118 protein-coding genes and 1 pseudogene (2 of these 119 cut by a window edge) are annotated in these 112,857 nt (G+C 63.7%); 63 read left to right on the plus strand and 56 right to left on the minus strand.

The annotated features are described in order from the left end of the window. Positions 1-801 carry the 3' portion of a type IV toxin-antitoxin system AbiEi family antitoxin domain-containing protein gene (locus ASG84_RS20940; protein ID WP_057478917.1) on the plus strand. The gene continues 120 nt to the left of window position 1, outside the view, so 801 of the gene's 921 nt are visible here — the last part of the coding sequence; the start codon falls outside the window, past its left edge; its stop codon occupies positions 799-801. 162 nt (positions 802-963) lie between these two features. After that, positions 964-1,233, plus strand: coding sequence for a hypothetical protein (locus tag ASG84_RS20945; RefSeq protein WP_156399642.1), 270 nt, complete (start codon positions 964-966; stop codon positions 1,231-1,233). On the opposite strand, the gene ASG84_RS20950 is transcribed toward ASG84_RS20945, so the two are convergent. Then, on the minus strand, positions 1,226-3,139 hold the full coding sequence (locus ASG84_RS20950) for a dipeptidyl-peptidase 5 (RefSeq protein WP_057479068.1): 1,914 nt from the start codon (positions 3,137-3,139) through the stop codon (positions 1,226-1,228). The genes ASG84_RS20945 and ASG84_RS20950 overlap by 8 nt on opposite strands. 101 nt (positions 3,140-3,240) lie before the next feature. On the opposite strand from ASG84_RS20950, the gene ASG84_RS20955 reads away from it, so the two are divergent. Beyond that, the gene (locus ASG84_RS20955) at positions 3,241-3,468 is read left to right on the plus strand and encodes a DUF3263 domain-containing protein (RefSeq protein ID WP_057478919.1); all 228 of its coding nucleotides are present in this window, start codon (positions 3,241-3,243) and stop codon (positions 3,466-3,468) included. Positions 3,469-3,471: 3 nt separating this feature from the next. Here the strand turns inward: ASG84_RS20955 and ASG84_RS20960 are convergent, their stop codons facing one another. After that, positions 3,472-4,176 (minus strand): SOS response-associated peptidase, encoded by a 705-nt coding sequence (locus ASG84_RS20960; protein ID WP_057478920.1) that lies wholly within the window; start codon positions 4,174-4,176, stop codon positions 3,472-3,474. A gap of 100 nt (positions 4,177-4,276) precedes the next feature. On the opposite strand from ASG84_RS20960, the gene ASG84_RS20965 reads away from it, so the two are divergent. Next, positions 4,277-5,527, plus strand: coding sequence for a pyridoxal phosphate-dependent aminotransferase (locus ASG84_RS20965; RefSeq protein WP_057478921.1), 1,251 nt, complete (start codon positions 4,277-4,279; stop codon positions 5,525-5,527). A 229-nt stretch (positions 5,528-5,756) separates the two neighbouring features. Further along, the gene (locus ASG84_RS20970; RefSeq protein ID WP_057478922.1) at positions 5,757-7,124 is read left to right on the plus strand and encodes a YibE/F family protein; all 1,368 of its coding nucleotides are present in this window, start codon (positions 5,757-5,759) and stop codon (positions 7,122-7,124) included. Positions 7,125-7,206: 82 nt separating this feature from the next. On the opposite strand, the gene ald is transcribed toward ASG84_RS20970, so the two are convergent. Beyond that, entirely contained in the window at positions 7,207-8,289 is a 1,083-nt protein-coding gene (gene ald, locus ASG84_RS20975; protein WP_032376195.1) for an alanine dehydrogenase, read from the minus strand. Positions 8,290-8,405: 116 nt separating this feature from the next. Between ald and ASG84_RS20980 the strand changes: the two genes are divergently transcribed. Next, positions 8,406-8,930: an Lrp/AsnC family transcriptional regulator gene (locus tag ASG84_RS20980; RefSeq protein ID WP_057478923.1), complete on the plus strand. Its 525-nt coding sequence runs from the start codon at positions 8,406-8,408 to the stop codon at positions 8,928-8,930. Between the two features lie 6 nt (positions 8,931-8,936). Here the strand turns inward: ASG84_RS20980 and ASG84_RS28350 are convergent, their stop codons facing one another. Next, positions 8,937-11,060, minus strand: coding sequence for an Hsp70 family protein (locus tag ASG84_RS28350; RefSeq protein WP_235581766.1), 2,124 nt, complete (start codon positions 11,058-11,060; stop codon positions 8,937-8,939). A gap of 173 nt (positions 11,061-11,233) precedes the next feature. Beyond that, positions 11,234-12,679, minus strand: coding sequence for a hypothetical protein (locus ASG84_RS20990; RefSeq protein WP_156399643.1), 1,446 nt, complete (start codon positions 12,677-12,679; stop codon positions 11,234-11,236). Positions 12,680-12,929: 250 nt separating this feature from the next. On the opposite strand from ASG84_RS20990, the gene ASG84_RS20995 reads away from it, so the two are divergent. The 12 genes from ASG84_RS20995 to ASG84_RS21050 all read left to right on the plus strand — a co-directional run bounded on the left by ASG84_RS20995 (position 12,930) and on the right by ASG84_RS21050 (position 27,330). Next, positions 12,930-13,187 carry an acyl carrier protein gene (locus ASG84_RS20995; protein ID WP_057478926.1) on the plus strand — a complete coding sequence of 86 codons (258 nt, stop codon included), beginning with the start codon at positions 12,930-12,932 and terminating at the stop codon, positions 13,185-13,187. Between the two features lie 4 nt (positions 13,188-13,191). After that, positions 13,192-14,346: an acyl-CoA dehydrogenase family protein gene (locus ASG84_RS21000; protein ID WP_057478927.1), complete on the plus strand. Its 1,155-nt coding sequence runs from the start codon at positions 13,192-13,194 to the stop codon at positions 14,344-14,346. Then, positions 14,346-15,293 (plus strand): amino acid--[acyl-carrier-protein] ligase, encoded by a 948-nt coding sequence (locus tag ASG84_RS21005; protein WP_057478928.1) that lies wholly within the window; start codon positions 14,346-14,348, stop codon positions 15,291-15,293. The genes ASG84_RS21000 and ASG84_RS21005 overlap by 1 nt, the downstream gene beginning before the upstream one ends. A gap of 41 nt (positions 15,294-15,334) precedes the next feature. Next, positions 15,335-17,104 carry a hypothetical protein gene (locus ASG84_RS21010; protein WP_235581767.1) on the plus strand — a complete coding sequence of 590 codons (1,770 nt, stop codon included), beginning with the start codon at positions 15,335-15,337 and terminating at the stop codon, positions 17,102-17,104. Between the two features lie 110 nt (positions 17,105-17,214). Then, a complete protein-coding gene (locus ASG84_RS21015; RefSeq protein ID WP_200936645.1) occupies positions 17,215-18,780 on the plus strand; it encodes a lipopolysaccharide biosynthesis protein in 1,566 nt (521 codons plus the stop codon). Further along, positions 18,777-20,057, plus strand: a complete 1,281-nt coding sequence (locus tag ASG84_RS21020; RefSeq protein ID WP_156399644.1) for a hypothetical protein — start codon at positions 18,777-18,779, stop codon at positions 20,055-20,057. The genes ASG84_RS21015 and ASG84_RS21020 overlap by 4 nt, the downstream gene beginning before the upstream one ends. Then, on the plus strand, positions 20,054-20,755 hold the full coding sequence (locus ASG84_RS21025) for a DUF998 domain-containing protein (RefSeq protein ID WP_057478930.1): 702 nt from the start codon (positions 20,054-20,056) through the stop codon (positions 20,753-20,755). The genes ASG84_RS21020 and ASG84_RS21025 overlap by 4 nt, the downstream gene beginning before the upstream one ends. Then, positions 20,752-21,732, plus strand: coding sequence for a glycoside hydrolase family 16 protein (locus ASG84_RS21030; RefSeq protein ID WP_235581768.1), 981 nt, complete (start codon positions 20,752-20,754; stop codon positions 21,730-21,732). Before ASG84_RS21025 ends, ASG84_RS21030 begins: the two co-directional genes overlap by 4 nt. Before the next feature lie 48 nt (positions 21,733-21,780). Beyond that, positions 21,781-23,067, plus strand: a complete 1,287-nt coding sequence (locus tag ASG84_RS21035) for a glycosyltransferase family 2 protein (RefSeq protein ID WP_235581769.1) — start codon at positions 21,781-21,783, stop codon at positions 23,065-23,067. Next, positions 23,048-25,300, plus strand: coding sequence for a hypothetical protein (locus ASG84_RS21040; RefSeq protein ID WP_057478932.1), 2,253 nt, complete (start codon positions 23,048-23,050; stop codon positions 25,298-25,300). Before ASG84_RS21035 ends, ASG84_RS21040 begins: the two co-directional genes overlap by 20 nt. Before the next feature lie 213 nt (positions 25,301-25,513). Further along, positions 25,514-26,371 carry a glycosyltransferase family 2 protein gene (locus ASG84_RS21045; RefSeq protein ID WP_082521117.1) on the plus strand — a complete coding sequence of 286 codons (858 nt, stop codon included), beginning with the start codon at positions 25,514-25,516 and terminating at the stop codon, positions 26,369-26,371. Further along, positions 26,368-27,330, plus strand: a complete 963-nt coding sequence (locus ASG84_RS21050) for a glycosyltransferase family 2 protein (protein ID WP_057478934.1) — start codon at positions 26,368-26,370, stop codon at positions 27,328-27,330. Before ASG84_RS21045 ends, ASG84_RS21050 begins: the two co-directional genes overlap by 4 nt. A 28-nt stretch (positions 27,331-27,358) precedes the next feature. Here the strand turns inward: ASG84_RS21050 and ASG84_RS21055 are convergent, their stop codons facing one another. After that, complete coding sequence (locus ASG84_RS21055; protein WP_057478935.1) at positions 27,359-29,776, minus strand: glycoside hydrolase family 2 protein; 2,418 nt, start codon at positions 29,774-29,776, stop codon at positions 27,359-27,361. After that, positions 29,773-30,777 carry a DUF1839 family protein gene (locus tag ASG84_RS21060; protein WP_057478936.1) on the minus strand — a complete coding sequence of 335 codons (1,005 nt, stop codon included), beginning with the start codon at positions 30,775-30,777 and terminating at the stop codon, positions 29,773-29,775. The genes ASG84_RS21055 and ASG84_RS21060 overlap by 4 nt, the downstream gene beginning before the upstream one ends. Before the next feature lie 357 nt (positions 30,778-31,134). On the opposite strand from ASG84_RS21060, the gene ASG84_RS21065 reads away from it, so the two are divergent. Next, on the plus strand, positions 31,135-32,073 hold the full coding sequence (locus ASG84_RS21065; protein WP_057479071.1) for an endonuclease/exonuclease/phosphatase family protein: 939 nt from the start codon (positions 31,135-31,137) through the stop codon (positions 32,071-32,073). 16 nt (positions 32,074-32,089) lie between these two features. Here the strand turns inward: ASG84_RS21065 and ASG84_RS21070 are convergent, their stop codons facing one another. Then, a complete protein-coding gene (locus tag ASG84_RS21070; protein ID WP_057478937.1) occupies positions 32,090-33,445 on the minus strand; it encodes an Hsp70 family protein in 1,356 nt (451 codons plus the stop codon). Between the two features lie 153 nt (positions 33,446-33,598). Between ASG84_RS21070 and ASG84_RS21075 the strand changes: the two genes are divergently transcribed. Next, the gene (locus ASG84_RS21075) at positions 33,599-34,105 is read left to right on the plus strand and encodes an arsenate reductase/protein-tyrosine-phosphatase family protein (protein ID WP_057478938.1); all 507 of its coding nucleotides are present in this window, start codon (positions 33,599-33,601) and stop codon (positions 34,103-34,105) included. A gap of 93 nt (positions 34,106-34,198) precedes the next feature. Next, positions 34,199-34,570, plus strand: a complete 372-nt coding sequence (locus tag ASG84_RS21080; protein WP_057478939.1) for a hypothetical protein — start codon at positions 34,199-34,201, stop codon at positions 34,568-34,570. 4 nt (positions 34,571-34,574) lie between these two features. Here ASG84_RS21080 and ASG84_RS21085 read toward each other — a convergent pair whose 3' ends face one another. The 3 genes from ASG84_RS21085 to ASG84_RS21095 are packed head-to-tail and all read right to left on the minus strand — an operon-like array spanning position 34,575 to position 37,250. Next, complete coding sequence (locus ASG84_RS21085) at positions 34,575-36,362, minus strand: ABC transporter ATP-binding protein (RefSeq protein WP_057478940.1); 1,788 nt, start codon at positions 36,360-36,362, stop codon at positions 34,575-34,577. A gap of 21 nt (positions 36,363-36,383) precedes the next feature. Beyond that, positions 36,384-36,848: an ATP-binding protein gene (locus ASG84_RS21090; RefSeq protein ID WP_057478941.1), complete on the minus strand. Its 465-nt coding sequence runs from the start codon at positions 36,846-36,848 to the stop codon at positions 36,384-36,386. Between the two features lie 21 nt (positions 36,849-36,869). After that, positions 36,870-37,250: an STAS domain-containing protein gene (locus tag ASG84_RS21095; RefSeq protein ID WP_442971008.1), complete on the minus strand. Its 381-nt coding sequence runs from the start codon at positions 37,248-37,250 to the stop codon at positions 36,870-36,872. Positions 37,251-37,330: 80 nt separating this feature from the next. On the opposite strand from ASG84_RS21095, the gene ASG84_RS21100 reads away from it, so the two are divergent. Both ASG84_RS21100 and ASG84_RS21105 read left to right on the plus strand, forming a co-directional pair. Beyond that, positions 37,331-37,726 (plus strand): fluoride efflux transporter FluC, encoded by a 396-nt coding sequence (locus tag ASG84_RS21100; protein ID WP_057478942.1) that lies wholly within the window; start codon positions 37,331-37,333, stop codon positions 37,724-37,726. Further along, a complete protein-coding gene (locus tag ASG84_RS21105; RefSeq protein ID WP_057478943.1) occupies positions 37,723-38,088 on the plus strand; it encodes a CrcB family protein in 366 nt (121 codons plus the stop codon). The genes ASG84_RS21100 and ASG84_RS21105 overlap by 4 nt, the downstream gene beginning before the upstream one ends. A gap of 12 nt (positions 38,089-38,100) precedes the next feature. On the opposite strand, the gene ASG84_RS21110 is transcribed toward ASG84_RS21105, so the two are convergent. The 7 genes from ASG84_RS21110 to ASG84_RS21140 form a co-directional block, all read right to left on the minus strand. After that, entirely contained in the window at positions 38,101-38,655 is a 555-nt protein-coding gene (locus ASG84_RS21110) for a YdcF family protein (RefSeq protein WP_057478944.1), read from the minus strand. 71 nt (positions 38,656-38,726) lie between these two features. Further along, complete coding sequence (locus tag ASG84_RS21115; protein WP_032376182.1) at positions 38,727-38,933, minus strand: hypothetical protein; 207 nt, start codon at positions 38,931-38,933, stop codon at positions 38,727-38,729. A 77-nt stretch (positions 38,934-39,010) separates the two neighbouring features. Then, positions 39,011-39,745, minus strand: a complete 735-nt coding sequence (locus ASG84_RS21120; RefSeq protein ID WP_057478945.1) for a MerR family transcriptional regulator — start codon at positions 39,743-39,745, stop codon at positions 39,011-39,013. A gap of 112 nt (positions 39,746-39,857) precedes the next feature. Beyond that, positions 39,858-41,381, minus strand: coding sequence for a flavin-containing monooxygenase (locus tag ASG84_RS21125; RefSeq protein ID WP_057478946.1), 1,524 nt, complete (start codon positions 41,379-41,381; stop codon positions 39,858-39,860). Then, complete coding sequence (locus ASG84_RS21130) at positions 41,378-42,298, minus strand: hypothetical protein (protein ID WP_057478947.1); 921 nt, start codon at positions 42,296-42,298, stop codon at positions 41,378-41,380. Before ASG84_RS21130 ends, ASG84_RS21125 begins: the two co-directional genes overlap by 4 nt. A gap of 1 nt (position 42,299) precedes the next feature. Continuing rightward, positions 42,300-43,178 (minus strand): SDR family NAD(P)-dependent oxidoreductase, encoded by an 879-nt coding sequence (locus ASG84_RS21135; RefSeq protein ID WP_057478948.1) that lies wholly within the window; start codon positions 43,176-43,178, stop codon positions 42,300-42,302. Next, complete coding sequence (locus ASG84_RS21140; protein WP_235581770.1) at positions 43,175-44,182, minus strand: alpha/beta hydrolase; 1,008 nt, start codon at positions 44,180-44,182, stop codon at positions 43,175-43,177. Before ASG84_RS21140 ends, ASG84_RS21135 begins: the two co-directional genes overlap by 4 nt. Before the next feature lie 112 nt (positions 44,183-44,294). Between ASG84_RS21140 and ASG84_RS21145 the strand changes: the two genes are divergently transcribed. Then, positions 44,295-45,383 carry a ferredoxin--NADP reductase gene (locus ASG84_RS21145; protein ID WP_082521142.1) on the plus strand — a complete coding sequence of 363 codons (1,089 nt, stop codon included), beginning with the start codon at positions 44,295-44,297 and terminating at the stop codon, positions 45,381-45,383. Positions 45,384-45,399: 16 nt separating this feature from the next. On the opposite strand, the gene ASG84_RS21150 is transcribed toward ASG84_RS21145, so the two are convergent. The 3 genes from ASG84_RS21150 to ASG84_RS21160 are packed head-to-tail and all read right to left on the minus strand — an operon-like array spanning position 45,400 to position 48,452. Continuing rightward, the gene (locus ASG84_RS21150) at positions 45,400-46,077 is read right to left on the minus strand and encodes a TetR/AcrR family transcriptional regulator (RefSeq protein WP_057478949.1); all 678 of its coding nucleotides are present in this window, start codon (positions 46,075-46,077) and stop codon (positions 45,400-45,402) included. Further along, the gene (locus tag ASG84_RS21155) at positions 46,074-46,895 is read right to left on the minus strand and encodes an alpha/beta fold hydrolase (protein ID WP_057478950.1); all 822 of its coding nucleotides are present in this window, start codon (positions 46,893-46,895) and stop codon (positions 46,074-46,076) included. Before ASG84_RS21155 ends, ASG84_RS21150 begins: the two co-directional genes overlap by 4 nt. Positions 46,896-46,916: 21 nt before the next feature. Continuing rightward, complete coding sequence (locus ASG84_RS21160) at positions 46,917-48,452, minus strand: flavin-containing monooxygenase (RefSeq protein WP_057478951.1); 1,536 nt, start codon at positions 48,450-48,452, stop codon at positions 46,917-46,919. 510 nt (positions 48,453-48,962) lie between these two features. Here ASG84_RS21160 and ASG84_RS27165 point away from each other — a divergent pair. After that, positions 48,963-49,553, plus strand: coding sequence for a CsbD family protein (locus tag ASG84_RS27165; RefSeq protein WP_082521119.1), 591 nt, complete (start codon positions 48,963-48,965; stop codon positions 49,551-49,553). Positions 49,554-49,607: 54 nt separating this feature from the next. On the opposite strand, the gene ASG84_RS21170 is transcribed toward ASG84_RS27165, so the two are convergent. From ASG84_RS21170 to ASG84_RS21190, 5 genes and pseudogenes are all read right to left on the minus strand, one after another. Next, positions 49,608-49,904 carry a hypothetical protein gene (locus tag ASG84_RS21170; RefSeq protein WP_057478952.1) on the minus strand — a complete coding sequence of 99 codons (297 nt, stop codon included), beginning with the start codon at positions 49,902-49,904 and terminating at the stop codon, positions 49,608-49,610. 105 nt (positions 49,905-50,009) lie between these two features. Further along, on the minus strand, positions 50,010-50,975 hold the full coding sequence (locus ASG84_RS21175) for an alpha/beta hydrolase (protein WP_442971012.1): 966 nt from the start codon (positions 50,973-50,975) through the stop codon (positions 50,010-50,012). A gap of 318 nt (positions 50,976-51,293) precedes the next feature. Further along, positions 51,294-52,601, minus strand: a pseudogene (locus tag ASG84_RS21180) (NAD(P)/FAD-dependent oxidoreductase). Positions 52,602-52,729: 128 nt separating this feature from the next. Next, entirely contained in the window at positions 52,730-53,353 is a 624-nt protein-coding gene (locus tag ASG84_RS21185; RefSeq protein ID WP_057478954.1) for a DUF305 domain-containing protein, read from the minus strand. An 82-nt stretch (positions 53,354-53,435) separates the two neighbouring features. Then, positions 53,436-53,831 carry a DUF6153 family protein gene (locus ASG84_RS21190; protein WP_057478955.1) on the minus strand — a complete coding sequence of 132 codons (396 nt, stop codon included), beginning with the start codon at positions 53,829-53,831 and terminating at the stop codon, positions 53,436-53,438. Between the two features lie 151 nt (positions 53,832-53,982). Between ASG84_RS21190 and ASG84_RS21195 the strand changes: the two genes are divergently transcribed. Then, positions 53,983-54,861 (plus strand): universal stress protein, encoded by an 879-nt coding sequence (locus ASG84_RS21195; RefSeq protein WP_057479075.1) that lies wholly within the window; start codon positions 53,983-53,985, stop codon positions 54,859-54,861. Continuing rightward, entirely contained in the window at positions 54,858-57,242 is a 2,385-nt protein-coding gene (locus ASG84_RS21200; protein ID WP_057478956.1) for a phosphoketolase family protein, read from the plus strand. Before ASG84_RS21195 ends, ASG84_RS21200 begins: the two co-directional genes overlap by 4 nt. Before the next feature lie 11 nt (positions 57,243-57,253). On the opposite strand, the gene ASG84_RS21205 is transcribed toward ASG84_RS21200, so the two are convergent. The 4 genes from ASG84_RS21205 to ASG84_RS21220 all read right to left on the minus strand — a co-directional run bounded on the left by ASG84_RS21205 (position 57,254) and on the right by ASG84_RS21220 (position 61,455). Then, the gene (locus tag ASG84_RS21205) at positions 57,254-58,138 is read right to left on the minus strand and encodes a universal stress protein (RefSeq protein ID WP_057478957.1); all 885 of its coding nucleotides are present in this window, start codon (positions 58,136-58,138) and stop codon (positions 57,254-57,256) included. Then, positions 58,135-58,977 (minus strand): universal stress protein, encoded by an 843-nt coding sequence (locus ASG84_RS21210; protein WP_057478958.1) that lies wholly within the window; start codon positions 58,975-58,977, stop codon positions 58,135-58,137. The genes ASG84_RS21205 and ASG84_RS21210 overlap by 4 nt, the downstream gene beginning before the upstream one ends. A gap of 107 nt (positions 58,978-59,084) precedes the next feature. Beyond that, a complete protein-coding gene (locus ASG84_RS21215) occupies positions 59,085-60,791 on the minus strand; it encodes a sensor histidine kinase (RefSeq protein ID WP_057478959.1) in 1,707 nt (568 codons plus the stop codon). Then, positions 60,784-61,455: a response regulator gene (locus ASG84_RS21220; RefSeq protein ID WP_057478960.1), complete on the minus strand. Its 672-nt coding sequence runs from the start codon at positions 61,453-61,455 to the stop codon at positions 60,784-60,786. The genes ASG84_RS21215 and ASG84_RS21220 overlap by 8 nt, the downstream gene beginning before the upstream one ends. Positions 61,456-61,650: 195 nt before the next feature. Here ASG84_RS21220 and ASG84_RS21225 point away from each other — a divergent pair, with 195 nt between their 5' ends. Further along, positions 61,651-62,565, plus strand: coding sequence for a universal stress protein (locus tag ASG84_RS21225; RefSeq protein ID WP_162248366.1), 915 nt, complete (start codon positions 61,651-61,653; stop codon positions 62,563-62,565). A 260-nt stretch (positions 62,566-62,825) separates the two neighbouring features. Next, a complete protein-coding gene (locus tag ASG84_RS21230) occupies positions 62,826-63,338 on the plus strand; it encodes a flavodoxin domain-containing protein (protein WP_057478962.1) in 513 nt (170 codons plus the stop codon). 54 nt (positions 63,339-63,392) lie between these two features. On the opposite strand, the gene adhP is transcribed toward ASG84_RS21230, so the two are convergent. After that, entirely contained in the window at positions 63,393-64,403 is a 1,011-nt protein-coding gene (gene adhP, locus ASG84_RS21235; RefSeq protein ID WP_057478963.1) for an alcohol dehydrogenase AdhP, read from the minus strand. Between the two features lie 256 nt (positions 64,404-64,659). Between adhP and ASG84_RS21240 the strand changes: the two genes are divergently transcribed. Then, positions 64,660-65,112, plus strand: a complete 453-nt coding sequence (locus ASG84_RS21240; protein ID WP_057478964.1) for a DUF1003 domain-containing protein — start codon at positions 64,660-64,662, stop codon at positions 65,110-65,112. Here the strand turns inward: ASG84_RS21240 and ASG84_RS21245 are convergent. From ASG84_RS21245 to ASG84_RS21255, 3 genes are all read right to left on the minus strand, one after another. Further along, on the minus strand, positions 65,087-65,587 hold the full coding sequence (locus ASG84_RS21245) for a flavodoxin domain-containing protein (protein WP_057478965.1): 501 nt from the start codon (positions 65,585-65,587) through the stop codon (positions 65,087-65,089). The genes ASG84_RS21240 and ASG84_RS21245 overlap by 26 nt on opposite strands. After that, positions 65,584-66,015, minus strand: a complete 432-nt coding sequence (locus ASG84_RS21250) for a hypothetical protein (RefSeq protein WP_156399645.1) — start codon at positions 66,013-66,015, stop codon at positions 65,584-65,586. Before ASG84_RS21250 ends, ASG84_RS21245 begins: the two co-directional genes overlap by 4 nt. 271 nt (positions 66,016-66,286) lie before the next feature. Next, positions 66,287-67,666 (minus strand): rhodanese-like domain-containing protein, encoded by a 1,380-nt coding sequence (locus ASG84_RS21255; RefSeq protein ID WP_057479076.1) that lies wholly within the window; start codon positions 67,664-67,666, stop codon positions 66,287-66,289. Between the two features lie 124 nt (positions 67,667-67,790). On the opposite strand from ASG84_RS21255, the gene ASG84_RS21260 reads away from it, so the two are divergent. The 5 genes from ASG84_RS21260 (at position 67,791) to ASG84_RS27170 (ending at position 70,643) form a co-directional block, all read left to right on the plus strand. Continuing rightward, positions 67,791-68,564, plus strand: a complete 774-nt coding sequence (locus ASG84_RS21260; protein WP_057478967.1) for a sulfite exporter TauE/SafE family protein — start codon at positions 67,791-67,793, stop codon at positions 68,562-68,564. A gap of 144 nt (positions 68,565-68,708) precedes the next feature. Continuing rightward, positions 68,709-69,305, plus strand: a complete 597-nt coding sequence (locus ASG84_RS21265; RefSeq protein ID WP_057478968.1) for an Rv1733c family protein — start codon at positions 68,709-68,711, stop codon at positions 69,303-69,305. Positions 69,306-69,383: 78 nt separating this feature from the next. Then, positions 69,384-69,872, plus strand: a complete 489-nt coding sequence (locus ASG84_RS21270; RefSeq protein WP_156399646.1) for a hypothetical protein — start codon at positions 69,384-69,386, stop codon at positions 69,870-69,872. Between the two features lie 104 nt (positions 69,873-69,976). Continuing rightward, complete coding sequence (locus ASG84_RS21275) at positions 69,977-70,285, plus strand: WhiB family transcriptional regulator (RefSeq protein ID WP_037193923.1); 309 nt, start codon at positions 69,977-69,979, stop codon at positions 70,283-70,285. 136 nt (positions 70,286-70,421) lie between these two features. Then, a complete protein-coding gene (locus ASG84_RS27170; protein ID WP_082521122.1) occupies positions 70,422-70,643 on the plus strand; it encodes an ANTAR domain-containing protein in 222 nt (73 codons plus the stop codon). 144 nt (positions 70,644-70,787) lie between these two features. Here ASG84_RS27170 and ASG84_RS21280 read toward each other — a convergent pair whose 3' ends face one another. Next, entirely contained in the window at positions 70,788-72,017 is a 1,230-nt protein-coding gene (locus ASG84_RS21280) for an EAL domain-containing protein (RefSeq protein WP_235581771.1), read from the minus strand. A 434-nt stretch (positions 72,018-72,451) separates the two neighbouring features. Between ASG84_RS21280 and praA the strand changes: the two genes are divergently transcribed. Together praA and ASG84_RS21290 are read left to right on the plus strand one after the other, a co-directional pair. After that, positions 72,452-72,961 (plus strand): alkane oxidation protein activator PraA, encoded by a 510-nt coding sequence (praA, locus tag ASG84_RS21285; RefSeq protein WP_082521123.1) that lies wholly within the window; start codon positions 72,452-72,454, stop codon positions 72,959-72,961. A 47-nt stretch (positions 72,962-73,008) separates the two neighbouring features. After that, a complete protein-coding gene (locus tag ASG84_RS21290; RefSeq protein WP_057478972.1) occupies positions 73,009-73,728 on the plus strand; it encodes a hypothetical protein in 720 nt (239 codons plus the stop codon). Between the two features lie 59 nt (positions 73,729-73,787). Here ASG84_RS21290 and ASG84_RS21295 read toward each other — a convergent pair whose 3' ends face one another. From ASG84_RS21295 to ASG84_RS21305, 3 genes are all read right to left on the minus strand, one after another. Beyond that, entirely contained in the window at positions 73,788-74,897 is a 1,110-nt protein-coding gene (locus ASG84_RS21295; protein WP_057478973.1) for a GGDEF domain-containing protein, read from the minus strand. 99 nt (positions 74,898-74,996) lie between these two features. After that, positions 74,997-75,215 carry a hypothetical protein gene (locus ASG84_RS21300; protein ID WP_156399647.1) on the minus strand — a complete coding sequence of 73 codons (219 nt, stop codon included), beginning with the start codon at positions 75,213-75,215 and terminating at the stop codon, positions 74,997-74,999. Between the two features lie 412 nt (positions 75,216-75,627). Then, entirely contained in the window at positions 75,628-76,296 is a 669-nt protein-coding gene (locus ASG84_RS21305) for an SGNH/GDSL hydrolase family protein (protein WP_082521124.1), read from the minus strand. 501 nt (positions 76,297-76,797) lie between these two features. On the opposite strand from ASG84_RS21305, the gene ASG84_RS21310 reads away from it, so the two are divergent. From ASG84_RS21310 to yczR, 6 genes are all read left to right on the plus strand, one after another. After that, complete coding sequence (locus ASG84_RS21310) at positions 76,798-78,021, plus strand: alkane 1-monooxygenase (RefSeq protein ID WP_057479078.1); 1,224 nt, start codon at positions 76,798-76,800, stop codon at positions 78,019-78,021. Next, the gene (locus ASG84_RS21315; RefSeq protein ID WP_057478976.1) at positions 78,021-78,185 is read left to right on the plus strand and encodes a rubredoxin; all 165 of its coding nucleotides are present in this window, start codon (positions 78,021-78,023) and stop codon (positions 78,183-78,185) included. Before ASG84_RS21310 ends, ASG84_RS21315 begins: the two co-directional genes overlap by 1 nt. Then, positions 78,182-78,355, plus strand: a complete 174-nt coding sequence (locus ASG84_RS21320; RefSeq protein WP_027495558.1) for a rubredoxin — start codon at positions 78,182-78,184, stop codon at positions 78,353-78,355. Before ASG84_RS21315 ends, ASG84_RS21320 begins: the two co-directional genes overlap by 4 nt. Beyond that, positions 78,352-79,566, plus strand: coding sequence for an NAD(P)/FAD-dependent oxidoreductase (locus ASG84_RS21325; RefSeq protein WP_235581772.1), 1,215 nt, complete (start codon positions 78,352-78,354; stop codon positions 79,564-79,566). The genes ASG84_RS21320 and ASG84_RS21325 overlap by 4 nt, the downstream gene beginning before the upstream one ends. A gap of 10 nt (positions 79,567-79,576) precedes the next feature. After that, on the plus strand, positions 79,577-80,197 hold the full coding sequence (locus ASG84_RS21330; RefSeq protein ID WP_057479080.1) for a TetR/AcrR family transcriptional regulator: 621 nt from the start codon (positions 79,577-79,579) through the stop codon (positions 80,195-80,197). A 433-nt stretch (positions 80,198-80,630) separates the two neighbouring features. Then, positions 80,631-82,097 (plus strand): aminotransferase-like domain-containing protein, encoded by a 1,467-nt coding sequence (yczR, locus tag ASG84_RS21335; RefSeq protein ID WP_057478977.1) that lies wholly within the window; start codon positions 80,631-80,633, stop codon positions 82,095-82,097. A 188-nt stretch (positions 82,098-82,285) separates the two neighbouring features. Here the strand turns inward: yczR and ASG84_RS21340 are convergent, their stop codons facing one another. The 7 genes from ASG84_RS21340 to ASG84_RS21370 all read right to left on the minus strand — a co-directional run bounded on the left by ASG84_RS21340 (position 82,286) and on the right by ASG84_RS21370 (position 87,812). Then, positions 82,286-83,389: a Fic family protein gene (locus ASG84_RS21340; protein WP_200936647.1), complete on the minus strand. Its 1,104-nt coding sequence runs from the start codon at positions 83,387-83,389 to the stop codon at positions 82,286-82,288. Between the two features lie 136 nt (positions 83,390-83,525). Then, positions 83,526-84,326 (minus strand): ABC transporter permease, encoded by an 801-nt coding sequence (locus ASG84_RS21345; protein WP_057478978.1) that lies wholly within the window; start codon positions 84,324-84,326, stop codon positions 83,526-83,528. Beyond that, complete coding sequence (locus tag ASG84_RS21350; protein WP_057478979.1) at positions 84,323-85,261, minus strand: ATP-binding cassette domain-containing protein; 939 nt, start codon at positions 85,259-85,261, stop codon at positions 84,323-84,325. The genes ASG84_RS21345 and ASG84_RS21350 overlap by 4 nt, the downstream gene beginning before the upstream one ends. Before the next feature lie 16 nt (positions 85,262-85,277). Continuing rightward, complete coding sequence (locus ASG84_RS21355; RefSeq protein WP_057478980.1) at positions 85,278-86,120, minus strand: DUF4097 family beta strand repeat-containing protein; 843 nt, start codon at positions 86,118-86,120, stop codon at positions 85,278-85,280. Between the two features lie 78 nt (positions 86,121-86,198). Then, positions 86,199-86,687 carry a hypothetical protein gene (locus tag ASG84_RS21360; protein ID WP_057478981.1) on the minus strand — a complete coding sequence of 163 codons (489 nt, stop codon included), beginning with the start codon at positions 86,685-86,687 and terminating at the stop codon, positions 86,199-86,201. Between the two features lie 95 nt (positions 86,688-86,782). Beyond that, positions 86,783-87,232, minus strand: coding sequence for a YdeI/OmpD-associated family protein (locus tag ASG84_RS21365; protein WP_057478982.1), 450 nt, complete (start codon positions 87,230-87,232; stop codon positions 86,783-86,785). 112 nt (positions 87,233-87,344) lie between these two features. After that, a complete protein-coding gene (locus ASG84_RS21370) occupies positions 87,345-87,812 on the minus strand; it encodes an SRPBCC family protein (RefSeq protein WP_057478983.1) in 468 nt (155 codons plus the stop codon). Positions 87,813-87,911: 99 nt separating this feature from the next. Here ASG84_RS21370 and ASG84_RS21375 point away from each other — a divergent pair, with 99 nt between their 5' ends. Next, positions 87,912-88,520, plus strand: a complete 609-nt coding sequence (locus tag ASG84_RS21375; protein WP_057478984.1) for a ClpP family protease — start codon at positions 87,912-87,914, stop codon at positions 88,518-88,520. After that, on the plus strand, positions 88,517-89,143 hold the full coding sequence (locus tag ASG84_RS21380; protein WP_057478985.1) for a ClpP family protease: 627 nt from the start codon (positions 88,517-88,519) through the stop codon (positions 89,141-89,143). The genes ASG84_RS21375 and ASG84_RS21380 overlap by 4 nt, the downstream gene beginning before the upstream one ends. Here ASG84_RS21380 and ASG84_RS21385 read toward each other — a convergent pair. From ASG84_RS21385 to ASG84_RS21400, 4 genes are all read right to left on the minus strand, one after another. Then, positions 89,101-89,403: a helix-turn-helix domain-containing protein gene (locus tag ASG84_RS21385; protein WP_032376144.1), complete on the minus strand. Its 303-nt coding sequence runs from the start codon at positions 89,401-89,403 to the stop codon at positions 89,101-89,103. The genes ASG84_RS21380 and ASG84_RS21385 overlap by 43 nt on opposite strands. A gap of 45 nt (positions 89,404-89,448) precedes the next feature. After that, entirely contained in the window at positions 89,449-89,886 is a 438-nt protein-coding gene (locus tag ASG84_RS21390) for a protein-tyrosine phosphatase family protein (protein ID WP_057478986.1), read from the minus strand. 506 nt (positions 89,887-90,392) lie between these two features. Further along, the gene (locus ASG84_RS21395) at positions 90,393-91,010 is read right to left on the minus strand and encodes a class I SAM-dependent methyltransferase (protein WP_235581773.1); all 618 of its coding nucleotides are present in this window, start codon (positions 91,008-91,010) and stop codon (positions 90,393-90,395) included. A gap of 83 nt (positions 91,011-91,093) precedes the next feature. After that, complete coding sequence (locus ASG84_RS21400) at positions 91,094-91,942, minus strand: alpha/beta fold hydrolase (RefSeq protein WP_057478987.1); 849 nt, start codon at positions 91,940-91,942, stop codon at positions 91,094-91,096. A 55-nt stretch (positions 91,943-91,997) separates the two neighbouring features. On the opposite strand from ASG84_RS21400, the gene ASG84_RS21405 reads away from it, so the two are divergent. Then, on the plus strand, positions 91,998-92,408 hold the full coding sequence (locus ASG84_RS21405; protein ID WP_057478988.1) for a MerR family transcriptional regulator: 411 nt from the start codon (positions 91,998-92,000) through the stop codon (positions 92,406-92,408). A 17-nt stretch (positions 92,409-92,425) separates the two neighbouring features. On the opposite strand, the gene ASG84_RS21410 is transcribed toward ASG84_RS21405, so the two are convergent. Then, a complete protein-coding gene (locus ASG84_RS21410; protein WP_057478989.1) occupies positions 92,426-93,274 on the minus strand; it encodes a helix-turn-helix transcriptional regulator in 849 nt (282 codons plus the stop codon). A gap of 93 nt (positions 93,275-93,367) precedes the next feature. Here ASG84_RS21410 and ASG84_RS21415 point away from each other — a divergent pair, with 93 nt between their 5' ends. Beyond that, positions 93,368-93,760, plus strand: coding sequence for a DUF1761 domain-containing protein (locus tag ASG84_RS21415; protein WP_057478990.1), 393 nt, complete (start codon positions 93,368-93,370; stop codon positions 93,758-93,760). 61 nt (positions 93,761-93,821) lie between these two features. Here ASG84_RS21415 and ASG84_RS21420 read toward each other — a convergent pair whose 3' ends face one another. After that, on the minus strand, positions 93,822-94,232 hold the full coding sequence (locus ASG84_RS21420) for an SRPBCC family protein (RefSeq protein ID WP_200936648.1): 411 nt from the start codon (positions 94,230-94,232) through the stop codon (positions 93,822-93,824). 157 nt (positions 94,233-94,389) lie between these two features. On the opposite strand from ASG84_RS21420, the gene ASG84_RS21425 reads away from it, so the two are divergent. The 3 genes from ASG84_RS21425 to ASG84_RS21435 all read left to right on the plus strand — a co-directional run bounded on the left by ASG84_RS21425 (position 94,390) and on the right by ASG84_RS21435 (position 96,713). Then, the gene (locus tag ASG84_RS21425; RefSeq protein ID WP_057478992.1) at positions 94,390-95,061 is read left to right on the plus strand and encodes a TetR/AcrR family transcriptional regulator; all 672 of its coding nucleotides are present in this window, start codon (positions 94,390-94,392) and stop codon (positions 95,059-95,061) included. Beyond that, complete coding sequence (locus ASG84_RS21430; protein WP_057478993.1) at positions 95,058-95,990, plus strand: TIGR01777 family oxidoreductase; 933 nt, start codon at positions 95,058-95,060, stop codon at positions 95,988-95,990. Before ASG84_RS21425 ends, ASG84_RS21430 begins: the two co-directional genes overlap by 4 nt. A gap of 84 nt (positions 95,991-96,074) precedes the next feature. After that, positions 96,075-96,713, plus strand: coding sequence for a TetR/AcrR family transcriptional regulator (locus ASG84_RS21435; protein WP_057478994.1), 639 nt, complete (start codon positions 96,075-96,077; stop codon positions 96,711-96,713). Here the strand turns inward: ASG84_RS21435 and ASG84_RS21440 are convergent. Continuing rightward, a complete protein-coding gene (locus tag ASG84_RS21440; RefSeq protein WP_235581774.1) occupies positions 96,707-97,915 on the minus strand; it encodes a citrate/2-methylcitrate synthase in 1,209 nt (402 codons plus the stop codon). The two genes, ASG84_RS21435 and ASG84_RS21440, sit on opposite strands and share 7 nt — an antisense overlap. 89 nt (positions 97,916-98,004) lie before the next feature. Here ASG84_RS21440 and ASG84_RS21445 point away from each other — a divergent pair, with 89 nt between their 5' ends. From ASG84_RS21445 to ASG84_RS21465, 5 genes are all read left to right on the plus strand, one after another. After that, positions 98,005-99,150, plus strand: a complete 1,146-nt coding sequence (locus ASG84_RS21445) for a citrate/2-methylcitrate synthase (RefSeq protein WP_057478996.1) — start codon at positions 98,005-98,007, stop codon at positions 99,148-99,150. Between the two features lie 157 nt (positions 99,151-99,307). After that, a complete protein-coding gene (locus tag ASG84_RS21450) occupies positions 99,308-99,811 on the plus strand; it encodes a fluoride efflux transporter FluC (RefSeq protein WP_057478997.1) in 504 nt (167 codons plus the stop codon). Further along, entirely contained in the window at positions 99,808-100,176 is a 369-nt protein-coding gene (gene crcB, locus ASG84_RS21455; RefSeq protein ID WP_057478998.1) for a fluoride efflux transporter CrcB, read from the plus strand. The genes ASG84_RS21450 and crcB overlap by 4 nt, the downstream gene beginning before the upstream one ends. A gap of 54 nt (positions 100,177-100,230) precedes the next feature. After that, positions 100,231-100,725, plus strand: coding sequence for a DUF5956 family protein (locus ASG84_RS21460; RefSeq protein ID WP_057478999.1), 495 nt, complete (start codon positions 100,231-100,233; stop codon positions 100,723-100,725). After that, positions 100,718-101,185 carry a hypothetical protein gene (locus ASG84_RS21465; RefSeq protein WP_057479000.1) on the plus strand — a complete coding sequence of 156 codons (468 nt, stop codon included), beginning with the start codon at positions 100,718-100,720 and terminating at the stop codon, positions 101,183-101,185. Before ASG84_RS21460 ends, ASG84_RS21465 begins: the two co-directional genes overlap by 8 nt. Positions 101,186-101,199: 14 nt before the next feature. Here the strand turns inward: ASG84_RS21465 and ASG84_RS21470 are convergent, their stop codons facing one another. The 3 genes from ASG84_RS21470 to ASG84_RS21480 all read right to left on the minus strand — a co-directional run bounded on the left by ASG84_RS21470 (position 101,200) and on the right by ASG84_RS21480 (position 103,147). After that, positions 101,200-101,769 carry a cysteine hydrolase family protein gene (locus ASG84_RS21470; protein WP_057479001.1) on the minus strand — a complete coding sequence of 190 codons (570 nt, stop codon included), beginning with the start codon at positions 101,767-101,769 and terminating at the stop codon, positions 101,200-101,202. A 257-nt stretch (positions 101,770-102,026) separates the two neighbouring features. After that, complete coding sequence (locus tag ASG84_RS21475) at positions 102,027-102,500, minus strand: DIP1984 family protein (RefSeq protein WP_057479002.1); 474 nt, start codon at positions 102,498-102,500, stop codon at positions 102,027-102,029. A gap of 149 nt (positions 102,501-102,649) precedes the next feature. Beyond that, a complete protein-coding gene (locus ASG84_RS21480) occupies positions 102,650-103,147 on the minus strand; it encodes a MarR family winged helix-turn-helix transcriptional regulator (RefSeq protein WP_057479003.1) in 498 nt (165 codons plus the stop codon). 363 nt (positions 103,148-103,510) lie between these two features. Here ASG84_RS21480 and ASG84_RS21485 point away from each other — a divergent pair, with 363 nt between their 5' ends. The 7 genes from ASG84_RS21485 (at position 103,511) to ASG84_RS21520 (ending at position 110,905) form a co-directional block, all read left to right on the plus strand. After that, positions 103,511-104,311, plus strand: coding sequence for an EamA family transporter (locus ASG84_RS21485; protein ID WP_200936649.1), 801 nt, complete (start codon positions 103,511-103,513; stop codon positions 104,309-104,311). Between the two features lie 132 nt (positions 104,312-104,443). After that, positions 104,444-105,760 (plus strand): glycosyltransferase 87 family protein, encoded by a 1,317-nt coding sequence (locus tag ASG84_RS21490; RefSeq protein WP_235581775.1) that lies wholly within the window; start codon positions 104,444-104,446, stop codon positions 105,758-105,760. Positions 105,761-106,235: 475 nt separating this feature from the next. Then, complete coding sequence (locus ASG84_RS21500) at positions 106,236-106,463, plus strand: hypothetical protein (RefSeq protein WP_057479005.1); 228 nt, start codon at positions 106,236-106,238, stop codon at positions 106,461-106,463. Positions 106,464-106,711: 248 nt separating this feature from the next. After that, entirely contained in the window at positions 106,712-107,317 is a 606-nt protein-coding gene (locus tag ASG84_RS21505) for a GntR family transcriptional regulator (RefSeq protein WP_057479006.1), read from the plus strand. A 176-nt stretch (positions 107,318-107,493) separates the two neighbouring features. Beyond that, positions 107,494-108,963 (plus strand): MFS transporter, encoded by a 1,470-nt coding sequence (locus tag ASG84_RS21510; RefSeq protein ID WP_200936650.1) that lies wholly within the window; start codon positions 107,494-107,496, stop codon positions 108,961-108,963. Positions 108,964-108,999: 36 nt separating this feature from the next. Further along, complete coding sequence (locus tag ASG84_RS21515) at positions 109,000-109,920, plus strand: ABC transporter substrate-binding protein (RefSeq protein ID WP_057479007.1); 921 nt, start codon at positions 109,000-109,002, stop codon at positions 109,918-109,920. A 1-nt stretch (position 109,921) separates the two neighbouring features. Next, positions 109,922-110,905 (plus strand): ornithine cyclodeaminase family protein, encoded by a 984-nt coding sequence (locus tag ASG84_RS21520; RefSeq protein ID WP_057479008.1) that lies wholly within the window; start codon positions 109,922-109,924, stop codon positions 110,903-110,905. An 85-nt stretch (positions 110,906-110,990) separates the two neighbouring features. Here the strand turns inward: ASG84_RS21520 and ASG84_RS21525 are convergent, their stop codons facing one another. After that, complete coding sequence (locus ASG84_RS21525; protein WP_057479009.1) at positions 110,991-112,205, minus strand: GGDEF domain-containing protein; 1,215 nt, start codon at positions 112,203-112,205, stop codon at positions 110,991-110,993. Positions 112,206-112,338: 133 nt separating this feature from the next. On the opposite strand from ASG84_RS21525, the gene ASG84_RS21530 reads away from it, so the two are divergent. Next, positions 112,339-112,857 carry the 5' end (the start) of an MFS transporter gene (locus ASG84_RS21530; RefSeq protein WP_057479085.1) on the plus strand. Its footprint extends 687 nt past the window's final position, so 519 of the gene's 1,206 nt are visible here — the first part of the coding sequence; the start codon lies at positions 112,339-112,341; its stop codon lies beyond the right edge, outside the window.

Below are 112,857 nucleotides of genomic sequence, written 5' to 3' on the forward strand. Positions count from 1 at the left end.
TCGCAATTCGACTCGCTCACAGCGGAAGAGAAGCACCGCGTCATCGCCGAGGCTGTGTTCGACGCGGCCACGGCACCCGACGCAGTCGTCAGTCATGTGAGCGCAGCCGTCTTTCATGGTCTCGATGTGTGGAATGCCGATCTGAGCCGAGTGCACATCACCCGCAACCGTGCCCGTGGCGGTGGGCGCAGCAGTGGTCTCCGGAGACTGCACACGTCTCCTTACTCCGACGCGGACGTCGTCGACATCGATGGTGTGCGGGTCACGGCTTTGGCGCGAACCATCGCCGATTGCGCTCGGACACTCCCCTTCGAGACGGCAGTCTGTATTGCAGACGTCGCCGCGCGAACCCGGGGCCTGACCGTCGAACAGGTTGTCAAAGCACTGGATTCGTGTCCGAACCACCCGGGGAACCGAAAGGCACACACCGTCGCGAAGTTCATGGACGGCAGGTCCGAGAGTGTCGGAGAATCGCGCGCCCGGGTGTTGCTGCACAACCTGGGGTACACCCCACAGCTGCAAGTGACGATCACAGATGCCCGCGGATTCGTCGGGCGCGTGGATTTCGATCTGCCGGACATCGAGACCGTCCTCGAATTCGACGGCAAGGTGAAGTACGGACGCTACGTGCCGGAAGGACAGTCTGCGGCAGACGTGGTGTGGGAGGAGAAGCGTCGCGAGGATCGCATTCGTGGGAACGGACGCCAGGTTGTACGAATCGCCTGGGCGGACCTCGACAGTCCCGAATTGGTCGAACGGATGATCCGCGAGGCTGCCGAGCGCGCCCGACACCGTAAGTGAGCGCCCCTTTTACCGACTGCGCGCCCCCGCTCGCGTCAGAGCAGGGGCGCGCAGTCTGCAAAAAGGGTGTGAGCTTCCTTGCCACACCCCCGCGACGTGGACGAATCGGGCATCGTGAGTATGGTCGGAATCGCACGGCGTACCCGACGAGTAGGAGCAGGCATGACCGACGACGCGGACAAGCTCTGGCGACGCTACGACGAGTGGTGGTCGGCGCTGACCCCCGACGACCGAGCGCATGTCGAGAAGTGTTGCGAGTCCGGCCGGACCGACGAGCGCCTGTGTACCCTCATCCGCGAACACGACGGCCCGTCGAAGGCCGCGTTCGAGGCAGGCAGCAAGTTGTCCGAAGGCAACAGCAAGTACTGCGCCATCCCCAGCGCGCTGCTCGAGTTTCTCGAGGCGAAGCGCGCACACCCACCACTCAGCTAGCGGGACGCCACAGCTCCAGCTCGGGGATTCCGGGCGGCGTGAATCCCATGACCTGGCCGTAGAAGGACAGTTCGGACTCTCGTGCGTTCACCTGAGTTTCGAGTTTGCGGAACCCATGCGATTCACCTGCGTAGGCGAGGTAAGCGTGAGGTATCCCCTTCTCCACCATGGCATCTCGGAATCTCTCGGCCTGTGATAGCGGCACGATCGGGTCGTCCAATCCCTGCAGCAACAGCACCGGGCAGGACAGTCCGTCGACGTTGTTGACCGGTGCGCGGGTGCGGTACAGGTCGATGGCCTCGGGTAACGGTCCGATGAGCCCGTCGATGTAACGGGATTCGAAGTCGTGGGTCTCCGCGACGAACAGCTCGAGCTCAGCGACACCGAAGTAGGAAGCCCCACAGGCGAATACATCCGACGACGTCAGCGCCGCCAGCACTGTCCAACCGCCTGCGGAGCCGCCTTCGATGGCCAACCGGCGGGGGTCGGCAAGACCGCTGTCGGCGAGCCCTTGCACCGCGGCAATGGTGTCTTCCACGTCGACGACGCCCCACTGCCCGCGCAGACGATTGCGGTACTCGCGGCCGTATCCGCTCGACCCGCCGTAGTTCACGTCGACGACGCCGATGCCCCGACTGGTGAAGTACGCGAACAGCGGGTTCAGCGCGGGTGCCACGTGCGCCGTCGGACCGCCATGAACGAACGCGACGTACGGCGGGAGTTCGCCGTCGAGCCCCTCGTAGGCCGGGTTGCGCGGCGCATAGGCGATGGCGTGCACCTCACGATCAGGTCCGTGGAACGTCACCTGACGCCCCTCCGGCAGATACGCAGCATCGGGGACGGACTCGAAACCCGAACGGACAGGGGTGAGTTCACGAGTTCCGAGATCGAGTGCGAACAGTCCGCCCGCCACTTGTGCCCCACCGCCTTTGATCAACACTGTCGATCCGCGGCGCCCACCGAGACCTACCGACGTCACACCGTCGAGCGCGATGTCGTCCAGCGCGCCGGATAAAGGGTCGAGCACTGCGAGGGTGTCGGTACCGACGGTCCGCACGGTCAGCAGCTTTCCGTCGTCGAGCACCTCGTACCAACTGGATCCGAGTCGCCACAGTGGAGCACCGAAATCGGCATCGAGGGTCAGCAGAGGTGAAAGCGCTCCATCGAGCGTCGCCGAATACAGGTTCCACCAACCACTTCGGTCGCTGATGACGTACAGCGACCGGTCGTCGATCCACTCCGGCTGCATCACCGATTCCTCGGTCGAACCCAGCAGGACCGTCCAGGACGTGGGATCGGACAGCGATGCCACACGCAATTCCGTTCCATCCCAAGGCATTTGCGGGTGATTCCATGCGATCCAGGCGATGTGGGTGCCGTCGGGCGACAGGCGCGGGAACGCGAGAAAGTCCGATCCCGCCACCAACGAGCGCACCCCGCCACCGCTCAGGTCGATCGCCACGATGTCTCTCGATACCGCTCCGGCGTCGTGCATCTCGCGGACTGCGATGACGTCGTTACCGACTACCGAAAGTTCGGCGTACCGGATGCTCGACGCCACAGCCGGTTTCGGGGTCAGCGGCACAGGTGCGCCGCCCGGGGTGAGTCGATAGACGCGTTGATCGGAGAACCCGGCGAACACCAGGTCGCCGTCCGCTGTCGCGGTCCAAGCCCCTCCGCCGTATTCGTGGACTCGGGTGCGGGCGTTGAACGGTGCGGGCAGAATCGGCTGCACTTCTCCGTCGACGTAGCGGCAGACAGCCGTCCGGCCCTGTTCGGCCGGTCTCAATTCCGACCACCAGATTTCGCCTCCCACGTAGCGACCGCCCTCGACGGGATGGCCCGCGGACGAGAGGTCCGCTGCGGTGATGGGCGAGGGCCAGGATCCGAAGGCGAGTGCAGTCACGATCTCCACCCTAGTGAACTGACGTGGCTGTAACGCGGTGTTCACCGGCCCTTCAACAGTGACCCGGATGATGGAACACAAGTACCAGTAGGGGGAACACCATGCGCCGGACCACTACCCAATCGGTGGACCACGAAATTCTGACATTCGGCCGAACCTGGCAGGGCTACGGCGGCGGCAGCGACGAGGACATCTACGTCGCATTCGGCGTCGACGCACGTACCTACTTCGAGCGCTTGCGTCGTATTCTCGACTCGCCGGTGGCCGAGGAGCTGTCCCCCGACGAGCGGTCCGCAATTCTCGAGATCTGCCGGGCGAGACTCACCTGATCGTTACACCGGCGTCAACAGCTCCGGGCTGTTGTTCTTGACGCTGTTCACCGCCGTACTCACCTCGTAGGGCTCCAGACGTGGTTCGGGAATTGCCGCCAACATCTCCTGCACCGCCCCCAGGTCGGTCACGGTCGGATCGAGCCAGCTCGCGCGGAGATCCGGTGGCAGCACGACTGGCGAGCGATCGTGAATGTGACCGAGCGCGTCGGCTGCAGGCGAGGTCAGCACCGTGACCGACCAGACCCACCTGTTCTCGTCGTCCTCGGCCTTGGTGGGATCTCGCCAGAGTTCGTACAAACCTGCCATCGCGAGCACGCCTTCCGTGTGAAGGAAGTAGGGCACCTTTGCGCCGTCGCGCTTCTCCCACTCGTAGTACCCGTCGGCGGGCACGATGCAGCGTCGACGGCTCGCGGCCTTCTTGAACGACGGCTTCTCGGTGATGGTCTCCGACCTGGCGTTGATCAGCCGGGAACCGATTTTCGCGTCCTTTGCCCAGGAGGGGATCAGACCCCAGCGCACCGACCGCAGTTGCCGCACCGCGTCGGACTCCGGTTCGTCCTTGGGGGCGCGTTGAAGCACCGTCCGCACCGTCTGTGTCGGGGCGACGTTGTACGACGGCGGCACCTCCTCGCCCACCGTTTCGGCGATGTCGAACACCGCCTGCAGGTCGCTGTCACTCCGGGTACTGGCATACCGTCCGCACATAGCCCGATTGTTGCACTCGCCACCGACAACCCGGCCGAAACAACTTCTCGCGAAACAACCTCGTGGAAATCGAGACCGCCCGCCTGGCACGATGTGACGGGTGACCACTCCGCAGATCAACTCCCAGCCGCGTTATCGCACGTTGCAGCAGTCCACCAAGCTGCAGAACGTGCTGTACGAGATCCGCGGACCGGTACACGCCCACGCCGCTCGACTCGAAGCCGAGGGGCACCGAATCCTCAAGCTCAACATCGGTAATCCGGCTCCGTTCGGCTTCGAGGCTCCGGATGTGATCGTGCGAGACATGATCGCCGCACTGCCCGTCGCCCAGGGCTACTCGGAGTCGAAGGGAATCCTGTCGGCGCGACGTGCCATCGTCACGCGCTACGAGCTCGAACCAGGCTTCCCCGAGCTCGACGTCGACGACATCTATCTCGGTAACGGGGTGTCCGAGCTCATCACGATGACGATGCAGGCGTTGCTCGACGACGGTGACGAGGTGCTGATCCCAGCCCCGGACTACCCACTCTGGACGGCGATGACGACGCTGTCGGGTGGCAAGGCCGTGCACTACATCTGCGACGAGGAGAACGGCTGGAATCCCGATCTGGCCGACATCGAGTCGAAGATCACTCCGAAGACCGTCGCGCTGCTGGTGATCAACCCCAACAACCCGACCGGTGCGGTGTACTCGAAGGAAGTTCTGCAGGGCATCGTCGATCTGGCCCGCAAGTATCAGTTGCTGCTACTGGCCGACGAGATCTACGACCGGATCCTCTACGACGACGCCCAGCACATCTCCCTGGCGAGCCTGGCTCCCGATCTGTTGTGCCTGACGTACAACGGACTGTCCAAGGCGTATCGAGTGGCCGGCTACCGCGCGGGGTGGCTGGCGATCACCGGGCCGAAGAAGCACGCAGCGGGATTCATCGAAGGCATCGACCTTCTCGCGTCGACGCGATTGTGCCCCAATGTTCCTGCGCAGCATGCCATTCAGGTCGCACTCGGCGGCTATCAGAGCATCGAGGATCTGATCCTGCCCGGCGGACGACTGCTCGAGCAGCGCGACGTCGCGTGGGAGAAACTCAACGCGATCCACGGCGTCTCGTGCGTCAAACCTCGGGGCGCGTTGTACGCGTTTCCGCGACTGGACCCCGAAGTACACGAGATCTACGACGACGAAAAGCTGGTGCAGGATCTTCTGCTGCAGGAGAAAATCCTCGTCGTTCAGGGCACCGGCTTCAACTGGCCCGGCCACGATCACATCCGCATCGTGACTCTGCCCTGGGCGCGTGACCTGGCCGTGGCGATCGAAAGGTTCGGCAACTTTCTCGCGTCCTACAAGCAGTGACGACAAAAGTTACGCGCGAGTAGTTGAAAGTGACGCAAAAAACTCGGGTGGGAGCGCGCCCTGCGGCCGAATGGTCTGTAGATTGGCGGACGGCACTTCGGTGCCCGCGAGCCCTGGTCGGCCCCTCCCCCCCGGGTCGGTCAGGTGGTGGCGGGGGACGCCCCCCCTGCTCCCCGCCACCGAGCTCCTCGCATCGGCCACCGAGATGGCCCCGTACTAGCCTTGCACCGTGGAACCACAAGGCAATCATCCCGACGGCACCAGGCCGGGCCTCGACTCCCATGTGGGCCACGGACACGGGCACGGACACAGCGACAGTCCAGCGCCGCTCGGCCCGGTAGCCGCCAAGGTCGTCATCGGACTGCTCGTCGCCATCGGCATAGCCGTCATCGCCGGGGCCTTCGCGCTCTGGCCGAGCAAACAGAGCGTCGACATCCCGCTGCCGTTCCAGACCTCCGGCGGAGGTGCTGTGTCCACCGAGGCGGGCACCATCACCTCGCAGAGCATCGGTCCCTGCGGAAGCCCCGACGCCGGCCGAGCGTTCACCGGCAACCCGACCCCAGCGGTCAACGACTCGTACGAATGTCAGCGCAGCATCGTCGACATCACGACGGGCGAAGACGCGGGCAAGCGGACGGTACTCGAGATCGCACCGGGTCCCGGCCAACCGACGCTGAGCGCAGGCGAGGACATCCGGATGGTGTTGCAGACCGACCCGTCCGGTGGGGTTCGATACTCGTTCAACGACTACTCCCGCGGGCTTCCGCTGGGGTTGATCGTCGGCGTGTTCGCCGTGGTCATCTGCGTCGTCGCTCGCTGGCGGGGATTCCGCGCACTGGTCGGCCTGCTCATCGCGTTCGCCGTGCTGGTGGTGTTCATGCTGCCGGCTCTGCTCGACGGCGCGCCCGCCATTCCGGTCGCCCTCGTCGCCGGTGCGGTGATCCTCTATGCCGTGCTGTATCTGGCGCACGGGGTCAATCTGCGCACCAGCTCGGCGCTACTGGGCACATTGACCTCGATGGGCCTGGCCGCAGTCCTGTCGTACATCGCAATTCGGATGACGCACCTGACCGGGTTGTCGGAGGAACAGAACACCGCCGTGCAGACGTACATCGGCAACGTCAGTGTCACCGGCCTGCTGTTGGCCGGTTTCATCATCGGCTCGCTCGGTGTACTCAACGACGTGACGATCACTCAAGCGTCGGCAGCCTTCGAGTTGGCATCGGTGGACGAGACGGCGTCGCGGCGCGAGATCTTCACCGCCGCGATGCGAGTGGGCCGCGATCACATCGCCAGTACCGTCTACACCCTCGTCCTCGCCTACGCCGGTGGCGCGCTGCCACTCCTACTGCTCTTCAGCGTCGCCGACCGGTCGATCCAGGACGTGTTGACCGGCGACGCCGTGTCGATCGAAATCGTCCGATCCTCCGTGGGCGGTGTAGCCCTCGCCCTGTCGGTGCCCCTCACCACGGCGATCGCCGTGCTGCTGGCCCGGCCGATCACCTCGTCTCGACCGGCCGACTCGTCCAAGAAAGGCGCGCCGTCAAGGGCACCCAAGCCCACGCGCTCGCGGGGCTCGGGTCGCCACAGTGCGTAGAGCGGCTGCGCCGCACGTGCACGAAAGTTCGTAGCGGACTACGAAGTTCTGCTCACATGCGGCGCAGCCGCTCACCCGCTCCTCAGGCGAATGCAGCTGCGACGGTCTCCGACAGCAGGGCACCGTTGTGCGTGCTCAGTCCCGCCTTCAGACCCGCGTCTGCCTCGCAGGCAGCTTCCCAACCCTTGTCGGCGAGTGCGACGACGTACGGCAGGGTGGCGTTGGTGAGAGCGTAGGTGGACGTGCGCGGAACGGCTCCGGGCATGTTGGCGACGCAGTAGAACACCGACTCGTGCACCTTGTATGTGGGATCGGCATGGGTGGTGGCATGCGAATCCTCGAAGCAGCCGCCCTGATCGATGGCGATGTCGACCAGAACCGAACCCGGCTTCATACGCTGAACCAGGCTGTTGGATACCAACTTCGGAGCTTTGGCTCCGGGTACCAACACCGCACCGATGACGAGATCGGCCGCGAGAACGGCCTGTTCGAGTTCGTACGCATTCGACACCAGAGTCTTGACGGCGCCGCGGTACTGATCGTCGATGGCACGCAGAGCCTTCACATCGAGATCGAGAACGGTGACGTCGGCGTGCATACCGAAAGCGATTGCGGTGGCATTCTTTCCGGACACACCGGCACCGATGACCACGACATTGGCGGGACGCACTCCGGGCACTCCGCCCATGAGAACCCCACGTCCACCTTCACTGGACATCAGGTGGTATGCACCGGCCTGGGGCGCGAGGCGTCCGGCAACTTCACTCATCGGCGCGAGTAGCGGCAGCGAACCGTCTGCGGCAGTGACTGTTTCGTAGGCAATGGCGGTGGTCCCCGAGTCCAGCAGCGCGTCGGTGCAGGCCTTGGACGCTGCGAGATGCAGGTAGGTGAACAGCACCTGCCCCTTACGGAGGCGTGAATACTCCTCGGCGATAGGTTCTTTGACCTTCAGCAGCAGCTCGGCCGTTTCCCAGACCTCGGCCGCATCGGTGAGGATCTGTGCACCCGCGGCTTTGTAGTCGGTGTCGGTGAACGACGATCCGGCTCCTGCCTCGGTTTCGATGATCACTTCGTGTCCTCGCGAGACCAGTTCGTGCACGCCTGCCGGAGTGATGGCCACCCGGTATTCGTGGTTCTTGATCTCGCGTGGAATTCCGATCTTCATGGCGGCCTCCTCGGTGGTGGGTGACGTGAAGCCGTGGCTTCATCCGTGTAGGGCAACTATGAATTATCTACGGAATAGCCGCAACGGAAGTGAATATAATTCTGTAGCCTGGTCAGATGGTGAGTAATAGTTCGTTCGAGACGGGTGGCGTGGGGTCCCAGCCGAAGGATGTTCGGCCGATTCCGCTGGACCGAATCGATCACATCCTGCTCGACGAGCTCCGCCGCGACGCCCGCACACCCAACAACGCGCTTGCTGCCGCGGCCGGTGTCGCTCCGTCCACCGCACTGGCCCGGGTCCGCGCCCTCGTCGATCGTGGTGTCATCCGCGGCTTCCACGCCGACATCGATCCCGAGGCCCTCGGCCAAGGGATCCAAGCCATGATCTCGGTGCGGCTACAAGCAGATGCTCGACGGCGGATCAGCGAATTCGGATCGAAGATCGCCTCTCGAAAAGAAACCCTGAACATCTACTTCATTGCCGGTGCCGACGACTTCCTGGTGCACGTGGCAACCGTCGACACCGCCACGCTCCGCGATTTCGTCGTCGAAAATCTCAGTGCCGACCCTGCCGTCGCAGCGACCGAGACAATCCTGATCTTCGAGCACATCAGGCCGCGAAATACTCACGGCGAGAGTTGAATCGAGTCAGGGGGCGGGCGGAGCGATCGGCGGGAACCCGGGCAGAGTGAAGTCCGGGAACGCCGGGAACAGCGGCGGCTGCTGCTGCGTCGTTGTCGGTGGAACGGACTCGACTGGTGGCGGCGGAGCGGGCTCGGCCGTGGTCGTCGTCGGCTCCGGAGTGACTGGCTCCTGAGTGACCGGCTCCTGGTAGACCTCGGTCTCGGGCGGCACGGTGGTCGGTTCGACGGTGGTCACCGGCGCGGGAGGCGGCAACACCGGAGCAGGTATCACCGACGTGGGCGGAACGGTCGTCGCGGCCGGGGCCTGAGTCTGAGTGCGACTCACCGACGTGTCGACCACTTGCGGCGTGTTCTGGTGGGTGAGCATGAAACCGGACACGCCGACTACTGCGGCAAGGCCGAGGGCGAGCACACCACCGGTGCGAAGCTTGCGTCGAGCACGGGTTCGATCGTCCTCACCGTCGTCGTCGTCGTAGTCGGCGTCGAGCCAGTAGATGTTCTTCAGCTGGAAAGGAACCGGCTTACCGTCGTCGTCGTCGGTCGTCTCGGTATCGACTTGTTTCTCGGGAACCTGCGTAACACTCTGTGCCGCGACAGTTTCCGCTACGTCCGAGTCGTGGACTGCGCCTTCGACGGTGCCATCGCCGGCATCCGTGCTCAATGCAACGACCTCCCCGTCGACCTGCGCCCCCTGCACGTGGTCGTCGAGAACATCATCCGTCACGGCCGGAGGCGACTCCGGCTCGACAGCAAGAGAATGGGAAGAATCGACAACGGAATCGGTGAATCTCAAGGATTCGAACCCGCCGGCCGCGTTCGTGGCGTCGACCGACGTGGTGTCCACCGGAACCTCGACCGACGTGGTGTCCACCGGAACCTCGACCGACGTGGTGTCCACCGGAGCCTCGGCCGATGTGCCGGCGATCGGAGCCGCCGCGACCCAGGGACGGGCGGGGACCGGACGCGTTGTGGAAGGCACCGGAGCCGACGCCGACGGTGCAGCGTGCAGCGACTCGGTGCGGGCCGGAATCGGCCGCACGGGGGCGGCCGTAGGTAGAGGTGGTTTCGGGGGCCGAGGGTTCGCCACACGCGACTGCGGCGGACGCGGCGGCGCAGGTCGGTGCTGAGGGGTCGGCGCAGATGTCGGTGTCGAGTCCACGCGAGTTACGGGGTCGACGAGGGCTGCCGGTTGCGGTGCCACCCGCCGGTTCGCGTCGGGATTGCGTCCCGGAGCGGTTCGAGAGCGCGAGTGCGGTCGCGCGGTCAGAGCAGCGCCACGCGCTGCGACGGTCTCCGGCTCGGTCGGCACGATCGACGGCAGTTCCAGCAGCGGTCCGACGCGATTCTGCACGATCGGCATCCGTGCGCCTCCGCCGATCAGCACAACGGCATCGATGGGCACGTTCGCCCCGATCAACACGTCGCGCGCGAACTCGACGGCCTCCTCGAGCAGATCGGTGATCAGCAGCTCGAAATTCTCGCGCGAGAGCAGAATCATCCCGCTCGCATCGGGCAGGCACACCGCATCCTGAGTGGACAGGCGTTCCTTGGCGATTCGGCAGCGCTTCTCGAACAGTGCGATGTCCGGGTCCGTCATCTTCTTGCCGAGACGCTCGAGTTGGTTGTTGCGGACATAGGCGTCGAGCAGGTCGCCGCTGTATGCACCCGACCGCTGCGAGGCGGTGACGGTCCGCTGTACCAGGTCGACGACGCTGACCGTCAGTCCGGAACTACCGAGATCGAACAACGCGACCGATCTGTAGTCGCGGGCCTCGCCGGTGGCTGCCAGGTACTCGACGACGGCTTCCACCTCGTGCACCAGGTGGTAGTTGTGCAGATGGGCACCGGCGAGCGCGGCATGCAGCGCATCTGCCTGCCGAGGGTCGCGGTAGGCGACACCGGTGGCGAGTTCGGGCTCGGTTTCCACGGCCGCACCGATCGATTCGGCGGCCAGATGCGGGAGATCGCCGCCCACGCTGTCGATGAGCTCGTTACGGAAGAACAGTGGCCGCTCGATGTCGGTGACCAGGCCGGACGCGTCGCCGACAGGAGCCTGGAACTGCTCGGCTCGGGGCTGCGCCGTACGCACAGCCCGGGTCCCCATGGACACCCCAAGCAGCACAGTCACGGTTGTCGGCCTCACTTCGTTCGGCAGTAGCGGCGGACGCGGTACACCTCGTCCAGAGCGCCAGGCTACCGCCTCGACCGAAACTACGGGGCGCGCGCCCCAGAAGCAGCCGAGGCGGTATGCCGCAGAAGCGGTCGCGCTGCCCGTTCCAGCATCCCGCCCGGCCCTGCGGTCTATTCCGGCAGTTCCGTATCGACGACAGGTTGGTACAGCTGGCCGTCGTAGGTGAAGGCTCGCTCGTACAGATCGGCGTCCGACAGGCGAACCGGCCCCTGGACGGGCAGCTCGGCCGGCCCAGTAGCTGCATCCTCGGCCGGCCCGGCAGCGTCGGCGAGGGCGGCAGCGAACCCCGCATCGACGGGAATCTGCTCGTCGATGAGCGGAGTGGGTGCCGGAGTGTTTCCGCGAGTGAACACCAGACCTGCCACCGCGACGATCACCAGGGCGACCGCCGCCAGAACCGACGCGTCGCGCACCGACCATCTCGCCGTGCGCCGCGTCGGCTGGGTGACGACACCGGGTTCGAGAACGTCGGGTTCGAGAACGTCGGGCTCCGCAACCGCGGGCGCGACCACCGCGGGCGCGATTGTCGAGGAGTCGGCAGCCGTGTCGAACACGGTCGAGGTGATCGCCAGTTCTTCGGTGGCGAGCTGATCGACGGTCAGGCCGTCGACCGTCCACTCGTCGACCGCACCGAAATCCGTGGTCCCGGGCGCATCGAGAAGCTCGGACGCGTCGTCGGGCACCGTGACAAGTCCCACATCGGAATCCAGAACACCGGCGTCCAGAACATCGGCGTCCAGAACATCCGTGCCGACAGCGGCCTCGAGAACGGGCCTCTCGTCGAGTGCTGCCCCCTTGGCGATGGCCATCGCCGGCGCGTCGGGCACATAGACCGGGACACTCCACTTGTCCTCGATGATGGTGCGCACCGCGGGGATGCCTGCACCGCCGCCGATGAGCAGTACCGCGTCGGGAGCCTGCTTGGATGCCCAGTCCAGGGCGTCGGTTACGAGCGGGGTGATCTCGCGCTCGAATTCCTTGCGGCTGAGCAACATCGGGCCGCGGTTCGGTGCCCGGACACCCGCCGACGAACTGACGAGTTCCTTGAGTTCGCGGAAGAAGCTTTGATATTCCGCGTCGCCCTCCGGGCCGACCGGTGCAGGCAGGATGCCTTTGGCCATCACGATGCCGCGGACCACCTCGTCGAAGCGATCGCCGCTGATGTCGACGGTACGTGCGGTCCATTCGACGTAGTCGCCGGCGACGTCGAGTGCGGTGGCCGACAGCCCCTTCTTGCCCAGGTCCACCACCAGCACGTAGTCCTTGTCGGCCAATTCCGGAACTGTGCGGGCGTAGGCCATCAGGGCCTGAGATTCCTCGACCATGCGGGCGTTGGGGACCGTTCGGTCGTCCAGCGTGTCGAGAAGCGCCGTGACGGCTGCGGTATCCCATCCGGCAAGCACGATGTCCTCGAACGGGCCGTGGTCGACCAGCTTGCCGGGCAGCACGTCGTGCGCGCCCACTGCGTCTATGGAGTCCTCGACGCGGCGTCCGTCCGCGATGTACGCGATGCGCACGGCACCGGTACCCACGGACACACCGCAGACTCCACTCATCGACAAGACAATCCTTTGCGCATTGCGATTCGGTACCCGATCGGCACCCTCACGAGCCCCCGCTCCACTCGAAGTGTACGGCGGTCCCGAGGACCGATGCGGGCATCGAACTAACGCTACTAAACAATCTAGGATATTGTTTGAATGGGTCTGGGGAGACTTTGGGTCGAAAAGGCGCACAGCCAGCGGACCTGGAGACGACTACGAGGCCGTCCGGTCTCGTGGTTAACGCGATCGGTGGAGGTTTTCGATGCAGACGCTCAATGCTCAGGACGTGGTTCGGGTGCGAACCGTTCTGGAGAAATTCGGAAAGCTGCCCGTCCCCGTGGAGAGCATCGACGAAGCCGCCGATCTCTACGACAGCGGCCTGACCTCGCACGCGAGCGTCAACGTGATGATCGCCCTCGAGGACGAGTTCGACGTCGAATTTCCCGACACCATGCTGCAGAAGTCGACGTTCGGCAGCATCAACGCGATCGCCGCGGCCATCGCCCAGCTGACGGACTGAGGCCATGACCACCGTCTACGAGAGCTCGATCGACCAGTCGATGACCGACGTGCTGGCCGTTCTGCGGACCTATGCCGACGAAGTAGATCGCGATGCCCGCTTCCCCACCGAATCGGTGGAGGCGCTGCGCGACGCCGGGCTGCTCGGTGTCGGGATTCCGCGTGAGTTCGGCGGTGGCGGGGCAACCCTGACAGACATCGCCCGCATCTCGCGTGCCCTCGGCTCCGAGTGCGCCTCGACGGCAATGATCTTCGTCATGCACCAGTCGCAGGTGCTCAGCATCGTCCGCCACGGCAAGTCCGACGCCATGGCAGACCTACAGCGACGAATTGTGACCGATCGCATCCTGGTGGCCTCCGCCACTACCGAGATCAACATCGGCGGCGACGTCCGCTCGAGCAGTTGTGCGGTGGAGTACGACGGCGAGCGGATCACCCTGAGCAAGAACGCGCCCGTCATCTCGTACGGCGAGTACGCGCAGATCGTGCTGGCGACGGCGCGCCGCAGCGTCGACAGCCCGCCGAGCGACCAGGTCCTCGTGGTGTGCGAGAAGCCCGACGTGACGCTCGAGAAGACCGGCACCTGGGACACCCTCGGATTCCGCGGCACCTGCAGCCCCGGCTTCATGTTGGCCGCGCGCACGACGACGTCGAACATTCTGGGCGACAACTACGGCGACATCTCCGCGCAGACCATGCTTCCGGTGGCACACGTGCTGTGGGGATCGGCCTGGCTCGGCATCGCCGACGCCGCCGTGACCAAGGCACGCAAATTCGTCCAGAAGGCCGCGCGCAAGACACCGGGAACACCGCCGCCGAGCGCACTGCGCCTGGCGGAGTTGATGGTGGTGCACGAGCAGCTGGTGGACACGGTGTTCGGCGCAGCTGCGAAGTTCGAGGCCGTCGCAGACAGCCCGGCCGAGCTCGGTGCCATCGGTTTTGCGCTCAAGATCAACAACGTCAAGGTCACCGCGTCGACGCTCGTCATCGACATTGTCGGCAAGGCCCTGCAGATCTGTGGCATCGCCGGCTATCGACAGGGCGGCGAGCTCAGCATCGGCCGTCACCTTCGCGACGCGCACGGGTCCGCAATCATGGTGAGCAACGAGCGCATCCTCGGCCACAACTCGCAGCTCTCCCTCGTCTACAAGGGAAAATGATGACCACCACACATTCCGCACCTGAGACCGACATCAGCGAACTCGACTCCGCCCGAGCATCTTTCCGCGCCGAGCTCATCGACGCGGGACTGCTGGTACCCAGCTCGATTCCCGGACTGTATGGGCGCAGCGGCGAATTCGAGGACATCATCGAATTCATCGATTCGCGTGTCGTCGCGGCCGGAGCAGCCGAGCACGGCTACCAGGCCAAGCGATTCCGATTCGCTCCGGTCTTCCCCCGAGAGGCCTTCGAGCGCACCGACTACATCGCGTCGTTCCCCAATCTCACCGGTGCCATCAACACGTTCGAGGGCGACAACAAGGCCCACGCCGCGTTGTTGGCGGAGAGATCCGACGGCAAGGACTGGGATCACTTTCTGCATTCCGCCGGAACCATGTTGGTCTCGGCCGCCTGCCACCCGTCGTACTCGATGCTCACCGGAACACTGCCCGCCGACGGTGCCCTGATGGACATCTACGGCTTCTGCTTCCGGCACGAGCCGGCAGTCGATCCGGCTCGGATGCAAGCGTTTCGGATGCACGAGTTCGTCCGCGTCGGCACCCCCGACGAGGCGATCGAACACCGCGAACGGTGGGTGCCGCGCGGCCTGCAGGTGTTGGCCGATCTGGGGCTCGAAGCCGAGGCGGTCATCGCAAACGATCCGTTCTTCGGGCGCGCCGGGCGCATGCTCGCCGCCAACCAGCGCAACGAGAACCTCAAGACCGAGTTGGTCGTCAAGCTCTACGGCGATCTGGACGACGGCACCGCGGTCGTGTCGTGCAACTGCCACCGAGACCACTTCGGCCACACCTTCGACATCGCCACTGTCGACGGCGAACCGGCTCACAGTGCATGCGTCGGGTTCGGTATGGAACGCATCGCGCTGGCGATGCTCCGCACCCACGGACTCGATCGTTCCGCGTGGCCGGCCGCACTGCGCCCCTGATCGATTCCGCTTCACCCGTGTACGTGTAAGGACCAATTGAAGTGAACAGTTCCCGCACCGCTCCTCGGCGCATCGGCTCCGTTCCCGCCGAGTCCTCGCGTACCCCGGGCGGCAAGTATTCGACGTGGTTCGGCCCGTCCGATTCGCCTCTGTTCGGTACCGTCCACGTGCCGACCGGCGGCCGGGCGCGCGGAGGCGTCGTCCTGTGCCCGCCGCTCGGCAAGGAGCAGGTGGATTCGTACCGGGGCATGACTCTGCTCGCGCAGAAGCTCTGTGCGCAGGGACTTCTGGTGTTGCGCTTCGACTATCGCGGCACCGGCGATTCGTGGGGTGAGCAGGATGCGCCCGGCGCGGTCGGTCACTGGCAGCGCAGCGTCGTCGACGCCGTCGCCTACGTGCGCGGTTGCGGTGTGGGCGAGGTCGGTCTGGTCGGCCTCCGTATGGGTGCACTGCTGGCGTGCTCGGTAGCCGCCGAGTGTGGGCCACTGACCGCGTTGACCCTCTGGGATCCGGTTGTCCGCGGCCGGTCGTATCTGCACGAGCAGCGCGCCCTGTATTCGGTCAGCGTGACCACCGATTCCGACGCCGATCCTCGTGTGTCGATCATCGGCGCTGCGCTGCATCCCGATTCGGCTGCAGACTTCGCGGCGCTCGACGCCACCAAGGCGACGACCGAGGCACCGGTACTGGTCGCCACCCGCGCCGAGCGAGGTGACTCCAAGCCGGTACGCACACTCGTCGACGCACTGTCCGCAGACGAGCACACGCTGTCCGGTCACGACGACTTTCTCGAGCCGAGCGACTTCGAGGTCATCATCCCGGCCGCCGACATCGCGTCTCTCGCCACCTGGACGGCGGCGAAGTTCCCGAGCCGAACCGCCTACGACGTCGAGGTGCCGCGTCGGACGCGTTCACTGGTCGACGGAATCGACGAAAGCATCGAGTTCCTCGGCGCGCAAGAGCTTTTCGCAATTCGTTCCAGCTCGGATCGATGCCTACCCGGTGGTCCGACCGTGGTGTTCTACCCCACGGCGAACGAGCACCGCGTGGGTCCGGTGCGTATGTGGGTGGAACTTGCCCGGCTTCTCCCCCGGTTCGGAGTCTCCACGGTGCGTTTCGATCGGCGTGGCACCGGTGAGTCCGGTGTCGTCGCCGACGGGGAGGTGACTCGCCTCTACAGCCCCGAAGGAAACGAGGACGCCCTCACCGCCGTCCAGCAGTCGGGGGCCTCCCCCGACAACATCCTGGTGTCCGGAATGTGCTCGGGCTCCTGGTATTCCAGCTTTGCTGCGCGCGAAATGGGAGTGCGATCGGCAGTACTTCTCAACACGCTGGACTGGACCACTCGTCGACTCGAGTTCGTCAAACGCTCCTCGATGCACACCGAGGAGACCGGACTGCGGGCACGCGCACTCGATCGACTCCACCACTGGGGCGTGGCCACCAAGAATGCACTGCAGCCGCGGATTCCCTATGCCCTCTGGATCTGGCTCGGACGCCGCGGACTGATTCAGGTTCCCGAGATCTCGTTGCGGCTCCTGAGCGATCGGGAGGTGCAGACGCGGGTGCTGCTCTCCCCCACGGACGCCACCTGGTTCGAGACCAACCGGGGTCCGGAAGGCATGCGCCGGTTGCAGCGTCGAGCGTCGGTGCCCACTGTCACGTCGTTCGAGTCCGGTGATCACTCGCTCTACGGCCGCGATCTACGCGAGAACGTCCGAGCCGAACTGATTGCTGCCACCTCCGCCGCGTTCGACATCGAGATCTCCGCGCCGTCGCCGCCTGTCGCAGTGGGGCGGGTGCGACTGTGAAGCACCGCGCTCCCAGGATCGCGCCACCCAAACACGAGCAACTCGAACAACTTCGGTGGTATCCGGTCGAACCTGCGCGGTTCGACATGGGTTTGATGAACAGTCCGACGATGCCGGTTCCGACCGTGCCACGGCACAACCCGGTCCGCTCCGTCGATATTCGACCGGCCGACGTCCTGGCCGACCCGAACCCGGAATCAGGACCCGGGTCGAAGGCATCCGATCGCAACCTGGCGCTGAATTCACTGGCCTTGATGCTGTCGACGGCCATCACCGGAGCGCTCGGATTGTTGTTCTGGGCAGCCGCCGGCCGCCTCTACCCCGTGGCAGAGGTCGGCAGTGCTTCTGCCGTCATCACCTCCGCGGTGATGCTCTCGACGCTGTCCAACCTGAGCCTCGGGTCGATGTACGAGCGGTTCCTTCCGATCTCGGGCCGGTTGGCCAAGTCGTTCATCGTGCGCGGCTACATCACCGTGACGGCGTTCGCGTTCGTCCTGGGCGGCGGCTTCCTGCTGGTAGCTCCCGTCGACGAGATGTTCACCAACACTGCCGAAATCGTGACGTTCCCGTTCTTCGTTGCGGTGCTCGCGGTATTCGCACTTCAAGATCAGACGTCGTCCGGTCTCGGCGTAGCCCGCTGGGCAGCAGCCAAGAACATCTTTCACGCGGTCGTCAAATTCGTCATGTTGTTGGCGCTCTTCGCAACCGAGCGCAGCACCTCGATCATCTCCGCCTGGGCGGTCCCGGCGATCGTGGCATCGATCTTCGTCCTGCGCGCGATCATGAAGAACGTCCGCACCGAACAGCGGTACGCCGGCAAACCGGATCTTCCGCCCCAGCGGGAGATGTGGGCCTACTTCGGCTCGGCCTACGGCATCACCGCACTCGGCTCCCTCGCTCCGCTGCTGGTGCCGATGATCGTCGTCGCCACCCTCGGCGCCGAGCAGAACGCCTACTTCTCCCTCACCTGGTCGATCGTCAGCGCCCTCTACATTCTGATCAGCGTGTTGATCGGCCCGTATGTCGCCGAGGTCGCCGCACATCCACAACAGTTCCACCGCCTGACCAAACGGTTCATGACCCTCGTGTGCATCGTGGCGGTCGGAGGGTCGATCTTCCTGGCCTTCATCGCACCGTTCGGCCTCGGCTTGATCGGCCAGGGTTACCGCGACCAGGGCACCATCATCGTGCAGCTGGCCGCGCTCACCATTCCGCTCTCGGTGGTCGGATCTCTGTACGACGGTTTGGCTCGGGTCCGTCGACGCATGCGGCTGGCTGTGATCGTGCAGGTCGTGGCCACCTCGATAATCATCGGCGGATCGATCGGGCTGTCGTCGTCGATGGGTATCGCCGCTGTGGGCTGGGCGTACCTCGCTGCCGAGGCGTTCGGCGCGCTGGTGCTGATCGTGCCGCTGATTCGGTGGATTCGCGAGCTGTCGGCAGGGAGCAACGGCCAGCCCGGCGACGATGCAGGACCGCCCGACGACCCCGGTCCGCGCGGGCCGATCGACGACCGTCACGACGACTCCGCTCGATCGAGTCGACGGGATTTCCGACACGGTGAAGCGGGACACCGCGAACCTCGCCACAGCGAGCCACAGGACGCACAGCCGCAGCACGCCGAGCCGTCGCCGCGTCGCATTCCGGTGCACGCTCAACACAGGACGGCACCATGACCCAGACCTATCGAGCAAGTTCGTTGGACATGCTTCGGTCCGATTCACGAATCGTGACCGTGCTGGGGCCGGCAGATTTCGGCGATCTCACACGTGTGCAGAGCCGCGTGCTCGCATTGGCGTCCGTCGGTCCGGCAACTCGACTGGGTCTGCACGCCCAACAATTCTCGGCCGCATGGGCTTTCGAGCCGGATCGGGTTGTCGAGCACATCACCGAGGGACCGTCCGTGCACCACGCACAGCTGGCCGAGCGGTTGACCGAGTTCGCGCACGAGTCCGTGGTCGACATTCCCGTTCGGATCCGGCTGGACGGTCGGTACCTGTTCCTCGATCTCAATCACGGACTCGGCGACGCCCTGTTGCCGGTCGACCTGTTCGCCTACTTGGCCGACGCTTCCCCGAATGCTCCGCTTCCGGCCTGGGCCGGGGGTGCAGTGGAAGGCCACCCTTTGCGAAAAGCATTGCTGCACTGGGCTGTCCGAAATCCTCGGAAGATTGTCGACACCATCTACGGCCGCGTTTTTCCCGCCTTGACTCCCGAATCCGCAGAATCGACCGAGGGACCCGACACTGCATCACCGACGGCATTTCGCCCCTGGACACCGTCCGCCGCGGTCGCCGTTGCTGTGACCCCGGTGGGCACCACCGACGCGATTCGTCGGTGGCGAATATCCAATCTGCCCGGTGCGAGTGTCAGTGCCGTGATGTGCGCGGCCGTGTCCGCGGCCTTCGTTCGTACGTCGTTTTCGGTCGCTCGGTCCGCGGGGTTTCTCTTCGACTGCCGCCGCTACCTTCCGCCGTCGACCACGGTGCTGGGCAACTTCGCCGCCGGGATCGGTTTCACCGACATCGATCCCACCTCGCCCCGTGAGGTGAACGACGCGCTGTCCGGCGCGATCGACAAGGGGCGTCCGATCGCGTCGGCGACGATCAGCACGATCAAGTACAAGCGCGAACAGCGAGCTGTTTCCGGTGTGTTCGACGACCGTGCGCCGGTGAGTCCGAATGTCGATCTGATGTTTTCGGACGTCGGTAGAGTCAGGCAGCTGGAGCCGGTGTCGTGGGTTGCCGAACCTGCCGATCGAGCCTTCTTCGTGATCGCGGCACCCGGTAGTCCGGAGTCGGTGATGATCACGATGGAGACCATCGATTCGGTCGTGTTCGTCTCGGCATCGTTCCACGACAACGTTTTCGACAGCCAGACCGTGCAATCCGCACTCGATCTGGTGGCCGCCGACCCCCTCGCATTGCTCGCCCCTCAGGAGAAGATCGCATGACCACCGAAGCGAAGTCCGAAGCGAATCGCACGACGACGCGGGCCGAGCCCACCGCCGCACCGAAGCGATCACGCTTCGTTGCCCATGTCGCTCGGTGGGCGGGTCTGTCGGTGGTGCAGTTCGTCCTGGTCGAGTACATCGTCTCGGCCACCTGGCGTGGGCTCTACAGCTACCGCAACAACTACATCAGCGAACTCGGAATCCCCTTCTGCGGTCCTGCAGGTGATTGGCCGTGCAGCCAGCTCTACGTCCTGCTGAACGCCTCGATGGTGCTGTTCGGAGTGGCGATCGCGGCGGTGGGCGGATCGTGGTACATCGTTCGCCGGATCGATGGCAGGGCCGCGTCGTTCTTCGTCGTAGCCGGTGCGGGTGCGATCACGGCCGGCGTCGTCAACCAGGGCGTCAACTACCCGATCCACTCGTTCGGTGCCACCGCGTTCTTCGTCTTCGGGAACTTCGGCCTCGTCGTCGCCGGCGGTCACCGGAGTCTGCGACGAAGCATCCGCATCGTGGTCACCGCGCTCGGTGCCGTCGGCCTGGCCGGATACTTCGCCTACATGAGTGGCCACGAATTCGGACTCGGCATCGGGTCCATGGAACGCATCGCCACCTACTCCCTTCTGGTGGGCGTCGTGGTGCTCTCGGTCTCGCAGTTCAACGCGACGCGAGTACCGAAGACCATCGACGAGTCCGCGTGAGCCGTCACTCCGCATCGGGCGGGGAGTCCCGCGCCGGGACCGTGGAGATCTCACGGCTCCCCGGCACAGGACTGCTCGTCGAGCGTCCGCGACGCCGTTGGCCGTCGGTGCTGGCATTTCTCGTCGTGCTGGGGCTGGTCGTCACCGGCACGGTGTACGGACTGGGCCACCGCTCCACCGGGAGCGATTCGGAATCCGCGACGGGCGACACCGTCGACGCCACGTCCACGACGTCGGCGTCGAACACTGCGGCAGCCAAGCCCGGCTACACCGTCTACGACGACTTCTCGGGAACGGCGGGCGACGCGTTGGCGGACGCCCGATGGAGCCACGACGTCGGTCGGACCGGTTGGGGAAACAACGAGAAGCAGGACTACACCGACTCGACCGAGAATTCCTCCGTCGACGGCCAGGGCCGCATGGTCATCAACGCCATGCGCAACGGTGACGGCTACACCTCGGCGAGGGTGACCACCAAGGACAAGTTCGACTTCACCTACGGCCGAGTGGAGGCGCGAATCGAGATGCCTGCCGGCGCCGGGCTGCACCCGGCGTTCTGGATGCTCGGTACCGATCTGGACTCCGTCGGCTGGCCCCTGTCCGGCGAGATCGACATCATGGAGACCTTGAACCAGGCCGATCAGTACCACACCGGAATCCATGCGCCCCAACCGGATTCGCTCACCAGCCAGAAGGTGGACGCAGGGGGAACCCCACCGGAACCGCTGTCGGAGGGCTTCCACACCTACTGGGTCGAACGCTCACCGGGGCGCGTGACCACCGGCATCGACGACACCACCTTGGCTACCGTCACCCCGGCCGACCTCGTCGGCGGAGACGACTACTGGGTTTTCGACAAGCCGTTCTTCCTTCTGTTCAACGTCGCCGTGGCCGGCGACTGGCCCGGGCCCACCGACAATTCGACGCCGTTCCCGGCGACCATGTCCGTCGACTGGGTGCGGTATCGCACCGATTGAGAACTGCAGTACCTGCCCCGAAATGTGTCACCCGAAAGGATCTCTCCCGTGTTACCTCCCGCGCTCCCCAGACTCCAGTCTCCCGAATGGGACGGTGCCGTGTGGATCGGTGACATCGATCTCGAGCAGGAACTTCCGACGTCCCTCGTACTCGACGATTCCGAGGGCTATCGGCGTGCCCGGTTGTTGATCCGACGCGGACTCGACCCGCTCGGTTTCGTCGAATTGGACGTTCTCGACGGCGCAGTGCCTGCGGCGGCCGTCCGGACGGCGGCGATGTCTCTCGCGCAGGTTCCGATGCCCGAGGCTCTGCCGGAACCCGGTCGGTCACTGCCCCCGATCACGGTGGTGATCTGCACCCGGGATCGGGTCGACCACCTGAAGGGAGCGCTCGCATCGGTGGCCGCTCTGGACTACCCGGATTTCGAGGTCGTCGTCGTCGACAACGCCTCTCCGACCGACGCGACGCAGCAGTACGTCGGAGGCCTGAGCGACAAGCGCATTCGCGTCGTGTCCGAGCCGACGGCAGGGCTGTCGAGGGCGAGGAACACGGGTCTGCGCGCGGCGCGGAACACCATCGTCGCGTTCACCGACGACGATGTCGCGGTGGATGCGAAGTGGTTGCAGAGCATCGCGCGCGGTTTCGCACGAGCCGATCGAGTGACGTGCGTGTCCGGGATCGTGCCGAGCGGGGAGATCAGAACCCAGGCGCAGGCGTACTTCGATCGCCGCGTCGGGTGGGCGAGTTCGGTGACGCCTCGGGTCTACGACCTGAAGAACCCCCCGGCCGATGTTCCGCTGTTCCCGTTCCAGGTCGGGATGTACGGAACCGGGGCCAATTTCGCCGTGGACCGCAGTCGGATGTTCGATCTGGGAGGCTTCGACGAGGCGTTGGGAGTCGGCTCCCCGACCAACGGCGGTGAGGACCTCGACATGTTCTTTCGAGTACTGATGGCGGGCGACAAGCTGGTGTACGAGCCCGCGGCCATCGTGTGGCACCGGCACCGCGCCGATTCCGAGGCATTGGCCGTGCAGGCCCGCGGTTACGGCCTCGGCCTCGGTGCCTGGCTGTACACCGTCGCCACGAACCGCAGATCCGCAACGCTCGCGGCCACGGTGGCGATCCGCCGGCTCGGCAGCGCAATTCGGTTGTCGGCCAAGATGAGCAAGGTCGCGTCGCCTCCGGACGATCTTGCCGCCGACCTGCCCGATGGCATCGGCCGAATGGAATTGCTGTCCATCGCCAAGGGCCCGGCGGCCATTCGGCGCAGCAGGCGCGAAGGTCGCGAGCGCACTCCGTTGGCGGGGGTGAGCCGTGAACCGGTCCTCGACTGATTCCAGCCTCCGGTCCCTCACGGACCTGCGGCACAAGCTGTTCGTCCCGTCCGACTGGACCCTCGAATGGCCGGTCGGCTCGACCGACTCCGCTGCCGGCACTCGGCGGCGCGCGGGCAGTCGACTGCGCTACGCCGACATCGCTGTTCTCGCAGCAGGGTCCGGTCTGGCCTCGATGATCGCGCTGCCCACCCTCGTTCGCGTCGTACTTCTCACGGTCCTGTTGTTCTTCGGGCCGGGTGCGGCGATTCTGTCGTGGGTGCGCATCCCCCGTACCGCGGTCCCGGCTGCGTTGCCGATTCTGAGCATCTCGGTGGTGACACTGATGGTGTCGGTGGCAATGTGGGGATACCGCTGGTCGCCCCGGATGTGGACGCTGTGGCTGTGTCTGGCCCTGATCGGCTCGTCGGTGCTGTGGTACCGCAAGCACGGTCGTCCCGATCTGCCCGAATGGATCGCGCGCACACGGGCGGTCGTTTCACCGTCGTCACGCGCTGCGGCCGTTGCGTCGACCAAGTTCGTCCTGACCGACCGAGACACGCTGCGCCGCAACGTTGCCGGCTTGATTCTCGCACTGGCTTTCTTTCTGTGGCTGCCGATGCTGCCCGGCCTCGAACGAGCGACGTACTCGCAGTTCGGGTTGCTGACCGCAGGCACCGGCCCGGGGCTCGTGCTGTGCATGGTCCTGATCATCGCGGCGTTCCTGATCGCCCTACGGCGGAATCAGCTGCGCACCATGATGGTCGCGATCGGACTGGCCATCGCGGTGCAGCGGTTCACCGTCACGCTGATCACGTCCGCGCCGATCTACGACTGGACGTACAAGCACGTAGCGGTGACCGAATTCGTCCTCGACCTGAACCGGCTGGCCCCGAGCGGGGTGGACATCTACAGCGAGTGGCCCAGCTTCTTCCTCGTCTCGGCGTGGTTCCAGCACGTCACCGGGTACGACACCCTCTCGCTGGCGCACGTGTTCGCGCCGATGATCCACGTGGTGCTCGCCGCATGCATCTACGGTCTGGCCCGAGTCATGAAGTTCACCAAGCGGGCCGCCGTCACCGCCGTGATGCTCGCCGAGGTCATCAACTGGGTGGGCCAGGACTACTACTCCCCGCAGGCCTGGGCACTACTACTCGCCGTGGGCTTCCTGGCTCTGCTGATGTCCTCGCCGCTGACGAGATCCGCGGCGTTCCTGTCGATAGTTCCGTTCGCCGCGCTGGTGCCGACGCATCAGTTGACTCCGTACTGGTTGATGGCCGTCACCGGTGTGCTGCTGGTGACCCGACGAGCCAAGCCGTGGTGGCTGATGATTCCGCTCGGCGTCATCCTGCTGGGATATCTGTATCCACGATTGCCGATCGTGGCACCGTACGGACTCTTCCAGGGGTTCGACCCGGTTCAGAACGCGGCGAGCAATGTCCAGGAAGAGGGCGTGCTGGGCAAACAGATCACGTCCCTGGTCTGCCGGGCGCTGTCCGGCGGGGTGTTCGGCCTGGCGTTCGTCTCGGCGATCTATGCCTGGCGTACCAAGAAGACATTCTGGGCCCCGATGGTGATGGCATTCGGTTCGATCATGCTGCTCGCCGGGCAGAGCTACGGCGGTGAAGCGATCTTCCGGGTGTACCTCTACGCGATCCCGGGGTGCGTTCTGTTGATCACGCCGCTGTTCCTTGCCCTGTTCGACCGTCAGCCGTCGCAGGACCGGCCGTCGCGCGCCCGCAGGCTCACCGCACGTACCGCGGTCGCAGTCGCCACGGCCGGCGCGGTCGGTTCGGCGGTTCTCGGGCTGCAGGCGTACTTCGGACTGTGGCCGATCGTGCTCGAGCATCGTGACCAGATCGACGATGCCCGAGCGGTGGCCGCGGAGTCGCCCTCCGGAACCGCCGTCACGATGCTCTACTCCTCGGGGTACCCGGCTCGCTCGACATCGGATTACGGCCGTCTGACCGAGGCCAACGACTACTGGGATGTTCCTCTGTACGCTCTCGGCCCCGAGTACATGCAGGGGTTCCCGACGCCGGAAAAGCTCGGCCAGATCGACTACAACGCCTCGGTCAGCCCTACGCCTACATACATGGTGTTGACTCGCCAGTCGCTCGAAGCGATGCACTACTACGGGTTCGTTCCCGACGACGCGGTGAACCGTTTCCGGCAGTGGCTGCGGACCAACTCGGCATGGTCGGTCAGGTACCAGGACGCCGACACGATCGTCTACCAGTACCGATCCAGGTAGCCGGACCACAAACTATGACGAGCGTCTCCAAACAATCTCCCAGTTGGTTTGTTTATAGCTTGACAATCTCGTAGCTTCTTTTAAGCTTGGTTTCAGTCAATGGAAACAGGTTCTTACGCTTCACAAACGGCGTCAAGACACTGTCTGTGGATGCGGCGGGGGTCGTTTCACGGAGTTCGGAGACATCTGCCCATCGCACTCGACCCATGTGGAATGGATATGTTGAATCGTCAGAATCCCCGCGTCAGTGTCGTCATCCCGACGCTCAACGAGGCCGCGAACCTTCGCCATGTCCTCCCCCTGCTCTCCCACGATTACGAACTCGTACTCGTCGACGGTGGTTCGGTGGACGGCACCATCGACGCCGCTCGCGAGATTCGCGGCGACATCCGCATCATCAAGCAGACCCGCAAGGGCAAGGGCAACGCGCTCGCCTGTGGCTTCGAGGCCGCCACCGGCGACATCATCGTGATGTTCGACGCCGACGGTTCGGCCGATGCTGCCGAGATCCCGCGCTTCGTCGAGGCCCTGATCGCCGGTGCCGACTTCGCCAAGGGCAGCCGATTCTGCGAGGGTGGCGGCAGCCACGACATCACACCGCTGCGTCGCGCCGGCAACGGCGGTCTGCACCTGGTGGCGAACACGCTCTTCGGAACCCGCTTCTCCGATCTCTGCTACGGCTACAACGCCTTCTGGCGCGACCTGGTGCCGGTGCTGGATCTGCCCGTCGTCGATCAGCCCGGATCCGAGGGGATGATGCTCTGGGGCGACGGCTTCGAGATCGAGACCATCATCAACTGCCGCTTCGCCGAAGCGTCCGTTCGTATCGAAGAGGTGCCGAGCGTCGAGCTCGCCCGGATCTACGGTCAGAGCAACCTGCGGACCTTCTCCGACGGCTTCCGCGTACTGCGCACGCTCATGACCGAGCGCGTGCGAGCTCGCCACATCAAGCGCAAGTCCATCGTTCGCCCGTTGCGTGAGTCGATCGACGCTCGTACCGACATGGACCTCGAGTTCGAGGCCCTGGAGTCGTACAACGAGGTTCTCGAACTTCGCGAGAGGACGGCGTGAGCCTGCCGACTTCCTCGGTCGTCATCTGCGCTTACACGTTGGCTCGGTGGTCCGAGCTTCGGACCGCCGTCCGCGCCGTCCTCGATCAGGTGGTGCCGGCCGACGAATTGATCGTCGTGATCGACCACAACGCACAGCTGGCCGAGCGCGCACGCGAAGAGTTCTTGCCGCTGCACGACACCGTGAACGTGGTGGAGAACAACCACCCGCGCGGCTTGTCCGGTGCGCGCAACACCTCGTTGGATCTTGCCACCGGTGACATCGTCGTCTTCCTCGACGACGACGCGTCACCGCGCACCACAGGATGGCTGGGAGCCATTCTGTCCCATTACTCGGACGATGCCGTGTACGCCGTTGGGGGCTCTGCATACCCGGTATGGCCGGACAAACGTCCGGCCTTCTTACCGGCCGAGGTAGTGGGTGAACCCGGCGAACTCGATTGGGTCGTCGGGTGCACCTACCGCGGGCAGCCAACGGAAACCGCTCAGGTCCGCAATCTCATGGGCGCGAACATGTCGTTCCGCCGCGAGCCCGTCGTCGCACTCGGAGGGTTCGTCTCCGGCATCGGCCGAATCGGTCGCGTTCCGCTCGGCTGCGAAGAAACCGAACTGTGCATCCGCCTCCGTCAGACGCATCCCGATGCACAGATCGTGTTCGATCCCTCGATCGTCGTCGATCACACGGTCAGCGCAGACCGCACTCGGCCGCGCTACCTCATCACTCGTAGTTACGCCGAGGGCGTCTCGAAGGCAGCGATCGCCCGCTTGATCGGGGCCGAGGACGCACTGTCCTCGGAGCGAGCCTACACCGCCAAGATCCTGCCTCGCGCAGTCGGCCGCGAAACCAGTGCCGCTGCCCGCGGCAATCCGATGCGCGCCTGGGGTGCGATGGCCGTGGTGGCAAGTGTCGGCGCGGCCGGAATCGGCTATGCCAGAGGAAAACTCAGCACGAGCCGCTAGCGGCACGTGCACGGTAATTCGTAGCCCACTACGAATTACCGTGCACGACCTTGGGCGCAACCGTAGCCCGCTCCACGGAATTCAGCGCCCGGATGTGTCCGCGGGGCGCGCCATCACCGACAAGAGTCACCGTCCGGGGTTCGTTCGGTGCCAGATGGAACCACGAGTCGGATACCTGGAAGTTGTCGATGTCGACACAGACGTACTGCGCCGCCCACTCGGATCGAATCGTCAATTCCCATTTATTAGTCTGCGTCTCGGTCACCTCGGCAGACAACCCAACAGTGTTCTGACGGGCCTGCGGGCCGACGAGGACGGTGGTGCGCGTCAACTCGACCCCGCTGCTGTCCAGGAATGCGGCGGTGACGGCGGAGTAGGTTCGACGGCCGAAGCGGTAAGCATGATTGACATCGGTGAACGTGCCGACGATGGAGTCCACCGTCAGCGCGACCGAGGAGTTCGTGTCCACCTTCACCGGCTGCTCGAATTCGTGACTGCCCCCAGCGGCGTGCAGCACCACTCGCATTGTGCCCGTGCACGCCGGACCGTCGTTGACCAATTCCACCGAGTAGCCGTCGAGTCCGTTGTCGGACAGCAGTAGTGCCATCGGCGCGCTTGCTCGCGCCAAGGCGTAGAAGGGCGCTTTCGGCACCCCGGCGGTATCGACCATGCCCCAGCCGGCACCGGGAACGGTATCGCGCAACGTGAGCACGAGGGCACCGGCGCACCCCGAGGATGCCCGACGCCAGTGGCCGAATGCCTCCGTGAACGCTTCGACGGTCGCGGCTCGGCCGTAATCGAGATACAACTCGGCGTCGTCCCGGCGGACAAGATGCGGGTCGACGCCGAAGATGCTGCGTACGTAGTGATCGCGCACATCCTCGAAATCCCAGGACGAGCCGCGATCGCGAGGGACGGCAGCTTTCCATTCCGGGTGGTGACCTGCCACAGCTGAGGACCCGAAGAACCGCTCCACCGACGCCCGTTCCGGGGGCACGGCAAATGCAAGACATTCTGCCGCGAAACGTACACCGGCAGTGCGGATATCGGACAGCGGACGGAGATACCCGCCGACACCGAAGTAGTGAGCGATACCGTCACCCACGTGCGTGTGCAGCTCGCCATGCACACTGGACGGACTCGACGTCACATACGCCACGTCGGGCAGACGATCGGCCAGAAAGTCGGGAACAACGCTGTCCAACATCTCCATTCGCTGATCTGCGGCGGAAAGCCCCAGCATCGTCGGTTGCTGCTGCGTCTCGCTTCCGCCGCTGACGACCATCAGTGCCGGGTTGGCCGACACGGTATCGGCAAACGCGTCGAGCTCGCGGGCGACCGACGCCGTGAAGGTCTCGTCGGTGGGCGGGTCGACGGTGCCGAACATCAGGTCCTGCCACACCATGATGCCCAGTTCCGCACACAGTGACCAGAATTCGGGTTGCTCGTACACGAGGGTGCCGACCACCCGCACCATGTTCAGACCCGCGGAGTGGAGCTGTTCGAGCGCGGCACGCAGGTCTGCCTCCGAGGACCACAACCGCACCGGATCCAGCGGCGTCCACGTTCCACCTCGGCAGAACACGTCCTCTCCGTTGACCACGAGTTGCGCGCCGCCGTCGGAGCGGTCCAGTTCCACGGTACGAAAGCCGACAACCCCCGTGTGATGTACGGTGCCGTCGATCTCGAGCGCCACCCGGTACGTTCGCGGTCGACCGTGCGTGTGCGGCCACCAGAGTTCGACGTCCGGCAAAGTCAGAGTCGAATCGATATGCTCGACCGTGCCGAGCTCGAAGGCGTTGTCGTCGATGAGAATTCGAGCCACAGCGGGGGATCCCAGTTCGGCGCGCAGCACCACGATGCCGTCGGTGCCGGACACGGCCGTCGTCGATTCGAGGCGACGAACATCGGGAATCGGCGTCATCGACACCGGACGCCACGGTCCGACGGCAATCGGAAGGGGCCCGTACACGGGTGCCCGGCCGAGCATCGTCGTGCGCTCGTGCCGAAGCCCCTGCGCGGCAATCAACGACGATCGCCATCGCCCGCGGGGCCGGCGTGATTTCAGCTGCATAGCAAGCGATTCGACGTGTACGGCAATACGGACTGTGGGCCCGCATTCGGTCAGATCGATGATCTCGGGTACGAACATCGACGTGACCGTTCGGCGGTGACTGCCGTCGATCCAGATCTGGGCCCGAGTTGCTATGCCGTCGAACGTCACTCGCACCCGGCCGTGGTCGGCGGCGGAGACGTCCGCGACGAACCACCAGTCGTGATCGTCCGGGTTCACTGCAGGGAGCGACGCACCGAGGGCCGACGCCACCGTGCCGGGCACCTCCGCGTCGATCCAGTCGAGATCGGCGGGTAGGTCCACGGGGTCGAGAACGGTGCCGGCGTCGGTTCGGGCCAGCCGCCACCGGACGCCGTCGAGCAGATCGATCACGTGCCCACGGCACCTGCAACGAGGTCCATGGCGACCGCCCAGTTCCTGCTCATCTCGGTCAGCGGTTCGTCGAGCACAACGTCACGGCCACGTGCAGCGCGAGCCATGCGGAACTGCACGGCTTTGGCACCGGAGGCGGCATCACGGAAGTGCGGTGCTGCGGCGGCAGCACCCGGCGCGCCACGGCCGTCGAGGTATTCCACGTAGTTCGCTGCGAGCTCCGCGGTGGCTCCGAATTGCCGGAGCAGTCCGAACGACCACAGGTGGAATGCGTCGGGCCCGGCGGTTTGGACGAGCGGAATGTCGGCCACGATGCGCCTGGCAAGCGCATCCACCGGGTTGCCCGGCGCGCGGCGTGCCAAGTGCGCGCGAGCGACGTCGAGGTCTCGATCACCGAATCCGGCAGCGAGCACCGCAGAGTTCACCCGGATCTGCTCGACGTAGGGCAACAGCACCTCGGCATGCGGTTCGGGAGCGAGGTTGAATATCCCGTCGAAGTCGGCCCCGGTGAGATCGAAGTACCCGCGATTGTGGAAGTACCCCATCACCTTGTCCTCGCGGTTGACGAGGTTCGGCACGATGGTGGTCTTGGTGTGCTGGTTTCGGTAGCTGGTGCCCGCGGTGTCGGGCAGCCAGAAACCGTCGACTTCCACGGTGACGTGGATGCCGTCGTCCAGACCCTCGACTACATGCTCGAGCACGGGCCGCCACACGTTCATCTCGGCCACGTCGATTCCGTACAAGGTGCGCAGGTCCTCGGGCATGATCTTCACGAAGTCCCACTGCCTGCCGTCGCACCCGGCACTGAGTACGAATGCCAGTGCTGGAGTGGGGTCCGCACCGAGCGAATGCAGTACCTCGATCCAGAGATCGACGTAACAGTTGGTTTCGGTCCAGATGCGGTCGTGGTTGTGAATCGGGTGCGGTCGGTACGTGATGGGGTCTACCTCGAGGACCCTCAGTCCCGTTCCGAGCCTGTCCAGCACTGCATCGTTCGACATGACGCCTCTCCTACCGGATCGAATGTCGGACGGTCCCCGAGCCGCATTTGTCCGTATTGCCTGTATCCAGGCCCCTAATCCTATCGACTGGATTTATTATTCGCACAGGATCGGACGGTAGGATTGTTTTCGCTCGGCGAATTACTTTCTGGGCCACCATCTCGACAGAAGCGGTATCGGACCCCGAAAACGCGGGCAGTCGCACAGCGAACAGTTGGTTCCACGCCGGTAATGCCGGTGCGCAGCTTGTTCGTGATGACACTTGCATATCGGCTCTGAGCTGGGCACATGCCGAGTGTAGACAACGCACGACACATCCATGCCCAACTCGGGCACGCAACAGGAGGTACCGCGGCGATGCGCCGTTTCGTTCGCACCGCAGCGCAGGTCGTCGGCTGGATTCTGGTCGCCGTGACCCTGGGAATGTTCGTCGTCCGGCAAGTGGGAGTGACGGAGATCACGTTTGTCGCGTTGGTTGTCGGGGCACCGTATCTCGCCGCCGCCTCACTCGCCGCCGTGATCCTCTTCGCCGCTGCCCGCGCCCGGCTCGGGTCGGCCGTCGCCGTGGTGCTCACGATCGCTGTCGTCGGCGTGCAGGTGCCGATGTTTCTGGCCGACGGGCCGGACAACTCCGGCCCCGAGCTATCCCTTCTGACCGTCAACGTTGCGCACGGGGACGCCGACGCTGCAGCCATAGTCGACGCCGTACGTGCCAACGACGTCGACATCCTCGCCGTCCAGGAACTGACGCCCGAGGAAGTGACCGATCTGCGGGCGGCGGGTATCGACGAACTACTCCCGTTCTCCTTCACCGCTGCGCTGCCCGTGGCCGACGGCACCGGCCTGTGGAGCCGCACCCCACTGACCGAGGGCACCCGTCTCGACAATTTCGGCTTCGTGCCGGTACAGGCACGAACCACCGTCGACGGGCAGGATCTGACTCTCGTCTCGTTCCACGCGATGTCGCCGGCAACACCCCGGCACACCACCGAATGGAATGCCGATCTGGCCAGGATGCGGTCGATCATGGAGACCTACCAGGACACCGCAATCGTCGCCGGAGACTTCAACGCCACCAACGATCACCGGCAGTTCCGGACGTTGGCGTCGTCTCCGTTCTCCGACGCGGCCGACGCAGCGGGCGCGGGCCTGTTCCGCACGTTCCCGTCGGAGCGACCGCTGGCACGCCTGGACCATGTGGTGACGAGTGAGAACGTTCGTGCTCTGTCGGTTCAGCCGCTCACGATCCCGGAGAGCGATCACCTGGCGGTTCTCGCGGAGTTGCAGCTGCCCTGAGCCTGACGAGCGCGGGCTAGAAACGCGGCAGCTGGAAGACCGGTGGCGGCGGCAACTGGATCTGCGGCAGCTGAATCTGCGGGAGGCCCGGGATCAGCGGCGGCGCGGGTGCCGGCGCCGCGGGGGGAACGTAATCCGGCTCGGAGTACGTGCGGGCCGGAGCCTGCGCAGCCTCCGTGGTGGGCGGCACGGTCGTGGTCGTAGTGGGTGGCGCACTGGTACGCGGAATCGTCGTTCTCGGTGTGGTGGGCACCGCCGTGATCGGAGCCGTCGTTTCCGCCGGTGCGCTGGTCGGCTGCGTGGAACCACCGCCGTACCCGAGAGACAACCCCAGGGCGGCGACGGCAACGAGACCACCCGCGACGAGTACCGCGCCGCGGACCTTGCGCTTGGAGTCGATCGGTTTGTCGGACGCGGGGTCCGGGCTCAACCAATCGGGAGCTCCGGACAACGATGCGGGCTCGGACGACGACTGCCGCAGGGCCGGGGGCGGAGTGGGCGGACGCGACGTGTCTGCAACCGGAGTCGCCAACAGTGCCGCACCACGGGCAGCGACTGATTCCGGATCGGCCGGGGTGATGATCGGAAGGCCGATCCACGCACCGAGAATCGACTCCACCAGCGGAATACGAGCTCCGCCTCCGATGAGGACAAGAGCGTCGACGTGTTTGGGTGATCGCCCGATGACGTCACGTACCAACCGGGCCGAGTACTCGATCGGAACGGTCACCAGCGACTCGAACGCCTCGCGGGAGATCAGAATGACGCCGCCCTCGCCCGGCAAGCACACTGCACCACTGGTCGACAGCTGCTCCTTGGCCACCCGGCAACGCGCGGTGAACTGGCTCAGCTCCTGGTTGTCGGCAATGTCGACGCCTTGCTTGGCGAGCTGGTTGTCCGAGATGAGCCGATCGAAGTCGTCACCGCTGATGTCGATGGTGCGCTCGGCGAGCAATACCTGGCCGGTGCCGCGGTCGATGACGCTGATGGTCAACCCGGAGCTGCCGAGGTCGTAGAGCCCGATCGTGCCGAAATGGCCCAGTTCGCCCGATGCCTCGAGGTACTGCAACGCCGCACGCGCCTCGGGCACCAACCGGTAGTTGTAGAGGCGCTGACTCGCCATCGCCTGCTGGATCTCACCGAATTGCTGCTGATCGCGGTATGCGACTCCGGTCGCCTGCACGGGTCCGCTATCGCCCGATTGAGACAGCACCACCCCGATCGACTCGGCAGCCAACTCCTCGGCACGATCCCAGTAGGCGTCGACGGTGTCGTGGTGAAAATCCAGGCGACCCGAATTGTGCGGGCGCGCGTCAGGGCGAGCCATGCGGACCGCACTGGCCCCCACCGACACACCGAGAACTTCGGTCATTACCCGCCTCTTGTCGATTTCCCCGTGAACACACGCCGAGATCCGATGTCACGAACCAGTCTCGATCCCCCCAAAGGCACACTGTAGCGCGTCCCGCGACCGGGCCCCAGTGGACGCGACATCTCGCGTCGACGACACCATTACAGTTGCCGCATGCGCGTTCTGTTCGTCTGCACCGGGAACATCTGCCGATCTCCGACGGCCGAGCGACTCGCTGCCGCATTCGCCCACGAAGGTGGGTTCGACCTGACCGCGAGCAGCGCCGGAACCCAGGGTCTGACCGGTCACGCCATGGACCCGACGGCCGCGATGGTGCTGACTCAGCTCGGCGGCGATCCGGACGGTTTCGTCGCTCGACGCCTCACACCGGCAATCGCTGCCGACGCAGACCTGGTGCTGACGATGTCGTCCGCTCATCGCGACGCCGTTCTCGCCCTCGCACCGCGGCAGATGCGTCGTACGTTCACTCTCCTCGAAGCAGCCGGCCTGGCCGCCGCGTCGGGCGCACACACGATCGCTGCTCTCGCGGATGCGCGAGCGGTACATCGTGTCGACACCCTGGACATCGGAGATCCTTACCGCCGCGAGCCCTCGGAGTACGAGCTGGCCGGAGAGCTGATCGCGGACGCGTTGCCCACCGTGCTGCGGTTGACGCCGTGACGAACGTCCATCCCTCACAGCCCCGCACCCTGAGGTAACGTTCTCGCATCATTGCCGACCATCCGGGTTCGGCCACGGCGTTAGGGTCTGTGCATGCGCGACAAGGTCATCGCGTTGGCAGCAGTGGCAAGCGCTGGAGTGGCCATCGCCGTCGGCTTGACCATCGGAGCTCTGGGCGGCGCGTTCGACGACACGGATCAGACGGTGCGTCCACCCGCACTGAGGTCGGACAACCTGAGCTCGGTCGTGGCGTCGCCGAGCTCGACGATCGTCGTCGTACCCCCGTCCCCCACGTGGCAGGTCGCAGTGCCCACCACCGCTCGTCCCACGACGACCACACCGGATCGGTCCGAGACGACGACGCGGAGCTCGCGTCGCACGACCGGTGCCGACCGATCGACCACCACGTCCGAGGAAGAGTCGGACGACGAGACCACCACCACGGAATCCGGTTCCGGACGCTAGCTGCTCAGCTCGGGCTCGGCAGCGCGGTGGCATCGCCGATGCGCAACGCCGCCACCAATTCTCGGTACAGCGAATCGGAGTTCATCAGTTCCTCGTGAGTGCCCCGAGCGCGGACAACTCCGTCCTCCATCACCAGGATCGTATCGGCGTCGAGCACCGTGGAGAGCCGGTGCGCGATGGTGACCACGGCGGCCTCGGACGCAATGGCCCGAATCACCTCGTGAATGGCCGCCTCGGTGCGACCGTCCACCTGCGCGGTGGCCTCGTCGAGCAGAAGAATCTCGGGCCGACGAACGATGGCGCGCGCCAACGCAATTCGTTGACGCTGACCGCCGGAAACGGTCGAGCCGATCAGATCGGTGTCCAACCCGTCGTCCAGCGCACGGATGGTCGAGCCCAGGTGCACCGACTCGAGTGCCGTCCAGATGTCGGCCTCGCTGGCCTCGGGATGGCTGAACAGCAGGTTGTCTCGGATCGACCCGGGGATCACCGGCGTCTCCTGCTCCACGTAGGACAGTCGGGATCGCACCTCGTCGATGGTCAGGTGCTCGTACGAGGTGCCGCCGAGCCGGATCTCACCGCTCTCGGGCGTCAGGAAACGCAGGATCAACGAGAACACGCTCGTCTTGCCTGCACCGGACGGTCCGACGATCGCCGTGTGTCCACGTGCCGGCACCTCGAGGTCGATACCGTGCACGGCGGGTTCTCGACCGGGCGCGTATCGCGCTGTGACGCTACGAAATTCGAGGGCGGGTGCAACGGAGTCGGTTCTCACCGAGCGCGCCGAACCTTCCACACCCACCTCGGTGACCAGATCGTCTATCTGGCGAATACGTGCAGCCGCCGCCATTCCGGCCTGCAACGCGGTGATGTTGGTGGCCAAGGTCTGGACCGGGCCCATCACCTGAAATGCATACAGCAGGAACGCAATCAGACTCGACACCGCGAGCGCTCCGGTGCTGACTCGATAGCCACCGAGACCGAGGATCCCGATGATGGCCAATTGAACACCGCCACCGGCGAAAGTCCATGCCAGTGCCGAGATCTTCACCGCCCGCACACTGTGCTGAGCGGAGGTGCGTGCCTCGGAGATCACCCGCTCCGATTCACGGGTCTCGGCCCGGCTCGACTTGACGGTGCGAATTGCCCGCAAGGTGCCGTCCAGAATTCCGCCCAAACGTCCCACCGCTTCTTGGGACTGTCTCTGCGCCACGGCAATCGGCGGCATCAGACGCGAGAACAAGACCGCGATCGCGATGATGGCCGTCGCGATCGCACCGAGCAGAACCAGATCGAGAACCGCCATCAGAATCAGTGCGCCCACCAGGCCCACGACACTGTTGACGATGGCCACCAACGCATTCGACGCCGCCTCACGCAGCAATACGGTGTCGGAGGTGACTCTGGTGACGAGCTCGCCGGTCGGCCGCGTGCCGAGACTGCCGACAGTGGCTCCGAAATATTTGCGGACGATGGACTTGCGGGCGTCGAGGACTATCCGCTCGGCCAGTACCCCCAGGACGATCCACTGGAAATACAGCACCACCGACCCCACTACGAGCAAACCCACGAGCAACAGAATCGGCCCGATCAGCGAGGCATCGGTGCCCAGGCCGTCGAGCACACCCTTCGCGACCATCGGGGTGGCGAGAGCGGCACCTGTTCCGATCAGACCGAGGGCCATTCCGACCGCAAGGGTGCGACTGTGCGGTCGAACGAACTGCCACAGCACACGAAGGTTGGGGAGAGTGATCTTCTTCTTCTCCGCTGTAGCGATCTGCACGTCGACCATGCCACCAGTGTGCCGGAGGAATCAGGTAGTGCCGACCGCATCCCAGATCATGTGGACCGTCGTCCCGTTCTGATCCGACGTGACCGCCGCACTGTCGGCCAATGCACGCATCAGCGGGACGCCACGTCCACGATTGGGATCGGAGTTGTGCGATGCCCAGTCGCCGCGGTCGACCACCTTCACGTCGATCCGACCCTCCGCGGCCCACAGCACGCGGATGTCGAGAGTTCCACGGTCGGCATGATCGCGGTACGCGTGCTCGACGCTGTTCGCGATTGCCTCGTATGTCGCCAACACCACGTCGTAAGCCCGATCCGGATCGACTCCCACGCTGTCCAACCACTCACCGAGCTCACGACGAATAGCCGACGCACGATCAGCGTCAGCAGGCTCGCCGGTGAACACCAGTTCTTTCATTCGCGTGCCTGCCGTCGAGATCGAACTGTCGGAACGTGAGTCGTCACCTCCGGAGAGTGTCGCCATCATGAGTCCCGTCTACCCAAAAGTTCAGGATCTACCCTTACGAAGTGCAACGAAAGCTTCGTCCACCGTTGCATAGATACCGAAGACCTCGTCCAGACCGACCAGCGTGAGTGGCCGACCGGTGGCCGGACCCTCTGCGACCACCGCGAACCCGGCCTCGCTGCCGAGTTGCTGATGGGTGGATGCCAGCAGCGACATACCGGCGGACGCGAGAAATCCCACGTTGCTGAGATCGATCACCACTGCCGTCGGCGACTTCTCGAGTACGAGAGCAACCGACTCGGACAGGTCCGGAGCAGTCGCCAGATCCAGTTCGCCGGATACGGCCAGAACCACATCCCGATCACGCCACTCCACGATCACATCGAAGTGCTGGGGCCCGAGGCCCATGTCGTCCACAGTCACACGGCGACTTTACCCCGGCACACCCCGGCCGACTTTCTTCCGATCGGCCGACTGGCTCGACTCCCATTAGGCTCGCTTCGGTGATCGAGGGACTGCAGGGAGCGGACCGTCGTCGTTCGATCGGTGAGTACCTCGCGGTCACCGCCGGCGGTGCGGTCGGTGCGGCGATGCGGTACGAGGTCTGGACGTGGCGCGTCACGCCGCGATGGCTCTTGATGAGCACGTTCGGCGTCGATGTATTCGGCTGCCTCGTCGTCGGAGCCGCCCTCGGTTATCTGTCGGGACGACCTGCCCCGGTTGCTCGCGCGGGAGTGTTCGGGCTGGCGTGCGGGTTCACCACGTTCAGCCTGTATGCGCTGCAGGCGGTGACGCACCGCGGTGCATGGAACTCGGTGGTGTACCTCGTCGCCACTCCTGTCATCGCATTGATCGCCATGGCCATCGGCGCCGCTGTGACAAGACCGAGCAGCCGATGACGACCATCGTTCTCGTGGCCATCGGGGGCGCGCTGGCGGCACTTCTCCAGTTCGTGTTCTCGTTCGCGATCACATCCCGCCGTCGGTTGTCCGCGCTGAATCTTCTGGCATGCGCAGCGCTGGGGTCGGTCTTCGCGATCGATCCACCGGACGCTCTCCGATCTGTGGTCGGCGTCGGCTTCCTGGCCTCGGTGGCACCGATGGCGGCACTGGTATCGGTCACGATCGGACTCGCCCGACGGCGGCGGTATCGGAGTGCGGCAACCTTTTTCGTCGCAAATGTCGTGGGAGGTATCGCTGCGGCGATGTTCGGATTTCTGGCCTGGAAGTCGGGCGTCACGCTCTACTACAAGATCGGGTGAGCCCCACCGGGGTCAGTCGCCCGCCGAGTCCTGGCACGATCCCTGCACGCCGGCCTTGACGAACCCCGCAAGTTGATAGAGGTACGTGAACTCCCATTCGACGAGGGAGAAGTCGTAGGCGCGTGGCGTCGGACGCATCGTGACGGTGCCGTCGAAGCACTGATCGAAGATGTACCGAGCGCGCGGTAAGTGGTAACGCCACGTGACGACGATGACGTGATTCCACCCGCGCTCGCGGGCGAGCTCCTCGGTGAACATCGCTTCTCCGCGCGTGGTCGACGGAATCGGCGGAATGCACAGCACCTCGAACTCGGCGGTCGAGGCCGCGCAGGCCTTTTTCATGGTGGGGTCGCTGGATCCGTACGGATCCGAGAGCACCACCGTCTTCGCCAGACCCTGCTGAGCGAGAGAAATGCCGTAAGCCTCGCGCCCGTCGTGCTCGCCGCCGAGTACCACGATGGCATCGGCAGTGGTCAGTGGATCGACGCGGGCTTTGGTGAACGCGATGTATCCGCCGACGCCCACCAACGACACCAACACAACCGGGATCGCGAAGGCGAGAAGCATCGACAGGCGTCCACGGAACACCCCACCAGGTTAGGGAAGGTGTTCCGCGTCCGCGCGGTCAGAGACTCGGATCACTCACTCGGCTGCGGAACCGTGACGTTGCAATCTGTGACCTCGGGGTTGACGCCGAAGTAGTTGAGCGGTCCTGCGACGACGGTCAGGGCAATGGTGCCCGCGCCTGCGCAGTTGTCGGGTGCGCTCTCGAAATCTCCGCGCTGGTACGACGCGAATGCGCCGATGATCAGCCAGACGAGAACGATCAACGTTACGAACCTCATGGTGCCCCCTTAGGCGGTCAGCCGCCGTTCGGCTGTCGAGAGCTACGTATGTCCGATTGTCGCAGTCGGCAAACCATTCACTCGTTCTGCCTGGACAGCGTCTGCGACAGATAGTCGCTCAGAGCTTGTTCCTGAACGCGGTCGAGGGCGCGAGCCAGCTCGGCCTGCGCAGATTTCATCGCCAGACTGCGCATCTTCTCGAACATCTCGGTCGTCTCGGCCACCTCCCCCGACTTGGGAAGCCAACCCGGTCCGTGTTTCGCGGCGAGATGGTCGGTCACACTCCGCACCATCGACTCCGCGATGGCATTCATCATCGAGGCGGTCCGCTCGTGCTGGTCGAGTAGGTGTTCGAGAGTGAAGCCGTACTGGCTCAGATCGACGAACACCTCGAGGAGAGTGGGGTCGAGGATCTCGGCCTGGTCCCCGTCGATTCTGATCAGTTGCGCGTCGATCAGTCGGGCAACGATGTCGTTGTTGTCCTCGCCGAGAAATTCCGCAATCAAGTCGACAGGAATGGTGGTGGTTTCGGCCGAGGACCACTTACGAGTCACGATTTCCTGCAGACCCAGGATTTCCTCCAGGTCCTTGCCCTGCTCCCAGCCCGAGAGGAAGTCGGCGATGTGCGCCGAGGTGAACCCACGTTGGAGCAGAGAATCGATCACCTTCAACCGCGTCAGGTGATCGTCACCGTAGATACCGACTCGTCCTCGGAGGGTGGGTGGCGGCAGGAGGCCTCGTTCCTGGTACGCCCGCACGTTGCGAGTGGTCGTCTTGGCCTCTCGGGCCAAGTCGTCGATTCGATATTCCACCGAGCTCCCTACCTCCGCCGCGCGTCGACCCACAGGATATACGTCGACCACGCGGCAGAAGGGGGAGCCGGAGCCCAACGTCACCGCAACGAGAAGTGTGCTCGCGAGCGATTCAGGAGTGGGCGACGGCCCGTGCCGGTTCCCGCGGCAGATCGACGCGGCGCGGAACCATGGTGAAGTCTCTCTGTTCGACACCTCTGAGTTGGTTGACGTACTGGGTGGCGAAGCCCGGGAACATGGTGGCGTTGAAGCCGTCCTCGGTGAGATACCAACTGCTGCAACCGGAATTCCAGGTCGTCTTGGCCAGTTTGCGCTGCATCTCCTCGTTGTAGGCATCCTGGACGTCCTGGCGCACATCGGCACTGTGCAAATCTTTCTCGAGCACCAGGGAGATCGCCTCGACGATGTAGTCGATCTGTGCCTCCATGTACACCAGAGCAGAGCTGTGTCCAGGTCCGGAATTGGGACCGAACGTGAAGTACATGTTCGGATATCCCGAGACCGCAATGCTCTTGTACGCCTTGGCCCCTGCGCTCCATTCGTCGGCCAGCACGCGGCTGTCACGGCCGGTGATCGGTATGGGCGTCCCGGTGTTGGAGACGTCGAATCCGGTGGCGAACACGATGGCGTCGAACTGATGCTCGACCCCTTCCACGGTTCGAATACCCTTGGGCGAGAGCGTTGCGATCGGCCAGGTCACCAACGTGCAGTTCGGCTTCTGCAGTGCCGGGTAGTAGTCGCTGGTCATCAACAGTCGTTTGCAGCCGGCCCGGAACCGGGGTGTCAGCTGTCGCCGTAGCCACGGATCGCGAACCTGCTGACGCAGATGGGCACGACCGGCCAGTTCGACGATGCGCGTCAACGGGGTCTTCCATACGACACCGAGGGCAACGGACTCGTGGCCCCAGAACCACAGCGAACGCGCCAGGGTCTGTGTCTGCGGGTACCGGGCGTATCGACGCTTGGTGCCTGCCTGCACCTTTCGATTGATTCTGGGCAGCGTCCAACCCGGGGTACGTTGGAACACCTTGACCGTATCGGCGATCTTCACCAGTTCGGGAACGATCTGCACCGCGCTCGCCCCGGTTCCGACGACGGCGATCTTCTTACCCTTGAAGTCGTAGTCGTGATCCCACCGAGCACTGTGGATCTTGCGCCCCTCGTAGGTGTCGATGCCGCGAATGTTCGGCAGGCTGGCATTGGCGAGTGGGCCCGAGGCCATCACCACCGCACGCGCCCGAACATCGGGGCGCCCGTCGATGCTCAGGTGCCAATGCCCGGACGCTTCGTTCCAGATTATGTCGACGACGTTGTGTCCGAAACGTATACGCGATTCGATGTCGAACTCACCGACCATCGTGTGGATGTAGTCGAGAATCTCGCCGCTACCGGAGTAGGTGTGCGACCAGTTGGGATTGGGCGCGAAACTGTACGAGTACAACCTGGACGGTATGTCGCAGGCTGCGCCCGGATAGGTGTTGTCTCGCCAGGTTCCACCGACCGCGCTTCCACGTTCCAGGATGGCAAAATCCTCGATTCCACTGTTGCGCAGCCGGATAGCGGTGCCGACTCCAGCGAATCCCGCACCGACGATCACCGCGTCGAGTACACCTTCGCGTACGTCGAACTCGCTCATGCGACGGGCTCGTAGGTCAGTTCCTTCGCCCAGGTGGGCTCGGAATTGAGGGTCTTGCTCGGGTACCGGCGAGTGAGCTTCACCAGGCCGTCCGCAAGTACGTGGTACGGGTGCTTGCGGTTGATGACGATACTGCTGTGCCACTGCACGAATCGATACATCGGCACGCGCAGCGCCTCCGGGCTACGCTCCCCGACACTGCGGAATCGCTTCATCGCGGTGTACAGACGCTGCTCGTCCACGCCCATCTCGACGATGTTGTCGCGCATCTTGTTCAGCAGTGGGATGTAGCGCAGCAATCCGACGATGAGGGCCGGGTTCATCCACGCACCGATGGTCTCGACCACCAGCTTGCGCATCCGGGAATGCCCGAGCAGTTCGATGACGGCGAAATCCACTGCAAGATGTCGAGATTCGTCGGAGTTGATCTTCTTGAACACTGCCTGACACACCGGATCGTCGATCTCGTCCATGATGAACTTCACCAGTGCACCGTCCAGCGCCACCTCGAGCATCGGTATGACGGTGCCCAGCACGGTCAGAGACAGCCCGTCGGAATGCTTGTCGAGCCAATCGATCACGAGCTTGACGTTGATGTTGGGCTCGGGCATCCGATCGCCGTCGAGCATGCCCCAACGCCGCATGAGAGCGAGTTCGGCGTTGGCGTGCTTCTGCTCCTCGGCGTGAAAGTAGCGATAGATCTCGGCAAGCGTCTCGTTCGGAGCCTTGAGCGCCATCGCCGCGAAGCCGCGAGCACCCACGTTCTCGATCCACATCAGATCGGACATGAAGGGCTTGAGTTTGGCGTGCAGTTCGGGGCTGATGGTCTCGGCTCCCGGGCCGTCCCAATCGATGTCCGCCAATGCCCACTGACGGTCCTTGATCTTGGTCAACATGTCTTCGAAATCCATTGCCATGTCAGGCTCCTGTGGTTGTCGAGGTGAGGGATTCGTTCTTCGCCGGCTGCTGCTCGGCGGGCATCACGCGATTGAGCAATCCGAGAAAGCGCACGTACACGGCGGGCAGCAGTCTCTTGAATCGCCAGACGGCTTTGGCGTCGAACTGGGGCACGACGTAGAGCCGACCCTTGTCGAAGGCGTCGAGGGTTCGGGCAGCGATCTTGTCCGGTGAGCGTCCGGTCCAGCGCATCGCGAACTCGGCCAGCCGTGACGAACTCGCGGTGATCCGGCCGTCGACGGCAACGTTGGTCTTGACGAACGTGGGGCACAGGACCGACACCCGCACACCGGAACCCGAGAATTCCGCTGCCATCGTTTCCGACAGGCTCATCACTGCGGCCTTACCCACGTTGTACGGACCCATCAGTGGCGCAGCGGCAAAGCCGGCGGCGGACGCGACGTTGATGATGCCGCCCTCGCCTGCGGCGCGCAGTCCAGGGGTGAACACCTCGCAGCCGTGGATCACGCCCCACAGGTTGATTCCCAGTGCCCAGTTCCAGTCCTCGAAACCGATGTCGCCGACGGGCTTTCCACCGATTCCGACGCCGGCGTTGTTGATCAGCACCGTGGTCGGTCCGTCGAACTCGATGCCGGCACGCAGCGCCAGTTCCTCGACGTTCTCGCGTATCGACACGTCGCACTCGACGGCGTATCCGGTAGCGCCGAGAGCGTTCACCATCGCGACTGTCTCCTGCGCACGCGGCAACGAGATGTCGGCGCACATCACGACGCCTCCGCGACGAGCCAGCTCGAGTGCGAACGCGCGGCCGATGCCACTGCCCGCGCCGGTCACTACCGCTCTCGACGCGTACGAGGGTTTTCCGGTCTTGCTTCTCATCGGCTTAACTGTTCCTTCGACTCTTGTTGTACAACAGTGGTTTCGAGTACATGTTCGATAAACTCGGCGGCATGCTCGAGCGCGTCCGCGGCCTCCGGTATCAACCTCGGGAGAGCTTGGAACACGTGCATCTGGTCGGGCCAGATCTCGAGTTCACTTCGCCCGCCTCCCGCCTCGATCATGGAGTGCAGGTGCCGAGCGTCGCCTCGCAACATCTCGGCTCCACCCACCTGAATCAGGCTGGGTGGAAAGTTGCGCACGAGTGCGAGATCGAGCCGCAGACGCGGGAGATTCGCATCGTGGCCGTCGGTGTACAGCGCCACGAGTCCCCTCGCTGCCTTCGCTGAAATCATCGGGTCCTTGCGCGTGCGCTCCATCCGCGCCGAGAGCTCGAAGTCGAGATCGATCAACGGCGAGAACAGCACCATCGCTCCCGGTTGCGGCGTGCCGGTCCGGTCGTTCTCGATGATCAGGTCGGCGGCCAGGTGTCCGCCGGCGGAGTCCCCGGCGATGACGATGTTCGCTGCGTCGTACCCCTGACTCAGCAGCCAGCGGTACGCGGCCTCGAGGTCGTCGGCCGCAGCTGGAAAGGGGTGTTCAGGAGCCAGTCGGTAGTCCACCGTGAACACCGGCAGGCCGGTCGCGGAGGACAGTCGGGAAGTCAGACCACGATGCGTTCGCGCCGAGCAGATGACGTACGCGCTGCCGTGGATGTAGAGAATTACCCGTGACCCAGGAGTCAGGCCGGGTGCACGCACCCACTCGCCACGAACCGGGCCCTCTGCCACGAGGTCCACTCTCGTGCCTTCGAGGACGGGACCGAAGAGGTTCATCGAGGTAGCGACGAGGCGTCGGGAGAACTCGATGCCGCCGCGGGACGTCGGCAGCAGGTTCGTCATCGGGCGCAGAGTCAGCCGAGTCATCAAGGAAGCCAGACGAGTTCGCCGCGAACCGGCGCTGAATGCGCCGCGAGGCAAGCAGTGGTCGTCGGTGGTCGGAGTCACGACATCACCTTCACCCTCTATTCGCCATTTGTCAATGGCCTATTAATTAGTGGCGAAGTGTGCAACAGTAACGTCCAGTACCGAAAGCGCAAGGGAGCGAGCACACGTGACGATGTTCAGGAGCGAATCATCGGCAGAGCCGGATACGTCTGCCAGCGGTCCCGAGGACAGAATCTTCGAGTTGGAGATCACCGACGTGACCCGTGAAACCGAGGATGCGATCTCCCTCGGCTTTGCGATCCCCGAACACGGAGAAGCACTTTTTCGGTACGAACCGGGGCAATTCCTGACCCTCGAGATTCCGTGCACCGACGGCGGTTCGGTAGCCCGCTGCTACTCCTTCTCCAGTTCCCCGGCCCGTGACTCGCTTCCCACCGTGACCGTGAAGCGAATCCAGGACGGTCGTGCATCACACTGGTTGCACAACAACGCCGTTCGCGGGATGCGACTGAAGGCCTTGAAGCCGTCGGGCATGTTCGGACCCGAGAGCTGGGACGTGGATTTTGTCCTCATGGCCGCCGGCAGCGGGATCACACCGATCATGTCGATCATCGAAACCGCCCTGTTCCGGCACGACAATCGGATCACCCTCGTCTATGCCAACCAGAACCGGGACTCGGTGATCTTCGGGGAGCGACTGACCGAACTACAGTCTCGTTTTCCCGATCGTCTCGACGTGCACCACTGGTACACCTCGGAATCGGGGCTACCCAACGCTGCCGGACTGGCCTCGATGACCACCACGGTTCCGGCCGAATGCGAGGCATTCCTCTGCGGCCCTGCGCAGTACATGAACGTCGCCGACGAGTGGCTCACCCGCACCGGCACGACGGCGCACAGAACCCATCGCGAGGTGTTTTCCTCCTTCGACGCCAATCCGTTCCACGACGTCGGCGCGTCGATCTCCGACGAACCGGGCGCACACTCCGTCGACGCTCAGGTCGAGATCGATGGAATGGAGACCGAGTTCGCCTGGAATGCGGACACGAAGCTGCTCGACCGGCTCCTCGAGTTGGGCCTCGATCCGCCCTACGTGTGCCGCGAAGGAACCTGCGGCGGTTGCGCTTACACGCTCACCGAGGGCACTGTGACCATGCTCGCCAACGAGACGCTCGACGAGCACGAGCTGCAGCACGGCGTCCGATTGGCCTGCCAGTCCGTGCCCGATTCCACGGCCGTTCGTGCGGTGTTCGACCGCTGATGCCGCAGGAGGTCGCTCAGCCCTCGAGCGTCAACGAGTGTGGCTCCGAGTTGAAAGTCGCGACGGATCCCGCAGCGCGCGCAATCCCTGCGATTCCACCCCAGACCATCATGGTGAGGTAGTCGACGAGTTCGTCGGCCGGCATGGTTCGGTCGAAGATCCACCAATGCGACGCCAATCGGACCGCTCCGATCATGGCGAACGCGATGGGCATCGAGCCCGCCGTCGAGAACTCGCGCTCTCGAAATCTGTCGGCGATGACGGTAGCCAGCAGGTCTGCGATCAGCCCTTCGGCCGCGGTGATGATGTCTTGATTCCCGCTGACCGCGTTGTTGGCGTGCACGTAGATATAGATATCGGGATCGGTGGCGACCGTCGTGACATAAGCCTGGATCACGGCGCGGGTGAGCTGGTACTCGTCCAGGTCCTCGGAGATCGCGTCCTGGATCCGCGGCACCAGTGCGGTCTCGACGTATCGAGCCATCGCAGCGTCGGCGAGACCCTTTTTGTCCGCGAAATGTTTGTACAGAACGGTTTTCGAGACACCGTTCGCTGAGGCGATGTCATCCATACCCACGTCGTGTCCGTGCTCACGAATCGCTGCCAGCGTGCGATCGAGCAGTTCACGTCGCCGGGTGATTCTGTGATCTCGCCATCGGTCGCTTCGCCCGTCGACCTTGACCGCCACGCTCATGCCGACTGCGATACCGCTCGTGATCCCCTCAGAAGAATCGACGCCACCAGCTCGGGATCGTCCGACATCGGGACGTGCCCGAGCCCCGGGTACGTCGTCACTTCCGCCTGCGGAAAGGTTCGACGCACCAGCGGTGCCTGATACACCGGCAGAACCAAGTCACGACGGCCCCACGCGACGGTGACGGGAACGGTCTCGTCGACCGGAACGCTGAAGCGAGGCACTGCATTTCCGGCTGCGTCGATCGCGCGGTTGGTGGTGATGCTGAGTGCGTCGATCGTGGCCGTCGCTGCGGGAACTCGCCACGGCTTGGCGTAGAACACGCCGTTGGCGATTGTGCGTCCGATCACCGAACGCATGATGGTGGGCGCGACCGGACTGATGACTCGCGACAAGGCCCGCAGCAAACGGAATACGAGCAGCGCCCGCGTCTGATCCCAGTGGCCGCGAAAGAAGCCGGCCGGAGAGAGCGCGGTGGCCGAGGCGACCGAACCGCGCGCTGCGAGTTCGAGGGCGAAATATCCGCCCAGCGAATTACCGGCCACATGCGGCTTCTCGCCGTCCACGGCCACGAGCTCGAGGAAGCGCTCGAGTTCGGCCACGATCCAGGGACCGAGATCGAATGCTTCGGTGGGCAGTTCCGGTGAATTGCCGTGGCCGGGCAGATCCACCGTCACCACGCGCCGGTGCCGGGCCAGTGTCTCGACGACACTGTCCCACGCATGTTGCCGGTGAACTATGCCGTGGATCAGCACCAGGGTCGGTCCCTCACCGCGGATGGTGTGTGCCAGCGCGGAACCGTCGATCTCGAAAGTCATTGCGATCCAATCTCTTCTCGTCTACCCGGTGCGGGCGTCCACCGATACAGGACCGGCCACCGTCACAGGTACGGTCCGCCCGAACCTCATCGATTCCGTCAGATCGTCGAATCGCGCATCGATTCTGTCGAGAATATAGTTCTGACGCACCGACCAGGGACGCTCGGTACCCGACTTCGGTAGCTCGTCGAGCGAGCGGGTGACGTATCCCGATGCGAGGTCGACAACGGGCCGAGATTCCACGGGCTTGCCTGCCCGGTCCGGTATCGCATGGGTGAAACCGTGAGAGCGCATGTACACGAGCAGTTTTGCCACTGCCTGAGCCGTCATGTCGGCTTTGAGCGTCCACGATGCGTTCGTATACCCGATGCACCAGGCCACGTTGGGTACGTCTTCGAGCATGTGGCCCTTGTAGACGAACTTGTCGTGCGCCTCGAACGGCTGTCCGTCCAGTGACAGCGCGATACCGCCGAATGCCTGCAGCTTCAGGCCCGTTGCGGTGACGATGATGTCGGCGGGGATCTCGTCGCCCGATTCCAGCAGGATGCCGTCGGCGGTCACGCCGGCGATGTGGTCGGTCACCACGGTCGCGCGACCGGAGCGAATGGCCTTGAACAGATCGCCGTCCGGCACAACGCACAACCGCTGGTCCCATGGGGCGTAGGTGGGGTCGAAGTGCTTGTCCACGTCGTATCCACGCGGCAGCTGTGCCTTCGTCATCGCCCGGAACACCCTGCGGGCCGTCTTCGGTGCGCGTCGGCACAGTTGATACGAGCCGACCATCAACAGTGCGTTGCGCCACCGCAACGCGCTGTGCGCCAGGGAGTCCGGCAGTACGCGCTGGGTGAGCGTGGTGAACGGATCGGTCATCGGTAGTGATGCGATATAGGTCGGCGAACGCTGCAGCATCGTCACCGACGCGGCGTCGGCCGCCAGCGTCGGCACCAATGTGATTGCGGTTGCGCCACTCCCGATCACGACGACCCGCTTGCCGGAATGGTCGAGGTCCTCGGGCCACTGCTGCGGATGCACTACCTGTCCGGTGAACTCGTCCAGCCCGGGAAGATCGGGGGTGTACCCGCCCGAGTAGTCGAAGTAACCGGTGCACAGGAATACGAAACGGCTGCGGTAGGTCTTCGGAACGCCGTCCGACAACGTCTCGACGGTCCACAGGTCCGTCGACGAATCCCAATTCGCCGCGGTGACCGAGGTCGAGAAATGTGTGTGCTCGTCGATTCCGTTGGCGTAGGCGGTGTCGACGATGTAGTTGCGGATGTCCTCGCCGTGCGCGAGCAGGGTGTCTCCCTGCCACGGCGTGTGCGGAAACGAGAACGTGAAGATGTCGCTGTCCGAACGAATTCCGGGGTATCTGAACAGATCCCAGGTGCCGCCCGCCCGCTCGCGTCCTTCGAGAATCGCGTAGCTCAACTCCGGTGCCATCTGCTGCAGGCGATATGCCGCGCCGACGCCCGATATGCCGGCACCGATGATGAGCACGTCCTCGAAATTTTCGACCGAGCTGTCGACCTCAGGCCATTCACTTGTACTCACTGTCATGCCTCGCTGCCTCCCCGAGCATCCTCGCGATTCGACCAGTCGAATAGAAGACCGCGACCTACATCACACAATGTGCCATTGACGGATGGTTATGTCAATGGCAGCGTTAACCACACCCCGTAGACAGGAGCAGCCATGAACTACACGCACATGCCGAGACGCACCGCCATCACACCCGGAAGCGGTCTCCGATGACTTCCGTGGTGGTCGGTGTAGCGGGAGTCGTCGCGCTGATCCTGCTCACCTCGCGCGGTTCCGGCTTGGACTTCGACCGACGTTCCGTCTCGATGGCGTACGAGTCGGGTTCGGAGCGCTCTCGCCGTCGAACATGGAGGCTCCGTTCGAGGACGTAGGTACCCGTCGGGCCCGCCCGCCGATAGTGACCCGAAACACGCCCCGTCGGACGTATGTTTCGGAGCGTCGATTTCGACTCATACCTATCGGCGTCGTCCGCGACGCCCCCAGCTCCGGGTTGACCGGAGATTACCTACACGAAAGAGGTACGCACCGATGGCCGACTTCATCGACAAGGCTCAGCACAAGGCAGAGGAACTGGCCGGGACTGCGAAGGAGAAGGTCGGCGAGGCCACCGGTGACGACAGCCTCCGCGCCGAAGGTGCAACGGATCAGGCCAAGGCCAACACCCACCAGGCTGCGGACTCCGTGTCCGACGCGGCCGAGAATGTTGCCGACACCGCAGCCGACGCCGCCAGCGAGGCCAAGCACGCAGCCTCCGATGCAGCCGACAAGGCCGCCGACGTGGCCGAGGATGTCAAGAACACCGTCAAGGACAAGGTGCAGAACGTCGATGTCGACGACGTGAAGCAGAAGGCCTCCCAGGTTGCCGACAAGGCAGCCGACAAGGCCTCCGCCGTCGCCGACGACGTGAAGAACACGGTCCGCAATATCGACAGCGACGACGTGGCCCAGGCCGCGAAGGTCGGAACCCCGGTCATCGCTGCCATCGCAGCCGCAGCGGGAGCCGTCGCGTTCGTGCTGATTCGTCGTCGTAACCGTCGTCGCAGCGCCGCACACCTGTTCGTTCCGTCGAAGCGCACCACCCGCAAGCTCGCCAAGAAGGCACGCAAGCACAGCTTCTGAAGGTAGTCACGCGAAAGCCCCGCCTCGTCGTTCGAGGCGGGGCTTCGTGCGTCTCTAGAGCGGCTTCAGTGCCCGGCTGGGCACCCAATGCGTGACGGATTCACTGCGATCGCGTGACATCAGCTCGTACGTGACTCGGCCCAGCCAGTCGCCGTCCACGGTGATGGACCATTCGACCAGATCGCCCGGCACGACGCGTCGAACATCGAATCCTTCGGGGTTGAACTTCGACGCGTGGTGCGGCGGCAGTGGATAGAGGATGTTCAGGTCGATCCACACCTTCAGTGGTGGTCGGAGCAACTTGAAGGGGCGCACGGCGGACGCCGGTCGGGGTTGCGCGCGCCGTGCCATCGTTCGATCATACGTTCGATAGCCGCGTCGATCCACACACCCCGGAGACGAACAACGGCCCCTCACACGTGATGTGCAAGGGGCCGTTGTTCGGTGCTACGAGAGTCAGAGGCCGAGCGATCCCGCCAGGAACGGCCAGGACTTGTGCAGATCGTCCTGCCAGTAGCCCCACGAGTGGTTACCGACCGGACGGAAGTCGACGGTGGCCGGAATTCCGAGCTGATCGAGACGCTTCGCCAGGTTCGATGTGCAGAAGTTGGTGGCCACCTCGATGCCGCCGCCGACGATGACCTGGTTGGCGAGCGTCGCCGGGTCGTTGTTCAGGCGCGGGTTGGCAAAGGTGTCGTTCGGAATGCCGGGCAGGCCGCTGCCGGTGCTCATGTAGATCTGCGTGCCGCGGAGCCTCTCGGCGTTGAGCAGTGGATCGTTCTCGCGCCACACGGGCCCGTCGAGCGGTCCCCACATGTTTTCGACGTTGCCGCCGCCGTACGTCTCGACGACGAGCTTCACGAACTGCTGCCCGATCGGGTCCGACGTCTGTGCGCAACCGCTGTATGCCGCGACGCCGGTGAACTTGCCGGGGTACTTGATCGCGATGTTGAGGACCGAGGTGCCCGTCATCGACAGGGCTGCGAGCGACTGGCGACCGTTGGTGTCGAACTGGGCGTCGATCAGCGGGGGCAGTTCTTCACCGAGGAAGGTGCTCCACTTGTTGCTGCCGAGCTTCGGATCGTCCTGCAGCCAGTCGGTGTAGTAGGACCACTTGCCCTTCTGCGGGGTCACGATCCAGGCGTTCTTGTCGGCGAGGAAGGCCTCGGCGTCGGTCTGCGACTGCCACGAAGCCGAATCCTCGCCGCCGCCCGCACCGTTGAGCAGGTACAGCACCGGGCGCGACACGCTCTCGTCGGCGGGGCGCTGCACCGTCACCGGAATGGTGCGGTTCATCGACGCGGAGAAGACCTGGAGCTGAACCTGCTTGCCGTCGAGGGTGTTCACCGACTCGATGCGAGATCCGTTGCTCGACTGTGTCGTCGACGCAGGCAACTCGTCTGCGGACGCGACGGGCGTCATCAGCGCGGTCGGAAGAATCGCCACTGCGAGGGCGACGGCCGTAGCCGAACCGATTCGCCGGAAGCCGTGTCGTCGAGATCGTGGCACGCTGTTTCACCTTTTCGTCGAGTTACACCGGTCGAGTTTCTACATCGGCCGAGGATGAGGTGACGTTACCTCGAGCAAACGTCCCGAGCGTTATGGACCGGACGAATCCGAGACGCGATCGTGATGCTCGCGCTCGCGACCTCCTCGGCTGACCCGGACCTGGTTGTTCAGGATCGGCGCCCGGTCGCGGGATCCCGCCGAACGGCGCCGATCCTGAACCATGGGGTCCGGTCAGTTGTACGGCCTACGCGCCGTGGCCGGGTCGCCGTAGGTGATGGCGCGTTCGCGTCGGGTTCCGGTGGCCAGGGTTGCCGCCCAGTTGATCAACGTTCCGATGCGATTGCGGTTGCCGGCGAGGAATGCGATGTGGATGACGCCCCACGATACCCAGCCCAGGAATCCCGACATCTTCAGCGGCCCGGCCTGCACCAGTGCGTGTCCACGCGCGATGTAGGCCGCGGTGCCGAGGTCTCGATACTTGAAATCCGAACGTGCAGAACCGGATACGTCGGCCGCGATCGCCGCACCCGCAGCCTTACCGCCCTGCATGGCCACTTCTGCCACTCCGGCGAGTTTGTTCAGCGACATGATGTCTCCGACGACGAAGACGTTGCGGTGTCCCGGGATCGACAGGTCGAGCTCCACGGCGATGCGTCCCGATCGGTCCTGCTCCACGCCCATCGCGTCGGCGAGCTGCTTCACGAACGGAACAGCCTCTACGCCTGCGGTCCACAGCACTGTGTGAGTGTCGTAGCGAGTGACCGTTTTCGGTTCGGCCTTGGCCGTCACTTCGACGTCGGTGGCCGTGACGTCCGTGACGTGGACCCCGAGATGGGTTTCCACCCCGACGGTGTCGAGGGTCCGCTGCGCCTTTGTCGTCAAGGAGTCGGGGAACGATTCGAGTACGCGGTCGCCGCCGTGAAAGAGGAGTACCCGAGCTTCCGACGGGTGAATCGAGTCGAACTCCTTCGCCAGCGCCCGAGACGCGAGTTCCCTTATCTGACCGGCCAACTCGACGCCCGTCGGGCCTCCCCCGGCGACGGCGAAGGTCAGCCAGGGCCGACGCTCCTCGGCGGTGGGGAGAGACTCGGCCATCTCGAAGGCGGAGATCAGCTTTCGTCTGATCGCGAGGGCGTCGTCGAGGGTCTTCATGCCCGGTGCCCACTGCACGTATTCGTCGTGACCGTGATAGGCCTGCTGCATTCCGACGGCGACGACGAGGTAGTCGTAGGACAGCTCGAAGGTAGACCCGTCGAATCGGCTGGCCGTCACCACTCCGCCGTCACCGACTGTGGTCACGGACGTCGCTTCCCCCAGTGCCACGTAGACGTTCTTCTGTTTGCGCAGCAGGTGTCGTAGCGGGCTGGCGATCGAACCCTCGGACACAAGACCGGTGGCGCACTAGTAGAGCAACGGCTGAAAGACGTGCGAGGTACCGCGCTCGAGCACGGTCACATCGACGTCCTCGTTGCGGAGGCGTCGCGCGGCATGAAGCCCGCCGAATCCGCCGCCGAGGATCAAAACCCGTGGACGTGCCATCTGAACGTTCTCCCTCGGACCGACTGCAGAGATGGATTCTCCGGGTTGCCAGCGTACTCGAGCAGGCCCATCGCGACGCCAGTGCCGCACCCCCGATGAGAGGGTGCGGCCTTCGGTGTCGATGCAGATCAGCCGAGCAACTGCTGCATGGTGTCGATCTCCTGCTGCTGTGTGGCCACGATCGTGCGTGCCATCTCCTGCGCCTCGGGGTTGGAGCCGTCGACGATCTCGACGTTCGCCATCTCGATCGCGCCGGTGTGGTGCTCGATCATCATCGTCAGCCACTGGCGGTCGAATGCCGCACCCGACAGAGCAGTCAATGCATCCATGTCCTGCTGGGACATCATGCCCATGCCCGAGCTGTGGTCCATTCCGCTCATCTCACCCATGTCGGCCGAGGGTGCGGGCTGACCCCATTCGGCGAGCCACGCCGTCATCCGGTCCATTTCCGGTTGCTGCGCGGCTTCTATCGCCGACGCCAACGCCACGACGTCCGAATTGTCGGTGCGCCCCTGGACCATTGCCGCCATCTCGACCGCCTGCGCATGATGCGGGTACATCATCCGAGCGAACATCACGTCCGCGTCGTTGAACTCCACGGACGCGTCGGCCTGGGATGACGCCGACGCCGAGTTGGACGAGCCCATCGAGTGACCGTCCATCGGCATGTCGGAAGTGTCGTCACTGCAGCCGGCGACGAGGAATGCGCTCACGGTGGCAGCAGCCAGCGAAGCGACCAGTTTTGTATGCATGTGAATCTCCTTGCAAAAGTGCGGAATACAGGGATCTGGGTATGCCGATCCGCCGGTGGGTGTGCTTCCACCGGGCTCCCTGTCACACTCGCAAGGTCACCGATCTGTCCAACTCCCACAGAGTCCACGGCGGTGCACGCTCCGAGATGGCGTCGGTCCGCCCGCCGATACCCGCCTCCGACAAGAACGAGTCGACCACCTCGACACTCGTCGAAGGAACCGACAGAGTCGGCCACGACACCGTCGTTCCGGCGCACGGATGCATCATCTGGTGCGCGGACGGGCAGTCGGGCCTCGCTGCAGCCACCTCGATGGGTTCATCGTGGTGGGATACCGACGCCATGGCCGTGTGGTGGTTACCGGGTGACATCACCGGTGTCACCGAATGCATCAGCAACACCCCGAGGACCGTCAGCACGATCAGCAATCCGGTCGCCGAGGCAAAGCCCGGGCGACTGCGTCGGATCACTGACTCCATGTCACCGACGATAGCAAGACATACCCCCTAGGGGTAGTGGGCAGGGACTTCGGCCCCGCACCGAAGGACTTCCGCCTCTGTCGACGATGCGTCCGATCCAGCCATGCTCGGGGCGTATCGGCACACGACAGTCAATGGACGGGAACACATCATGAATGCATCGAGCCGAGTCGTCGTCGGAGTCGACGGATCTGCCACATCACTGGACGCGGTCCGCTGGGCAGCGCGCGAGGCCGTACGACGCCACGCCCCGCTCGAGTTGGTCACGTCGTCACTGTTCGCGCCGGGAACCTACGGCGATGCCATCAGCCTGCGGATCGGCGCGTTCGCAGATCCGGACGTCGAGGCCAAGCGGGTGCTGACCGCTGCGGTCGACGTTGCGCACAAAACCGCGGCAGGCAATTCTCTGATTCTCGACACTCGTCTCGAACATGGCTCGGCTGCACGCAATCTGACGCACTTCGATATCGCACCAGCCTTGATCGTCGTCGGTTCACGGGGCCTCGGCGAGTTCACCGGCGGGCTGATCGGGTCGGTCAGTACCGCCGTCGTATCGCACGCCACATGCCCTGTTGCAGTGATCAAGTCGAACATCGTCAGCGACGGTCCGGTCGTCGTGGGAGTGGACTGTACGTCCAACAGTCAGCCCGCGATCGGGTTCGCTCTGCAGGAAGCGTCGATGCGAGGCGTCGATCTCGTTGCCGTGCATGCCTGGAGTGATCTCGAGCTCGGCAGTGTTCTGACGCGCGACGAGGATGGGCCGTGGGCAGATTCGGAACTCGCCGAGAAGACATCGCTGGCCGAGAGCCTGGCCGGTTGGTCGGAGGACTACCCCGACGTCACCATCCGCCGGGTGGTGGTTCAGGACAGACCCGTTCGCGAACTGGTCCGCGCCGCCGAGAACGCGCAGCTGATCGTGGTCGGTAGCCGTGGCCGGGGCGGCTTCGCCTCTATGCTGCTCGGATCGACCTCACGCGCGGTGCTGCATTCGGTCGATGTTCCCGTCGTCGTCGTACCCACGAACCGATGACCGCGTCCACTACCGAGACCACTTACAGCTCCGACGAACTCGACGCAGATCTGCACTACTGGGCTGCTGCGAACTACCTGACGGTCGCCCAGATCTATCTGCAGGACAACGTGTTGCTGCGGCAACCACTGACGGTGGAACACATAAAACCCCGACTACTCGGGCATTGGGGCACCAGTCCGGGCCTGTCGATGATCTACACCCTGGTCAATCGCCTGATCTGCCGAACCGGTTCGGACTGGCTCTATGTGACTGGCCCCGGCCACGGCGGGCCGGCACTGGTCGCGAACACCTATCTCGAAGGCACGTACAGCGAGATCTATCCGAACATCTCACTCGACAACGACGGCGTACGTCGCCTGTGCCGCCAATTCTCCACTCCTGGAGGCATTCCGAGCCACGTGAGCGTGCAAACCCCCGGCAGCATCCACGAGGGCGGCGAACTGGGCTATGCCCTGATCCACGCCGCGGGTGCCGCATTCGACAACCCCGATCTGGTGGTCGCCTGTGTCGTCGGCGACGGTGAGGCCGAAACCGGTCCCCTGTCGGGTTCCTGGAAGATTCCGGCGTTCCTCAATCCGATCCGTGACGGCGCGGTGTTGCCCATTCTGCATCTCAACGACGCGAAGATCTCCGGCCCGACGGTGCTCGGGCGCAGCACCGACCAGGCGATCGCCGACTATCTCGGTGGTCAGGGATGGGCACCGATCTTCGTCGAGGGCGACGACCCACGAGAGGTGTTCCCGGCGTTGGAGTTCGCGCTCACCTACGCTCACGACGAAATACGGAGAATTCAGCATGCTGCCCGCGCCGGTGAACCACACCACGGCATCGAGTGGCCCGCGATCGTGCTGCGTACCCCGAAGGGTTGGACCGGGCCACACGAGGTCGACGGCAAGCTGATCGAGGGAACCCACTGGGCGCACCAGGTACCGCTGTCGGGCGTACGTGAGAACCCGGCGCATCTGGCGCAGCTCGAAGAGTGGCTGCTCTCGTACGATCCGCGATCGCTGTTCGACGAGGATGGCGCCCCGATGCACTCCATCCGCGAGCTCACTCCCACCGGAGAGGCACGGCTCGGGGCCACCCCGCATGCCAACGGCGGTCTCCTGCTGCAACCCTTGATCATTCGTGATCTGGAGCAGTACGCACTCACCGTCGAATCCCCGGGGCGCACCTCGCACGAGACGACCACCGTACTCGGAGGGATGATGCGCGACATCTATCTCGACAACGCGCAGCCTCACGGCGGCGGCAACTTTCGACTGTTCTGCCCCGACGAGACAGCCAGCAACCGACTTCAGGCCGTGTTCGAGGCGACCGACCGATGCTGGCAGCTGCCGACCACCGAGTTCGACGACGACCTTGCCCCCGACGGCCGCGTCATGGAGGTCCTCAGCGAGCATCTGTGTGAGGGCTGGCTCGAGGCGTACTTGCTGTCGGGTCGACACGGATTGTTCGCGAGCTACGAGGCTTTCGCGATGGTGAGTGTGTCAATGTTGATCCAGCACACCAAGTGGCTGCAGCATGCGAGCGCGCTCCCCTGGCGTGCGCCTGTCGCGTCGCTGAACGTGTTGCTCACCAGCACATGCTGGCGCAACGATCACAACGGTTTCAGCCACCAGGGTCCCGGATTGATCGATGCGGTGATCCCGTTGGCCCCCGAGGTCGTGCGTGTGTGGCTTCCGCCGGACTCCAATACGTTGTTGGCCGTCGCCGACCACTGCTTCCGCAGCCGAGGTCACGTCAACGTGTTGGTGGTCGACAAGCAGAGTCACCCCCAGTATCTGACGCTCACCGAGGCTCGCGCGTATGCAGCAGCCGGTGCGTCCCGCTGGGATTGGGCCGGTACCGAAGAGGCCGCGGAAGATCCGCAGATAGTGTTGGCGTGCGCCGGCGACGTTCCGACCGAGGAGACCCTCGCGGCGGCCGACCTGCTGCGTACGTGGACGCCCGGGCTACGGGTTCGAGTGGTCAACGTCATCGATCTGATGGCGCTGTTGCCCGTCGTCGATCATCCGCACGGATTCTCCGACACACAGTTCGTCGATCTGTTCACCGACGCAGTCGATGTCGTCTTCGCGTTTCACGGCTACCCACGCGCCGTGCATCAGTTGCTGCACGGCCGCCCGGACGCCCAGCGATTCCATGTTCGCGGCTTCATCGAACAGGGCACCACCACAACGCCATTCGACATGGTGGTGCTCAACAAGATCAGTCGGTACCACCTGGCCCTCGAAGCTCTCGACCGAGCGTCGAATGCACCCGAGGGCGCGCAGCAACTCCGGCAGTTCTGCGAGAACCAACTGACCCGGCACGACGCTTACATCCGGGAACATTTCGAGGATCTCCCCGAAATTCGGCAGTGGCGGTGGTCGTGATGGATCGGTAGCTACCCGCGGGCGATGATCAACGGACAGTCGACGCGGTGGGCCAGCGACCGAACGGTGGACCCGAGAAGGAGACCGCTGAACCCACCGCGTCCACTCGAACCCACGACGACGGCCTGCGCTCGTGACGCCACCTCGAGGATCCCCTCGGCCACGTTGCCGCGCAACACTGTTCGTTGCACCGCCACATCCGGGAACTGCTCGCTCCAGCCGGACAGGCTCTCTGCCAATACGGTTCGACCGTTCGACACGATCGCCTCGGATCTGTCACCGGCGGACGCGTCGGGCGACGAGATCAGTTCGTCCGTCGACACGTGGACTGCGACCAAATCTGCTCCCCGGAGCGAGGCTTCGTCGAATGCCAACCGAACCGCGTTCTGGTTGTGCGGCGACCCGTCGATTCCGAGGACAACAGGGCCTGCTGACGAATGCAACTCCACGCTTCCCGGCACGATGACCACAGGGCAGTGCGCTTGGACGGCCACTGCGGTGCTCACCGAGCCGAGCAGTTCGGCAAAGTATTCACCGTTACCGCGCGATCCCAACACAATCATCGAGGCACTGGAGGACTGCTCCAACATGGTCTGAATCGTCGGTCCCACAATCGATTCGCTCGTGATGACGAGCGTGTCCGGGTTCTTCACCGAACGTCGAGCAACCAGCGACGCCCAGGCGAGGATCGATTCTGCGGCTGTGTGCTCCTCGGAGCCGATGTGAGACGGCAACGCCACGAAGCTGGTGTACAGAGCCTTGACTTGGTAGGCGGACACCAGCTTCACCGGTAGCCCACGCAGCTCTGCCGCACGTGCCGCCCAACCGACTGCATCGAGCGATGAGCCGGAGCCGTCGACACCGACGACGATCGCTTTGGGGCCGACGGTCCTCATGCGTGCGGGACAACGAGAACGGGGCATTCTGCATGCCGAAGGACGGTGGTCAACGTGCTTCCCGGAACGCGATCACGCTCGTGGCCCAACACCATCAGCTGTGCGGTGTCGGACACCGCGATCAACTCCGATCCCGAGTCGGCCTCGGCGTAGACCGACGCCACCCGCACCGAGGGGTAGTCCGCACCGAAAGGTTCCAGTCGGACGTCCATCGCCGATTCGGGGTGCAGGCGGTCGACCGGACCGCTGATGGCGCTGGCCAGAATGGATGAAATCGCCTGGGTGTGTACCGCGAGCACACTGGCACCGCGCATCGCCGCTTCCTCGAATGCCTGCGCCACGACGACATCTGTCGCCGAGACCTTCGCGTCGCCCAATGCGGCGACGACTGCTCCGGAACGCTCGGCGTCGAAGGTTCGGACGATGGCCACGGGATGGTTCGAGCATTCGACGACCGTGTGCACCATGGATCCGAGAACCCATGCAGCAAGAGAGTTCTCGGTAGTGATACCCAAGACGGTCAGGCATGCCGATGCCGCTTCGGACAGCATGACTGTCTCCGGGCGTCCCTGCAGAACAACGGTCTCGACGACAACGGTCGGATCGCTCGACCCGGCCACGATCGCCGCCTGGTCCAACACGGTGCGGGCGTAATCGCCGTCCACATCGGGAGCGCCGTAGACTGTTTCGGGCTGAAGATGGGCCTGGATCACGTGCACCATTCGCAGCGACGTTCCACGGCCGCGCGCCTCGCGGACCGCGAAACGGACTGCGTCGAGTGCAGCCGTCGATCCGTCGATTCCGACCACGACGGGTCCGGTGGAAGGTGAAGTGTTCATAAGATGCCTCTCGATTGTGCGCGTCTACGACGAGAACGCTACGAGCGCAGGCATACCTGACACAGCAGTCCGAGGTCATCGGAACAAGTGACCAAGGTCGTCACCCGTCAGGGCAGCGGTACCGACCAGGTCACCTCAGTGCCGCTGCCGCAGGGGCCCGGTCCGATGTTCATCGACCCACCGCACTCGACGGCACGAGCCCCGAGGTTGGACAGTCCACTGTCGGTGGTGTCCTCGGGCATTCCGATCCCATTGTCCGACACCACTATTGCGAGCTCGTTTCCGACCGAAAGGGTAACGGTCACCGTGTCGCCCTGCGCGTGATGAACCACATTGCTGACCGTCTCACGCACAACGGCAACGGCGTGGTCGGCGAGCTTGGTGTCGATAACCGACAGGGGTCCGGATATTCGTACGACGGCGCGGATATCGACGTTCTCGGTGAGTTCGAGTACCGCCGCGTTGATGCGTTGACGCAACCGTGTCGCGGAGTGCGATGTGCTCTGCAGGTCGAAAATGGTCGTCCTGATGTCCTGCACCGTGTCCTGCAGGTCGTCGATTGTTCTGGACAGACGCTGCCGTAGGTCCGGAGACTCGGTGCGCTGCAACGTGCTCTGTAAAGACAAGCCGGCAGCAAAGATTCGCTGAATCACGTGATCGTGCAGGTCGCGTGCGATACGGTCCCGGTCGGAGAGCACCTCGAGTTGATGCATCCGCCGACTGGCGTCTGCGATCTGCATCACCAGCGCGGCCTGGTTGGCGAAGTTCGAGACCAGTTCGAGTTGGATCTCGTCGAACGGTCCCCGCCCCGCGGCGCGGAGAACCACCAGGACTCCACTGACGCCCTCTGCCACGCGGAAAGGTGAAATCATCGCGGGTCCGAATGCAGAGCCCAGTTCCTTGACCCCGTAGTCGAGTCGATCCTTCCGCAGCGGTGTTCGACGCCGAAAGGCCACACCCGAGCTCGAGCCCTCGATCGGAACGACTGCTCCGATCATGCGATCGGACGCGAGCCCCTCGCAGACCGTGACGACAAGTTGCGTGACGTCGCCGAACGCTTGGTCTACGTCCTCGGGAACCGCGATGAACGCTGCATCGGACCCGGTCAGGTGCAAGGACTTCCGTGCCACCATCTGCAGCACTTCGTCGATGTCCGTCCCGGATAGAAGCTCGGTGCCGATGTCCCGCGTTGCCTCCATCCATGCCTGACGTAGCCGCGAGTCCTCGTACAGTCTCGAGTTGTCGATGGCGATGCCGGCGGCGGACGCCAACGCCTTGGTGACGACCTCGTCGTCCTCGGTGAACTGTTTGCCACCCTTCTTCTCGGTGAGATAGAGATTGCCGTAAATCTCGTCGCGAACCCGAATCGGCACGCCGAGAAAGGTTTTCATCGGAGGATGATTGGGCGGGAACCCCACCGATTCCGGATGCGAGGTCAGATCTTCCAGCCGCAGCACTTTCGGTTGGTCGATCAACAAACCGAGCACCCCGCGGCCGGTGGGGAGCGGGCCGATGGCCACTCGGGTGTCCTCGTCCATGCCGTAGTCGATGAACGCACTCAACCCGTGCCCCTCGCCGCGCACGCCGAGGGCACCGTACCGAGCGTCGACGAGCTTGGCGGCCGATTCCACGATCGATCGCAACGTCACTTCGAGGTCGAGGCCGGAGGTGATGACGAGCATGGCGTCGAGCAGGCCGTCGGCTTGGACTCTGGCATCGGCGATTCGGCCGATTCTGTCTTGCACCTCGGCCAACAATTCACCGAGCCGGAGCTGCGGCAAAGACGATCCGGTGTCACCGTGCCTGTCATCCATTCCGCGGCCCCGAGTGCTTGTCGGTGGACTGAGCGGTGTCCGCAAGTTTGGACGCGTACACCGCAGCTTGAGTGCGCCGCTCCATCCCGAGCTTGGCGAGCAGCCGGGACACGTAGTTCTTCACCGTCTTTTCCGCCAGGAACATCCGAGCGGCAATCTGCCTGTTGGTGAGGCCTTCTCCCAGTAGATCCAGCAACGTGCGTTCCTGGCTGGTGAGGTGGTCGATCGGTCCGGGGGTCGCTGTTCCGGACCGTAGTTTGTCCATGAGTGCTGCTGCTGCACGATTGTCGAGCAGCGACCGACCGGAACCGACGTCCTTGATCGCTCGGGTGAGTTCCATGCCGGTGATGTCCTTGACGACATAGCCGCTCGCTCCCGCGAGTATCGCGTCGAGCATGGCCTGATCCTCGGTGAACGAGGTGAGCATCATGGTCTTGAGATCGGGTAGGCGATCGAGAAGTTCGCGGCACAGTTCGATTCCGTTGCCGTCGGGCAATCGAACGTCGAGTACGGCCACGTCCGGTCGCAGCGCGGGGATACGGGCGAGGGCCTGGGCGCAACTGCCCGCTTCACCGATGACCTCGAGGTCGGGATCGGAGTCGATCAGGTCGATCAGACCGCGTCGCACAATCTCGTGATCGTCCACCAAGAACACCGTGACCACGGCGGCACCTCTCAACTGCGTCCACAGTGGACGCCTCGGTTTCCGAGCCTACGGGTCGCGGGTACGGGCGGCGGGACCTTTCGTCATCGAAACAGGTGACCGAAGTCCTTTGTGTCGGTGTTGTTGTGCTGCCGCGCCCGATGCTGAGCGAGGGGTCTGATGAAGGATCCGACACACGACCGAGGAGGTCACTCGATGGGTTCACTTCCGACCGTCGTCGGGGTCGACGGTTCGGCTGCGGCTCTGGACGCGGTGCGTTGGGCCGTTCTCGACGCACGATTGCATCTGTCCGATCTGCTTGTCGTGTCGGCGATGTCGCTGCCCGAGGTCTTGACCGGGTTGGGCGTCCTTCCCGATGCCGTGGTGCACCAGGCCCGATCGGAAACCGACAGAATTCTGGACGAGGCTCGGGCGACTGCGAGTCGCGGGACGACGGCGGTCACCATCGATACGGTCTCGTCCGAACAGTCTCCGGTGTCCACATTGCTCGAACTGTCGGCGACGGCCCGGATGGTGGTCATTGCCACGCGGGGGCTCGGGGGCACCGAGCAACGGTCACTGGGCTCGATCGGGTTCGCTGTGACCACTCATGCTCGATGCCCGGTCACGGTGGTGCGTGGCTGGTCTGGCGACAGCAGTGTCGACCACGTGATCCATCCGGTGGTCGTGGGTGTCGACGGCACCAAGGCGAGCGCTGCGGCAGTGACGTCGGCGTTCGAGGAGGCAGATGTTCGATCGGCATCGCTGACTGCAGTGCACGCCTGGTCGGACGCGGATCTGTCGATCGGTTTCCCAATACGCGGACTGGAATGGCCGGACAATCGACGCGCCGCTGCAGATCACTTGGCGCGACTGCTCGAGCCGCACACGCAGCGCCATCCGACGGTGTCGGTGCGGCCCGTGGTGGTCAAGGACAAGCCGGTGCAGGCACTGCTCGATCACGCTCAAGGTGCTCAACTGGTGATGATCGGTAGTCATGGGCGCGGCGGCTACGCGGAAATGATGCTCGGCTCGACCAGCCGGTCGGTGCTGACGCGAGCGCACTGCCCGGTCACCGTCGTACCGTCGCCCGGTCGAATCGCCGCTGTCACCAACCGTGCCATAACGTGACAGCGCCCGACCGGAAAATGCCGTTCGGCCACCCGCGAAGGTCCTAATGCCCTACGACGGCCCAGCCGAGCCGATCACGCTGTGTGCATGAGCCGATCGGATATCACCGTCTCTGTTCGCGCGCACCACTCGACACCCGAGGACATGATGGATGTATGTCCGCGGGGAGATCGACTTCGGCCAGTACCGGACGTGCGTGGATCGACTCACCGAACAGCTTCATTGCTGACAAGCCTCGACACCGCGAAAGAAGGTGCGTCGTGCGCATCCTGATTGCGACGGCAAGCCGTCATGGTTCCACCCGTGAACTCGGGCAGTGGCTGGGTTCGGCGATGGTCGCGCGGCTGGCCGACACCGCCCCATCCGCGACGGTCGATGTGCGTGACGCCGCCGATGTGGACAGCATCGCCGAGTACGACGCCGTCGTCATCGGCAGCGGCGTCTACCTGGGCCGCTGGCTCGGCGATGCCCGATCACTGGTCGCTCGCGAGCAACCCGAACTCGAGACCAGACCCGTGTGGTTGTTCTCCAGTGGGCCGATCGGAGAAAGTGCCTCGTCCGAGAAGAAATCGAAGTGGAGCAACGCCCCATGGGCGATCGAGCACAAGGTGTTCGGCGGAAAGCTGGATCGCTCGATGCTGTCGGGGTTCGAGCGAGCCGTGGTACGAATGGTCAACGCCGACTACGGGGACGACAGGTCACGCGCTGCAACCGACGAATGGGCCGGCACCATCTGCCGAGCACTGACCGCAACCGCGCCGCGGTCCGCCTGACCCGTCTCACGGCGAATCCGTCTCCCCGAGATCTGATCCACGAACTCGAACGTGCTAGAACTCGAACACCTGCCGTGCGGTGACGCGTCCGGCCATCAGGTCGTCGAAGCAGTCGTTGACCTCGTCGAGTTTGCGCGAGACTGCCGATACCGTCGTCCGCCCGGCCTCGTGCAGTGCGAACACCTCGCGCAGATCCTTCCTGGTGCCGACGATCGAGCCGAGTACCGAGATTCCGCCGACCACCGTCTCGAAGATCGGTAGCGACAACTCCCCGTGCGCAGGCATCGACACACACACCAGCCGACCTCCGCGGCGCAGTGACCGGAAGGCCTGGTCGAAGACGCTGGGGATGACGGCCAACACGATGGCGACGTCGGCACCGCCGAGCTCCTGGATGGCCGCCACCGGATCGGTCGTTGCCGAATTGACGGTGTGGTCTGCGCCGAGTTCTTTCGCTAATTCCAGTTTCTCGTCCTCGATGTCGACAGCGGTGACGAATCCGCCCGCGATCTTGGCGTACTGCACGGCCAAGTGCCCCAGTCCGCCGACGCCGAAGATGGCCACGCGCTGCGCCGGTGTGACGCCGCCGACCTTGACGGCCTTGTATGTGGTCACGCCGGCACAGGTCAGCGGGGCAGCGTCGAACGAGGAGACGCTGTCGGGTACGCGAACAACATACTTCGCATGGGCCACAGCGTATTCGGCGTACGCCCCGTCGACGGAGTAACCGCTGTTCTGCTGCTTCTCGCACAGTGTCTCCCAACCGGACACACAGTGATCGCATTCACCGCACGCCGAACCGAGCCACGCGATGGCGACCCGCTCACCGATTCTGTCCTTGGAGACCTGCGCCCCGACCGCTTCGATCACTCCGACGCCTTCGTGGCCGGGAACGAACGGCAGGGTCGGCTTGGCCGGCCAATCCCCCTGCGCAGCATGGATATCGGTGTGACAGACCCCGCAGGTCTCCATCTTCACCAGCACCTGCTCGGGTGCGGGTGTCGGGATCGGGATGTCCTTGACGACCAGGGGTCCGCCGAACTCGGTGACAACAGCAGCTTTCATCGTGGACTACCTCCAACTATCGAATCCAATGCCGTTCTCGACGATCGAGCAATGCACATTGTCGATGGTCGGCGCTGCGGCGTTCGACATGTAGGGCCGGAAGTCACCGCCGGTTCGGGACGTATCCCGAACCGGCGGGTCGGGAGTCGAAAGGTCTGGAAAGCAGGGGCTTTCGCCCCTCGCGCTCGTCGATGACCTGGACGACACTCGGCAGCATGGATACTGCTGCACACTCCCGATCGAAGACCTGCGAGCGATGAACCTGTGGCGAAGACATCCGGGCGTTCGAACCGGTGATGCACTGACCACCGGTGAGCGTGCGGCGGATTACGTCCGAAACGGAATGGGCTCCTGGCCGTTCGTCTTCCTGTTCCTGGGCGTGATGGCGCTGTGGGCCGTGTTCAACCAGAACGACGGATTCGATCCGTACCCTTTCATCCTGCTCAACCTATTCCTGTCGATGATCGCAGGACTGCAGGGTGCGATTCTGCTGATCTCGGCCAAACGCGCGGACTCGGTGAGCAGTGAGGTTGCCGTACATACACTTTCGAATACTGCACTGCTGCAGGACATGATCGAAGCGAATACCGTCTTGACCGAATCGGTGGCACAGTTGGCGGCAGAGATTCACGAGCACGTCTGCCCGTCCGCTCAGCGTGTCGGTGCAGGCACTTCCATGAAGGTCACGAGCCCGGCGTCCCAGCCGTGAGACAGGCAAGGATCTCTCGAGCCCAATCGCACACGCCAACCCAGTCACGAAAGTCTCCGGCTACCGCGCCGGAGTTGTCGAAGATCTGGCGTTCCCCCGCTGACAGCCCTTCGGGATCCAGCTTCCCGGGAAACGTTCGGTGCGCGACGCAATGCAACTGCTCTGCTGCGTGCGCGGCGTCGGAGGTGACGTTGACCGGCCGGTCGCTCGAATGCAGCGGCCCACAGGAAAACAGCCACACGGGCGGATGGGGCGACCTCGATACCCTGTCGACCAGAGCCTTCGCAGCCGGAAGCCAGCGATCGGAGTAGACGGCGCTGCCGATGATCAGCGCGTCGTAGCCGTCCACCCGGATCACGGATTCCGGTACACGTATATCGACGTCGACTCCATCGTGTTCGAAGACTCGAGCCATTTCCTGGCCCAGGGTGTCGGTCGCTCCATGCCGACCCGCGGTGCAGATCAGTACTCTCATGCGTCGTCCGATACCAGATGCGCGGACTCGCCCGCGGCAACCGTCATCCGCCATCCGCAGAGAGCGATGACGAGCCCCAGCACACCGAACGATCCATGCAGCCAACTCGTTTCACCGGTGACGGCCGTTTGCACGACAATCCACGCCACGAGGAGCACGCCGGAGATGTGGGCCATCGGACCCGACCGTCCGCCGCCCGCGAAGGCAGACGCGGCAGCAAGCCCCATAGGAATTCCGACGATCAGCACCAGCGAGAGTGCTGTGAGCGTCACGGGCCACCCGGATTGTAGGTCGGGACTCAGATCGATTGCACCCGAGGCGAACCCGATCGCACCACCGAACGCATTGATCGACACGCCTCCACAGACGGCACCGAGCCAAGGCCATCGGCGATTCTGCACGGTGAGCACTCGAGTCGTAGGCATCATCTGTTCAGCTTGGTCGCGGCGCCATGCGCGAACTAGGGCACAAGGTCCCTGCTGGGCCGGGCGATTCAGCGACCGAACAACGACCGCATGCTTCGGCGCTCCTTCATGGGCGGCGTCGAATCCTCACTGCAGGTGCAGCGATCGGATGCAGCAACCGTACGCATAACCGAGTCGACATGTTTGCCGCAACCGCCCCAGCCGGTCTTGTGGCATTTCTTGCAGGTGACGGGGTAACACATGAGAATCCTCCTGGTAAAAAGTCGGTCGAAAGTCAGGCCGGAACGTGAGCGTCGGCCCAGGCGTTGTATCCGCCGAGCAAATCCGAGACGTCCTCGAATCCCTGTGCTCGGAGCAAGGATGCGGCCACGCTCGAACGCCATCCTCCGGCGCAGTGCATCACGATCGGCTTGCCGGTCGGCACCTGATCGAGGCGAGTTCGCAACTGGGCCAGCGGGATCGGGTTCGCCCCCGGTATCGTGCCGAAGTCGCGCTCACCGGGGTTGCGAATGTCGATGAGTGTCACGTCGTCCGCAGCGAGCATCACGTCGAGCTGCTCGACCGTGGTGCGCGGTGCTGCCACGACCAATGTCGCGAGCTCGGCTGGAAACGCACCATCACGGCCGATTCCGAGGTATCCGGTCACGTTATCGGATCCGATGCGGGCCAACCGCAGTGCTGCCTCCTGCTCTTCGCCCGGATATGCGATGAGCACGATGCGGCCACCGACCTCCGCGACCATGCCGCCGGTTTCGGCGAAGCGACCGTCGAACCCCACGTTGATCGATCCGCGCAGATGGCCGGCAGCGAAGTCGTCCACACTTCGTGCGTCGAGCACTCGTGTGCCGGAAACCAGCTCGGCCTTCACTGCCTGTGGTGTCAGCGCGGGGATCGTGCGGCTCGGTGACAGCAGTGGGTGCACCTGCTTGTTCATGGCTGCGTCGGCGGAGAAGTACGACGGTGCCGCCGGTTGGCCGTCGGTCACGAGCGCGACGAAGGCATCCTCGGTCATCGGTTGCACCGACGGGTTGCTCGCGCGCTGTTCACCGATGGTCGAGGTCAGCTCGGTGGACAGGTTCTTCCCACAGGACGACCCGGCTCCATGAGCGGGCATGACAACGACGTCGTCCGGCAACGCCAGCAGCGTGTTGTGCACTGTGCGGTACATCGCTCGGGCGAGGTCGGCGGTGGATCCGTCCCCCAGGTTCACCAGATCGGGTCGTCCGACATCGCCGATGAAGAGGGAATCACCGGTCAGGACGGCGGTGGGTGTCACATCGGGGCGCTCCCGAACCAGCACCGAGATCGACTCCCAGGTGTGACCGGGCGTCGAGAGGATTTCGAGTTCGACGTCACCGAGGGACAACCGCACCCCGTCGCGCAGTCGCCGGATCGGGTAGTCGGTCTCGGCGGCCTCGCCGAAGCCGATCCAGGCACCGGTCGCGTCGACCAGTTCGAGATGGCCCGAAACGAAGTCGGCGTGGAAGTGAGTGTTGACGACCCCTTCGATGGTGAGTCCGTACTTGGCGGCGTCGTCGAGATACTCGGCGATGTCGCGACGCGGATCGACGACGATCGCACGTCCAGTGGTCTCGTCACCGATCAGATACGAAGCGTGGGAAAGACATTCGAGGTAGTACTGCTCGAGGATCACGGTTCCCTCCATCCTGCTGTCGCCGAGCGCGTTTCACGGGGCGGTAGACACAGTGTGCAATACCCCCTAGGGTATGTCAAGTACCCCTGGGGGTATAGGATCACACCATCGATTGGAGAGAACGATGACATTGGGGCTCGCGCTCGGGTTCGGCGCAGTGATCGGGATTCTCCTCGGCCTACTCGGTGGAGGCGGATCCATTCTTGCGGTCCCGGTGTTGGTGTTCACCCTGGGCCTCGGCGTGGAGGAAGCGATCCCCGTCTCGCTTATCGTCGTCGGTGCGGCGTCGGCGGTGGGAGTGATACCGAAGCTGCGAGCCCGCCGCGTCGAATGGCGGCTGGCGGCAGTGTTCGCTGCGACCGGCATTCCAGCGACCTTCGCCGGCAGCGCACTCGGCCGGTTGCTTCCGGAGAGGATCTTGCTGCTCGGCTTCGCCGCCGTGATGGTTGCCGCCGGAGCCCGGATGCTCGCCGAGCGAGGAGATATCGGAACAGCTTGCAAGACATCGGCATCGGGCATCAACTGGAGACACTGCGCTCCGCGGTCGATTCCGGCCGGCCTTGCTGTCGGATTCATGACGGGGCTGTTCGGCGTTGGGGGCGGCTTCCTCATCATCCCAGTGCTGGTGCTGATGCTCGGGATAGAGATGTCTGTCGCGGTCGGCACCTCGTTGGTCATCATCGTTGCCAACTCTGTCGCAGGCCTGTTCTCACACCTGAGCGGCACGACCATCGATTGGTCGATCACCTTTGCGTTCGCGGGCACCGCAGTCGTCGGCTCCCTCGTGGCCGCGCACTTCGGAACCCGGGTCGATACCGCACGGCTGCAACGCCTGTTCGCCTACCTGGTGTTCGCCGTGGCCGGGTACGTCGCCATCGACGCGGCTTTTCTGAGCTGATCTCGCCGTCGTCCGGCCCCATGTCGAGCCGGAACGGTGGGTAGCCGTCGACGTATCGGGACCTTGTGCCCTTACTTTCCGGTGCACGGCGTCGGAGACTCGTAATCGACGCCGAACACACGGCGGTGAGGGGTAGGTGACGGCATGCACGCACAACTCGCGCACCGCTGGTGGCGCCAAGGTCCTTGGTCCACCAATCCGCTGATGCGACTGCCCGACAGGATCGAACGAACAGCCTTCGTCCTCGGTGTCGCGGTCCTTCTGTTACTGATACCGGTCGCTGCGACGATAGGATCGGTGACCTACAGCGACCTGTCGCTGCGCTCGCAACAGCAACGGGCAGAATACGTTCGGGCCGACGCCCGAGTGATCGACGCTGTGCAGTCCACGGGTACCGGCAGCGACAGCACGACGCTTGCCACCGGCATCGCGACAGTGCAGTGGAGTGCTCCGAACGGGTCCATTCGCTCGGAGTCGACCGAGGTTCCCTCGGACGTGCAGATCGGGGAGACCACTCCCATCTGGTGCGACGCGAACGGAAACCTCGTGCCTGCGCCCGTCAGTGCGGTCGGTGCAGTCATCAACGGTGCCTCCACGGCAATGTTCGTGTGGGTTCTCGGTGCGGTCTTCGTCGGATTCCTGGTTTACTTCACCACGGTGGCCGGTGACCGGGTTCGCATGCGGCACTGGGACAGTGACTGGAAAGACTTCATGCAGGCACGAAACCACCCCTCGCGGTAATGCCGTCGAGTCGACGCCCCACACCGAACTCTGCCTGACGTCATCGCGGTCGCATGACCTTCGAGACGCTTGCCCTGTGTGCCGGGGTGGGATTGTTCGGCCCCCTGCTGGCATTTCCGCGCCGGCGCGATGTTCGTCGTCCTGCGTCATTTCGACCTCAACGGACTGCGCCGCCGCGTCCATCATGTGTCCGCCCAGCGTAAGTTCGCGCTCGAATTGCGCCTCGACCTCGTGCTGCTGTTCGCCATCACCGAAGGGTTCCTGGGAACACTGTATTTCGTGTGGCTCGGCGCGTCCCTCGACCGCGCCCTCGGCAGCTACCCCAGCATGATGGTGCTGGGACTGGGTGCAATCGCGGTGCACGGTGCGATGCGTCTGACCGGCCAGCCCGTTGGACTTGGGATACTCGCGGCAGCCCAACTCGGCGTTCCGGTTTCGGCAGTGACTCTCGGCGCGCAGAGCGGCGTTCTGGCTCCCGGTGAGGGCCCGGCCATCGTGCTCGGAGCTCTGGTGACCATCGCGGCGGCGGCCGTTGCATCCCGGTTTGTCGCTCGCCGTCCTGCCTGACCCGCGGGCCTGCGGCGGCGCAAGGCATTTGGGTGTTTCGAGTTGATCGAGACGGGGAACAGAGGACGTGGAACGATCGGCACGACGCGAAACGGATCATGACGATGACAGATGACCAGGTCTGGCGCCTCAAGGGTGCGTGCATCGAAGACATGGATGCCTACGACTCGCAACAACTTCCCCGGCACGGACGCAAGCGCGCAGAAAAGGCATGGCGACTGTGCGCCGATTGCCCGGTGTTGCGTAACTGCGCGGAGCAAACGGCGCGCGATATCGAGTCGGGTCGCATTCCGGTCGGCGTTGTCGTCGCCGGTGCCGCATACCACGACAATGCGAGCAACGGTCGCCGGACCGATGCGTACCGCACTCTCGAGTTCCTGATCGGGCGCCCTCTGTCGAATCCCGCCGCCTGATCAAGGCAGTCGTTCGATAACGCAGCGGTCACGAAAAGCTACGAACTCAGTAACGGCCGCAGCTCTGTTCGACGCGAATTCGGTGTGTCTTCTCGGGCTTGACCTGCGTCGCAGCCAAGCGCGCAACAATGCTTGCATGATCGCAGCGCACGTTACCCACCTCGGGCTGTCGGATGATGTCCAGAGGGCACTGTCGCAGCGAGCACCGATAGAACAGGCCAAGGGAATGTTGATGGCAACGCATCGCATCGACGCCGACGCGGCATTTTCTCTGCTCGTGGACCGATCGCAGGGCACCAATCGCAAACTCCGCGATATCGCGCAGGAATTGGTGGACGAGGCCTCGACCGAAAGCTGATTGTTCAGGCGACCCCGTACGCTGTTTTTTCAACGCACGGGGCCTGAGCAATGCTGCAGTCCGGACTACTTCATTACCTGCTGTGCGGTATGCCCTGCCATGGCCGCCCGAAACATCCCTTCCGGCGACACCATCGGGGGTATGTCAGAAACGCGCGAGAATCGCACGCGCACAACGGACTACGGTCGCTCGGTCGTACGACATGACGTAGTCGAATTCACGGTCTGCGTCGGCCTCGCCGCGGTGCAGGTCGATTGCAGCGAGCACTCCGCAGAAGTGCGGCCCGAGCACCACCACGTTCCACTCCTCGACGAGTGAGTCCGCCGGATCGATAGGTGCATGCACGATGCCGCCTTCTTGCACGTACCCCATACCTACGCCGTACACGCCGGCATAGGAGATCTGCTCGGCCATCGACACCCAGCGTGCGCGGGTGGTGGGAGTGAAGTGCTCGGCCCTCTGAAAAGTGCCGAGTATCAACGTTTCCGGTCCCGCCGATGCAGCCTGCATCTCGAGAGACGTGCTCATCGCAACCAGTAGGCGTTTGGTGCTTCGCGTGGCGATCTTGCCTGCGGCCGCGATGGCGTACGGCGACTCCAGCGCTGATGCCGGCGTGCTCCACGTGGGGAATGGCGGCATCACCTCGGCGGCATCGGCCGGCAGCTCCTCGGTCGATTGCGCGGCCGGGTAGAGCTCGCCCACCCCGTACGTCGCGCCGAGTCCCAGTGCGCGGCTGCGATGCAGCGCTGTATCGACTCCGCTGGCGACAACCACCGCGCCCGTTCGTTCGACCTGAGCGGAGACTGCGTGGGCAGTGCGCGCGGTCGACACGTCGGGGCGTGTGGACACCATGGTTTCCGCGAGGATGATCACGTCCGGTTCGATGAGCGGGAGCAGCGTCATCGATTGTGGTCGGCGGCCGACGTCGTCGACGGCGACAACTTTGCCGTCGCGCCGGGCCTTGTCGATCGACGCGAGAGTACGAGCCGGGCTGTCCACGAGAGCTGCTTCCGTGACGACCACGATGTCTCGGCGGAGTTGCTCTTCGGTGGCGGAGTCGATAGCGGCGAGCGAGCCGACATCCATCGACACGAGCATCGGCAGTCGCACCGACTGCTCGCGTCGAGCGACTCTCCAGGCCAGGGCGTCGAGTTCACGTTTGGCATCCATGGCCCTCGCCGCGCGCTTGAGCGCGTCGGCCGAGGCGAGGGGACCGCCCTCCGGCCCACGCAGCTGCACCTCGATCGCTGCGAGAGCGCCATTATCCAGCCGACAGACCGGGGCGAAATACGGCTGCACCGTCAACTCTCCCGTGTCCGTGTCGACTGCGGATCCTGCTTCGGCCAGCGCGAACGTCACACCACAGTTTGACACGGAAAATCACCCCCTGTCCGATGGGGGTAGATCGACATTTCAAACATCGTTTCCAGCAGCTTCTGCTCGCCCTCACGAGACTGGTCGACGGAGGTGTCACGGAGGACGTCGCGACTATCTCGTTTGGGTAACTTCACATAACGATCCGATAACGGGCAACGCACTCGGCGGACGTGCCCTCTCGACCGCGTCGTCGACGACAAACCGGGACGAAAACCCGTGATGGAGTGGACTTTCGAGATTCGAGCCCAGTTTCGTTACCATGGCATACAACAAACATACCGCCCGTATTGTTATTTGTCACAAGATTCAAATGAAACAATTCCGACATACGCTTCGCCGTCCTAACGTCCTTCCTGGCTACCGGAGTTCCGGTGCCACCGGCTGCCCTCGGAGGGCTCCGGAGTCGTTAACTGGACTTGGAGGATCGATCGATGACGCTCACCCCGCCGACCCGCTCTCGTACACTCGCCGCCGTACTCGCCGCCGTTGCCATCACGGGTGCGACGGTCGGGGCTGCCAGCGCCGGTGCCGCAACCATCTCGCCTGCCGGCACCGCCTTCTCAGCACCCGGAACAATCGTCGTGAGCACCCCGGCCTCGTTCGGAGTACCGGTGAGTTGCTCCATCGATCTCATCGGTACCACCAGCGCCGACGGCTCGTCGGCATCCATCACCGACGCCAAGATCAGCGGTTCCAATCGTCTGTGCAACCTGCCCCAATTGAAGAACCTGCCGTGGACCCTCACTCCCACCAGCGCCACTACCGGCGAAGTATCCAACGTGGGCTTTTCGCTGGTCGGGTACAACTGCGGCCCGGCCACGCTGGCCGGTTCGTTCGACAACATGACCAACACTCTGACGTCGACCAACCAGCCGATGTCCGGTAACTGCACCGTCAACAGCCTGTCGGTCCAGCCGAATCCGGCGTTCACCCTGTCCTGACGCTCGAACTCGTCCGAAAAACAACCCATCAGCGATAAGGAACCCACGTGAAGATCCGCAACAAGTCTGTCGTCACCATGGCGGCGCTGGCATCATCCGTCGCACTGGCAACGATGGTGGCTGCGCCGGCCAACGCTGCCGACACGCTTCCCATCACCTTTCAGGCAGACACGACGACGATCATCGCCAAAACCGGTCAGCCGGTCATCTTCCCGACCACCGACCTGGTGACCGACGTCGACCTGGTCGGCGGAACCGTCACCGGTTCGCTTGCCCTCCCCCAGGCATCGGCGAACCTGAAACTCGGCCCCGCCACGCTCGCCAAGTTCACCATTTCGATCATCGACGCGACCCCGGTCTCGGGCACCCTCGTCCAAGGCGGACCCGCTGAGGCACCCACATTGGATCTCGATGTGGAGCAGAGCTTCAAAATTCGCATCGACTCGGTGAAGCCGCTGGGCATCGACACCGGATCGGCAGGGTCCGCCTCGCTCGACCTGATTCCCGCAGGTGCCAATTGCGTCACTGCGGAAACCACGGCCAACCTGACCGGTTCGCTCGATGCGATCGATCTGATCCAGAACAACCAGACCGACTCACATGTGAAGGGCACCTACACGATTCCGCAGTTCCAGAACTGTGGCGCATTCACCTCGGTGCTCAACGCCATCATCGCCGGCCCCGGCAATACCCTCGACGTGCATCTGACCAACCCGGTCTTCGACGTCGGAACGCAGTCTGCGATCGCAGCCGAGGTGGCTCGCTAGAACAAGCAACACCGACTCGCAGCGTCGATCGGTTCCGAGTGCGGAACCGATCGACGCTGTCAGTTGAGTTCGTCGACGGCTCGGTGCGACGACGAGTCGTTCCCGTGGACAGCCACGCGATCACCACCGAGTCGCTTCGCCTGGTACATCGCTTCGTCGGCGCGGCCCAACAATTCGCTGATGCCGAACTCGATGTCTCCGACCTCGACAACCACGTGGGCGATACCCAACGACGCGGTCAACGGTGCTCGATCGGTTTTGTCGGACAGTCGGATTCGCAAGCGCTCGGATTGTTCGATAACCGAGTCGAGGCTGTCCACGCAGACCACCGCGAACTCTTCGCCGCCGAGCCGAACCGTAACCGCCGGCGCGGGGAACACCTCCAGAATGCGGCTCGCGGTCGTTCGGATCGCCACGTCGCCGTGCTCGTGGCCGTACCGATCGTTGACCGCTTTGAAATTGTCGACGTCGATCACCACGGCGGCCACCGATACGTCCGAACCGGATCGAATCTCCAGGTTGCCGATCGCCGCGTCGAATCCCCGCCGGTTCTGCAGTCCGGTGAGTGGGTCGTAGAACGCGCCGGCGGCGTCTCGGCGCAGCAGCATGAGGAACGAGTGGCAGATCAACGGGGCCGAGAACATCACCAAGATCAGCATGATCAGGTAAAGAGTGGTCTGCAGACGCTGCTCCGGGCCGTCCATCAAGGCCGAGACGTAGAGCGCGCCCGTAGTGAACAGTGCGAACACATGATGTGCGGTGAACAGTTTCGGTCCGTGAAATCCCACGATGTAGCTGCCCATGACGGTGAACAAAGCAGCCATGGGCAACACCATGGACGGTTCTTCGGTGGTGAGCAGCACCGCGGCGAGCACGATATCGGCGTACAAGACGAAGGCGATCGACATCTGCCAGCTCGGCCAGCCACCGATCAACCAGGCCGCGCCCACCGGAAACGTCGTGATCACGGTGAACCACAGGATCCAGCGACCGAGGGTGCTCTCGCCGAGCCCCGGAATGGTCAGCGCGATCGCCGCGGCGGTGCCGTACAGCCAGCAGAAGACTCCGATGAGAACCCTGGTGATGGACAGTCCGCGTTGCGACCGTGCGTATGCGACGTTCCACCCGTAGTCGACCGGAAGCGACCACCACTGGCGAAGACTGTTCACTTTGAAGTGCGGCTTTCCTCGTGTCCCGACCTGGATCGACAAGTCAACCACAGACGAAACCGCCTGGTCTGCGAAGTCGTGAACTTACCGAGGCAGGGACTAGCCCCGCATGCCGTCGGCCAACTCGAGCACCCGGCCGGCGTATGTGACCACAAACGCGTCGAGCGCTTGCTGGGACAATTCGGGGCATCCGGCTCTGCGGAAGAAGTGCTCGAGATCCACCAGGCGGTCCCCCAGTCCGACGCGCCGGCGATCCAGCGCCTCCAGCTCCACCACCAGGGCTTCGAGCTCCTTGACTTTGCGCATTACGTCGTCCATCGGATCACCGTCCACTTCGCGGGAGCTGTGCACAGATTGGGCGGCGAAGCCGGGCTTCCCTCCCAGCTCCGCCGAGAACAACGATACGCTTGATCGAACACATGTGCGAGTCGCTCACTTTGTACCACCTATCCTGTGCACAATCCGAAGAGGTGGCCTACAGTCTGTGACATGCTCCAGAAGAGGGGTCCGAACGGGGTTCGACCGCCAGGCTCGACACATCCAATTCAATTGGCGCTCTTGATAATCCTTACGATTGCCGTGGTCGCTCTGGCCATCCTCGCAATCCACGAGGGTCGCCTCTGAAGGGGTACCTCGTCACCATCGACGCCATTCGGCGGGATCCCGCGCCCGACGGACGATCCTGAACCCTCAGGTCCGGACTTAGGGGCGAGTGCCGTCCATTCCGAGCTCAGATACTCGCGATTCCTACCGCTGAGGCGACCTCGGCCGCCATCTCGGCGGCAGTGTTCGCCGTGGGGTGCACACCGTCGAATGTGGCACCGGGCCGATCGAGCAGTGGTGCGAACTCCGCGACGGGTACGCCGTGCTCGGCAGCGAGCGCTCGAATGTCTGCGTTCAGCTCGTCGGCGCTGACTGTGCGCGCCGACGGCACCGTCGCGATCACGACAGTGTCCACTTCGCGCGCTCGCTCGAGGATGGCACGCAAGTTGTCGACGATCTGGGGCAGCGGCACCGATCTGGCCAGGTCGTTGGTGCCGCCGTTGACGACGAGGATGTCAGGGTTCGCGGCCAGCGCATCGTCGGTTCGCGCGAGTATCTGCGTCGTCGTCGCGCCGTTGATTCCGAAATTTCCACCACCTGCAGCGGGGGACGCGTCGCCGCATACGAGGTACGAATACCATGCCGTGTTGCCGTGAATTCCCCACTCGACGCGGGAATTCCCTTGCGCCATGGAATCTCCCAGCGTCACCAATCGCAGGCCGGTGTCGTTGACGCTCCACCCGAAGCAATGCGCGTTGCGGACCGTCAGCGCCGGCTTCTTCAGTGGTCCTGCGACGAGCACGGCGGTAAGCGCCAGTCCGAGTGCCCCGGCGATCCACAGTCGACTTCTCTGCACGTAGCAGATTCTCTACCGCCGGCAATGGCGCGCATTCAGGAGGCCCCACCTATGTCGGGGCCAGGATCGGTAGCAGCCGAACCGGCAGCCGGAGCTCTCTGCGGCGCAGAACTCGGGCAGGCTGCGCCGGTACACCACCGGCGCAGCCCCTGGCGTCAGGAACCGAGGAAAGCGCTCACCGCGGTTGTTCCGCTCTCGGCGCTTCCGCTGCCGATGAGTCCGAGGATGACGTCGACGATGATCTTGGCGATGAATGCGTCCATAGCTACTCCTGTTGTGAAGTACCCCCGACGGGATACAGACGGACCTACGAATGTCGCGGCCGACCATTACCGGCCGCAACGAGACGCAAGGTAGCAGCTGAATCTGCCCGGAAAGCGACGGAGTGATGACACCCACCTCCGCGGTGATGCGTGTACAAATTTCTAGATTTGTACATCGAGCTGACAAATTCGGTGTATTGTCCAATCCACAGTGATCGGACTTACACGAGGAGTGACGATGACCGCATCGAACATCGACGATCAGGCACAGGCGCCGGTCGACGAGTGGCACGACCGCAAGCGACATCTTTGGCTCATGGGCCTGATTCCGCCCACGGCGGTGTTCCTGGCCACCGGTCTGGTGTGGGCCTTCAACCAGCTCGGCTGGAATGCTGTGGCCCCGGTGTGGTGGTGGATCGGCGCGCTGCTCGTCTACGGCTTGCTCCCGATCCTCGACCGGTTCTTCGGCCCCGACGGTGACAACCCGCCCGACGAGGTGATGAAGGCGCTCGAGGAAGACAAGTACTACCGCTACTGCACGTACGCCTACATTCCGTTCCAGCTCGCGAGCCTGGTGTTCGCCTGCTACCTCTGGTCCACCGACAACCTGTCGTGGCTCGGTATCGACGGCGGCTTGGGTCTGGTCTCGAAGATCGGCCTGGCCATCAGCATCGGCGTCATGGGCGGCGTCGGCATCAACACCGCTCACGAACTCGGGCACAAGAAGGACGAGCTCGAGCGTTGGCTGTCGAAAATCACTCTGGCACAGACGTTCTACGGCCACTTCTACATCGAACACAATCGCGGCCACCATGTTCGCGTCGCCACTCCCGAGGATCCGGCGAGCTCCAAGTTCGGAGAGAGCTTCTGGGCGTTCTTGCCACGCAGCGTATGGGGCAGTCTGAAGTCGTCCTGGGAGCTCGAGAAGACTCGAATGGAGCGTCTGGGCAAGAGCACGTGGAGCATTCACAACGATGTGCTCAACGCATGGCTGATGTCCGTCGTCCTCTACGCGGTCCTCGTCGCCGTGTTCGGCCCGATCGTGCTGCCGTTCTTGGTCATTCAGGCCATTTACGGCTTCTCACTGCTCGAGACGGTCAACTACCTCGAGCACTACGGTTTGCAGCGTCAGAAGAAGGACAACGGTCGTTACGAGCGATGCACCCCCGAGCACAGCTGGAACTCCGATCACATCGTGACCAACATCTTCCTGTATCACCTTCAGCGCCACAGTGATCACCATGCCAACCCCACGCGGCGTTACCAGACTCTGCGCAGCATGGACGGAGCGCCCAACCTGCCGAGCGGGTACGCGAGCATGATCTCGCTGGCCTACTTCCCGCCCGTGTGGCGCAAGGTGATGGACCACCGCGTTCTCGATCACTACGACGGTGACATCACTCGCGTCAACATTCAGCCGTCCAAGCGGGAGAAGATCCTCGCCACCTACGGAGCGAAGTGATGGCCGCCTACGAGTGCCCGGTGTGCGAGTTCGTATACGACGAGTCCAACGGCGCACCGCGCGAGGGCTTTCCGGCCGGCACTGCATGGTCCGACGTACCGGACGACTGGCCGTGCCCCGACTGCGGTGTCCGCGAAAAAATCGACTTCAGGAGTAAAGCATGAAGCTGTACCGCTGCGTTCAGTGTGGGTTCGAGTACGACGAGGAACTGGGCTGGCCCGAGGACGGCATCGAACCGGGCACGCGCTGGGACGATATTCCCGACGACTGGTCGTGCCCCGATTGTGGTGCAGCCAAGGCCGATTTCGAGATGGTCGAGGTCGAACGCGGGTGATCGCTCGGCAACCCGGCAACGTCGTGATCGTCGGCACCGGTGCCACCGGATACACCGCCGCCAAAGTGCTACGCGCCGAGGGCTTCACCGGGTCCATCACGCTGATCGGTAGCGAACAGGAGGCCACCTATCGTCGTCCCGCGGTCTCCAAGGAGTTGCTGCTGGGCACCAAGGCGGTCGATCAGGTTCTACTGGGCGCAGCCATCGACGGTGTCGACGTTCGCACCGGCGTCACGGCGACCGCGATCACCGATTCGGCCGTGCAACTCGACGATGGCGACTCGGTCCCCTACGACACCGTGTTGCTGGCAACGGGTTCTCGGGCGCGGCAACTCGACCTGCCCGGCTCGGCTCACGTGTTCACCCTTCGCAGCGCTGCCGACGTCGCCCCGCTGCACGCAGACATCCTCCGAACAGGATCGTTGCTGGTGATCGGTGGTGGCCTGATCGGGTGCGAGGCGGCCGCGGCGGCCCGGTCACTCGGTGCCGAGGTCACGGTGTTGGAGGCAGCACCGGCCCCGCTGAACCGGATCGCACCGGCTTCGATCTCGCAGATGTATCGAGACCTGCACGCCGACAACGGTATCGAGATGCACACCGACGTCTGCGTGACCGGCCTGGAGAAGCTGCCCGACGGCACGCTCCTGGCCACTGCTCAGGACGGACGCTCGTGGTCTGCCGGCACCGTGCTGGTGTCTGTCGGCTCGGTCGCCAACGTCGAGCTCGGGGCGGACATGGGCCTCGAGACCGCGTCGGGAATCCTGGTGGACGCCGAGATGCGGACATCGGCGGCCGGTATCTACGCCGCGGGTGACGTCGCCGAAGTTCCCAACTCGATCCTCGGCGGTACCTATCGGAGTGAGCACTGGAACGGGGCCGTCGATCAAGCGACCCGCGCCGCTCGGTCCATCCTCGGCCTCGACGTCGGCGATCTCGACGTTCCGTGGGGCTGGTCCACTCAGCACGGCGTCAACCTGCAATTCGCGGGGTGGACCAGGGCGGACGACGAGTACGTGGTGGTTCGCGGCTCGATCGAGGACCGCCGATTCACCGCCTGTGCACTGCGCGGCGAGGCGCTCGTCGGGGCCATCGGGGTGGGGTACCCCAAGGACATCCGGCAGATCCGCTCCCTCATTGCGCGCGCAGACCCCATCGATCGAAATCTCCTCGGGGAAGATTGGCTGGATCAGCCGCATGCGGTCGTTCGATAGAGTCGTGCTCATGCCCGCAGCCGAACAGACGTCGACCCCCGGTCGATACCGTGAAGCAGCGTCCACTCTTGCGCGCGACACAGCGCTCGATGCGCTGCGCGAGTTGTTGCACGAGCGCAACTGGCGGAACGTGACGATGAGTCACATCGCCAAGGCTGCCGGCTTGAGCAGACAGAGCCTGTACAACGAATTCGGTTCGCGGCGTGGCGTCGCACAGGGTTACGCCATCAGATTGACGGACCTGTTCGTCGCGATGTGCGAAACGGCGCTGTACGAGCATCCCGACGATGCCGGCGCTGCCCTGCGCCAGGGTTTCTCGTCGTTCTTCCAGCTGAGTGCGCTGGATCCCCTTGTGCGATCACTGCACGGTGGCGACGCCCCCGAGGATCTGCTCCGCCTGATCACCACCGACAGTGCCGTACTGATCGAGCGCGCGGGAGACCGACTCGCGAATACCTTTCAGCGTGGGTGGGTAGGTGCGAGCCCACGTCAGGCCGACGTGGTCAGCAAGGCGATCGTGCGTCTGGCACTGAGCTACATCCCCGAGCCCCCGCACGATATTGCAGCTGCTGCAGATGATTTCGCGCTTCTGCTGACTCCGTTCGTCGATTCCATCACCGCCGACAGCTGACCTCGGCACTCATAGTTCGCCCTGACTCTCCTGTTGCCCACCCGCGCCCGTTGATCTCGCTTTCGCTGCCGCGCCCGCTGATCTCGCGTGCGCTGCCGGGCCCGCTGCTCTCGCTTGCGCTGCCGGGCCCCGCTGATCTCGCAAACGCGACCGCGTTTGCCAGGTGCGAGCGAAATAGTGCCGTGAACGGTAGCGAACCCGAACGCGTCTGATGAACGCGCGCGCGTTTGGTGAGGCACGGCCGAATCAGTCCGCCTGCACCCGACTGCGCGGAGGGCCGGTGGGCGCACTTCTCCCACCGTCGCGCAATGCGACCACAGTCCATCCCGCTCCGAGCACTGACAAGGCCAATACAGCTCCAATTGCGATCATGTGACCACAATGGACTGCTTTAGGGATGAATAGTGCAGTCCAGTGTGCAACAGTGGACTGCATGGACTCGTTCGACGCCACCGCGATCTCGGCCCCGGAGCTGGCAGCACGTATCGACCCCTCGACGCTGCGGAACAGATCCGGTGGTCCGCTCTACCTCGGCATCGCCGACGAGCTCCGGCGGTTGATCGAGAACGGTGAGGTGACGGCTGAGACGCGGTTGCCCGCCGAGCGGGCCCTGTCGATCAGTCTCGACGTCAGCCGGGTCACGGTCGCGTCGGCGTATCGCCATCTCCGTGAGGGTGGCTGGATCAGCGCTCAACGCGGCTCTGGCACATATGTTTCCCCGACGAGTTCGCTGCCGTCGTGGGGAACCCTCGGCGGCGATCGCGAGACTGCAGATCTGGGATTCGTCAACGCATCACCGTCGGCCTCGCCCTTGCTTGCCGACGCATACAGCGTTGCGGCCGAGAAGATTACGGGCCGATTCGCATCGGGCGGCTACGCTCCGTCGGGTCTGCCCGAGCTCCGAGAATCCGTTGCCGCGTATTACCGAGGGCGCGGAGTACCGACAACGGCCGACAATATTCTCGTCACCTCGGGGGCCACCGACGCCATCCACGCGGTGTTGGCGACGTTCACCGAGCCGGGTGCCCGGGTATTGATCGAGCACCCGACGTATCCGGTTGTCGTCGAACTCGTTCACTCGTTCGGCGGTCGTTGCATCCCGGTGCCGATCGATCCTGAGAACACCGACGAGTTCGTGGCGTCGGCAGACAGGGCCGCGCGTCAGAGCGCCCCGACGTTGGCGTATTTCATGCCGGACTTCTCCAATCCCTCCGGTGCCCGGCTCCCTCTCCGGACCCGACGCCAACTGTCCGCGACCATGCACCGACACGCGGTACTGACCATCGTCGACGAGGTAGCGGCCGATCTTTCGCTGGACGACTCACCCGACATCGAACCCTTCGGAGCGGCGACCCCGGACATCGCGACAGTGACGATCGGGTCGATCAGCAAGACGGTGTGGGGTGGCCTGCGAGTCGGCTGGGTGCGTGCAGAAGCAGGCCTACTGGCGAGAGTCACCGCAACCTATGCGCGACGCCAACTTTCGGCCTCCATTTTCGATCAACTCGCTGCGGTCGAGTTGATGGGCAAGTACGACGAGGTACGCCGGGTGCGCGCCGACACCTCAAGAATCGCACGTGATCACACCGTTGCTCTGATGCGAGACCGGTTGCTGGACTGGCAGTTTCGCGTTCCGGATGGAGGCCTGGCCTTGTGGTGTTCCCTACCCGACGGCATCCGATCCAGTGCGCTGGTCGCCGAAGCCCACTCTCACGGCCTGCTGCTGGCACCCGGACTCCGTTTCGGCACGGGATACGCGTTCGACGATCATCAGCGCATTCCCTTCACCCGTTCACTGCCCGAAATCAGCTCGGCGGTCGACATCCTTGCTCGATTATCCTCGGGAATCGGTCCGACGGCGGCCGTCGGGTCGAGCACGCATGCGGCGGCGGTCGTATGAGGCAGTCCGATTACGTCGAGGGCTGGGTTCGAGGTTGGGCGCACTCGCGTCTCACGCCGGCACCGGTCGAGATCGCGGGCGGCTGGGCGATCGAGACCGGTACGACGCAAGAATCTCGTCGATCCGTCTTGCACACTCCGACCGCCGAACAGGTCGAATCGATTGTCGAGAGACCACATTCTTGCCACTCAGATCTGGCCTGCGGAGCCTTCTGTCCTGACCAGCAGTCGAAGAAACTCTCGGTTGATGAACAGGCGATCCCGCCCAACTTTGCTCTCCTGCAGCAGGCCAGCTTCTACCAGTGCGTTCAACCAGCCAGTTGCTGTCGGCCGCGAAACCCCGCATCGAGAGACGACGGTCTTGATTCGACAGTAGGGCTGCTCGAACAGCACCGACTGAAACTCGGAATCAGCCCCTCCTTTGGTGACTGCACGGGCTCGCATGCCGAAGTCGTCCTGAAGCGCACGGATCGCTTCGATCTTGCTGAGCGTGTCGTTCGACGTCCGTTCGATGCCGGCGAGGACATACAGCACCCACGGCTCCCACGCCGCTTGCGACGTCACAGCCAGTAGCAAGCGGTAGTAGTCGTTCTTGGTGTCGATGATGTATCGCGAGAGATAGAGCACGGGCATTCTCAAGAGACCCGCCTCGATCAGCAGCATCACATTGAGGATTCGACCGGTTCGGCCGTTGCCATCGGCGAACGGATGGATCGCCTCGAACTGGTAGTGCGCGACGGCCATCCGCACCAGCGGGTCCATCCCGTCGTCTGCGTGTACGAAGCGTTCCCACTCGCTGAGTTTCGCCTCGATCAGGTCACGACCTTCGGGTGGGCTGTACGTCACCTCACCCGTAACCGGGTTGCCGATGCGCGTACCGGGCATGGCCCGAACTTGCATCTCCCGCCCCTTGATCGTGCTGCAGACATCGATTGCCGTGGCCGCCGTCAACCCGCGCTCGATTGTTCGATCGAAGCCCACTTTGAGCGCGGTCCGGTATCGAAGCGTCTCGCGAGTAGCCGGGTCGGCTGCCGCGTCGTCGTCGAGGTGCCTGAAGAGCTCATCTGTCGTAGTGACGATGTTTTCGATTTCGGAGCTCGCCTGTGCTTCCAACAACGGAATGGAGTTGATGAGCACCGTCGGGTTCGGTATCGATACAACTGCCTGGTCGAGCTTTGCTAGCGCAGTGTTTGCCGCGATGGCAGCCTTCAATACCGCGCGCGTTTCCAACACGTCGGTGCCTGGGGGTGCCGGAAGCTCGTTGAACGGAGAGTCGGGCTGCCACGCGATCATGCGTGGACAATGCCACACTGCAGGGGATATGTAAAGAAAGAGCACGGATTTTTACACGTTCGCGCTATCTGCAAAGTTTCTTGCTCAATCCCGCCGCGAAGGCCGCCCCATCGCACCGAAGCACGACCAGTAGTTCTCACCGAACCGACTTCTTCTCGTAGATCGCCATCGCCCAGACGTACCCCACCAGTGTGATCACCGCGCACCAGGCAAGTGCCAGTGGCAGGTTCGTGCCCAGCGGCTCCCCCGTCATCAGTCCACGCAGGGTTTCGACGAACGGAGTGAACGGTTGGTACTCGGCGAACCATCGCAGTCCCGACGGCATCGTGTCGGTCGGGACGAACCCACTGCCGAGAAACGGCAACAGCAGCAACAGCATCGGAAGATTGCTCGCGGTTTCCACCGATTTCGACGCCATTCCCATCGCCACCGCGAGCCAACTGATTGCGAATGCAATGAGCGCCACCATCAAGCCGGCCGAGATCCATTGCAGCAAACCTGCATTCGGTCGAAATCCAACAGCGAATCCCACTGCGAGCACCACCACCACTCCGAGAACAGCCTGCACCGTATTGCCGAGCACGTGACCTGCGAGAACCGCAGCTCGCGAGATCGCCATCGTCCGGAACCGCGCTGTGATGCCTTCGGTCATGTCCATCGCCACGGTGGTCGACGTCCCCCCGGCTGTGCCGGCGATCGTCATGGCGAGGATGCCAGGCATCACGTACGGCAGATACGCAGTGCGTCCACCCTCGGAATCCACACCGGGAAGCCCTGCGCCGAGCGTTCCCCCGAACACGAAGACGAACAACATCAGGAACACCACGGGTGCTCCGATGACGAACATCGTCAGACCCGGATACCGCACGATGTGCAGCAGATTTCGGCGGAGCATCGTGATCGAGTCGCCGAACGTATACGTGATCGTTGTGGTCATGATGCTTCCTTGCTGTCGGCCCGGCCGGTCAGAGCCATGAACACGTCATCGAGGTCGGGGGTATGGATACTCAGGTCTTCGGCCTCGACGCCTACGGAACCCAGTCGGTCCAGCACCGCCTGCAGCGTTCGGACGCTCCCATCGGTGGGTACCGACAGCGCAAGTCCGTCAGCGTCGACCACCGCATCACCGAATGCGCGGGTTGCGTCGTCGAGCGCTGCGACATCGGCGAAGCACAATTGGATGTGGCCGCCGGGTATACGACGCTTCAGCTCGTCCGGGGTACCGTCGGCGACGATCCGGCCGCCGTCGAGTACCGCGACACGATCTGCGAGTTCGTCTGCCTCGTCGAGATATTGGGTGGTGAGCAGCACCGTGGTGCCGTCCAACACGAGGGATCGGACGATCTCCCACATGGTGCGTCGGCTTCGTGGGTCGAGACCGGTGGTCGGCTCGTCGAGAAAGATCACGCGTGGTGGAGCGACGAGACTCATCGCGAGATCTAGCCGGCGTCGCATACCACCCGAATACGTGGACAACGGTTTTCGAGCGGCTCCGACGAGGTCGAATTGATCGAGCAACTCCGCCACCCGCGGCTTGGATCGCGGTCCGAGATGACGCAGTCTCGCCATCAGCATCAGATTTTCCTCTCCGGTCAAGAGGTTATCGACCGCCGAGAACTGGCCGGTGAGGCCGATCGCCGCGCGGACACCAGCGGGATCGGTGACGACGTCACATCCTGCGACTGTCGCCGAACCGCTCTCCGGTCGAACGAGAGTCGACAGGATGTGAACGGCGGTGGTCTTGCCTGCCCCGTTGGATCCGAGCAGTGCGGTGACAGTGCCGGTGTCGACTGTGAGGTCGACGCCATCGAGTACACGGTTATTGCCGAAAGACTTTCGCAGTCCGCGGACGTGAATGGCAGATGTAGTCATGGGATGCCTGTTCTTCTCAGCTGTGCCGGATAGCAATGTCGCCGTACCGTGTGCGAGCGCGAATCGTCACGCTTTCTTCTGTGTCGTCGGGTGCGCCCTCGGGGGTGAGTTCGTTGCGAACATGCCCGTCCTTCGACGACAGGTCCAGCCACGCCGGCACTCCTCGCTGAACGCCGACAGTAATCTGCCCGTATCCGGTTTCGACTTGGACTGCCCCAGTGCGTACTTCGTGGAGTGTGATGCTGCCGTAGGCAGTTTTCGCAGTGACTGCGCCGAGTGATTTCTCGATATCGAGATCACCATAGGAGAGCTTGGCGTCGAGGTCGGTGCCGGATTGCCGCACCATGATCGAGCCGTGCGACGCCTTGAGGGTCGCGTCGTCGACAATCGTGCCGAGTCGGATCTGTCCATGATCGGCAGTGATGTCGATATTGCCCAGCGCCGTAGCGACTGTCGCATTACCGTGCCCGGCGCGCACCCACAGATCCTCTGCCGAATCCACTTCCACCGGGCCCGTGGAACTCTTTATACGCACGGCACCGAGATCGCCCAACGTCCGAAGACTTCCGGCTGCGATTTCCGCGGTGAATCGAGATCCCTGCGGCAGTTCGACTTTCACGTCTACTGACTCGGTCGGCCCGAAGAAGCTGATGCGCGACTTGGGGCCGATGACGGTGAGCCGTTCTCCGTCGAACTCAACCTTGGTATTCTCGGCACCTCTGCGGTCTACGGCTTTGGACGGGTTGGTTGGCCCGACGGTGACGACGGTGTCGACGCGTTCTGCCGCAACAACTTCGATGCTGCCGACCTGCAGATCGATGGCCAGGTCTATCGGCGTCGGGGTAGCGAATTCGGGCATGACGATGCCTCCCTATGGGCATGGTTGTGAAACCCTGCTGGGTGCAGAGCTACTGAGGAGCTGTGGTGGTTCGGGAACTCAGCGCGCCCAACCGGCGAAGTTGTCGCCAGTACGCACCGTGCGTTGCGCAGCGCGCCGTTGTTTGGGTTGAAGAGCAGCGGCGACGGCTCGCACCAACCAGGTGTTCACCGACATCCCGTCCGACACCGCAGCCTCGTCCACCCGCGACTTGAGTGCGTCCGGCAGTCGTAGCGTCGTGCGAGACGTGCTGGTGTCGTCGAGTTCGATTGCGGGAGATGCGTGCTCGTCATCTCCTGGTTCCGCCACAGGTGCCGCCACGACGAATTCGATCTCACGTCCACGCAGCCTGATGTCCACGGAACCGGGGGCAAGGTCGCGGTTGATGTCTCCGACCGCGGCCGACAGCACGTCGAGCATCACCAGACGCGTCGCCGCATCCATGCCGTCGACGAGTCGTTCGGCAGCGGCACGAGTGTTCTCGTCTCCGGTCGCTGCCGATTCGACCAGTCGACGTTGGAGATCGGTGACGTACTGCCCAAGTTCCATGGGTCAACAATGACACCACGGTGGTGTCACGTCAAGCCCCAGTGGTGTCACTACGGGCTCTATTGCAGCCTGTGCCGCGATCGCAGCACTCGGACTCAGGGCCGGAGGGCCTCCACGATGGCCGCGATTCGCCGCTGGCGGGTGTCGTCCCGCTTCGCATCGGCGACGGAGCGGGCATGCTCTTTACGCGTCGACGGTGCCAGCGCATCGAACGCAGCGCGCACAGCGGGATCCGCGTCCAGAGCTGCCGCCAACGCCGGCGGCACCTCGATCACCTGCGGTTGGTCGTCCAACTCGATGGTCACGTCGACGGTGTCGCCGGCCTCGACGCCCAAGGTGGCGCGCACGCTCTTGTTGAGCCCGAGCAGGTTCTCGCCGCCCATGCGCCCGATACGGCCGCGCACGGTTTGTCCACCGATCGTGAACCGGACCGGCGGAGTTTTGGTGGAACCGAGCGACGCGACCTGCTCGTCCGTGAGCACAATCGCTGCCGCAGGGCCCCGTGATTCGAGGACCGTGGATACCCGCAGAACCGTTGCTGCCATGCGATCACGCTAACCGTCGGTGGTGCTCTGAGTGTCCACAATTTGCGTCGAGAGACGGAATCCCGCCACGGGAGTCGAATAGTGGGCAGTCAGCGCACCTGAACCACTGCACTCAAGCTTCGGCTTCCACGATTCGCTTGATCGCCGCCAGGGTGCGCGGGATGCCGTCGAGTGCCGCTTGGCTACGGGTGTCGATTTCCTGTTGCGCGTCGTCTCCGAATTTACTGTTGAACATCGCGATTCCGTCGGGCAGGAAGTTCCAGTTCTCGGTCAGGCGTGTGCCACCGTCCACCGACTCGAGGGTGTAGCCCCAGCCGACGAAGTTGTCGCCCACCACCCAGGCGAATTCGCTACCAGGCTCGGCTGCTGCCACTGTCGAGACCGTCTCCCACGTGCGGCCCGGCACAACGTTGCGTCCGGTGAACGTCGATCCGACGCCACCGCCGTCGGGCTCGTTCCACCAGCATTCCTGGCAGATCGGGCTCCACTCGCCCGTTCGGGTGACATCGGAGACGACGGCGTACACCTTCTCGACCGGCGCAGCGACGACAATGGATTCGGAAAACTCGAGTGCAGTCATCTCACCATTGTCCCTCGGCGGCCGACGCAGCTGTGAGCAGCGTCGCTGCCCACAGCAGCATCACTGGTGCGCAACCGAATTCGGATTCACACTCGACTCATGAGCGAATCGCCTCGAATGTTCCCACCCGAACTCCGCAACCAACTCCTACGGCACCGAGTCCTGGTGCTCGACGGCCCCCTCGACGACGACAACGGCACGGTTCTCACCACTCATCTGCTGACGTTGGCCGCCGAGAATTCCTCGGCGGACATCGCCCTGTGGATCCACTCCCCGGGCGGATCGGTTCCCGCGATGCTCGCCATCCGCGACGTGATGCACCTCGTCCCCTGCGATGTCTCGACCCTTGCGCTCGGATTGGCCTGCAGTGCTGGTCAATTCCTGTTGTCCTCGGGCACGCGAGGAAAGCGGTACGCCCTGCCGCACTCACGGATCCTCATGCACCAGGGCTCGGCGGGCATCGGAGGGTCGGCCGTCGAAGTGGAGGTGCAGGCCAACGATCTTCGTCATACCCGAGATACGGTGCTCGGCTTGATCGCCGACGACACCGGGCAGACACGCGAGCAAATATTCGACGACTCCCTCCACGACCGCTGGTTCACCGCGGAGGCCGCGCGTGCGTACGGGTTCGTCGATGCGATCGTCGACTCGTTCGACCAGGTCATGCCTGCACGACGGGTGTCCTTCGGAATGGAGATGGCACGATGAGCACGTACACGATTCCCAATGTCATCACACGAGATTCGCGCGGAGAACGCGTCGTCGACGTGTATTCGCACTTGTTGAGTGAGCGCATCGTCTACCTCGGCACCGGGATCGACGCAGGCGTCGCGAACGCGATGATCGCGCAGCTTCTGCATTTGGAGGCCGACTCCCCCGATCAAGAAATCTCGATGTACATCAACTGCGAGGGCGGCGATACGGCCGCTATGTTGGCCGTCTACGACACCATGCAGTTCATCGGATCACCGGTTGCCACAACATGTGTGGGGCAAGCTGTCGCAGCCGGTGCAGTACTGCTCGCCGCCGGGGCACCGGGGCGACGTTCGGCGCTGACCCACAGCCGGGTGGTGTTGCATCAACCCGCGGCGCAGGGACGTGGCACTATCCCCGACCTGATTCTGGCTGCAGACGAGGTGGTCCGAGTTCGGGCCGAGATGGAATCGATCCTCGCAAAACACACTGGACGCGAGGCGGCGACACTTCGACACGACACCGACCGAGATCTGGTGTTGACGGCCTCAGCTGCCCGCGAGTACGGCGTCGTCGACCAGGTTCTCGAAGGACGTCAGGCAGCCATCAACGTCGCATCGCCACGCGACAGGTCGTGATGCGCGAGGCGCGAGATGTCCGCCATGGACGTGCCCAGGGCACCGACGACGGCCGCAAGGATTTCGCTCGACGGGTCTTTGCGGCCACGTTCGACCTCCGACAAGTACTGCGGCGCAATGCCTGCGCGGGCAGCGGTCTCGGCCAGAGTGTCGCCGCGGGCGTGCCTGCGTTCGCGTAACCTTCGGCCGACCACCTCACGCCACAACGGTTCCACTGCTCGCGCTGCTCGACGCTCATCGATTCGTATGACCTCGCCCATGATCGGAGCCTAGGCCTCGATTCCATGAGGTGTCGGAGATTCTGCTCAGAGCAGAGAGTCCGGTGTCACGAACGTCCTCGCGAAGCGCTTCTGCCAGGGCGTTTCCATGGCCCCATGCGAGAAGTTGCGCCGAACGTAGTCGACGGCCGCACGGCCGGGCGTACCGTCGAGCGCAGCAAGACACGCCAGCGCTGTGCCCGTTCGGCCCACACCACCCGTGCACGCGATTTCGACTCTCTCAGTTACGCAGCGACGCAGTACCTCTCGCAGTGCGACCCGGAGTTCTTCCGAGTCGGACGGCAGCCAGAAGTCGGGCCACCGAACCCACCGGCTGTCCCAGTCGAAGTCGCCTGGATCTCTGCCTTGCAGGTAGACGCCGAATTCCGGCAGTGGGCCATCAGGAATTGAATTGCGCAAGGCGCGTCCACGAACGAGACTGCCCGACGGCAACCGCAGCACTCCCGCTGTATGCACATCCCACATTCGAATCCTACTTTACTGCGTCGACTACTGAAGGTGTCGCTGGTGCGGTATCGTTCGCTCGACCAGCCCGAAACACTCACCGGCCCCGCCTCCGACATGGCGCATTCGATGACAATTCTGCACGAGAGGGCAATGCCCCCGTTCGTCCGATGAACCCCAACAGGCCGCGCAAGGCGCGGAACGATGGTTGGGCCCTCCACTATCTGGCGCAGTGGCGTCAGCGAGTCGAATATGCTGAAAAGCGCGTGAATGGAAAATCCAGGCTCCTGCCTGACTACCGAATACCCAAGTTGGCCGGCTTCACCGGTTGTCCCGGGTGCGACGGCCACTTTTTCGGCGACGGGCCACGGGACGCATTGGAGAGACTCATGGGGCGCGATGGGCGTCGTGCCCATCGATTACGGGTCGCCGTAACTCGATTGGATCAGCGGTATCGCGACGTCACCGTAGAGATCGATCGGTCCAGAACGATGCCATGGTGGGAACGCCGAGCACCGTGGGTATGACTACCCGCCCGGCTTCGTCCACTCGAGTGTGTGTCGAAACCCTGTGCGGTGTCGCATCATCGCACCCGGTAGCCGCTGGTCGACGATGTCCCGGATCTCGTCGAAGCTCAGCACGGGGTCCTTCACCGGGAATGGTGGCGGCGATGCTGCAACCGGGCTCGGCCACGGGTGGTGCAGAAATCCGATCAATGGATTGGTGACGACGGAGACCGAATCCCAGAGGATGTCACGTGGACTTCTCGGCACCGCGAGTCCGACGACGAGTAGCCGACCGCCCGGCGCAAGAATCCGTTCGACATGACGCAAGGCATCGTCGATATCGAGGTGATGCAGGACGGCCACCATCGTTACAAGATCGACAGAACCGTCTGCCCAGGAGCCGAGTTGGCGATCCGTGATCGACACATTGTTCACATCGCCAGAGGTGATCGCTGCGATTCGGCGCATCTCCGCGTCGGACTCCGCCCCTGCGATCTGATCGAAATGGGGTGACAAGGCGCGCACCAGTCCGCCACGTCCACAACCGAAGTCGAGCGCACTGCCGCGCATCTGGGGCAGATTCGCCAGAATCCAACTGTGAAAGTAGTCGTTGTGACTCCATGGGTGTCTCTCGTTCAACTCACGGACCCACTGGGCCCCTCTGCCTCCGATAAGGGACGTCCCCATTCGTCTCAGCACCACGGACCCAGTATTCACAACGCTCACCCCAGCCATGCGTCCAAGGCCTGTTGGACGAGTGAGGGAGCTTCGAGCGGACTCAGGTGCCCCACACCCGGAAGAGTGATCACCTTCGATCGACCCGGCAACAACTGTCGTAGTCGGTATGCCTGTTCGATGGGAATCCAGGGGTCCTGCCGGCCCCATCCGATGGAGGTGTCACAGCGGACTCGGGGAAGTGCGTCGACGATAGGTCGTGTGTCCTCGGGCCGCAGTTCGGCGATCTGTCGGTAGAACGCAGGCTGACCCTCGTCAGATATCCAGGGCTCGATCAGCATCTCCACGATGCCAGGGTTCAGCCGCTGATATGTCGCTCCCGCAATGTATTCTGCAACCAATGCCTTGTGTAGGGAAGCCGGCAAGGCAGCGAAGACGTCGCTGTTGTCCGCGACGAGTCGGAAGAATTCGGATCCCCACGGGTCCAGGGTCACCACATCCCACAAGAACAGATTGCTGTAGTCGCGGCCGTGCATCAGATGGGCTCCCAGCGCGACGGCACCGCCCATATCGTGCGCGACGACGAAGGGCTGCTCCAACTTCCAGTGGTCGAGCAACATCGCGAACCGTGACATCTGCGTGGCCAGGTCGGTCCGCACATCGGATCCCTGTGCGGAGCGGCCGTATCCGGGCATGTCCCACAGATAGACGCGATGCCCAGCGCTGAGGTGGCGAGCGACCTTCGACCATACCTGAGCCGACCAGGGCGTTCCATGGCAGAACACCACATCAGCGGACGGTTCCGCTGTCTCCGGAGTCAGCTCGTAGGTCGCGACGGTACTGCCGCCGACAGATACGTAGGTGGGCTCCGGTAGGTCGAAGGCATCGGTCACCATGGCGATGAATCTAGAACTTCAGGTCGACCTGAAGTCAACATGAGAATATCAGCGGGTGAAGATCGGCGAGGTTGCCCGGGAGCTCGACGTTCCGACCCATGTCCTGAGACATTGGGACGACGTGGGTGTTGTTGTGCCCGAGCGTCTACCGTCGGGACACCGCGATTACAGCGAAGAACATGTGCGACGACTGCGGGTGTTGCGAGCCTGTCAAGACGTTGGAATCAGCTTGGCCGATATTCGCCTGATACTTCATCGAGACGAGCCCGAACGAACCGCAGTCATCGAAGAACAACTGGCCCGAATACGACGGCAACAAGCCCAAATGGACGATGCCGAGCGCTTCCTCGAGCACGTCGTCTCGTGCACACATGATCTGCTCACCCGATGCGCGCAATGCAGCGAGTATTCCGCTACCCAGGTTCGTTCGACTATGGACACCGACGCGCCGTTCGATTCCGACTGAGCGTTGGCACCACCTCTTCAGTCGCGGAGGAGCGCCGCGAGTTCACGAAGGTACGCGCCCGGCGTAATTCCCGCGACGCCACGAAAATCGTTGATCAGATGGGCTTGATCGACGTAACCCAGATCAGCAGCAATGTGGGCAGCGTCGGCCGCCGGGAGCGACAAGCGCTGCAAGACTTCTTGTAGTCGAACCCGTCGGGCGACTGCTTTCGGGCCCATCCCGAGTGTCGATCGCAGCGCCCTCTGCACGGCGCGCTCACTGACCCCAAGCATTCCTGCCACGGATTGCCCGGGTTTGCTGCCGACACCCTGTGCCAATGTGTCGATTACGGCGTTCGCGAGAAGGTGTTCGGCAGTCGGTGGTCGTTTCGTCAGCATCTCGGTGATCACCGAATCTGCCCGCAGAGCATGTTCGGCAGCCGAATCCTTCGCGGCGATGGTACCGAGCACGCCGAAGAGAAGGTCATCGAGTTCTCTGCTGATCGGTTGTGCTGCAGACAGTTTCGTCGGATCCAGGTTGGACACCACCGCCAAACCGGCTGGACGGAGTCGGACGGCAAACACGAAGCCTCGGCCTTCTATCGTTCGGGTCCACGCTCTGCGTTGAACGTTGGTGACCATGAACGGCGCAGGCACTGCACCGGTCTCCACGCTGACCGTCACAGCCGGAAACTCGAGGACTCGCTGCTCGATGGCTTCGCCTGCAGACAATTCCCATTGCACGCTCCAGTATGCGTCGACGACATCTCGAACCTCTGCAGCCGGTTCGTGCCAGGTTGCGTCGAAGCGACGAAGGAGAGAAGGGGCCATGACGCCGGATCGTTCGTGAACCTCGATCGGCTTGGACGCGGGCCGGCTGTCTTCCATGTCGCAATTCTGCAATACAACTGGCCCCCAGTCCCGAGACGATCACGTCGTGACCACTGAATACTGAATTGTTGTCCGCCCAGGAGGAAAATCGTGAACTTGCTGCACATCGCCGCGGCGGCCGTTGCGTACTACGCCCTCGGCGCGCTGTGGTTCGGACCGTTGTTCGGACGCGCGTGGGATCGCTCGATCGGGCATGATCGTGAACAGACGGGAGGTCGATTCCCGCTGTCTTACTACGTGGTTCCGTTCTGCTGCTCTGTCGCGACGACCATCGTGATTGCTCTCGCTCTCGGCACCATCGATTCGGGCAGCGTGACAGCTGGTCTAGTGGTCGGTCTGGGTGTCGGATTCGCCTCCGCGGCAGCATCGTTGACCAATGCACTGACGCCCAACACTCCGCAGCCGTTCGTTTTCGGAGCTGTCACCGCGAGCTACCACCTCACGGCATCGACAATAGCGGGCGCAATCCTCGGAGTCGCTTAGAGAGTTTCGTATCGGTGCACCCGACCGGGCCGTGGCGAGAAGCGCTGATGGACGCGCATGGTCACTGAGCTTCCAACACCTCCGCGAGTCTCTTCAGATCTTCGGCGACCATGTCGAGATCGCGCTCGAATTCCTCGTCACTGAGCTCGATCTGACGGACCGTGAACAGAATTTCCGCGCCATTCGGATGGCTCAGCACCCGTACAGGATTGTTCACGACCGTCCCCGACGGCAGCGTGACGTCATGGTCGAGGACGCCGAGGTCGTTGCGGGGCACGAAGCGGACTGTCACGCTTCCCATCGGAGATTCGGCGATGAGTCGATCGCCGTCGATGGTCACGGGACTGTTCGCCAGTCCTGCTGCCCATGTGGGCAAGTTCGCGGGATCGACTGCGAATTCGTACACCTGCTCAGGTGTGCATCTGATAACTCGAGCCACATGTCGACTCGCCACCACACGTTCTGGATTCATAGCAGCGACCCTACGACGACGGGCGGCGACGTTCTGCCGAAATTCGAACCTGCACCGACGTCGTGAGTGCACGAACCCAGTCACACACGTGGGACTTGAACATGTTCAAACACCGGTCTATGGTCGGTTTGAACACGTTCAGAAATGGGGCCGATCGATGGCACGCACGTCCGACACGCGCGACAAGGTGGTCGAGGTAGCTCTGCGCCTCTTCCGCGAAGAGGGGTATCAGGCGACCACGATGCGTCGCATCGCCGACGAAGCAGGCGTCTCGCTCGGCAATACCTACTACTATTTCGCAGGCAAGGATGAGCTCGTCAACGAGCTGTACATGGTGATTCAGCGCGATCATCGCGAGCGTGCGCTCAGCGTTCTCGTCGAGGGTGGCTCACTGTCGGAGAATCTCGCCGCCGTACTGCATTCCGGCCTGGACGTGATGGAGCCCTATCACGCGTTCGGTGGTTCCTTCCTGCATTTGGCATTGCCGACGAGCACGAGTTCCAGTCCGTTCTCGGAAGAATCGTCCGACGCCAGGTCCATGGCGATCGACCTCATGCGAACCACCCTGGACACGTCGAAACAGAGGATCCCCACGTCGCTGAAAGACGCTCTCCCGACGCTGCTCTGGATGATCTACATGGGGGTCACTCTGCACTGGGTGACCGACTCCTCGGACAACCAGCGACGCACCCGCGCTCTGGTCGACGGGCTCGTACCCGTCGTATCCAAGGCCGTACGCCTTGCGCGCCTCCCCGTGGCGCGAGGGTTGGTCACCGACGTGGCCGGTCTCTTGAAACGAATGACCTCTTCGGAAGGGTTGGACCAGTGAACGATTCACTATCGACCGTCGTCATCTGCGGTGCCTCCGGCTACATCGGCGGCTACCTGCGTCGCTACTACCAAGAACGCGGTATCCGAGTCAAGACCATCGGCCGCGGAACATCGAGCGACGCAACGTGGTCCGACCACCGCAGTATCGTCGATGTTCTCGACGGTGCCGATCTGGTCGTCAATCTGGCGGGGCGGTCGGTGAGCTGCCGCTACAACAAGAAGAACGCAGACGAGATCCTGTCGTCGCGCATTCAGACGACTGCCCAACTGGGACGCGCCTTGGCGCAGGTACCGAACCCACCCGACTTGTGGGTCAATGCCAGCACCGGAACGATCTATCGCGATTCCCGTGACCGGCCGATGGACGAGCGAACCGGCGAATTGGGATCCGGATTTTCGGTCGAGGTCGCCCGAGCGTGGGAGCGTGAGCTTTTCGACGCGGACGTCGCCATTCGAAGAGTGGCGCTGCGCATGTCGATCGTGTTGGGCGCAGGTGGCGGGGCCATCAATCCGATCATCGACCTGGCGCGAGTGGGGCTCGGTGGCACGATGGGCGACGGCGGTCAGATATTCAGTTGGGTGCACGTCGCGGACGTTGCCCGGGTTCTCGACCATCTCTACGAAACCCGGGGCATTTCCGGCCCCGTCAACGTCGCCACACCGTTTCCGGTGACCAATGAGGACATGATGCAGCAGGTCAGGAATGCTCTGGGTCGCAGTCACGGTCTACCGACTCCGGCGTGGCTGCTGCAGTTCGGTGCGCGGGTGATCCGCACCGAGGCCGAGCTGGTCCTGAAGAGCCGGTGGGTGGATCCACATGTGCTGGCAGACAGCGGTTTCGAGTTTCGGTATCCGACGCTGGACGACGCGTTGGCCGACATCGCGTCCGAGATGCCCCGAGGGTTGCTCCCCGTCGCCCTGGGATGACGACGGGGAACACGACTTACACCAGCGATGTCGACAACCGTCGGGCATACACTGGGACGCCAACGCGCGGAGAGGAGCCGGACCATGACACACACGGTCGATCCGCGCGCGCGTATCGAAGAGCGGGCTCGCAACAAATTCGAGTCCAAACGAACCGAACTGGCTCAGGCCACGCTGCACACGCTGGCCGAGCTGGGTTATGCGCGCACGTCGCTACGAGAGATCGCGCAGAATTCCGAGTTCTCGCATGGCGTCCTGCACTATTACTTCACCGACAAGCTCGACCTCATCACGCACGCAGTTCGCCAGTACGAGGCCATCTGTGTCACTCGCTACGACGAGGTGGTAGCCAACGCGGTCGACGCGTCGGGTCTCTACGCGGACTTCGAGGCCAAGTACTTCGCCACTCTGGCTGCGGACGCCGGCATCCACCGACTCTGGTACGACCTCCGGAATCAAGCCCTGTTCGACGACTCGTTCCGTGCCGAGGTGCTCGAGATCGAAGAACGCCGAGTGGACATGATCTGGCGCGTGGTCGCTCGTTACTGCGAGCTCCGCGGAACCATGCCTTCTCTCGATCGAGCGTCGGCGTACGTCCTTTTGGACGGCATCTTTCAGCGGGCCCTTCTGCACCACCTCGCCGGAAAGCCGGCCGAGATAGATTCGGCCCGAGCACAATTGTGCTCCGCATTCGCGATGGTGGATTGCTCGATGCCTCAGTAGGCCCCCGGCCGGGTTCCTGTGTAGATGCCCGGCACTCGAAAGCGCAGAGATGCCTCCTCGTACTCCTCGAGGGCGTGCGCCGTCCACCCGACGATTCGGGCGAGTGCGAACACCATCTCCGGCGTGTCCGCTCTGAGTCCGTAGGCAAGGGCAAACGTGGCAAGAGCAAAGTCCGAGTTGGGAAAGGTATCGAACCGTTCGCTCACCTCGCCGATGACGACATCCGCAGCCTCGATCACCGAGGGGTCGGCACCGTGTACAGGATCTCTGAGCAACCGAAGCAGTTCCTCGGCACGTGGATCTCGGTCGGTGTACACCACGTGCCCGAATCCCGAGATATGCGCTCCTGACCTCAATTGTGTTGCCAGAGCTGTGATCGGATCATCGATCGCAGTCGCCAAGAACCTGTACACGGGGTCCGCAGCGGAACCGTGCAGGGGGCCGTCGATGCACCCGAGTCCTGCCGCGAGAACCGAGTACAAATTGGCACGGGTACTCGCCGCCACGCGAACACCGAGAGTCGAGGCCGCCAGACCATGATCGGCCATCAACACCAACGCGGCCTGCAGCGGGACGCGTCCACCTGGATCGGATGCATCGGACTTCACTGCCGCCCAAACGGATTCCGCCACCGATACTTCCGGAGACTGCCCGCCAAGAGCCGCGCCCACCGTGGCCAGCAGCTGCCGCGCTTCGCGCACCACAGAGGCGGAGCCGATATCGAATCGCATCGGACTGTAGGTGGCCGCTACGTCGACGGCGATCCGTATGCGATCGATCGAGCGACAGTCCGGTGCCATCGCCGCGATTGCATGTCGACATCGTTCCACCACAGCGGAATCGGCCACAAATCGCACTTCTTCGAGCAGCTCACCCGTCCAGACGAAGTGGGCAACCGACTCGAAAGAGCGAGAACTGAGTTGGACGGCATCGCGCCCCCGGTAGTACAGATGACCGTCGTCGATCAGTGTGGTCTGAGTCCGAATACGCTCCACTGCACCGATATCGGTGCGACGGGCTGTGTCGCGGCCGGCGAGTGCTTCCACCTCGTCGACGTCGAATACGCTCCCCCGCACCCCGGGCAGTCGAGTACTGGTCAGCAGCCCGCGGCTGACATAGGCATAGACAGTCTCCGGCTTGACGCCCAGTCGCGCTGCGGCTTGGGCCGTGGTGAGCAGATTTCGGCCGTCGTTCGACGTCATGTTCATCTTTCGCATTGACGGAATCAACATTGACAACAATCAACACTAACGCGGATCGTGGGGGTTGACCAGGACAAAGGAGATCAGTCATGAGCGTTCTCGAAGCCCCACGCGGGCTGCACAACGTCGTCGTCACCACCACCTCGATCGGGGACGTGCGAGGTGACGAAGGGTTTTATCACTACCGCCAGTACTCGGCCATCGACCTGGCCCTGACGGGCACGTTCGAAGACGCCTGGTTCCTGATGGTCGACGGTCGACTGCCGAGCGATACCGAGCGCGCAGAGTTCCTGCAGGCGGTGGCACCTCTGCGAGTGCTACCGGACGACATCGCCGCCGCCGTGAAGACGGTGGCGCGATCAGGACCTGCGCAGCCCCTCTTGGCGTTGCGGACGGTGCTGTCCGGTCTTGCGGGGTCGGTACCGCTGTATGAGTCGTCGGAGGCGGACAAACGGACTACGGCTTTGCGCCTGTGCGCGATGACTCCGACCATTTTGGCTGCTGTGCACAGGATTCGCTCCGGCCAGCAACCCGTCGAGCTACGCGAAGACCTGACGACAGCGCAGAACTGGCTGTTCATGATCACCGGAGAAGTGCCCGACGCCGCCAGCGCCCGAGCCGTCGACCGCTATCTCACCGCCACGATCGATCACGGATTCAACGCCTCGACATTCACCGCACGAGTGGTCGCGTCGACGGGGTCGGACATCGCGTCCGCGGTGTGCGCCGCGATCGGGGCGTTCGCCGGCCCATTGCACGGGGGTGCACCGGATCGCGCACTCGACGGGCTGGACGAAATTGCCGACATAGATTCCGCAGATGCCTGGGCACGCTCCAAAATCACTGCAGGCGAACGCATCATGGGCTTCGGTCATCCGGTGTACCGAACCGATGACCCCCGATCGGTGATGCTGCGCGAGACAGCACAAGAGATGGGAGGAGGGCTCATCGACAAGGCTGTGCAGGTCGAGAAGGTCATCACTGCTGCGCTCGCAGATCTCAAGCCGGATCGAAAGCTGTACGCCAATGTGGAGTATTACGCCGGCGTCGTGATGGAACAGTGTGGAATTCCGCGATCCATGTTCACACCGACATTCGCGTGCAGTCGGATGGTGGGGTGGTGCGCCAACATCGTCGAACAGTCGCACGACAGCAAGATCATTCGCCCGATCGCCCGTTACGACGGTCCAGTGCCTTCGGCAGTGGTGCGGGTAGGTGCCAACCAGGGCACTTGACCGTGCCACTGCGGTGGAGTCGCACGGCAGTGTGTCATCATGAACACGCGCCTGTGCGCGCAGCGGCGGTGGGGCTCGCCGTAACCGAACCTCGGTCTTCGGACCGACAACAGTCCCTGTCTCGGCACTAGCATGTCCGCAGATAGGGAGAGGTTCGATGAACGATTTCGACGAGACGCGCGGCGGTACCTCCGCCGACCGATCCATGCCGGTGGACCCCGACAGCCCGGGCTCATCGCGTCCACTGCATCTGCAACCAGCAGCAATTGCCGCGGTAGCTCTTGGTGGCCTGGTAGGCACCGGCATTCGCTACGGCGCGGAGTCCGCGTACCCGGCCGGCGGAGGCTCGTTCCCGTTCACCACCCTCATCATCAACCTCACCGGTGCGTTCGTTCTCGGAATGCTGTTGGAGCGCCTCGCACTGTCCGGCCCGGACCAGGGATGGCGACGCCGGATCCGGCTGTGCATCGGGACGGGGGTACTCGGCTCGTACACCACGTACAGCTCGTTCGCTCTCGAGACCGTGGAGTTGCTACGGGATCATCGCGTGGTCGCTGCCGCGGTGTACATGACCGTCAGCGTGGTGATCGGTACGTTCGCCGCCGGAGCGGGCATCGTTCTCGCCCAGCGGTTCGGCAGCCGGGCGGAGGAAGAGCGATGATCGCGCTGTGGGTCGTTCTTGCCGGAAGCGCAGGGGCAGTGAGCAGATTCGTGCTCGACGGCGTCGTTCGATCGCGGCTGAAGTCCGAATTTCCCTACGCGACAGTGTTCATCAACGTCACCGGTTCGGCCGTGCTCGGTGTCGTGGCGGGGCTCGTCGCGTTCAGATCGGCTCCGGAACAGGTGCAGGCCATAGTCGGCGTCGGATTCTGTGGTGGCTACACCACTTTCAGCACAGCAAGTGTGGAGACCGTGCGACTACTCGAACGGCGACGGTACGGACTCGCGGCCTACAACGCCATCGGTACGGCACTCAGTACCACCGCGGTAGTGGGCGTGGCCATGGTCGCGACGGCATACATCTGATGTTGTACTGTCCGCTTCGCGCACTCGTCCTCACAGTGCACAAGGAGCAATGAGATGGCCCAGTACTGGAGTGCCTTTCAGACGGCAGAGGCCGACGGCGAGATTCCCGACGGTCTGCCGGCCGGCAGATACGTTGAGGTCATCCCGAATGCACATGGGGCGCTGACTGCGTGGGTCGCTGGACCCCGACGCTGCTACCGAACTCCCTACCCCGTGTCCGCGCACCCTCCCGTCAAGGTAACCCGCGGTCACCCCAGCGAACCGCCTACGGAAGTGTGGTTCGAGCCCTACACCGAAGACGACATGAGGGCCGAGAACGACGACGTCAATTCCTATCTGGCCGAGGCCGGTATCCGTTTGCGACCCCGTGGATACCGTTGGCACGTACTGGTTCCCGAACACATCGAGGACGGTGAAGCACTGGAAAGTGCCATGCGCGAAAAGAACAGCTACGTCGAGCCAGTCGAGGTGTACGCGGCCATCAAGAAGCTGTACGAAATGATCCAGAACGGGACACCCCCGGCTCTGTCACACCGCGACGATGAGTAGCGACGGCGACGAAAACAACCGTGTGCAGCGACAACCGGTGAGCTTCCGGCGTGAGTCGGCGGTGTGGTTTCCGATCTCGCTGGCTTTTGCACTCGCCGTTACCTTCATCGGTGTCGATCTTCGAGCGATCTTGTCGAATCCAGCCGTGGTTCTGTTCGGCGCGGTCTTCGTTGTTCTGTCCCTCATCCCGGGAGCGATCGTGAGCTTCTTCGCGGTGGCAGCGACAAGAGTCGCCGATCGATTGCTGAGGAAAACGCTCTCGAAGGAACCCACACAATCCGTTGCTAACCTTCACGGCACCGTGGCCGGGCTCGTCGTCGGCGTTCTCACCTGGGTGTGGTTGCTGTTGAACGACTCGAGCCCCGACACAGCATCAACCGTCGTCGCCGTAGCGTTCGTCGCGTTGGTCGCCGCGATCTCCGCAGCCCGGGGGTTGATAGCGAGACGATCGAGTCTCTGACCGCACGCACAGCATCACAACGAAAGTAGGTCAGCAGCCGTAACCACCGTTGCGAATTCGCCATGCAGGTTTGTCGCCGTCATGGCCGACAACGTCGCAGCAGGCACGGTGGTTCCGTCGAGTGCGACGCGATCGAAGGTATGGGTCGCGTCGATGACGAAATAGGTGTCGTAGCCGAGGTTGCCTGCCATCCGCGCGGTGGTCTCGCAGCAGTGATTGGTGGTGATCCCGCAGATCACCACTTGCTCGATGCCTTCGCTCCGAAGCCAGGCGTCCAGATCCGGCGTGCCGTAGAAGCTCGAGTTGACTCGCTTGCTGACCAACAGATCCGGCGTCCCATCGATGATCTCCTTGAAGGCATGCCCCGCACTCGCCGGCGACAATGGAGACTGCGGGTTGTCGGAGTCGTGTCGAACGAACACGGTCGGCCACGATTCCGACTTCCACTTATCCACGAGTGCAGCGATATTGCTCTCGCACAACAGGTTGTCCCGCGGTCCCCAGAAGTCCGAATCGTCGAATCCGGCCTGCACGTCGATGACGATCAGGGCGGGCCGTTCGAGTGATATCGATGGAGTCTTCATTCTGTTCAGACTAGCCGCGAACAGCCGCGGAGACCTTGATGCCGGGTGGCCCCTTGCCCACCCTCGTTCCCGTTCGATCAGCACACGGTAATGCGATGTGTGATGTGCGCTGTCCTCCATCAATTGTACTGAGCTGCAATGTGATCGGGTAGATACCCGTTGACGCTGCTCACCACGCAGGAGAAGGGCCGGAAACCGCCGGCCACGGCACGTGCTCGCCTCGATCGAAAACTACCTACTACCCGGCACCTCGCTCACTACTCGATCAGATCGAACTCCCAGTTCACGCGTTGGATCTCCAGATCCACCAGCCGGATTCGTCTAGCAATATCGTCTGCAGTAGAGCGTAATTCGGCAACCGGAAGCGCTGCGACGCACACCAACTCCGACCGTAGTTGACGGGGACCGTACCGACGCTCCTGATCCCGTCCCGATGCCGCATCCGCCGCCGCGGAAATCGCCTTGTGCCGCATACGCAGCACGTCACGGGATGCGAGGGCATCGGTGATGGTTCCGTCCCGCATGATCGCGGCACTGTTGGTCCTGTTGATTCGGCGGATGAGCACTTCGAGTCGATCGAGTGCAGATGCATACTCCGACAACAGAATCGATGCATCCTCGGCCGGTGACTCACCCTCCTGGTGGCGGGCATTCGCCAGAATTCGAACTTTCAGATGTTCGGTGCGCTTGATCAGTTCTCCTCGTTCAGCGAGGGCCTCGGCAAGCTTCATGATGCACACCTCGGTGTCCAGAGACCGAAGATGCTGTGACTACGGGCGCTCATGCGCCTTTCGACGTGTCGAATGTGTTCATGCATCAACAAGTACCACAGTTGATTGAGATGCGGAAGGCCCTGTGCGAGTGCCCGATCGCCGCACCTCTACCGAAGATCCAGGAGCAGCCGCTTCAACAAGTCTGCAAGTTGGCTTCGCTCGCCCGGATTCAGCGAACCGAGCAGAGCTTCCTCGTTGGCCACATGCGCGGGCAGCGCGGCATCCACTGCAGCAACTCCGGCCGGCGTCAATTGCACGATGACCACTCGGCGGTTGGTGGGGTCGATTTCTCGTTCGATCAGTCCTTTGTCGGTCAGCCGGTTCAAGCGGTGCGTGACAGCGCCAGACGTCACCATTGCGCTGTCCAACAGCTGTCCGACGGTGAGGCGATGGGGAGCCCCGGCCCGACGAAGCGTCGCGATGAGATCGAATTCTCCTGGCTGCAAACCGAATTCGATCAGCACTGCCTGCGTGCGCTTGTCCAGAACGGACGCTGCCCGACTGATGCGACCGATAACGGCCATAGGGCTGACGTCGACATCGGGTCGCTCGGCGTGCCACTGCTGGACTATCCGGTCCACTGCATCGAGAGCTTCATCCGCCATCGGTCGACCACCCTTCAATACTTCAGCGCTTAATTGTTTGACATTCTGCCACGCCAGCCCTACGTTCAACGCTAGATAGTTCAACGTTAAGATGTTTCCGAAAGCACCCCGGAGATGAGCCCCAATGCGAACGCCTCGCATGCAGTCACAAGCAACCGATGCCCGACGCCTCCCGCGTGACATCGCGCCCTCAACTCTCGGGTTGACGGCCGCTGCCGCCCTCGCGCCGATCCTCTGGGGAACGACATACCTTGTGACCACCGAACTCCTCCCTCCCGATCGGCCGATGACCGCCAGCGTGCTGCGTGCGGTGCCCGCCGGGCTGCTTCTGTTGCTCATTGCACCGGGCATCCCCAGCACGGGGTGGCGACTGAAGACGCGGCCCTCGGCCTTCTCAACATCGGCTTGTTCTTCCCGATGCTGTTCGTGGCCGCCTACCGGCTGCCCGGTGGCGTCGCCGCCGTCGTAGGGTCCGCACAGCCGCTTGTCGTCGTCGCGATATCGATGATCTTCGGCTGGGGACGGCCGCGGCCCATCCAAGTTGGCTTGGCAGCGATGGCCGTCATCGGGGTTGCGTTGACGGCAGTGTCCGGTGCAATCCGACTCGACGCCACCGGCCTCGCGGCCGCAGTTGTCGGAGCCGTCAGCATGGCGACCGGCGTCGCCCTTACGAAGCGATGGGGCGTGCCACCCGACACCAGCCCACTCAATTCCACTGCATGGCAGCTACTTGTCGGCGGCATTGCCATTACCCCGCTGATTCCGATCGTCGACAACGGCCCATGGGCAATCGATACCGAAGCTGTAGTCGGCTACGCCTGGCTCGCAGTGATAGGTGGTGCCTTGGCCTATTCACTGTGGTTTCGCGGTGCTCGCGCTCTTCCTACCGCCAAGGTCACACTCCTCGGCGTACTGAGCCCTCTGACGGCCGCGGTTATTGGATGGGTTGTGTTGGGACAGAACATGACCGGACTGCAATGCGCAGGTTTCGGCATCGCGCTCGTAGGTTCGATAGCCGGGCAATTCGTCAGAACACGTCCGCCGCGATCGGAGTCGTCGGCAGGAACGGCACGTACCTCAACCGGCGACCTTCCGGACGTCGCCAGCGGTTCGGTTCCTCGAATCACAGGCGATACCAACCGAACTCCTCGTTCACGGCGATAAACCAGCACGGGGTCTGATTTCCGCCATCGCTCCGGGCCCGGGTTCCACGCTGCGCGGTGACTGCACTAAAAAACGACCGATCAGTCCGTGTCGACTCCCTGGTCGCAGTCACGACGTTCTATCGTGACTTTCATGACGTCGTCCAGCTACATGCCGCTGCGAACCGAAACTGGATCGCACATGCATGCTGGGCGAGGGTCGTTCATCGAAGGCACACGTGCACTGGACGATCCGATCCACCGAGCTCGCACCACGCCGAATCGCTTCGGTCCTCGATGGCTGGCGGGATCGGTCCTTGCAGCATGCATCGCCATCGCAGCGCATGCATATTTCCTGGGATGGACAGTTCCGTTCGGCCTCTTCGGCAACGGGATAGACACCATCGTCTACCGTCATGGCGGCGACGTAGTCCTGCAGGGCCAGCCACTGTACGAGTTCGCACTGTTCGACATCGGATTGCCTTTCACCTACCCGCCCTTCGCGGCCTTGGTCTTCACACCGCTTGCGCTTGTGAGCGTGACGAGCGCGGTGACACTGCTTCAGGTGATCAATGCTCTATTGATCTATGCCACGGTGGTTCTGAGCTGGCGAGCCCTCGGATACCGCAGCGGGGCAATGTATCTCGTCAGCGCACCGATGGCGATCGCGTTCACTTGGCTCGAGCCCGTGCGCATGACCATCTGGCTCGGACAGATCAACCTTCTGCTGCTCGTGTTGGTGCTGTTCGATCTCAGCCGAGGCCAGGGCGGCCGCCTGCGCGGTGTCGGTGTAGGAATTGCTGCTGGACTCAAGCTGACTCCCGCCTTCTTCGTCCTGCATCTACTCTCCATCAGGGACTGGCGCGCAGCGCTCACCGCCACTGCAGCATTCACCGCCACCGTTGCGGCCGGATTCCTGATCATTCCCTCCGATTCCTGGAAGTTCTGGACCGCGACCATGGTCGACTCCGAACGAATCGGGGCACTCGCATCGCCGGCGAACCAATCGATTCACGGAGCCCTGGCTCGCCTGTGGCCGGGCCACACACCGCCGTTCCTGGTGTGGTTTCTCATTGCCGCGGCCGTTGCCGCCCTCGCCTTGTGGACAGCTGCACGCGTTCACAAAGCGGGTAAGACGTTGCTGGCGTTGGTGATCTGCGGGCTCGCGACGCCGATGGTGTCGCCCTTCGCATGGGGTCACCACTGGGTGTGGTGCATCCCGTTGGTCATCGTCGCCCTCGATTACGCGATCCGCCGTCCCAACTGGTGGAGCTGGGTGGTGCCAGTAGCGGTGACTGCACCCATGATCGCCTGGTATTTCACCGACTACCGCGGAATCAAAGCAATCGGAATCTTCATGTTCGAGGGATCACCCGCATTCGAGGCGGCCGTTCAATTCACGTATTCAGCAGTCTTTCTCGCGACCGTTGCCGCCACCCTGGTCTCCTCGTTCCGCTCTGCGGCGCGCTGATCGCACAGTAACTAGCAGGGGACGACACGCTCGACCACTGATTACTTTTTCGTGGCCGCTGTCGACGGAAACCACGCCTGCGCGTGAGCTGACGCGTCTCCGCCACCCCTTTTCGGACATAGAACGTCGAATTGGGTGCAACTAGCCGCGGTGAGCGCGGTCAAATGCACCCGATTTCACTCAGGAACTTCGGAATCCGATCTGTACGAACCGTCCAGGCGAGTTCTGATGCGACGGATGGCTCTCCAGCCCGCGGGTGTCACGACCGTACTCACGATCGCACCGAGGGCGATGCCCTGCGACAGTGCCGACCACTCATCGGGACTTTCGCCGAACATCGGCCACTTGTACACAACACCCAGCACCACTAAGAAAATTAAAGCACGCAATGCGTCCCCGCCTCTCGCTCGAGTCGTACAAAATCGACCGCTCGGTATATCGTCGTACGGACCGACTGCATCACAGAAGGATCGACGTGTCGAACCAGCGAACGTTTCGCGAGTACGTGATGACCGGCCCCATGAGCAAGAAGGGCGGGGCCACTCGCAGCGACTACACCAACGCCCTCGCATTGGTTCCCGCGGTGGTGGTCGGATTTCTCCTGGCTCGACTGGTAGCGAGTTTCGGCTCGATTCCCCTCGATATCGCGGTCGGATGCCTGGGCGGGGCGATCACCGGAGTTCTGTACCTCTACGTCGCGTAGCGAGTCGACTGCCGTCGAACCTAGGTCGCCCGATCCGCACCTCCGCAAACGCGCTCGCGTTTGCTGAACGCACGCAAAATCGCGTCCGATTCGGGCCCTAATCCCCTCGCGTCTGGCAAACGCGCTCGCGTTTGCGAAAGCACCGCCCCACCCGAACCGCACGGACCCCCAACCACTCCACCACCGGGCGGCCCATCGGCATCGCGTAGCCGCTCGGCCCACCCCCGGCCCGATCTAGACTCTCCCTCGTGCATCCAGATGGCGAATCCTCGGGCGGCATCATTGCCCAGACCTTGCGTGACGAGATTCTGTCCGGTCGTCGCGTCGGCGGTGAACGGCTGGTCGAGGAGTCGATTGCCAAGGCGTTCGGCGTCTCTCGGGTTCCTGTGCGCGAAGCGCTCGCCCAGCTCCAGGCCGAAGGTTTCGTCACCATCGTGCGTTACAGGGGGGCGACGGTTTCGACGACGCTGCACAAGGAGAACAAGGAACTGCTCGAGGTCCGGCATGGGCTCGAGGTGTTGGCTGCTCAGCTTGCCGCCAAGAACAGGGGCGGCTCCGTCGCAGAGGAGCTTGCTGCGGTCGTCGAGCACGCCCGGTCGCAGTCGCGCACCCCAGAGGCGACCACCTCGTTTCATGACCTGGTTGCCGTCGCGGCAGGCAACGATCAACTGCGCGAGATGCTGGCCGGGGTCAATCGCCGGGTGGCTTGGGGGCTCGGCGACGATCCAGGCGCGTCGATCCATGACCACGCGGCTCTCGCGGCGGCAATCCTCAACGGCTCACCTGTCCAGGCCGGGTTCCTGATGGACGAGCATCTCCGGCGCGACGAGGACGACACCCCGCGCCAGGCCTGACCGCCAAGTCGTATACCATTTGAGGGATATATCCAGTCCTTAACATGTTCGTAGCGGGAGATAACTGAAATGACACACATTTTGTATACAAATTAGGCAGTCGTTTCGGAGAGTTACGAGAGGCGACTCACCGGAAACATCCGTTGCCGGTGCCTGCCAGCCCGCTGGAGCACACCATGTCTGCCTCTACCTCGGAATCCGTCCCACCCACCCCCATCACACCGAACGAACCCACGCCGCCGGCTCCATCAGAACCCGCATCAGGACTGACCAATGCACTCGATCGGATCGGCTTCACCCGAGTGCAGGGTGCCGTGATCCTGCTGCTGATGGCCGGTTTGTTCTTCGACAGCCTGGAGCAGAACTCGACCGGAGCGATGGGACCGCTCATCAAGGAATCACTCGGAATCGGTAACGCACAATTGACCCTCGTCAACACTGCCACCGTGATCGGTGGCCTCGTGGGACGCCTCGTCGGCGGCTACATCGCAGACCGCTGGGGTCGCCGAACTGCGTTGAGCCTCAACCTTCTCGTCTACACGCTGGGCGGCCTGATCAGTGCGGCGGCCGTGAGCTACGAGATGTTGCTCGCCAGCCGCTTCATCGTCGGCATCGGCCTCGGCGGCGAATTCACCGTTGGCTTGGCCATTCTCGCCGAGCTCGTGGCAACCCGACACCGCGGCTCGTTGCTGGCGACGCTCAACATCTCGTCCGGTGGCATCGGCAACATAGCCTCGTTCGGCTTCTTCATGCTGGTACTGGGCCCGCTCGGTGGCATGCTCGGCGGCGACGACACCTCCTGGCGCTGGACCTACGTAATCCTCGCGCTGCCTGCAGTTTTGGTGGTCTTCTTCCGTCGCTATCTGCCCGAGTCTCCTCGATTCCTGATGTCCAAAGGCCGGGTCGACGAGGCCAACCGCAGCCTCACTCGGCTGGCCAGCGGCTCCATCTCCGGTCTCCGAAACCCGGGGCCCACACAGCAGTTCGTGACGGCCGAGGACATTCTTCCCAGCACCGAGAAAACTTCCTACGCCGAGGTGTTCAAGGGACAGAACCTACGTCGTACCGCTGCCGTCGGAGCCGCGTCGTGGATGTCCTTCGGCGCTCAGGTCACGCTGCTGTTCCTGATGCCCATTCTGTTGGTCTCCCGCGGCTATTCCCTCACCGACTCACTGTTGTTCACCATGATCATGAACATCGGCAGCCTGTTCGGAGCATGCGCTGCATGCTATTTGGCCGGACGCGTCCGTCGACGCCCCACCGTCATGACTGCTGCGACTCTCGGTTGCATCTCCGCCATCGCCTTCGCAACTCTGGCGAACAGCGTCGCCACCATCTTGATCCTCGGCGCAGTCTTCCAGTTCTTCACGATGATGCTCAACACGATGCTCTCGGTATGGACACCCGAACTGTTCCCGACGTCCATCCGAGGCATGGGCACCTCGGTGGTCAACGGAATCGGCAACGTCGCCGGCGCGGTCATGCCGTTCGCTGCACTCTTCTTCTTCGATATCGCCGGTGTTGCCGGGGTATTCCTGATGATCGCCGGCATGTATGTCCTCCTCGTCGTTGCCGCGAAGTTCGGCCCGGAGACCTTCGGCCGATCGTTGGAGGCGGTGAACGAAAAGGAGCTCGTAGCAGCGTAATTCAGAGACCCATCACGAAAGAAGGAAGAGAACACCATGACCGAATCATTGTCCATCTCAGCTACCGCGCACGGACTGAACTACCTCCCCGAGTACTACGCCGATCACGCCGGACTCTTCGCGGACAACGGCTTGTCCGTCCACGCCAAGGCCTGCGATCCGTGGACCGGCGTGCTCGACGACCTCGCCAGCGGCGAAGCCGATATCGCACTCGGCGGGCTGTGGGTACCCGGAATGTACTGGGGCACATCACGACAGCTCACCGTCTTCGCGCAGCTCAATCACCAGTTCCCCAAGGCCCTCGTCATGCGGGAACCGACACCGGGTGGATTCGACTGGTCGATGCTCACCGGAAAGACCGTGCTCGCTCCGGGAATCGGAGGTAGCGCACCGTATGCGATCACCGCAGGCATGATGCGCGAGAGTGGCGTCGACTCGTCGCGCACCACGTTCTTGCGAGACCTGTCGACGCCGATGTTCGTCGAACTGTTCGAGGACGGCCTGGGCGATGCCATCATTCTCGACATCACCACCGCCCAGATCATGTCCGATCGCGGCACCGGGCACATCGTCGTCGAATACGCCGAGGTGGGCGGACTAGGACCGAACAGCGTGTACTACTGCCGCACAGACCGTTTCGAGGAGCTAGAAGAGCGTCTGGTGAAGTTCGCGACAGGTCTCGACGCCGCAATGGCCACCGTCAAGGCCACCCCGGTCACCGAACTCCAGCCGTTGCTTGCCGAGCACTGGCCGAACATCGCAATGCCGACGCTCTCTGCAGCATGCAGCCGGATTCAGCAGTCGCAGACCTGGGACACCGTCCGTATCGACGGCGATGCCAGCGACCGCTGGATGCGAATACTGCAGGAAGAAGGCATGGTTCGCTCCGCACCCGCATTCGCGGACCTGGTCACTTCACGCGTCGTCGACGCCGCCGAACTCACAGCGGTCGGCTGACATGACTCTAGTACTGCGCCACTCCGAGATCTCGGCGCTCCTCGATCGCAGTGAGGTGTTCACTGCAGTCGAGCGTGCACTGACCGACCTGTCGACGGGGGCCGCTGAGAATCCGGCGCCGTCGTCGATGAACGGCACCGAGGACGGTCGGATCATCCCGATGGTGGCGCAGTCCGGCACCGCTGAGCTCGCGGTGGTGAAGGTGTTGTCGGACCTGCCGGGGAACCGCGCTCGCGGACTTCCCCGGCAGCGCTCGACCATGTTGGTGACGTCGACTCGTACCGGCGAGTGCGTCGCAGTGCTCGACGGCCGGGCCATCACGGCGATTCGTACGGCGGCCGCCAGTGCCGTGGCCACCGCGCACCTCGCACGTGCCGACAGCTCCGTCGTGGGCGTCGTCGGCGCCGGTAATTTGGCCGTCGAACACGTCCGTGCACTACACGGCGTACGCGATCTCGAGCGCGTCGTCGTCTGGTCGCGCTCCGCGGATACCGTGGAACGGTTTCGCGACAGCATCGCGGACCTGGACCTGAAGATCGAACATGCTGTGTCGGTCGAAGACGTTGCGCGACAATCTCATATCGTCTGCACGCTCACCCCGTCGATCTCCCCCATCCTGCTCGGTGAGTGGTTGAATGCGGGCACTCATCTCAACGTCGTCGGTGCCGCCCCGCGCCCGAACGAACGCGAAGTCGACGGTGCCGCCATCGCGCGGTCGAGAGTGGTGGTGGACAGCACCGCCACCGCCCTGTCGAAGTCGGGCGATGCGCTGCTGGCGATCGGCAAGGGTGCCGTCGACGAGAGCCACTTCGATATCGAACTCGGCGACGTGATCACCGGCCGGAAGACCGGTCGATCGACGGACGAGGAGATCACGCTCTTCGACTCCACCGGGATCGGGCTCGAGGATCTTGCTGTTGCCGAGTTGGTCATCCGGCGCGCACGTGCCGCCGGAGTGGGGACCGAGGTCGATCTGACGTCGTGACCGCGTCCGCAAACGCGCGGCCCGCACCGAATGAATGCGACCTTCTTGCACTCTGGGCGACTGAGATCCACATTCATCCGGAAAATCAGGCCCGCTTCGACGAGTACATTCTCTCGTCCGCCTTCTTCAGTAACTTCTCCGGTGCAGCAGACGGCTCCCAGCTCCATCCGATGCTCACGGTCATCGGGACCTCGGTGCCGTCGATGTCGTAGGGCCCGGCGAGTAGCTCGACGACTCGCCCGGCCAGTCGTTCGACGCCCTCGAGTGAGCGGGCGCTGCGCAGGAGGATGACGAATTCGTCTCCACCGATGCGGCAGGCAACGTCGTCGGCGCGGATGTTGTTCAGGATGCGTTGGCCGAGCGCCTGCAACACCTGATCCCCGATGACGTGCCCGAACCTGTCGTTGATGGACTTGAACGCATCGACGTCCACGAAGAGCACTCCGACCGGAGCCCCCTCGAGCCCCTCGAGTTCGGCCATGAGTCGTCGTCGATTGCCCAGCGAGGTGAGGTCGTCGACCAACAGTTGACGTTCCAGTGCGAACTCGGCGGCCTTGCGTGCGGTGATGTCCTGAATCTGGGCGATGATGACATCTCCCGCATCCTCGTCGCGGACCAATGCGGCGTTTCGCTGCACCCAGATCGTGGCTCCGTCCTTACGGATGTAGCGCTTTTCGGTCGAGATACTCCCCAGTTTTCCTGCGGCCACTCCAGCGAGATGTTCGTCGGCGAGTGCGACGTCATCGGGGTGGGTGATCTCTCGAAAGGTCTTCTGCTGCAGTTCTTCCGCGGTATAGCCCAGCAATTCACACAGCGCGTTGTTCACCCTGATCAATCGTCCGTCCAGCATCAGGATTGCTTTGCCGATCGGTGCATGCTCCATGGCGATCTCGAAGAGCCGGATCGCCCGGTCCCGCTGACGCTCGGCTTCGGCTCGCCGGCTGACGTCGACGATCATTGCCGTGAACCCGATGATCTTGCCGTCGATGCGGTCTGGAACGTAGTTCGCCTGAACCACGCGCTCCGTTCCGCGAAGGTCGACGATCACGCTGTCGAACTGTTGCGGTTCTCCGTTGAGAGCAGCGGCGATGTACGGCCGAGTCCATTCGTACAGTGCCTCGCCGAGTACTTCTCGAATGTGCATGCCGGGAATCTCCGACGGCTCGATGTCGAAGAATTCGGCGTGTGCCTTGTTGGCAAAAATGTTGACGAGATCGGTATTCCAATTGGAGATCATCGACGGCAACTGGTCGACAGCTCGCGAAACACTGCCCTCCGAAGGCAGGTATCGATCGGCCATGACCCACCCCTGAATGTTCGATCCGACCGACCGAAAGCACGGTACCGCAGGTGGGACCGCATTGCTGCACTTCCGTGAATCCGCAACAGGAACTGCAAGTGCGCAAGTGCGCACATGTGTGTACTTTAAAACCATGCTTCTCGCCAACCTCGCATTCCGGCGCCTCTTCACGGCGCAGGTCGTTGCGCTGATCGGCACCGGACTACTGACGGTTGCCCTTGGCCTCCTGGCCTACGACATCGCCGGCAGCTCCGCAGGAGCAGTCCTCGGCACCGCGCTGGCGATCAAGATGATCGCGTATGTCTTTGTTGCGCCGATCGTTTCGTCTCTGACGAATACGCTCCCCCGCAAGCTCGTACTCGTCACCGCAGATGTCGTGCGGGCACTCACCGCGGTGGCGTTGCCCTTCGTCGACCAGGTGTGGCAGATCTACGTCCTGATCTTCGTTCTACAGGCAGCATCGGCTACCTTCACGCCCACATTCCAGGCCGTCATCCCGTCGGTCGTTCCGGACACGCTGCAGTACACCCGCGCATTGACGCTGTCCCGGCTCGCCTACGACCTCGAATCGCTGGTGAGCCCGTTGATAGCGGCGGCCTTGTTGACGGTCATCAGCTTTCACACCCTGTTCGTCGGAACGGCACTGGGCTTC

It is taken from the genome of Rhodococcus sp. Leaf278, from assembly GCF_001426085.1.
GTDB lineage: Bacteria > Actinomycetota > Actinomycetes > Mycobacteriales > Mycobacteriaceae > Rhodococcoides.

What these genes read in the sequence shown, in the direction of transcription:
- ASG84_RS20945 (WP_156399642.1), top strand. Translation starts at nt 964, where the DNA reads ATGACCGACGACGCGGACAAGCTCTGGCGACGCTACGACGAGTGGTGG.
- ASG84_RS20955 (WP_057478919.1), top strand. Translation starts at nt 3,241, where the DNA reads ATGCGCCGGACCACTACCCAATCGGTGGACCACGAAATTCTGACATTC.
- ASG84_RS20960 (WP_057478920.1), bottom strand. Translation starts at nt 4,176, where the DNA reads ATGTGCGGACGGTATGCCAGTACCCGGAGTGACAGCGACCTGCAGGCG.
- ald (WP_032376195.1), bottom strand. Translation starts at nt 8,289, where the DNA reads ATGAAGATCGGAATTCCACGCGAGATCAAGAACCACGAATACCGGGTG.
- ASG84_RS20980 (WP_057478923.1), top strand. Translation starts at nt 8,406, where the DNA reads ATGGTGAGTAATAGTTCGTTCGAGACGGGTGGCGTGGGGTCCCAGCCG.
- ASG84_RS20990 (WP_156399643.1), bottom strand. Translation starts at nt 12,679, where the DNA reads ATGAGTGGAGTCTGCGGTGTGTCCGTGGGTACCGGTGCCGTGCGCATC.
- ASG84_RS20995 (WP_057478926.1), top strand. Translation starts at nt 12,930, where the DNA reads ATGCAGACGCTCAATGCTCAGGACGTGGTTCGGGTGCGAACCGTTCTG.
- ASG84_RS21000 (WP_057478927.1), top strand. Translation starts at nt 13,192, where the DNA reads ATGACCACCGTCTACGAGAGCTCGATCGACCAGTCGATGACCGACGTG.
- ASG84_RS21005 (WP_057478928.1), top strand. Translation starts at nt 14,346, where the DNA reads ATGACCACCACACATTCCGCACCTGAGACCGACATCAGCGAACTCGAC.
- ASG84_RS21015 (WP_200936645.1), top strand. Translation starts at nt 17,215, where the DNA reads ATGCCGGTTCCGACCGTGCCACGGCACAACCCGGTCCGCTCCGTCGAT.
- ASG84_RS21020 (WP_156399644.1), top strand. Translation starts at nt 18,777, where the DNA reads ATGACCCAGACCTATCGAGCAAGTTCGTTGGACATGCTTCGGTCCGAT.
- ASG84_RS21025 (WP_057478930.1), top strand. Translation starts at nt 20,054, where the DNA reads ATGACCACCGAAGCGAAGTCCGAAGCGAATCGCACGACGACGCGGGCC.
- ASG84_RS21045 (WP_082521117.1), top strand. Translation starts at nt 25,514, where the DNA reads ATGGATATGTTGAATCGTCAGAATCCCCGCGTCAGTGTCGTCATCCCG.
- ASG84_RS21060 (WP_057478936.1), bottom strand. Translation starts at nt 30,777, where the DNA reads ATGTCGAACGATGCAGTGCTGGACAGGCTCGGAACGGGACTGAGGGTC.
- ASG84_RS21065 (WP_057479071.1), top strand. Translation starts at nt 31,135, where the DNA reads ATGCGCCGTTTCGTTCGCACCGCAGCGCAGGTCGTCGGCTGGATTCTG.
- ASG84_RS21070 (WP_057478937.1), bottom strand. Translation starts at nt 33,445, where the DNA reads ATGACCGAAGTTCTCGGTGTGTCGGTGGGGGCCAGTGCGGTCCGCATG.
- ASG84_RS21075 (WP_057478938.1), top strand. Translation starts at nt 33,599, where the DNA reads ATGCGCGTTCTGTTCGTCTGCACCGGGAACATCTGCCGATCTCCGACG.
- ASG84_RS21080 (WP_057478939.1), top strand. Translation starts at nt 34,199, where the DNA reads ATGCGCGACAAGGTCATCGCGTTGGCAGCAGTGGCAAGCGCTGGAGTG.
- ASG84_RS21085 (WP_057478940.1), bottom strand. Translation starts at nt 36,362, where the DNA reads ATGGTCGACGTGCAGATCGCTACAGCGGAGAAGAAGAAGATCACTCTC.
- ASG84_RS21090 (WP_057478941.1), bottom strand. Translation starts at nt 36,848, where the DNA reads ATGATGGCGACACTCTCCGGAGGTGACGACTCACGTTCCGACAGTTCG.
- ASG84_RS21105 (WP_057478943.1), top strand. Translation starts at nt 37,723, where the DNA reads ATGACGACCATCGTTCTCGTGGCCATCGGGGGCGCGCTGGCGGCACTT.
- ASG84_RS21110 (WP_057478944.1), bottom strand. Translation starts at nt 38,655, where the DNA reads ATGCTTCTCGCCTTCGCGATCCCGGTTGTGTTGGTGTCGTTGGTGGGC.
- ASG84_RS21115 (WP_032376182.1), bottom strand. Translation starts at nt 38,933, where the DNA reads ATGAGGTTCGTAACGTTGATCGTTCTCGTCTGGCTGATCATCGGCGCA.
- ASG84_RS21125 (WP_057478946.1), bottom strand. Translation starts at nt 41,381, where the DNA reads ATGAGCGAGTTCGACGTACGCGAAGGTGTACTCGACGCGGTGATCGTC.
- ASG84_RS21130 (WP_057478947.1), bottom strand. Translation starts at nt 42,298, where the DNA reads ATGGCAATGGATTTCGAAGACATGTTGACCAAGATCAAGGACCGTCAG.
- ASG84_RS21135 (WP_057478948.1), bottom strand. Translation starts at nt 43,178, where the DNA reads ATGAGAAGCAAGACCGGAAAACCCTCGTACGCGTCGAGAGCGGTAGTG.
- ASG84_RS21145 (WP_082521142.1), top strand. Translation starts at nt 44,295, where the DNA reads ATGTTCAGGAGCGAATCATCGGCAGAGCCGGATACGTCTGCCAGCGGT.
- ASG84_RS21150 (WP_057478949.1), bottom strand. Translation starts at nt 46,077, where the DNA reads ATGAGCGTGGCGGTCAAGGTCGACGGGCGAAGCGACCGATGGCGAGAT.
- ASG84_RS21155 (WP_057478950.1), bottom strand. Translation starts at nt 46,895, where the DNA reads ATGACTTTCGAGATCGACGGTTCCGCGCTGGCACACACCATCCGCGGT.
- ASG84_RS21160 (WP_057478951.1), bottom strand. Translation starts at nt 48,452, where the DNA reads ATGACAGTGAGTACAAGTGAATGGCCTGAGGTCGACAGCTCGGTCGAA.
- ASG84_RS27165 (WP_082521119.1), top strand. Translation starts at nt 48,963, where the DNA reads ATGGCCGACTTCATCGACAAGGCTCAGCACAAGGCAGAGGAACTGGCC.
- ASG84_RS21170 (WP_057478952.1), bottom strand. Translation starts at nt 49,904, where the DNA reads ATGGCACGGCGCGCGCAACCCCGACCGGCGTCCGCCGTGCGCCCCTTC.
- ASG84_RS21175 (WP_442971012.1), bottom strand. Translation starts at nt 50,975, where the DNA reads ATGACGCCCGTCGCGTCCGCAGACGAGTTGCCTGCGTCGACGACACAG.
- ASG84_RS21185 (WP_057478954.1), bottom strand. Translation starts at nt 53,353, where the DNA reads ATGCATACAAAACTGGTCGCTTCGCTGGCTGCTGCCACCGTGAGCGCA.
- ASG84_RS21190 (WP_057478955.1), bottom strand. Translation starts at nt 53,831, where the DNA reads ATGGAGTCAGTGATCCGACGCAGTCGCCCGGGCTTTGCCTCGGCGACC.
- ASG84_RS21195 (WP_057479075.1), top strand. Translation starts at nt 53,983, where the DNA reads ATGAATGCATCGAGCCGAGTCGTCGTCGGAGTCGACGGATCTGCCACA.
- ASG84_RS21200 (WP_057478956.1), top strand. Translation starts at nt 54,858, where the DNA reads ATGACCGCGTCCACTACCGAGACCACTTACAGCTCCGACGAACTCGAC.
- ASG84_RS21205 (WP_057478957.1), bottom strand. Translation starts at nt 58,138, where the DNA reads ATGAGGACCGTCGGCCCCAAAGCGATCGTCGTCGGTGTCGACGGCTCC.
- ASG84_RS21210 (WP_057478958.1), bottom strand. Translation starts at nt 58,977, where the DNA reads ATGAACACTTCACCTTCCACCGGACCCGTCGTGGTCGGAATCGACGGA.
- ASG84_RS21215 (WP_057478959.1), bottom strand. Translation starts at nt 60,791, where the DNA reads ATGGATGACAGGCACGGTGACACCGGATCGTCTTTGCCGCAGCTCCGG.
- ASG84_RS21225 (WP_162248366.1), top strand. Translation starts at nt 61,651, where the DNA reads ATGGGTTCACTTCCGACCGTCGTCGGGGTCGACGGTTCGGCTGCGGCT.
- adhP (WP_057478963.1), bottom strand. Translation starts at nt 64,403, where the DNA reads ATGAAAGCTGCTGTTGTCACCGAGTTCGGCGGACCCCTGGTCGTCAAG.
- ASG84_RS21240 (WP_057478964.1), top strand. Translation starts at nt 64,660, where the DNA reads ATGAACCTGTGGCGAAGACATCCGGGCGTTCGAACCGGTGATGCACTG.
- ASG84_RS21245 (WP_057478965.1), bottom strand. Translation starts at nt 65,587, where the DNA reads ATGAGAGTACTGATCTGCACCGCGGGTCGGCATGGAGCGACCGACACC.
- ASG84_RS21250 (WP_156399645.1), bottom strand. Translation starts at nt 66,015, where the DNA reads ATGATGCCTACGACTCGAGTGCTCACCGTGCAGAATCGCCGATGGCCT.
- ASG84_RS21260 (WP_057478967.1), top strand. Translation starts at nt 67,791, where the DNA reads ATGACATTGGGGCTCGCGCTCGGGTTCGGCGCAGTGATCGGGATTCTC.
- ASG84_RS21265 (WP_057478968.1), top strand. Translation starts at nt 68,709, where the DNA reads ATGCACGCACAACTCGCGCACCGCTGGTGGCGCCAAGGTCCTTGGTCC.
- ASG84_RS21275 (WP_037193923.1), top strand. Translation starts at nt 69,977, where the DNA reads ATGACAGATGACCAGGTCTGGCGCCTCAAGGGTGCGTGCATCGAAGAC.
- ASG84_RS27170 (WP_082521122.1), top strand. Translation starts at nt 70,422, where the DNA reads ATGATCGCAGCGCACGTTACCCACCTCGGGCTGTCGGATGATGTCCAG.
- praA (WP_082521123.1), top strand. Translation starts at nt 72,452, where the DNA reads ATGACGCTCACCCCGCCGACCCGCTCTCGTACACTCGCCGCCGTACTC.
- ASG84_RS21300 (WP_156399647.1), bottom strand. Translation starts at nt 75,215, where the DNA reads ATGGACGACGTAATGCGCAAAGTCAAGGAGCTCGAAGCCCTGGTGGTG.
- ASG84_RS21310 (WP_057479078.1), top strand. Translation starts at nt 76,798, where the DNA reads ATGACCGCATCGAACATCGACGATCAGGCACAGGCGCCGGTCGACGAG.
- ASG84_RS21315 (WP_057478976.1), top strand. Translation starts at nt 78,021, where the DNA reads ATGGCCGCCTACGAGTGCCCGGTGTGCGAGTTCGTATACGACGAGTCC.
- ASG84_RS21320 (WP_027495558.1), top strand. Translation starts at nt 78,182, where the DNA reads ATGAAGCTGTACCGCTGCGTTCAGTGTGGGTTCGAGTACGACGAGGAA.
- ASG84_RS21330 (WP_057479080.1), top strand. Translation starts at nt 79,577, where the DNA reads ATGCCCGCAGCCGAACAGACGTCGACCCCCGGTCGATACCGTGAAGCA.
- yczR (WP_057478977.1), top strand. Translation starts at nt 80,631, where the DNA reads ATGGACTCGTTCGACGCCACCGCGATCTCGGCCCCGGAGCTGGCAGCA.
- ASG84_RS21340 (WP_200936647.1), bottom strand. Translation starts at nt 83,389, where the DNA reads ATGATCGCGTGGCAGCCCGACTCTCCGTTCAACGAGCTTCCGGCACCC.
- ASG84_RS21345 (WP_057478978.1), bottom strand. Translation starts at nt 84,326, where the DNA reads ATGACCACAACGATCACGTATACGTTCGGCGACTCGATCACGATGCTC.
- ASG84_RS21350 (WP_057478979.1), bottom strand. Translation starts at nt 85,261, where the DNA reads ATGACTACATCTGCCATTCACGTCCGCGGACTGCGAAAGTCTTTCGGC.
- ASG84_RS21355 (WP_057478980.1), bottom strand. Translation starts at nt 86,120, where the DNA reads ATGCCCGAATTCGCTACCCCGACGCCGATAGACCTGGCCATCGATCTG.
- ASG84_RS21360 (WP_057478981.1), bottom strand. Translation starts at nt 86,687, where the DNA reads ATGGAACTTGGGCAGTACGTCACCGATCTCCAACGTCGACTGGTCGAA.
- ASG84_RS21365 (WP_057478982.1), bottom strand. Translation starts at nt 87,232, where the DNA reads ATGGCAGCAACGGTTCTGCGGGTATCCACGGTCCTCGAATCACGGGGC.
- ASG84_RS21370 (WP_057478983.1), bottom strand. Translation starts at nt 87,812, where the DNA reads ATGACTGCACTCGAGTTTTCCGAATCCATTGTCGTCGCTGCGCCGGTC.
- ASG84_RS21375 (WP_057478984.1), top strand. Translation starts at nt 87,912, where the DNA reads ATGAGCGAATCGCCTCGAATGTTCCCACCCGAACTCCGCAACCAACTC.
- ASG84_RS21380 (WP_057478985.1), top strand. Translation starts at nt 88,517, where the DNA reads ATGAGCACGTACACGATTCCCAATGTCATCACACGAGATTCGCGCGGA.
- ASG84_RS21385 (WP_032376144.1), bottom strand. Translation starts at nt 89,403, where the DNA reads ATGGGCGAGGTCATACGAATCGATGAGCGTCGAGCAGCGCGAGCAGTG.
- ASG84_RS21390 (WP_057478986.1), bottom strand. Translation starts at nt 89,886, where the DNA reads ATGTGGGATGTGCATACAGCGGGAGTGCTGCGGTTGCCGTCGGGCAGT.
- ASG84_RS21400 (WP_057478987.1), bottom strand. Translation starts at nt 91,942, where the DNA reads ATGGTGACCGATGCCTTCGACCTACCGGAGCCCACCTACGTATCTGTC.
- ASG84_RS21410 (WP_057478989.1), bottom strand. Translation starts at nt 93,274, where the DNA reads ATGGAAGACAGCCGGCCCGCGTCCAAGCCGATCGAGGTTCACGAACGA.
- ASG84_RS21420 (WP_200936648.1), bottom strand. Translation starts at nt 94,232, where the DNA reads ATGAATCCAGAACGTGTGGTGGCGAGTCGACATGTGGCTCGAGTTATC.
- ASG84_RS21425 (WP_057478992.1), top strand. Translation starts at nt 94,390, where the DNA reads ATGGCACGCACGTCCGACACGCGCGACAAGGTGGTCGAGGTAGCTCTG.
- ASG84_RS21435 (WP_057478994.1), top strand. Translation starts at nt 96,075, where the DNA reads ATGACACACACGGTCGATCCGCGCGCGCGTATCGAAGAGCGGGCTCGC.
- ASG84_RS21440 (WP_235581774.1), bottom strand. Translation starts at nt 97,915, where the DNA reads ATGACGTCGAACGACGGCCGAAATCTGCTCACCACGGCCCAAGCCGCA.
- ASG84_RS21445 (WP_057478996.1), top strand. Translation starts at nt 98,005, where the DNA reads ATGAGCGTTCTCGAAGCCCCACGCGGGCTGCACAACGTCGTCGTCACC.
- ASG84_RS21450 (WP_057478997.1), top strand. Translation starts at nt 99,308, where the DNA reads ATGAACGATTTCGACGAGACGCGCGGCGGTACCTCCGCCGACCGATCC.
- crcB (WP_057478998.1), top strand. Translation starts at nt 99,808, where the DNA reads ATGATCGCGCTGTGGGTCGTTCTTGCCGGAAGCGCAGGGGCAGTGAGC.
- ASG84_RS21460 (WP_057478999.1), top strand. Translation starts at nt 100,231, where the DNA reads ATGGCCCAGTACTGGAGTGCCTTTCAGACGGCAGAGGCCGACGGCGAG.
- ASG84_RS21465 (WP_057479000.1), top strand. Translation starts at nt 100,718, where the DNA reads ATGAGTAGCGACGGCGACGAAAACAACCGTGTGCAGCGACAACCGGTG.
- ASG84_RS21470 (WP_057479001.1), bottom strand. Translation starts at nt 101,769, where the DNA reads ATGAAGACTCCATCGATATCACTCGAACGGCCCGCCCTGATCGTCATC.
- ASG84_RS21475 (WP_057479002.1), bottom strand. Translation starts at nt 102,500, where the DNA reads ATGAAGCTTGCCGAGGCCCTCGCTGAACGAGGAGAACTGATCAAGCGC.
- ASG84_RS21480 (WP_057479003.1), bottom strand. Translation starts at nt 103,147, where the DNA reads ATGGCGGATGAAGCTCTCGATGCAGTGGACCGGATAGTCCAGCAGTGG.
- ASG84_RS21490 (WP_235581775.1), top strand. Translation starts at nt 104,444, where the DNA reads ATGACGTCGTCCAGCTACATGCCGCTGCGAACCGAAACTGGATCGCAC.
- ASG84_RS21510 (WP_200936650.1), top strand. Translation starts at nt 107,494, where the DNA reads ATGTCTGCCTCTACCTCGGAATCCGTCCCACCCACCCCCATCACACCG.
- ASG84_RS21515 (WP_057479007.1), top strand. Translation starts at nt 109,000, where the DNA reads ATGACCGAATCATTGTCCATCTCAGCTACCGCGCACGGACTGAACTAC.
- ASG84_RS21520 (WP_057479008.1), top strand. Translation starts at nt 109,922, where the DNA reads ATGACTCTAGTACTGCGCCACTCCGAGATCTCGGCGCTCCTCGATCGC.
- ASG84_RS21525 (WP_057479009.1), bottom strand. Translation starts at nt 112,205, where the DNA reads ATGGCCGATCGATACCTGCCTTCGGAGGGCAGTGTTTCGCGAGCTGTC.